Below are 115,343 nucleotides of genomic sequence, written 5' to 3'. Positions count from 1 at the left end.
CTTCAGTGCAGGGTCGAAAGAGCAAGCTGCGAGGGCGGGAACACGGAAAGCCTGCATGAAATAAATCTCCTTGATGTTGTCGCGGCACCTCGACCTCGCCGGCTGGGCGAGGCCGGGTCTTGCAAAGCCTTTGAACTACCTACTGCACGGCTTTTGGACAGGGCCCGATAGGGGCCAATGCGGATCACGTGTAGCAGCATCTTTCGGTGATGCCGCGAGGAAAGCATAGAACCGTGGCGGCGAACCAGGCACTACGGATACTCGTAAACCGGCTCTGGTTTCGACCGCTCGATGCAGTTCCGACAGCACGGCAGTGAGACGCGCAACATCAAGGCTGGAGCCAGAAGCAGGGGCTATTGCGGGCCGGTCGGAGCAGTTTGAAAAAGCCCCGCTCGACGCTGCATGTCAAAAGGTTAAAGGTGCTGGAAAAGTCAACCCGGGTGGGGTGACAAAACGCGCGGCCGACCGGCTTTCGCAGCTTCGCGACTTTCTTCGCATCGACATCCCCGGTCCGGCCGATGTTCACCCCAGCAAGGCCCGGTCATGCTCCGCCAGATGCCGCTCCCCCTCTTCGAGAATGAAGTAGCGAAACGCCTCCGCGGCCGGCGACAGCAGCTTGGACGAGGGGCGCACCAGGTTCCAGGTGCGCATCACCGGCGTGCCGTCGATGGGCAGCACGCTCAGCAGGCCGCAGCGCAGCTCCAGCCCCAGGGTGTGCAGCGACAGGAAGCTCACCCCCATGCCGGCCATCACCGCCTGCTTGATGGTCTCGTTGCTCGACATCTCCATGCGGCTCTGCGGATGAAAACGCTGTTCGCGGAACAGGTCTTCCATGGCAGTGCGGGTGCCTGAGCCGGCCTCGCGCACGATCAGCGCCTCGCGCTCCAGCGACGCCAGCGGCGAGCTGCCCTGCTGCAGCAGGCGGTGCCCCGGCGGACCGATGAACACGAGGGGATGGGCGGCGAAGGGCTCGGCACGGGTCGAGAGGTCCTTGGGCGGGCGGCCCATGATCGCGAGGTCCACCTCGTTGCTGCCCATCAGACCCACCAGCTGCTCACGGTTGGGCAGCACGCTCAGGCGCAGCTCGATGCCCGGGTGCTGCTCGCGGAAACGCGCCAGCAGCCGCGGCACGAAGTACTTCGCGGTGCTCACCAGCCCGATCGTCAAGAGGCCGGCCTCGACACGCTTGAAGCGCGCCATCGCGTCCTCGGCTTCCTTGAGCGTCGCGATCAGGCGTCTGGCATAGACCAGGAAGTACTCACCGGTGGTGGTCAGCGAGACGCTGCGCCCCTCGCGGTGGAAGAGCTGCAGGCCGACCCCCGCCTCCAGCTCCTTGACCTGCATCGTGATCGCGGGCGGGGTGCAGTGCAGGGCCTCGGCGGCGCGCACGAAGCTGAGCTGCCGCGCGACCTCGACGAACACCCGCAGCTGCCGGAAGGTGACGCTTTTCATTCAGTGCGGCTTAACCGATGGCTAACGATTCTTGAATTTACCTGAGCCTTCGGCCTCCCTAGAGTCGCTTCAACACCTCGTATCAACGACCAGTGACAGGAGCGCACCGTGAACCGACCGGTTGAGGAAGGCCAGATCACCGACGCCCGCAAACGCTACAGCGCCGGCGTCCTGAAGTACCGACAAATGGGCTACTGGATGCCCGACTACGCACCGCGCGACACCGACGTGCTGTGCCTCTTCCGCATCACACCGCAGGAGGGCGTGGACCCGGTCGAGGCCGCCGCTGCAGTGGCCGGCGAATCCAGCACCGCGACCTGGACGGTGGTCTGGACCGACCGCCTGACCGCCTGCGACAACTACCGGGCCAAGGCCTACCAGGTCGAACCGGTGCCGGGCACGCCGGGGCAGTTTTTTGCGTGGGTGGCCTATGACCTCATCCTCTTCGAGGAAGGCTCGATCGCCAACATGACCGCCAGCCTGATCGGCAACGTCTTCAGCTTCAAGCCGCTGAAGGCGGTGCGGCTGGAGGACATCCGCATCCCGGTGGCCTATGTCAAGACCTTCAAGGGACCGCCCACCGGCCTGATCGTCGAGCGCGAGCGGCTCGACAAGTTCGGTCGCCCGTTGCTGGGCGCGACCACCAAACCCAAGCTGGGTCTGTCGGGGCGCAACTACGGCCGGGTGGTCTACGAGGGCCTGAAGGGCGGGCTGGACTTCATGAAGGACGACGAGAACATCAACTCGCAACCCTTCATGCACTGGCGCGACCGTTATCTCTATGTGATGGACGCCGTCAACAAGGCCAGCGCCGCGACCGGCGAGGTCAAGGGCAGCTACCTCAACGTGACGGCGGCGACGATGGAGGAGATGTACGAACGCGCCGAGTTCGCCAAGGAGCTGGGCTCGGTGATCGTGATGGTCGACCTGGTGATCGGCTGGACCGCGATCCAGTCGATGGCGAACTGGGCCCGGCGCAACGACATGATCCTGCACATGCACCGCGCCGGCCACGGCACCTACACGCGGCAGAAGAACCACGGCGTCAGCTTCCGCGTGATGGCCAAGTGGCTGCGCCTGGCCGGCTGCGATCACCTGCACGCCGGCACCGCGGTCGGCAAGCTCGAAGGCGACCCGATGACGGTGCAGGGCTACTACAACGTCTGCCGCGACAGCGTCACGCGCCGCGACCTGCCGCGCGGCCTGCACTTCGACCAGGACTGGGCCGACCTGAAGAAAGTGATGCCAGTGGCCTCGGGCGGCATCCACGCCGGCCAGATGCACCAGCTGCTGGAGCTGTTCGGCGACGACGTGGTGCTGCAGTTCGGCGGCGGCACGATCGGCCACCCGCAGGGCATCCAGGCCGGCGCGCTGGCCAACCGGGTCGCGCTGGAGGTGATGGTCAAGGCGCGCAACGAAGGGCGCCACCTGCTCGAGGAGGGCCCGACCATCCTGCGCGAGGCCGCCGCCGGCTGCCTGCCGCTGAAGCAGGCGCTCGACACCTGGGGCGAGGTGCGCTTCGACTACACGCCCACCGACACCTCCGACTACGCCGTCACCCCCAGCCTGATCTGAACAAGGAGCCCGCGATGTTGACAAACCCCACCGGCCGGCTCACCCAGGGCCAGTTCAGCTTCCTGCCCGACCTGAGCGACGCGGAGATCGCGCTGCAGGTCGAGTACGGACTCGCCAAGGGTTATGCCTGGAGCGTCGAGTACACCGACGACCCGCACCCGCGCAACACCTACTGGGAGATGTTCGGCCACCCGATGTTCGACCTGAAGGACGCCGCCGGCGTGCTGATGGAGCTGCGGTCCTGCCGCCAGTCCTTTCCGCGCCACTACATCCGGCTGCAGGCCTTCGACGCGACGCGCGGCGTGGAGAGCGTGGCGATGAGTTTCATCGTCAACCGTCCCGCCGAGGAGCCCGGCTTCCTGCTGGAGCGCCAGGAGGCCGAGGGCCGCACCGTGCGCTACAGCAGCCGGGCCTATGCCGCGAACGCGCCGGAAGGCCGGCGCTACGGGGAGTGAGCGCCATGCCGGCCGCTCCCCACTCCACCCCGGCTGCCGGATCGCAGCCGCTCTACCTGATCCCCGGCGCCACCGGCGGTCCGGCTTCGGCCGCGGCGGCCGAGGCGCCGCCGGCCGCCGGGCCGCGCACCGTGGCGGAGGTGCTGGAGCAGGCCCGCATCGAGCCGGTCCTGCAAGAGCTGGACCGCGACCTGGTCGGCCTGGCGCCGGTCAAGCAGCGCATCCGCGACATGGCGGCGCTGCTCGTGATCGACCGCTTGCGCCGCGCGCAGGACCTGAGCGCGGCCGCGCCCTCGCTGCACATGAGCTTCACCGGCAACCCCGGCACCGGCAAGACCACGGTCGCGATGCGCATGGCCGAGATCCTGCACCGGCTCGGCTACGTTCGCAAAGGCCACCTGGTGGCCGTGACCCGCGACGACCTGGTGGGCCAGTACATCGGCCACACCGCGCCCAAGACGCGCGAGGTGCTCAAGAAGGCCATGGGCGGCGTGCTTTTCATCGACGAGGCCTACTACCTCTACCGGCCCGAGAACGAACGCGACTACGGCCAGGAGGCCATCGAGATCCTGCTGCAGGTGATGGAGAACCAGCGCGACGACCTGGTCGTGATCCTGGCCGGCTACAAGGACCGCATGGAGCGGTTTTTCCGCAGCAACCCGGGCATGTCCTCGCGCATCGCGCACCACCTGGACTTTCCCGACTACAGCCCGTCCGAACTGCTGTCCATCGCCGGCAAGCTGCTGGCCGAGCAGGACTACCGCTTCGGGCCGGCGGCCGAAGCAGCGTTCGCGCGCTACCTGGAACGCCGCATCGTCCAGCCGCACTTCGCCAATGCGCGCAGCGTGCGCAACGCGCTGGAGCGCGCCAGGCTGCGCCAGGCCAGCCGGCTGTTCGCCGATGCGGAGCGCGCCTACACCCGCGAGGAGTTGAGCACGGTGGCGGCCGAGGACATCCTGGCGAGCCGCGTGTTCGGCACCGAGCCCCCGAGCGATCTCGCCCCCACCGAGGAGACGCCATGAGCCGACCCGATCTCGACGTCTGGCTGGTGCCCCATCCACCCGCGCTGGCGGCGGCGGTACGTGCCGTCGCGCGGGGCTGCGCCGACATCGCGGCCGCAGCGCGCCGCGGCGCGCTCGACAGCCTGCACCAGGCCACCGGCAGCGGCAACGCGAGTGGCGAGTCGCAGACCGGCCTCGACCTCTATGCGGACGGGCAACTGGCCTCGGCGCTGGCGGCCTGCCCGGCGGTGGCCGGCTGGGTCAGCGAGGAGCAGGCCGAGCCGGTCGCCTCGCCCTGGCACGCGCGCCAGGGCGAGTACCTGGTGGTCTACGACCCGCTCGACGGTTCGTCCAACATCGAGGCCAATGTCGGCGTCGGCAGCATCTTTTCGGTGCTGTCCCATCCGCTGCGCTCGGCGCCGCCGAGCACCGCGGCCTTCCTGCAGCCCGGGCTGCGCCAGCGGGCCGCGGGTTATGTGCTGTACGGACCCTCGACGGTGCTGGTGCTGAGCCTGGGGCAGGGCGTGAGCCTGTTCACGCTGGACCCGGAAAGCGGCCGCTGGCTGCTCACCCGCGAGGGCGTCACGGTGAAGCCGGTGAGCTCGGAGTTCGCGATCAACGCCTCCAACCAGCGCTTCTGGGACAAGCCCGTGCAGCGTTACGTGGCCGAGTGCGTCGCGGGCGAGAGCGGCCCGCGCGGCCGCGACTTCAACATGCGCTGGATCGCGAGCCTGGTCGCCGAGGTGCACCGCATCTTCACCCGCGGCGGCGTGTTCCTGTACCCGCGCGACTGCCGCCAGCCGCAACGCCCGGGCCGGCTGCGCCTGCTCTACGAGGCCGCACCGATGGCCTTCCTGATGCAGCAGGCCGGGGCGCTGGCGGTCAACGGCAGCAGCCCGCTGCTGGAGGTGGTGCCCGACACCCTGCACCAGCGGGTGCCGGTGATCCTGGGCTCGCGCGAGGAAGTGGAGCGCATCGTGCGCTACCACGCCGATCCCAATGAAAACGTCTGGTGGCCGCTGTTCAACCACCGCTCGCTGTTCGTCCAGCCCCATGCCTGAAGCCGCAGGCCCACACCATGTCCAGAAAACACCCCGTCATCGCCGTTACCGGCTCCAGCGGCGCCGGCACCAGCACGGTCAAGCGCACCTTCGACAACATCTTCCGGCGCGAAGGCATACGCGCCGCGGTGATCGAGGGCGATGCCTTCCACCGCCACACCCGGGTGGAGATGAAGGCCGAGGTCGAGCGGGCCGACCGGGAGGGCCGGCCGATGAGCCACTTCGGCCCGGATGCCAACGAGTGGGCCAGCCTGGAGGCGCAGTTCCGCACCTACGGCGAGGCCGGCCGCTGCCGCACGCGCCACTACCTGCACAACGCCGAGGAGGCGGCGTCCTGGGGCCAGGAGCCCGGCACCTTCACGCCCTGGCAGGACACGCCGGTGGACACGGACCTGCTGTTCTACGAGGGACTGCACGGCTGCGTGCGCACGACCGCGGTCGACATCGCCCGCCACGTCGACCTGAAGATCGGCGTGGTGCCCATCATCAACCTGGAATGGATCCAGAAGATCCACCGCGACACGCGCGACCGCGGCTACTCGACCGAGGCGGTGGCCGACACCATCCTGCGCCGCATGCACGACTACGTGCACTACATCTGCCCGCAGTTCGCCGAGACCGACATCAACTTCCAGCGCGTGCCGGTGGTGGACACCTCCAACCCCTTCATCGCGCGCGATATCCCCACGGCCGGAGAGAGCATGACGGTGATCCGCTTCCGCAACCCGCGGGGTATCGACTTTCCCTACCTGCTGTCGATGATCGGCGACTCCTTCATGTCGCGCGCCAACACCATCGTCGTGCCGGGCGGCCGCATGGACCTCGCGATGCAGCTGATCCTCACGCCGATGATCCTGCGCCTGGTGGAGATCGGCCGCGTCCAGCACGCCTGACCTTGAGGAGGATTGATCGATGAGCCACAGCAACTCCAGAAGCCCCGACGGGCGGGACGCTCGGGCCGGTACGACCAGCGCCCTGATGGCCGCCGCCCTGCGGGCGCTGGCGATGGACGCGGTGCAGCAGGCCAACTCGGGCCACCCCGGCGCGCCGATGGGCATGGCCGAGATGGCGGTGGCCCTGTGGGGCCGGCACCTGCGCCACGACCCGGCCGGGCCGGACTGGCCCGAGCGCGACCGCTTCGTGCTCTCCAACGGCCACGCCTCGATGCTGCTGTATGCGCTGCTGCACCTGAGCGGATACGCGCTGCCGATGGGCGAAATCCAGCGCTTCCGCCAGCTGCACAGCCGCACGCCGGGACACCCCGAGGCCGGCCTCACGCCGGGCGTCGAAACCACCACCGGCCCGCTGGGGCAGGGCCTGGCCAACGCGGTCGGCATGGCGCTGGCCGAGAAGCTGCTCGCCGACGAGTTCAACCGCGACGGCCACCGGGTGGTCGACCACCGCACCTATGTCTTCGCCGGTGACGGCTGCCTGATGGAGGGCATCAGCCACGAGGCCTGTTCGCTCGCGGCGGCCTGGAAGCTGCACAAGCTGGTGGTGCTGTACGACGACAACGGCATCTCGATCGACGGCCCGGTGGCGCCCTGGTTCCCCGACGACACGCCGGCCCGCTTCCGCGCCTACGGCTGGCAGGTGCTCGGCCCGCTGGACGGCCACGACGTCGAGGCGGTGGACGCCGCGCTGCGCGCGGCCGCGGCGCAGCGATCGGCACCGACCCTGATCGTCTGCCGCACCCGCATCGGCCATGGCTCGCCCAACCGCGCCGGCAGTGCCCGCGCCCATGGCGAGCCGCTGGGCGCCGAGGAGGTCGGGCTGACGCGCCAGGCCATGGGCTGGCCGCATGCGCCCTTCGAGATCCCGCCCGAGGTCTACGCCGCCTGGGACACGCGCGAGCGCGGCGCGATGCTCAGGCGCGACTGGCAGCGGCGCTGGGATGCCTACCAGGCGGCGCACCCGACCCTGGCCGCCGAGCTGGAGCGCCGCTGGCGCGGCGAGCTGCCGGCCGGGGCCGAGGCGCTGCTGGACGAGGTGCTGGCGCAGGCCGCCGCCGAGGACCAGGCCGTCGCGACGCGCAAGGCCTCGCAGCAGGTGCTGGCCCGGCTGGGGCCGGCGCTGCCGGAGCTGCTGGGCGGCTCGGCCGACCTGACCGGCTCCAATCTGACCGACTTCCCGGGCTGCGGTGCAGTGCGGGGCGGCTCGCCGGGCGGCCGGCACGTCAACTACGGGGTGCGTGAGTTCGGCATGGCGGCCATCATGAACGGCATCGCGCTGCATGGCGGTTTCATTCCCTACGGCGGCACCTTCCTGACCTTCAGCGATTACTCGCGCAATGCGATCCGCATGGCGGCGCTGATGCAGCAGCGCGTGATCCATGTCTTCACGCACGACTCCATCGGCCTGGGCGAGGACGGCCCGACCCACCAGCCGATCGAACACGCGGCCAGCCTGCGCCTGATTCCGGACCTCGACGTCTGGCGCCCCTGCGATGCGGCCGAAACCGCGGTAGCCTGGGGCCAGGCGCTGCGGCACCGCACCCGGCCCAGCGCCTTGCTGCTGTCGCGCCAGGCGCTGCCGGCACAGCTGCGCGAGGCCGCGGTGCTGCCCGACATCGCTCGCGGCGGCTATGTGCTGAGCGACCGCCACGAGCCGCGCGCCGTGCTGATCGCCAGCGGCTCCGAAGTGGGGCTGGCGATGCGGGCGCAGGCGCTGCTGGACGACCAGGGCGTGTCGGTGCGGGTGGTGTCGCTGCCGTCGTCCACCGTGTTCGACCGCCAGGACGCGGCCTACCGCGCCCGCGTGCTGCCGGCCGGGCTGCCGCGTTTCGGGGTCGAGGCCGGCGTGACGCGCTGGTGGGGGCAGTATGGTTGCGTGGACGCGATCGGCCTGGACCGCTTCGGGGAATCGGCGCCGGCCGAGGCCTTGTGGCAGCACTTCGGGCTGACGCCCCGGCGGCTGGTCCAGATGGTCCTGCGCCAGCTGGGTCAGGCCGCCGCCGGCAGCGTGGCGGCATTGCCGTGAGCCGCGCGGCAAGCCCCGGCCTGCGCGCGCTGGTGTGGGACGTGGACGGCACCCTGGCCGAGACCGAGCGCGACGGGCACCGGGTCGCCTTCAACCTGGCCTTCAAGGAGTTCGGGCTGCCGTGGCGCTGGGACAGCGTGACCTATGGCCGGCTGTTGCAGGTGACGGGCGGGCGCGAACGGCTGCTGCACGACTTCGCGTCGCGGCCGGGCCTGCCCGCCGACGCAGGCGAGCGCGAGCGGCTGGCCGCCGAGCTGCACCGCCGCAAGAATGCCATCTATGCCACGCTGCTGGAGAGCCGCGGCATCGCGCTGCGCCCCGGCGTGCGCGAGCTGATCGAGGCCGGCTGCGCGGAAGGCGTGGCCCAGGCGATCGCCACCACCACCAGCCGCGCCAATGTCGAGGCCTTGCTGCGCCACGGCCTCGGCGCGGACTGGCGGCAGCGCTTCGCGGCGGTGGTCTGCGCGGAGGACGCGCCGGCCAAGAAACCGCATCCGCAGGCCTACCTGCTGGCCTTGCAGCAGCTGGGCTGTGCCGCCCACGAGGCGATTGCCATCGAGGACTCGCCCAATGGCCTGGCCGCCGCGCGCGGCGCCGGCATCGCGACCGTGGTGACGCGCAGCGCCTATTTCGCGCGACAGCCCTTCGACGGCGCGCTGGCGGTCTGCGAGGACCTGTGCACGCCGCAGCCGGTGTCGCTGGACCGGCTGCGTGGCTGGCTGCAGCGCGGGCCGGCGATCACGGGCGGTGCGGCTCAAGCGCCCGCGCGACGCTGCTGAGCCCGTCTTGAACCGGCCACGAGCGCGGCCAGGCCCAGCCCCATCAAGGCCCAGCTCGACGGCTCGGGCGCGGGGGAGAGGCGCAGGTCGACATAGGTGTCGCCATAGACCAGCGCCACGGCGTAGAGCGAGCGGTCGAGCTCGCTGGCGATGTCCTCGAAACGCCCCTCGATGCCACCGGCCGCGGTGAGGAAGCGGTAGACGCCGAGCTCGGGCACGGCGCCGAGCACGTCGAGGTCCAGGGTGCCGCCGAGGACCGCCTTGCCGGAGGCGGCCACGAGGTCGAAGGACGTGAGGCTCGCGATGTCGAGATCGAAGCGCGCGCCGATGAAGTGCACCGTGTCGCTCAGCACCTGGGCGTTGCCGATCGCATCGCCCAGGCCGGCGCCGAAGCTGCCGATCCGGAAGCTCACTTCACGGGCGCGCAGCGTGCCGCCCAGCCAGGTCGCGATCGTCCACGCGCCCGGCTCGTCCAGCTGGCCCTGCGTGTAGAAGCGGGTGCTCAGCAGGCTGCCTGCGCCGACCTCGATCCAGCCGTCGTTGTCCAGCTGCTGGTCGTGCACGAGGGTCGCGCCGCCCTGCAGGACCAGCCGCCCGGTGTTGAAGCGCAGGCCGCTCAAGGCATCGATGTCGTCGCCGGCCCAGGTGGTGGCGAGGCGGGCTCGCGGGCCGTCGAGCAGCACGTCCGCGGCATTGGAGTGGATCAGCACCGGCCCCAGGCCGCCCGACTCGCTGCCGAGGTTCAGCACCACCCGGCCGTCGCGCATCACCCAGCGCCCGTCGCTCAGCAAGCCCGGCGTGGCATGCTGCGCCAGCGGTCCGAAGACAACCACCCGGGCCCCGTCCGCCTCGACGCTGCCGCGGTTGTCGAACGCGCCTGTGAAGGTCAGCGTACCGGCACCGACGTTGCGCACGCTGCCGCTGTTGTCGAAGCGGCTCGCCACCACGGTGTGGCCGGCCCCGGTCTTGAGGTAGGTGCCGGCGTTGTGGAAACTCTCGACCGCGACCCGGGTCGGGCGCGGCTCGCCGGACCCGCTCGCGGTGCCGGCTCTGTTGCGGTCCTGGAACACCGTGCCGGCGTCGACCCGGATGCTGCCCGCCCCGTAGAGGTCGGACTGGCCGTCCCAGTCGACCCCGCCGCGGAAGTGGAAGGCCTGGTCCATCTTCTTGCCGGGCGGGTCGGGCGGCGAACGCAGCGAGTACTCGAGGTTCTCGCTCAGCACCACGGCGCCTGCGACCGTCACCGGCCCGCCAGCCACGAGCCGGCCATCGGCCCATTCGAGCCGGTCCAGGTCGAGGCGGCCGGCCACCCGGACTTCGCTCTGGGCGTAGCCGATCAGGCTGCCGAGCTCCATCACGGCGAAGGGGTCGGCGATACGCAGGGTGCCGATATCCAGGGCGCCGTCCACGCTCAGTTGGCTGCCGCCCAGCACCTCATAACGTCCCCGCCCGCTCAGCCGCGCGGCCGCGGAGACCGAGACGATGTCCTCCGACCAGCGCACCAGGCCGTCGTTGTGCAGTCGGCCGGCGCTGATCTCCATCGGCTCGTTCAGCCAGTCGCCCACGCTGCCCACCTGGATCATCCGGCCGGCAGCGCCGACGATCCAGTCGCCGGTGCTGTTGAAGAGGGTACGGAAACGGTTGAAGCGCATCTCGCCGTCGAGGATCTCGATGCGTCCGCTGTTCGAGTGCGAGCCGCGATAGGTGGTGACGTCCACCGAGCCACCCGCCACGATGAAGCTGCCGCTGTTGGACCAGATGGAGCCGGCGTTGCCTTGCACCGCGACGCGGCCCTCGCGCACCGCGAAGCGGCCGCTGTTCTCCAGGCTGCCCCAGTCCGGGGCGATGGTGGTGGTGTAGGAGCCGGTCTTTTCGTAGTCGCCCTCGTTGCTCACCCCGATGGTCACCCCGATGTTGTGGTCGCCGCTGGCCGCCCGGTCCAGGAAGCGGCCTCCGCGCGGGATGCGGAAGACCGTGTTGCCGCCGATGTACGAACCGGTCCACAGCGTCTCGCCCAGCAGTTTCAGGTCGCCGTCGTTGCCGAGGTCGATGGTGCCGCTGAGGTGCGCCGCACCGAGCACCGTGAGCCGCGGCGACGCGGAGCCGTCGATCGAGTACAGCGAGCCGCCGCTCCACTGCAGTGTCCGGGTGGCGAGGGCGCCGGGCCCGTAGAGGCGGCCGGCGCTGAAGTTCAGCGCGCCCACCGAGGAGCCGTCGGCCTGCAGGCGCAGCGAGCCGCCGCTGATCGACAGGGTGCCGTCGCCCAGCACGCTGTGGGCGCGGAAGGCGCCGCTGCGCAGCGTGGTGTCGAAACGGCCGAGCAGCGCGCGGGTGCTGTCGGCGGCCGGCGGGCCGGCCGACCAGTTGGCGCCGAGGTCCCAGAAGGGCGTGGGCGCGGCGCCGGTCCAGGTGGTGTCCGCGGCGACGGCGGGACCGAGACCCAGGGCCAGTTGCGCAGCCGCCAGGGCGACCTTGCGCCAGGCAAACGGGACACGGGGAGTGAGAGAGGGGATGGGCCGCATACTGCCTCCTGTGCAGATGGGCGGCGCTCGCGCCGCAGCGACCGGGGTGACCGGAGCGATCCGGGCTCGCCTGACCGGCGCCCTCAGCAGGGGCCGGGCAGGTGCGAATCCAATATAGGGCTGCCGGGTGCCGGGAGCCTGCGCGCTACCCCTGTGGCCCCCCGTGATCAGGTGGAGGCCGTTGCGGCCTCAACGCATCCAGATGAAGCCGACGATGGCGAACAGCGGCAGCAGGATGGCGCCCGACCACGCCATGTAGCCGAAGAAGCTGGGCATGACGATGCCGCGCTCCTCGACGATGGCCTTGACCATCAGGTTGGGGGCGTTGCCGATGTAGGTGTTGGCGCCCATGAACACCGCGCCGGCCGAGATGGCGGCCAGCACCGGCGCCAGGGTCGTCATCAGGACTTGCGGGTCGCCGCCGGCCAGGTTGAAGAACACCAGGTAGGTCGGGGCGTTGTCGAGGAAGGACGAGAGGGCGCCGGTGATCCAGAAGTACATGCCGGGGATGGGCTGGCCCTCGGGGCTGGTGACCAGGCGCACGACCGGCGCGAAGGCGCCGTCCATCCCGGCTTTGAGCATCGCCAGCACCGGGATGATGGTCAGGAAGATGCCGGCGAAAAGTTTCGCGACCTCGGCCATCGGACCCCAGCTGAACTGGTTCTGCTCGCGCGCGGCACGCGGCGTCAGCAGCAGCGACAGCAGCGTGATGCCGACCAGGGCGCCGTCGCGCACGATCTGCGGCAGACCGACCGGCGTGCCAAGGATCTCGAAGGCCGATCCGCCCTTCCACACCCCGCTCATCAGCACCAGGCCGACCACCGCGAGCAGCAGCAGGAAGTTGACGCCGCCTTCGATGCCGATGCCCGGCGTGTCGGGCGTCGGGTCGGGCCGCGGCGCGCCTTCCTTGCGGAAGTAGTGGCTGTCGACGACATAAAAGAGGGCCAGCAGCGCGGCGACCAGGAACAGGGTCTCGGGCAGCACGGCACGCGCGGTCCAGAAGAAGTCCACGCCCTTGAGGAAACCGAGGAACAGCGGCGGATCGCCCAACGGTGTCAGGGAGCCGCCGATGTTGGAGACGATGAAGATGAAAAACACCATCACATGGGCCACGTGGCGGCGCTGGTCGTTGGCGCGGATCAGCGGGCGGATCAGCAGCATCGACGCACCGGTCGTGCCCATCACGCTGGCGAGCATGGCGCCGATCAGCATCAGGCCGGCGTTGAGCGCCGGGCTGCCGTGCAGGTTGCCGCGCACGTAGATGCCGCCGGCCACCGTGAACAGCGCCGTGAGCAGGATGATGAAGGGCAGGTACTCGGCCAGCAGCGCGTGCACCAGCCCGGCGGCGGCCGTGGCCGGCCCGAACACCAGCGCGAAGGGCAGCAGGAAGGCGAGCGCCCAGGCGGCCGAGACCTTGCCGAAATGGTGGTGCCAGAAGCCCGGCGCGAGCAGCGGCATCAGCGCGATCGAGAGCAGGATGCCGGCGAAGGGCAGACCCCACCAGGCTGCCAGGCGGCTGCCGTCGAGCTCGGCGGCGAGGGCCAGTCCGGGCCACAGCAGTCCGGCCGCCGCCAGCGCCGGCAGGCCCAGCACGCGATGTCTCATGGCTACAACTCCAGGGTCACGCAGAAGCACGCGCGACAACCGGGTGCGCGTGGATGGCGGGCGATTATAGGAAGCCACCCTGGCTGCGCCCTGAACGGCGGATGCGGTGTCAGGCGGGCTGGGGCTCCGGCACGCCGTGGCGCCGCCAGGTGTTGCGTCCTGCGGCCTTGGCCTGGTAGAGCGCCGCGTCGGCCTCCTCGGGCGCGTTCAGGCTTTTCCCCTCATTTCCGGCTTGACATCGAAGCACGCGCTGGAGCTTGACGTCGAATCGTGTCAGAGCGATGCGGCTGTATGGCGCGGTGTTACTTCAAGCGCTGGAGATAAGCCGCCATCTGCTGCGCATGTGCCTCGCTCACGCCCAGCTCGGGCATCGCGGTCTGCGGGTCGATCCGGCGCGGAAAGCGGATCCACTGCGCCAGGTTCTCGGTGGTGTTCGGCAGACGGCCGGCCAGCAGCGAGCGCTGCGCCAGGCCGTCGAGCGGCGGGCCCACCTGGGTGTCCGGGCCGACCACCCCCGGGATGGCATGGCAGCCGATACAGGCGTACTGCCTGAACAGGACGGCAGCGTCAGCCCGGGTGTCGGCGTGCGCCGGCGCCGCGGCCTGCGGCGCGGGGCACTGTTGCGCGGCGGCCGAGGTCATGGTCCCGGCATAGTCCGCCGGCGACAGGCCGGGCAGGGCGTTCAGGAAGGCCACCACCGACCACAGCTCGCGTTCGTCCATGCGGTACTGCCAGGCCGGCATGCCGCTCATCTTGATGCCGTGACGGGTGATCCAGTAGAGCTCGCGCGGCCGCCAGCGCCGCGCGGCATCGACCAGCGGGCCGGGCAGCGGCTGCAGGCTGAGGCCGATCGGTCCCGGCGCTACGCCCGGACCGCCGTGGCATTGCAGGCAGTGCTCGCGGTAGCAGGCGGCACCGCGCGCCAGCAGGGTGGCGTCGTCGAGCGGCGGCACGGGGATGTCGCGGGCGCGCGCCTGCACCGAGTAGCGCATGGCCGTCTCCAGCAGCCGGTAGACCGGGCGGGTGTGGCTGCTGGTGGCGGCGACGTCGTACCAGCCGCCGAGCAGGGCCGCGCCGGTCGTGATGGCGACGGCGCCCAGCGCGAGCAGCAGGACGAGGGCGATCTTGCGGGTGGGGCGAGCGGTGGCAGGGCGCATGGCTGCAGCGAAGCAAACCGTGAGCCGCGTCGCCGGGGGCAGGAACGTTTCTTGATCCGCGGGGACCATGCGCCTCTGCGTCTCGAACCTGCCGCCACCGACCGTGCCCCGCGCGCTGGCTGTCGCCGTGCTGCTGGTGCTGGCGGGCTGCGCTGAGCCGGAACGCGTCGATGCCCGCTATACCACCGTGCCGCAAGGCGACGCGCAGCGCGGCCTGCGCCTGCTGGCGCAGTACCAGTGCGGCAGCTGCCACCGGATCCCGGAAGCCGCGGCGGCGGTCGGCACCCTCGGGCCGCCGTTGCAGGCCTTCGGGCGGCGCAGCTATATCGCCGGCCACCTGCCCAACGGCCCGTCGACTTTGCAGCACTGGCTGCAGGATCCCCAGGCCCTCGTGCCCGGCACCGCGATGCCCGACCTGGGGGTGTCGGCCGACGACGCGCGCGACATGGCCGCCTACCTGCTGGCCTTGCGATGACGGCGGGCAGCGGCGGCGTGCGCGGCTCGGTGCTGGATCCGGCGAGTCTGCAGGCCGAGGTGCTGGCGGAGCTGAGCTGGGTCCTGATCGTCGGCGCGACGTTGGTCTTCCTGGTGACGATGGGGCTGGCCGCCTGGGCGCTGCGGCAGCGCGGCAAGCCGGCCGTCGCCTCGGCCTGGTGGATCGGGGGGGCCGGCATCGCCTTTCCGGTCGCGGTGCTGAGCGCCTTGCTGATCTACAGCACCTGGCGCACGCGGGGGCTGGAGCTGCCGCCCGACGGCGATCCGCTGGTGGTCGGCGTCACGGGCCACTTGTGGTGGTGGGAGGTGCGCTACCGGGACCCGGCCAGCGGGCGCGAGATCGCACTGGCCAACGAGTTGCACCTGCCCGCCGGGCGCCCGGTGCAGCTGGGTCTGGCCGCCGCGGACGTGATCCACAGCGTCTGGATGCCGTCGCTCGGTGGCAAGATGGACCTGGTGCCGGGCCGCCTCAACCGGCTGGTGATCACCGCGCGCGAGCCGGGCCGCTACCGCGGGCAGTGCGCCGAGTACTGCGGCGAGCAGCATGCACGCATGGCCTTGTGGGTGGTGGTGCACACCCCTGCGGACTATGAACGCTGGCTCCAGGGGCAGCTGCGGCCGGCCGGCCTGAGCTCGGACCCGCTGCTGCAGCGCGGCCGACAGGCTTTCCGGGAGCAGGGCTGCGTGGCCTGCCACACCGTGCGCGGCCACGGCGAGGGGGGCCGGCGGGGGCCGGACCTGACCCACGTCGGCAGCCGGCTCACGCTCGGCGCCGGTGTGCTGGAGATGGGCCCGGGCGCGATGGCGGCCTGGATCACGGGCGTGCAGGCGCTCAAGCCCGGCGCCCACATGGCGTCCTTCCGCCACCTCGACGCGCCCACCTTGCAGGCGCTGTCGGCCTATCTCGCGGAACTGCGATGACACAACAAGAAGACACGCCGTCCGGATCCGACCGGCCCGTCGGGCGGCTGCCCAGCCGGCTGCCGCGCCCGGCCGGCGAACTGGAGCAGCTGGAGGCGGTGTGGCGCCTGCCGCGCGGCTGGCGTTCGGTGACCGCCGTCAACAATACCTACATCGGCAAGCTCTACATCGGCACGGCGCTCCTTTTCCTGGTGCTGGCCGGCGTGCTCGGGCTGCTGATGCGGGCGCAGCTCGCGGTGCCGGAGGCGAGGCTGCTGTCAGCCACCACCTACAACCAGGTCTTCACGATGCACGGCACCGTGATGATGTTTCTGTTCGCGGTACCGGTGGTCGAGGCCATCGCGGTCTACCTGCTGCCCAACATGCTGGGGGCGCGCGACCTGCCGTTTCCGCGCCTGTCGGCGTACGCCTACTGGGCCTATGCCTTCGGTGGCCTCGCCTTCTTCTGCACGCTGTTCGTCGGGCTGGCGCCGGACGGCGGGTGGTTCATGTACCCGCCGCTCACCAGCCGGGTTTATTCACCCGGACTGAACGCCGACTTCTGGCTGCTGGGCATCGGCTTCATCGAGATCTCGGCGATCGCCGGGGCGGTCGAGCTGATCGTCGGCATCCTGATGACGCGGGCCCCCGGCATGAGCCTGGGTCGCATGCCGGTGTATGCCTGGGCGATGCTGATCGTCGGGCTGATGATCGTGTTCGCCTTCCCGGCGGTGATCGCCGGCACCGCGCTGCTGGAGATGGAGCGGGCCTTCGACTGGCCTTTTTTCGTCGCCGAGCGGGGCGGCGATCCGCTGCTGTGGCAGCACCTGTTCTGGTTTTTCGGCCATCCGGAGGTCTACATCATCTTCCTGCCGGCCGCCGGCATGGTCTCGGCCATGGTGCCGACCCTGGCCCGCACGCCCCTGGTCGGGCAACGCGCCATCGTCGCCGCGCTGCTGGCGACCGGATTTTTCAGCTTTGCGCTGTGGGCCCATCACATGTTCACCGCGGGGCTGGGCAGCCTGTCGATGAGTTTCGTCTCGGCGGCCAGCCTCGCGGTGGCGGTGCCCACCGCCATGCAGGTGTTCGCCTGGATCGCCACTTGGTGGCGCGGCCGGCCGCGCCTGAACACACCGACGCTGTTCCTGCTGGGCTTCTTGTTCACCTTCGTGCTGGGCGGCCTCACTGGTGTGATGGTCGCGGTGCTGCCCTTCGACTGGCAGGTGCACGACAGCTATTTCATCGTCGCCCACCTGCACTACGTGCTGATCGGCGGCGTGCTGTTCCCGGTGTTCGCGGCGCTGTACTACTGGCTGCCGCTGCTCAAGGGGCAGGGCTTGAGCGAGCGGCTGGGGCGCTGGGTGTTCGGGCTGGTGTTCGGGGGCTTCCACCTGGCATTTTTCCCGATGCACATTGCCGGGCTGCTGGGCATGCCGAGGCGGGTCTACACCTATGCGCCGGGCCTGGGTTGGGAGTGGCCCAACCTGCTGTCCTCGCTGGGTGCCGCGACGCTCGCGCTGGGCGTCGCGCTGCTGCTGGCGGATCTGCTGCGTGGCCTGCGCCGGCCGGCCCGGGAGCACGGCAACCCCTGGCAGGCGGCGACCCTGGAGTGGCTGCCGTCCGACACCTACGGCACCCGCAGCATCCCGCAGGTCGATTCGCGCGATCCGCTGTGGCGGCACCCCGGGCTGCCCGAGGAGGTGGTGCAGGGCGGCCATTGGCTACCGGGCACGGCGACCGGGCGGCGCGAGACCCTGGTGACCCACCCGGTCGACGCAGCACCGACACACCTCATCGTGTTGCCGGGCTACAGCTGGCTGCCGGTGCTCGCGGCCTTCGGCACGGCGGCGTTTTTCCTGCTGCTGACCGTCAAGTGGGTCGCGACCGCGCTGGCTTTCGGCGTGCTGGCCGTCGGCGGCGTGCTGGCCTGGCTGTGGCAGGGCGACCGCCTGCCGGCCGCTGCGCGTGCCGAGGTCGCCGACGGGGTCTGGCTGCCGGTCGGTGCCTGGGGGCTCCGCTCGCATTCCTGGTGGGCGACGCTGATCCTGCTGGTGGTCGACGCGACCGTGCTGGCCTCGATCGCCTTTGCGCATGTGCATGTGGCGATGCGGGGCGACGTCTGCCCGCCGCCGGGGGCGCGGCTGCCGGCGCCGCTTCCGCTGGCGCTGGCCTCGGCGGGTTTCGTGCTGAGCGGGGCGCTGCTGAGCTGGGCCGGACGGGGCCGGCGGCGGGCGACCTTGACACGCCGGCGTTGCCTGCCGGTGCTGGCGGCCGCGGCGCTCACGGCCGCAGCATTCGTGCTGTTGCTCGACGCGCATGCCGAGGCGGGCCTGGCGCCTAGCGTGCAGGCGTGGGGCGCGACGGTGGCGGCCCTGCTCAGCTACCAGGGGTTTCATGTCGCGCTGCAGGTCGTGATGGCCTGTTATCTGTGCGCCCGGATCGCGGCACGCCTGTCGACACCAAGGCAACGCGCGAGCTTCGACAACATCGAGCTGCTCTGGTGGGGCAGCGGTCTGCAGGGTGTGGTGGCGGCCGTGCTGCCGCACGTGGTCGCGGGGTGGATGGCATGAGGGGGCGGCTGCCGCGGTCCCGGCTGTTGGCCGGAGTCTGGGCCGGCGCCTTGCCGCTGGGCGTCTGGGCCGCGCACTTTTTCATCAGCTATGCCGCGGTGGCGGTGGCGTGCGACGCGCGCTGGGGCGGGGCCACCGGCTGGCTCGGACACACGCTGCTGCAGTGGAGCTTGCTGGCGGGCTGGGGGCTTGCGCTGGCAGTCCTTGCGGTCCTGCTGCGGCGCGCCTGGGGCGGCGTGAGGACCGAGGACACGAGGCTGTTGCCCGGGGTCCGGCTCGGAGCAGCGGTGCTCGCAGGCGTCGGCACGCTCTGGACCGGAATGCCCCTGCTGTGGCTGATGCCCTGCCGGTGGGCCTGAGCAAGCACCGCGCAAATGGGAAAAAAACAGGGCCGCTTGTGTGACATGGTTCTCAATATCCAAACCTTGCGCCGCTGAATCTGCACTTGCTCCCGGTTTCGGGACTTAAGGGCAAAGGCCTAAAACGTCTGCGCCGTCAGGAGTGACAGCTTTTACGGCCCGGTAGCGCGCCTATTATTGGCGCTCATAACGAGCGCGGTGAATGTCCCTTTGATAAACCGGCAGGCAGGATTCATCCGTATTTGCCGCCTCGCGTGGCTGCGGCCAGGGCTTGATCCGATTCGAATATCGGCGGCTTTGGCCGCTTTCTCATTCTGCTTGAGTGGAAGGACTGGATAATGAATCGCCCCGAAGGCTTGGAAGTTTCGGCGGCGGCGGGCGGGCAGGGAATATCTGCATTGTGTCCCGAGGCCTCGCTGCTGTTTCTCTCTTTCTCCGACGTGCCGGATGCCGTGTGCACCGGGAGTTTTGATGAAATCACCCTGAAGGAAGCATTCGGCCATTTCGACCTGCTGTCATCCTGCAATTACAAGCATTTCGCGCGCAGCGCCGCTTTCCTCGCGCACCGGCCCGAGCGGCAGGTGCGCTCGCGCCCGCTGCGCAGCGTGTTGCGTGCCCTGCGGGCATGGAGCAGCTTCGACTATGACCTGGCCACCGACATGTTCCTGGCCCACATGGAGGAATATCCGTCCGATGTGCTGGCGTTTTACATGCTGCACATGCTCGATTTCTCGACCGGCCGCACGACCCGCATGATGGAGACTTTGCACCGGGTCGAACCCCATGTCGTCGGCCTCGACCATCCGCTGGAAAGTTTTTATATGGCGATCAAGGCCTTCGTGCTGTGCGAAGTCGGTCAGCACGAGGCAAGCTATCTGGCCGCTCGGCGCGCCTGCGAATTGAACCCGGAGAATATTTACGCCATCCACGCCGCGGTCCATGTGCTGCACGAGCGTCGACAGTGGGACGAGCTGATCGACTTCCTGATCACCCAGGAAACCCTGTGGATGCCGAATGCCGGGATGAAAATGCACGTTTGCTGGCACCTCGCCGTCGCGTATTTGATGAAAGGCGACGTCGCGGAGTCGAAAGCGAAGTTTTTCCAGTTGCGCACGATGAAGAGCAGCCGCCTCGCGAAGGAAGACCTGGACGCGGTCGCTTATCTCTGGCGTTATCGGCTGCGTTATCCGCGCGATTCCGAATTCGATGCCACCTGGCGCCTGCTGTCGCGGCTGTGGACCAGTTGCATCGGCTCGTCGACGTCCTACTTCCACAGCCTGCACGCGGCGCTGTCCTTCGCCGCGGTGGGCGAGCCGCTGCTGATCGAGAAGTTGGTGGCCGAGCATGACGATGCCGGCGGCAACGAGGCGGTGCATCGCGCCGGCCGCAAGGTCCTGTCGGCCATCCACCGCTACGCCATCGGCGATGTGCGCGCCTGTGCCGATCTGCTGCACGAGTCGTCCGGCCATTGGCGGCAGATGGGTGGCTCGAATGCGCAGCGCGAACTGCTGGAGCTGACGCTGCAGGACGCGCTCGCCCGCTGCAGCCATTGAAGCCCAGGGGCCTGGGCGCCTTTCAAACGGTGTCCAGGCTCACCTTGGCGGCGGTGGCGACCCGTCGCCACTTCTGGAACTCCGACTGGATGGCGCGGCCGAACTCGGCCGGCTGGTTGCCGACCGCGATACCGCCGAGATCGGTGATGCGGGACTGGATCTCGGGTGTGGCCAAGGCGGTCGAGGCCGCCTCACGCACCGCGGCGACGAACTCGGCCGGCGCCCCGGCGGGCGCCACCAGCCCGAACCACGACGGGTCGTTGAGCGTCGGCACGCCGATCTCCTTGAAGGTCGGCACCTCGTCCAGGCCCTCGATGCGCTGCGGCCAGGAGACCGCCAGGGCCCGCAGGCGGCCGGCCTTGATATGGGGCAGCGGGCCGGGCAGGTTGTCGTAGATCACCTGCACCTGCCCGGCGATGGCTCCCTGAAGCGCCGGGCCGCCGCCGCTGTAGGGGATGTGCACCATGAAGGTCGAGGTGGCCTGCTTGAACAGCTCGCCCATCATGTGGCCCAGCGATCCGACCCCCGGCGAGCCGTAGTTCAGCATCCGGCGCGGATCCCTCGAGAGCTTGATCAATGCCTTCACGTCCTTCGCCGGGACCGACGGATGCACCGCCAGGACATTGGGCACTTGCACCAGGCAGGTGATGGGCGCGAAGCCGGTGATCGGGTCGTAGTTGCTGCGCTTGGCGACCGCCGGGCCGATCGCGTGGGTGCTGACGGTGGCGACGCCGATGGTGTTGCCGTCGGGTGCGCTGCGCGCCACCAGCTCCGCACCGAGCCGGCCGCCGGCGCCGGCCCGGTTCTCGACCACGACGGGCCGTTGCAGCAGCTCGGAGAGCCGGGGCGCGAGGAGGCGGGGAAAGATGTCGGCCGAGCCGCCGGGCGCAAAGGGAACGACGATGCGCAGCGGCCGGGCGTTGTTGGAGTGAGCGGGGGCGCCGGCGAGGGCGCTGAGGCCGGCGGCAAGCAGGATGCGACGTCTTTGCATGGCGAGGTGGAGTAGGGCGCCTGGGGGTACGGCCTCGGTCCACCCGCCCGTCTGGGGCGCAATCTTTGTTCGAGAGGGCGGCGCAGGGCAGCGCGCAAGCTCGTATGCCCGCCTGTGCAAGCCGATCTCGGCCCTCCCTGCCGGCGCAGTGTGCCCCGGTGCATCGGCTGTCGTCATTGTCAGCCTTGCCAGTTGTGCAGTCTCGTTGGGTGTGCTCTTTGGCGCCGCTTGACCGACACCTCCGGGCCAGTCCCCTCCGAATTCGCCCAGCTGTGCATAGGAACAGTGAAATTCGAACGTGTTTGTCTCTACGGTTCGGCCTTGCTGACAAGCCGGCCCGAGCCTCGAGCGGCAGCACCACCTGATCCCTGGCTGCAGCCGGGCCCGGGGCCATTCGGGCGCAAGCCCTTTTTCTTTTCATCCGGGGAGTTCGACATGGGCAAAAGGCTGGGACAGGTGCTGCTGTGCATGAGCGTGCTGGCTGCGGGTCTTCCTGGCGGCAGCATGCCGGCAGGCGCGAGTGTCACCCGGGAGGTGGTGCTCGGACAGTCGGCGTCGTTCAGTGGCAGCTGGGCGGCACAGGCGACGTCCTACCGCGACGGGGCGCTGGCCTATTTGAATTGGGTCAACAGCAACGGCGGCGTCTACGGCATGAAGATCCGGCTGATCTCGCTGGACGACGGGTACAAGGTGGACCGGGCGGTGGAGAACACGCGCAAGCTGATCGAGGAGGAAAAGGTCGACGCGCTGTTCAACTACACCTGGACCAACACGGTGCGCGCCACCATCCCGATCGCGATCCAGGCGAAGGTGCCGTACTTCGGGCCCTATACCGGCTATGACGAGCTCTACACCAGCCACTCGCCCTACGTGTTCACGACCCGCGCCAGCTTCTCCGAAGAGCTGGCCAAGATCATCGTGCACCTCAAGACCATCGGCCTGACCCGCATCGGCCTGCTGTACTACGACAGCCCCTCGGGCCGCGAGCTGCGCGCCGAGACCACCCGCATGCTGGCCGATGTCGGCCTGCGCCTGCACGCGGAGGGGAAGATGAAGCCGACCACCAAGGACGCCTCGCCCGCGGTTGCCGCGCTGCGCGAGGCCGACATGCAGGCCCTGATCCTCGGGGCGTCGGGCAGCGACGCGGTGGCCTTCATCCGTCAGTTCGAGGAAGTCCGCAAAGGCCGCACCCAGTACTACGCCCGCAGCCTCATCGGCATCAAGCAGCTGGTGGAGGAGCTGGGGCCGCTGGCCGGCGGCGTCTCGGTCAGCCAGACCGCGCCCAACCCCTTCCGCAGCCGCGCCCAGGTGGCGGTGGACTACCGCCGCCTGCTGGCGCGGCTGGACCCGCGTCTCAAGCCGGACTACATCGGCCTGGAAGGTTTCATCTCGGCCAAGGTGATGGTCGAGGCGCTCAGGAAGGCCGGTCCCCAGCCCTCGCGGCAGACCCTGGCGCGGGCGCTGACCGGCATGGGGCGGGTCGACGTGGGCGGTTATGCGGTGCGCTTCGCGCCGGGGCGGCACCATGGCTCGCACTTCGTCGAGCTCACCTTGATCGGCCGCGACGGCCGGGTGGTGGACTGACAGGGCGGCCCGCGGCGATTGGCGCGGCCTTCCCCGGGCCGGCGTCACACGGCAGCGGTAGACTCGGGCGGCATTCACCCCCACCGAGAGACCGACGCAAAGGGCGATGTCATGAAGATCGGCGAGCTGGCTCGGGCGACCGCCACATCGGCGGAGACCATCCGCTTCTACGAACGTGAAGGACTGCTGCCTGCACCGGCGCGCAGCGAAGGCAACTATCGCATCTACACCGCGGCGCATGGCGAGCGGCTGGCGTTCATCCGCCATTGCCGTTCGCTCGACATGACCTTGGACGAGATCCGTGTGCTGCTGCGTTTCAAGGACGCGCCCGGGGAAAGCTGCGGCCAGGTCAACGAACTGCTGGACCAGCACATCGGCCACGTGGCGCGGCGCATCGCCGAGCTGCGCGCCCTGCAGGGCCAGCTCAAGGCCTTGCGCACCCTGTGCCGGGAGGTGCATGCGGCCGAGGATTGCGGCATCCTGCACCGGCTCACCGAGGCGTCGCGCGAGAACCGGCGCGAGCTGCCACGCGATCACCACGTGCACGGCTCGCACCGCTGATGGCGGCGACGCCTCAGCCGCCGGCCCCGGTGTCCCTGGGCCAGGCCTGGTGGTTCTGGCTGAAGCTGGGTTTCATCAGCTTTGGCGGGCCCGCCGGCCAGATCGCCATCATGCACACCGAACTGGTCGAGCGGCGCCGCTGGGTCAGCGAGCGGCGTTTCCTGCACGCGCTCAATTACTGCATGGTGCTGCCCGGGCCGGAGGCACAGCAGCTCGCCACCTACATCGGCTGGCTGATGCACCGCAGCCTGGGCGGGTTCGTCGCCGGCGCCTTGTTCGTGCTGCCCTCGCTGCTGATCCTCATCGCGCTGTCCTGGGTGTACCTGGCCTTCGGGCAGGTGCCGGCGGTGGCCGGCGTCTTCTACGGCATCAAGCCGGCGGTGACCGCCCTGGTGCTGCATGCGGCCCACCGCATCGGCACCCGGGCGCTGCGCCACCGCTGGCTGTGGGGCATCGCGGCGGCGGCTTTTGTCGCGATCGCCGTGTTCGAACTGCCGTTCCCCGCCATCGTGCTGGCGGCCGGCGTTCTCGGGCACGTCGGGAGCCGCTGGGCACCGGACGCCTTCGCCCTGGGCGGCGGGCACGACGGCGCAGCCCAGGGCTACGGCCCCGCGCTGATCGACGACCACACGCCCACCCCGGCGCACGCCCGCTTTTCACGCCGCCGCCTGGTGGCGGTGCTGGCCACGGGGCTGGGGCTGTGGCTCGCGGCCATGGCGGCCCTGGTCGCCGCGCAGGGCCTGCAGGGCACGCTGGTGCAGATGGGCTGGTTCTTCTCGAAGGCCGCGCTGCTGACCTTCGGCGGCGCCTATGCGGTGCTGCCTTACGTCTACCAGGGGGCGGTGGAGCAGCACCAGTGGCTCTCCGGCGCGCAGATGATCGACGGGCTGGCGCTGGGCGAAACCACGCCCGGTCCGCTCATCATGGTGGTGGCTTTCGTCGGTTTTGTCGGTGGCTGGGCGCGCCAGGTGTTCGGGCCGGAGGCACTGTTCCTCGCCGGCGCGACGGCGGCGGGTGTGGTGACCTTCTTCACCTTCCTGCCGTCCTTCGTCTTCATCTTCGCCGGTGGCCCGCTCGTCGAAACCACCCACGGCAGGCTGCGCTTCACCGCTCCGCTGACGGCGATCACCGCGGCCGTCGTCGGCGTGATCCTCAACCTGGCGCTGTTTTTCGCGGCCCACGTGCTCTGGCCCGAGGGCCGGGGCGGGCGCTTCGATGCGATCTCGGCAGCGATCGCGCTGGCCGCGGCCGTGGCGCTGTTCCGCTTCAAGCTCGGTGTGGTGCCGCTGCTGGCCGCCTGTGGTGCGCTGGGCCTGGGGCTGACGCTGGCGGGTGTCGTCGGCCCCTGAGAGGAACGGCCGGCGGTATGCCATGATTTCGGCTCCATCGACCGGCAGGAGACAGCAATGAAAGTCGACAACATCCTCCAGACCATCGGCGACACCCCCCATATCCGCGTGCAGCGCCTGTTCGGCAGCGGCCACGAGGTCTGGATCAAGTCCGAGCGCGCCAACCCCGGCGGCTCGATCAAGGACCGCATTGCGCTGTCCATGATCGAGGACGCCGAGCGCTCCGGCGCGCTGCGGCCGGGCGGCACCATTATCGAGCCGACCTCGGGCAACACCGGCATCGGCCTGGCGATGGTCGCGGCCGTCAAGGGCTACAAGCTGGTGCTGGTGATGCCCGACAGCATGTCGATCGAACGCCGCCGCCTGATGCTGGCCTACGGCGCGAGCTTCGAGCTGACCCCGCGTGAGAAGGGCATGAAGGGCGCCATCGCCCGCGCCGAGGAACTGCGCGAGGTCACCCCCGGCGCCTGGATTCCGCAACAGTTCGAGAATCCCGCCAACGTGGAAGTGCACATGCGCACCACCGCGCAGGAGATCCTGCGCGATTTCCCCGAGGGCCTCGACGTGCTGGTCACCGGCGTCGGCACCGGCGGCCACATCACCGGCTGCGCGCGCGTGCTCAAGCAGGCCTGGCCGCAGCTCAAGGTCTATGCCGTCGAGCCCAGCGCTTCCCCGGTGATCTCGGGCGGCAGCCCGGCGCCGCACCCCATCCAGGGCATAGGCGCGGGTTTCATCCCCAAGAACCTGGACACCCGCCTGCTCGACGGTGTGCTGCAGGTCGAGGCCGAGCCGGCGCGCGAGATGGCGCGCCGCGCCGCACGCGAGGAAGGCCTGCTGGTGGGGATCTCCTCCGGCGCCGCGCTGGCTGCCATCGGCCAGCTGCTGCCCCAGCTGCCAGCCGGCGCGCGGGTGCTCGGCTTCAACTACGACACCGGCGAGCGCTACCTCACCGTCGAAGGTTTCCTGCCCGCCTGAGCGACGCGGGCGCCGGGCACCGGCCTTGCCTCGCCCCAGGTGCGCTCCGACGCCGACGGCCCGCTGCCCGACACCGGCAGGGCCCGCGATTCGGGTGCCGGTGCCTCCGCGGGCCACGACCGCGGCGGCAAGACCGCCTCGCGCAACGCCCAGCAGGCGCAGGGCGGCGGCCGCCGTGGCCGAGCGGCGTTGGCAGCCCGCCCCTGCGGCCGGCTCAAGGCGCCAGGGCGGGCGCCGCCTTCGCCGCCGCTTCCCGCGGCACGTCGAAGATGCGGAACGGCGGCTGGTCCGGGTAGCTGCGGCGCAGCAAGGGCATCGCGACGTTGTAGACCGGCGTGCCGTTGACCGTGCGGCCCTCGGGTGAGCCCCGGTGCGCGTGGCCGTGGAAGACGGCGTTCACCGGATAGCGGATCAGCGGGTCTTCCAAGCGGCTGGTGCCGAGGAAAGGAAAAATCTCGACCGGCTCGCCTTCGACGGTCGCGACGATGGGCGCATAGTGCAGCAGCGCCAGGCGGTGCGGCGTGCGCAGCTTGGCGAGGGCGGACTCCAGCTTCATCGCCTCCTGCATCGCCTCGTTGACGAACTGCTTGATGATGCCCTCGCCCCAGGGCCCCAGCGCGCCGCGTCCATACCCCCCCGCGAAACCTTTGGCGCCCGCGATGCCAACGCCGTGCACCTCGCAGGCTTCGCCGTCGAGCACGCGCACGCCGGCGTCGCTCAGGATGCGCTTGACCTCGTCCGGCCGGCCCGACTCGAAGTCGTGGTTGCCGAGCACGGCGACGATGGGCACCGCTGCCGCTGCCGCCAGTTCGTTGACCAGCACGTGGGCTTCCTCGGCCAGGCCGTAATCGGTGAGATCGCCGCAGAGCAGCAGCGCGTCCGCCGTTTCCGAAGCCTGGCTGAAAAACTCCCGCAGGGTGCCCGCGGACTCCTTGTGGCAGTGGATGTCGCCGACGACGGCGAAGCGGATCGTTTCTTGTTGCTTCATATCACTGGCTTCCTCGCTGTCTGGCCGGGCAGGGCACGACGCTTGCTCGTCGATGCCATCCCAAAACGTTGGCAGGCATCCATGGCTGAAGAACTCTCGATCACAGCGCCTTGCGATCTGGACCCGGAGAGCGCCTCGTTCTACCGGCAAGTCCTGGAGACCCTGAACGCCGCCGGCGTGCCCTTCCTGGTGGGAGGGGCATATGCCTTCACCTGCTACACCGGGATCGAGAGGCAAACGAAGGACCTGGACCTGTTCATCCGGCGCCGCGACTACGAAGCGGCCGAAGCGGCCCTGCAGGCCGCGGGCTGGCAGACCGAGTTGAGCTTTCCGCACTGGCTGGGCAAGGTCTACGCCGGAAGCGCCTTCGTGGACCTCATCTTCAACTCGGGCAACGGCCTGACCGAGACCGACGACGACTGGTTCCGCCATGCGTGCGACGCCGAGGTGCTGGGCGTGCCGGTCGGGCTGTGTCCGGCCGAGGAGACGATCTGGTCCAAGGCCTTCATCATGGAGCGCGAACGGCACGACGGTGCCGACGTGGCCCACCTGCTGCGGGCCCGCGCCGGCCAGCTCGACTGGCAGCGCCTGGTGGACCGTTTCGGGCGGCACTGGCGGGTGCTGCTGAGCCACATGGTGCTGTTCGGCTACATCTATCCTGCCGAGCGCCGCCTGGTGCCGGCCTGGGTGATGGACAGCCTGCTGGGGCGGCTGCGCGAGGAAATCCACGCGCCGCCGCCGGACCACAAGCTGTGCGCCGGCACCCTGCTGTCGCGCGAGCAGTACCTGCAGGACGTCGAGCAGCAGGGCTACCAGGACGGGCGCGTGTTTCCTTTCGGCAAGATGAGCGAGAACGACGTGGCCGAGTGGACCCGGGCCATTCCGGACCGCCAGAAAGCCGACTAGCGGATCAGGCGCCTACGCGGCTCAGTCCGGGAGACGGCTGAAGGACGTCACCGGTCGGTCTCCCAGCTGTGCCCTCATCTGTCGGTTCGGCCGGTCCACAGCGCGGCGCCGGAAGAGTACAACCGAGCGGTAGACGGCAACCCGCACGGGGAGGACCACGGCATGCAACTCGGCGAACTGCTCACCTCCACATCGGGTCTCGGCCCCGCCGCCGCCGCCGTGGCGGCTGCACTGTACAAGGCCGTCAAGGCCCTGCTCGAGTTCAATGACGAATACCTCCGCAAGCGGCGCTTCAAGCAGTACGCCTACCTGCTGGGTGAGGCCGAAGGCCAGGCCGAGGCGCAGGAGCTGATCCTGATGGCCAAACGCGAGGCCCTGTTCCGGGCGGTGCTCGGCAAGCCGGTGTCGCAGCGGCTGGGTGCCGCGGTGATGGCGCTTTACCGCTCCGGCCAGTTCTCCCTGGAGGAACTGCGCGCCAGCCTGCTGTACGCGACCTTGCATGAGGACGGGACGCTTGATGTCCGGCCCGGCGCGGGCGGCATGCTGGTCGTCGCGATCAGCGCTTTTTTCGTGGTGGGCATGGGGGCTTATGCGGGTGCGATGGTCTGGCTGTTGCTGGGGCAGGGCGCCTGGGACGCCAGAATGGCCGCGGTCGGGGTGTTGCTCGCTTATGGTCTGCTGGCCTGGTGGTTCGGCCGGGACGCTCGCGCGGTGATGCTTGCACGCCGCGTGCGGCGCAGGCAAGTGGCTTTGCGCCGTGCCGGTGCGCCTGGCTGAGGCCAAAGAAAAGGGCCACTGCCGTGGCCCTCGGGTGTGACCGCTCGGGGCGCTCGCCCCGGCACGTCGGTCAGAGTTCGGAGTGCAGCCGCACCGAGGTCGCCGTCGGCGACGTGCTGCCCTTCGCATAGAAGGTGTAGGTGAAGCGGTCCGCACCAGCCACGATCTCGAGCCGGTCGCCGTCCTTGTCCACCACCGTCAGCTTGCCGCTTTCCGGCATGCCGGAGACCGCATGGAAAGGCTGGTTCTGCTCCAGCGCGTAGTAGTCGCCGTCGATCTGGATGTGCCCGTTGAGGCTCAGCTGGTCGCCGTCGCCCGCGCGCACCACCCTGACCCCGTGGTGCCACTGCAGCGTGCCGGACGGCGTGGTCACGGCGAGTCCCTTGAAGACGTACTCCGAGCGCACGACCTCGCCGGCGTTGCGGTCATAGGTGAGGCTGAACGAGGCGGAGCCCGAGACGTGCTGGTCCTCGCTGCCGAAGTGCGAGAACACCATCCGCAGGCCCAGGCTGTAGACCGGACCGTCCTCGGCATAGCGGGTGACGGTAGCGGTGATGGAGCCGTTGACCGGCTCGTCGTCTTCGTTGTCCTGGCAATTCTCGGCCTGGAGGGTGATCGTCTGGCCGGAGCGCGGCGGGTTGCTGAACTGCCCGCTCATGAGGATGCGGCCGCCCCAGTCGCAGGGCACCGACACCGGTTCGCCGGCCATCGGCTGCTCGCGGTAGTTGTCGGCCAGCACACGCCGGGCGATCAACTGCGAGACGCTGCCGATCGACACCTTGCCGTCGAGGGGGCGGGCGCCGACGGCCTGCGGCACGGCGATGTTGCCGTTCTCGAAGTCCGTGGTCGCCAAGGTGGTGTCGACCGAGGCGTCGGCGCGCGACTCGTAGTTGGCCGCCGTCAGGTCACCGGTGGTCGCCGGGCCGTCGTCGCCACCACCGCCGCCGCCGCAGGCGGCCAGGGTCAGCAGGAACAAGCCGCCCACGGCGGCCGACATCGTTTTGCGGAACATGAAATCCCTCTCTATGGAAATAGTCTCGCACGGTCGTACGCCCGAGCCGCGCCGGGCGCGATGTTCCCACGAAACCAGCCGGGCGTGATATCGACCCCGCGGGAATTCACCACTTCCTGCGCTACTTGTCAGGGTGTAAGGCCTGGGCCGGCCCGTTTGCTGCCGCGCTTCGCCCTTTTCAGGCCGCCTTGCGAAAGGTGAAGTTCACGCGCTGCCGGCCGAGCAACGGATGCTGCTGCTCCTTGAGCGGCAGGACGCCGTGATACCGCAGCCTGTCCACGCCGCCCCACACCACCACATCGCCATGCAGCAGCGGGATGCGTGTGGCCTTGTCGCTACGCCGCAGGCCGCCGAACAGAAACACCGCCGGCACGCCCAGCGAGACCGACACGATGGGCGCGCTGAAGTCGAGTTCGTCCCTGTCCTGGTGCAAGCTCAGCCGCGACCCGGGGAGATAGCGGTTCACGAGGCAGGCGTCCGGCTCGAAAGCGTCGAACCCGGTTTCCTGCGCCGCGGCGCGCGCCAGCTGCAGGAAGGCCTCGGGCATCGCCGGCCAGGGCTGGCCGGTCTGCGGGTCGATGCGGGTGTAGCGGTAACCGTGGCGATCGCTGGTCCAGCCCAGGAGGCCGCAATTGGTCAGCGCGACCGACATCGGCAAGCCGCCGGGCGTGAGCATGTGCCGAAAGGGAGAGATCTGCTCGATGCGCCCGATGTCGGCCAGCAGCTCCGCAGCCCGGGGCAGGGCAAAGCCGCGCAGGACGACGGCCTGCGCCCCAAGGGACTCACGTCCGCCCGTACCGGGCAAGGCGTCGCAAAAAAAATCTTCCGTCATGGCAGGTCGGGAGCAGGGGGCCACAGGGCGCCGGGCTGAAAACCCCAGTGTAGAAAGACCTGGCCGTCGTCGCGCTCCGCGGTTCGACATCGAGTCCGGAGCGGGCTGCATTTGCCAACAGCGGAAGCGAAATGTAGAGCTGCGAAATGAGGGTCGCTGCTTCCGCTTTCTTGCCACGCCGCCTGCCCGACAGCTTGCAGATGCGCGCGCCGACTTGGCCGCTGCCCGCCCCACCTTACCTTTCCTCGCACAATCCACGCCCTGTAAAAAAACGCCGTGTCGTGGACCGCATGGTCCGGCGTCGATATCGCTGCGCTCGTGCAGTCAACGACACCTCGACATGGCCCCCCTTCATTCGAACGCACAGGCTCCATCTGGCTCTACCGAGCGCCCGCCGTCCTCCCACCGCAAGGCGCGGCGCGACGAAAACCATCTGCTGGTTTCCTACCTGACGCTGCGCAAGGCGGTCGGGACCCTCGGCATGCTGCTGCCCGCGCTGCTGGTGTTGGGCGAGGTGCTCGCGTTCCGCACAGCGCGTATCCAGGAATCGATCAGCTCCTATTACTACACCGGCATGCGCGACGTGTTTGTCGGCACGATGTGCGCGCTGGGCGTGTTCCTGTTCACCTACCGCGGCTACGACGAACGCGACAACCGGGCCGGCAAGGCGGCTTGCGCCGGGGCCATCGGGCTGGCGCTGTGCCCGACCACGCCGGCGCTGTCCTGCCCGACGGCGACGACCTGGTCGGGGTACGTGCACCTCGGCTGTGCCAGCCTGTTTTTCCTGTCGCTGGCCTACTTCTCGCTTTTCCTGTTCACGGAGACCGACGACCCGCAGCGGCGCACGCCCCAGAAGATCCGGCGCAATCGGGTCTACCGCACTTGCGGCGTCGTGATGCTGGGCGCGCTGGCGGCCCTGCTGGTCTACCAGGGGCTGCTGCCGGAGAGCCTGAAGTGCCGGCTGAGCCGCTACTCGCCGGTGTTCTGGCTGGAGTCGGTGGCGATCGTCGCCTTCGGCGTCTCTTGGTTCGCCAAGGGGGAGGGGCTTGGTTTGATGCGGGACCCCCGGGAGCCCGGCTGATCATCCCGCCGCGCGGCGGGGGCAGTGTCCTTTCCGCCACCTCCTGTTGCGGCGCCGCTGCTCGGCAGCGTGCAAAGTCCCAGGGAGCTGGAGACGCGGAATCGCCCGTCTCCCTACCCCTGGAGGACCTCATGCAACGTCGTGGTTTTCTTCTTGGCAGCGCCGCCGCAGCAGCGCTTGTGCGATCGAAAGGCGCTCTGGGCCAGGTCTTGCCTCCCCACGCAAGGGCGGCCCCTGGCGAATCAGCGTCTGCCGGCGCCGAGCGGCCGCCCTTCAACCGGGTGGCGACGCTCTTCGAGCAGCCGCCGAGGTCGTCCTTCGCACAGGCGCGTGCTGGAGACAAGGTGTACGTGCTCGGCGGGCATGTCGGGAGGTACCACACCTACCCGGCCGCGAACTTCAGCGACGAGCTGCTCGAATACGAGCTGTCGACCCGGAGCTGGCGAAGGCTGAGCCGCTATCCGTTTGCGGTGCAGGGCCTGCGCATGCTCGCCACCCGGGACTACCTGTACGCCTTCGGCGGGTTCCGCTACGAGCGGGGCCTGGACTACCCCGATTGGCGGCCCGAGGAGGTCGGCTGGCCGGCCGTCTCCGACGACAGCGTGTTCCGCTACGACATCCGGCGCGACCGCTGGTCCTTCGTCTGCCAGATGCCACGCCGCCGATCCTCCAACGTCCTGCTGCACAGCGGAAACCGGGCCTTCCTGGTCGCGGGGTGGGATGGCACGCCGAGGCGCCGCGGCGACCGGTCGGGCAGCTGGCACGAGGCCATCGACGTGTTCGATCTCAAGGAGCAGGCCTTCGTCCCCTGGGATCAGCCGATGGTGCCACCCCTGCGCCGGGCCCTGGCCTCGGCGGAGTACGGGGGCCGGCTGCTCCTGGTCGGCGGACTCGGCGAGGCGGCCGGCGGTGCTCCGCCGCACTTCGACAGCGTCACCGAGTTCAATCCGTCGACGGGGCGGTTCAATGACACGTCCTTCCCCAGGCTGCCCGCGCGGCTGTTCGCGCCCGGCGCCTGCTGGACCGGGAAATGGCTGGTGGTGGCAGGCGGCATGGACGATCGTTATCAGCTCCGAGACACGGTCTACCTGCTTTCCCCCGGCATTTCCGGATGGATCGAGGCGCCCGTCCGGCTGCCGCGCCCGGCGATGTTCCCGGAGCTGATTGTGTTGGGGCCGACCCGTGTGCTCGTGCTCGGGGGGCATGGCGACGGCGAGCAGCCACAGGACCAGCTGCCGCTGGGCCTGGTCGTGGAACTCCCGCTGCCTTGAGGCGCCGCCGCTTGCGCGCCGAAGGCCGGGGCAGAACGCCGTTCGAAACCCCCGGACGGCCGCTGGTCGGACGAACGACGGGCCCCCGCCACGTTTCACGCTGTCCCGGGTGATCAGAATGGCAAACTATCCCATATGACCCGGTGATCCGGGCAGGGCCTGACACAACTGGAGGTGAACGAGATGAGTGTGCTTGGCAAGCGCGGAGCGCTGATGGGCGTGATCACGGCAACGGCCTTGGCTGCGTGCGGCGGCGGGGGTGGGGGCGGCAGCGACTCTCGCTCCGAAGGCACGATGCGGTTGGCACTGACCGATGCGCCGGCGTGCGGCTATGACGCCGTGAACGTGACGGTCGAACGCATCGAGGTGAACCTGAACGGTAGCGCCGAGGAGGGCGACGCCGGCTGGGAGCAGATCGTGCCGCCCAGCCCGACGCGGGTCAACCTGCTCGAGCTCACCAACGGTGTGCTGGAGGAACTGGGCAGCACCCCGCTTCCGGCGGGCACCTACAGGCAGCTGCGCCTGGTGCTGGCTCCCAACACCAGTGCCGATCCGCTGGCGAATTCCATCGTCCCGACCGGCGGCGAGGAAACCGCCCTGGACACGCCCAGCGCCCAGCAGTCCGGCCTCAAGCTGCAGACCCGCATGACCGTCGAGGCCGGGCAGACCGCCGACTTCGTGCTCGACTTCGACGCCTGCAAGTCGGTGGTGCCGCGTGGCAACTCCGGCCGCTACAACCTCAAGCCGGTCCTCTCCGTCCTGCCTCGAACCACGGTGCCCGGCCTGGCGGTGGAGGGCTACGTCGCGAGCTCACTCGCCCAAGGCGCGGCCGTGTCGCTGCAGCAGGGCGGGATGGTTGCCCGCGCAACGGTGCCGGACCTCAACGGCAAGTTCGTGCTGTCGCCGGTGCCTGCCGGAAGTTACGACCTCGTCATCACCGCCGAAGGCCGCGTGACCGCCGTGATGACCGGGGTCCCGGTGACGGCAACCGGCATCACGAGCTTGAACGGGAGTGCGGCGCCGCTCGACCTGCCGACGAGTCCGGCGCGCTCGGCGTCCGGCGCGGTGGCGACCACGGGCTCGACGGCCATCCCCGATGCCATGGTGCGCGCGACGCAGATGGTCGGTGGCCGCAAGATCGAGGTCGCCGGCGTTCCGGTGGACGCCGACACGGGCGACTACGCATTTGCGTTGCCCAGCGCGGCGCCGGTGCTGGCGAGCTATGCCGCGGGCGCGACCACCTACAGCTTCACGGCACAGGCGGCGGCCGCGGGGCAGTACACGCTGGAAGCGGCGGTGCCGGGCCAGACGACGCAGACGAGCGTGATCGACCTCTCGGCGGCGGACGCCGTCGCCGACTTCACCTTCGCGCCCTGAGCGGAGCTGCTGGCGTCAGCCGGCAGCCCGGCCAGCGCCGGCTCGGTGATCGCCGGCATTGCGGTTGCGCAGCGTCGCGGTTACCTTGCCGGATTCCATCAAGTCCGGAAGGAGAGGGAATGCAGCTGCTTGCGCACCAGACGACCACCATTGCACGGCCTCTCGAGGCCGTGTTTCGCTATGCCTGCGACCTGGAGCGATTCGGCGAGTGGTTCCCCGGCGTGCTGGCCATCGAGTCGGCCAACACGCTCGCGCCGGCACAGCCGGGCAAAGAGTACCTGGAAACCGTCGAGATTCCTTTTCGGGGCAAGAGAAAGGTCAAGATCACGGTCAAGGAAGCCGAGGCCGGCAGGCGCCTGGTCACCGAGGGTCGGCTGCCGCCGTTGATGCCGCGGATGGAAATCGTGTTCGAGGAAGTCGGGCCCGCGGCCTGCCAGGTGACGTGGCGCATGTTGAGCCGGAACAACGGCCTGCTGGCCCGCTGGACCGTGGTGCCGCTGGCCCGGCGCGTGATGCGCAAGCGCGCCGCGATCGGGGTGCGGCGCCTGAAGGACCAGCTCGAGAGGGCCGGCAGGCAGGAGCGTTAGCTAAGCTCCGACCTCACCCAGCCGGGCCGCCACCAGCGCGCCGACCTCCGCATGCACCGCGTTCAGCGCTTCCAGTGGTTGCGTCGAGCCGCTCATGTACACGGCCACGACGATGGGTGGACGCCCGGGCGGCCAGGTGATCGCGACGTCGTTGACCGCGCCCCTTTCGCAGGTCCCGGTCTTGTCGCCGGTGCGCCAGTCGCGGGGCAGGCCGGCGCGCACGCGGGCCAGACCGGTGGTCGCGGCTTGGAGCCAGTCGGACAACTGCCGCCGCGAAGCCTCGCTGAGCGGGTCCCCGGTGAGCAGTCGGCGTGTCGTCTCGGCCATCGCCCGCGGTGTGGTGGTGTCGCGCAGATCGCCCTCCAGATTGCTGTTGAGTGCGAGCTCCGTGCGGTCGAGGCGAGTCATCGGGTCTTCGCCATGCCGCCGCAGGAAGGCGGTCAGTCCCTGGGGCCCGCCGACCAGCGGCAACAGCAGGTTGGCCGCCGCGTTGTCGCTGACCGTCACGGTGGCATGGCAGGCCTCGCGCACCGTGATGAAGCCGCTCTTCACGTGCTGAGACGTGACCGGCGAGTGGTGCAGGATGTCGCTGCGCCGCACGCGCAAGCGCCTGTCGAGCACGCCGGCATCGCGGTCGTGTCGGTGCAATACCGCGGCCGCCAGCAAAAACTTGAAGGTCGAGCACAGCGCGAACGGCGTGTTGTCGTTGAAACCCAGGCTGCGGCCGGAGGCGGTGTCGAGCGCATGCACGCCCAGGCGACCGCCGCTTTTCTGTTCGAGTTTCGCCAGCGCGGCCCGGGCGTCGGGGTCCACGGCGAACGAAGAGGCGGAGCCGGCGCGTGCAAAACCGGCTGTGAGCGCGCCCGCCAGCAGGGTACGGCGCGAGAGGGGCAGGGACAAGAACATCGGTCCGGAACTCATGGGCGGTGGTGGGGAGTCAGTCAGAAACCCGCAGCATCGGCCTGGAGCGGACTGCGCGCAACGGCGGCTTCATAACATTGATAACGCCCAGACACGGCAGAGGCGACCCCGGTCGAGGCGGCAGCGGGAGGTCGGCTTCAGGTGGGCCGGAGCTGTCCGGATGTTGAGCCGAGCGAGAAACAAAAGCACACATATACCCCTGGTAATTTTGACGTGGGGCGTCCTTTTTGTTTCGTGTCGAAACACTTACGTCGTTTGACGCTGAGGGTTAGTACTGGTTTTGTGATTTTTTGAAAGTGAATGTTTGGTGTCTGAAAAGGGCTGCCGCCTCGAGGTGAAGCGGCAGAACAGGCCCCCTGCAGCGTCGCTGTAGAGACGGCCGGACCGGTCCGGCCGGCTCCGGGGAATGCAACCAGGACGGCATGCCTGCGAGGACGGGGGCCGTCCGTGGCACAGGCTTTGCTCTCACCCCCGCATTCTTGGGGGAGCGGTCATGTCACTGGGCCAGTTGAATGCCAGCCATCGCACCGGCGCAGTAGCCCGAAGCCGCGGTCGCTTGCGTGCGGCCGGCACGTGGTACAGCCGCGAGGAAGCCATCATGGGCACCTCCGTGCGCGTCGAGCTGTGGTGCGAGGAACGCGAGGCCGCCGCAGCCGCCATGGCCGCCGTGATGGCCGAGATGCACCGCATCGATCGAGCGATGACGTCCCCACAACGCCCCAGTCCGAGCTGTCGCGCATCAACCGCGACGCCGCGACGGGGGCGGTGCCGGTCAGCGACGAGATGTACACGCTGGTCGCCCGGGCCATCGACTTTTCCGAGCTGTCGAACGGTGCCTTCGACATCACCTATGCCGCCGTCGGCCACCTGTACGACTACCGACACCAGCTGCGGCCGAGCGAGGCCGCAGTCGAACAGGCGCGCGCGGCGGTGGGCTATCGCCACCTCATCCTGGACCCGCGCGCCCGCACCGTTCGGTTCGCGCGCGAAGGTGTGCGCATCGATCTCGGCGGCTTCGCCAAGGGCCATGCGGTGGATCGGAGCATCGCCCTCCTCAAGGCCCGCGGCATCCGGCACGCCATGGTGTGCGCGGGGGGCGACAGCCACGTCCTGGGAGACCGCCGCGGCCGGCCGTGGACCATCGCGGTCCGCGATCCGCGCCTGGCCGGCGAGGTCGTCGCGGTGCTGCCGCTGGAGGACACCTCGATCTCGACCTCGGGCGACTACGAGCGCTACTTCGAGCAGGACGGCGTTCGTTTCCACCATCTCATCGACCCGGGCACCGGCCGCTCGCCCAGCAGTGTGCGCAGCGTGACCATCCTGGCGCCCGACGGGCTCACCAGCGAAGCCCTGTCCAAGAGCGTTTTTGTGCTGGGGGTCGAGAAGGGCCTGGAGCTCGTCGAGACCCAGCCGGGCATCGATGCGGTGGTGGTCGACAGCGACGGCCGGCTGCACAGCTCGTCGGGCTTGCTGCCCGCAAGCGCGCCGACCCCCCCGTGATGAAGATGGATCGCGTTCGATAAAAAAACTCGTCAGGAGAGGCAGATGGAAACGCAACTGAGAAAAAGAAGAAGCGGGCTCGCCGTCATGGCGGCGGGCTTGAGCCTGTGGTTGTCCGCCTGCGGTAGCGGCGGGTCCGACTCGGGCACGGTGGAGGGTGACGTGCCGATCGCCTACGTCATGCGCAGCAGCACCACCAGCATGAACCCGACCAACGGGGCGCCCAGCGAAGAGGGCGGCGACCTGATGATCCGCGAGAAGTCCTCGCCGAGCGCGCGGGAGCACAACATCACGCGGCGCTTCACGCAGGGCGTCGGCGATGCGTCGGACCCGGAGGTCTCCTACGACGGCAAGAGGATCGTCTTCGCGATGCGCTGCCCGACCTCGAACTCCGCGACGATCGAGGGCCGTCCCGCCTGCACCGGCCGCTGGAACATCTGGGAATACGACATGAGCAGCGGCGGCTTCGAGAACGGCAGCTTCCGTCGCCTGACCAGCTCGACCGAGGATGACGATGTCGACCCGGCCTACCTGCCCGCCGGACGCGGTTTCGTGTTTTCGTCGAACCGGCAGACCAAGTCCAAGGTGAACCAGGCCCTGGGCCGCAGCTATCACGCCCTCGACGAGTACGAGCGCGAGCGCGTATTCAACCTGCACACCATGGACAGCCGCGGCGGCAACATCCAGCAGATCTCCTTCAACCAGAGCCACGACCGCAATCCGGTGGTGCGACCCAACGGCGACATCATGTTCTCGCGCTGGGAGCACCTTGGCGATCGCAACCGCTTCGCGATCTTCCGCACCAAGCCCGATGGCACCGACATGTTTGTGCTGTTCGGCGCACACAGCGCCGGCAACAGCTACCTGCACCCGCGCGACATGGATCCCAGCGGCCCCTATGCCGGTTTTCTGTCCTCGTCGCTGATGCCCTTGTCGGGTACCGACGAAGGCGGCTCGCTGAGGTTCATCGACGTCACGAACTACTCGGAAGACAACACCCCGGCCAACCGCACCGTTCCGGCCCGCGGCGGGCAAAGCGAGAGCACGCAAAAGAGCCTCAACTCGGGCGAGGGCTTGTCGCTGAACGGGCGCATCACCTCACCCTATCCGCTGTGGGACGGCACCAACCGGATCCTGGTGGCCTACCGGCCCTGCGAGGTCATGCGCGAAGACAAGATCGTCCCGTGCGCCAGCCTGACGGAGGCTGAGGTCCAGCGCCTGGCCAACCGCGATCGCTCGGAGGCCGAAGTGGAGGGCGACACGGTGCAGGACAACGTGCCGCCGAACTACACGATCTACATGTTCAACCCGGTCCGGCAGACCTGGCTGCCCGTGGCCTCGCCGCCGCGCGGCTTCATGTACACCGACCCGGTGGCGCTGCTGGCCCGGCCGGAGCCGAACGCCACCGAGCCGACCAATGTCGATCCGACGCTGGCCGCCCAGGGCCTGGCGCTGATCGAGGTGCGCAGCGTCTACGACACCGACGGTCTCGGGCGCATGGGCGAGCAGATGCTGAGCCCCGCCGACCGGCCGGCCGGCTGCGCCCAGGGCATCGCCATGACCGACCCGACCGAGGCGAACGACACCCGGGCCCGGGTGCCCGACCTGCTGCGCATCAAGGACCCGGCGCAAGCGGCCTATCACTGCGCGCCGGCGCGTTTCGTGCGGGCCACCCGGGCGATTCCGCCGCCTGCCACGACCATGGGCCTGCGCTCGGCGATCGGCGAGACCGAGTTCGAGCAGCAGCAGATCCTCGGCTACGCGCCGGTGGAGCCGGACGGTTCCTTCAAGCTGCATGTCCCCGCCGACATCCCGCTGGCGCTGGCCATCGTCGATGCCAAGGGGCGCGCCTTCCAGACCCACGCGAACTGGATCCAGGTGCGTCCCGGCGAGCGGCGCACCTGCGACGGCTGCCACAGCCCGCGGCGTGGCGCAGCGCTGAACTCGGGCGCGATCGTCGACACCATGCCGGCCGCACTGCGTCCCGCGATGGCGAGTGCGCACCAGGCGGGCGAGACCATGGCGTCGACACGCACGCGGCTGGATCCGGCGGCGCTGAAGCTGCTGGCCGACCTGTCGTACACCGACGTGTGGGCCGACACGACCCAGTCGGGCGTGAGCGCACGGCCCTCGATCACGATCCGCTACACCGGCAACGCGAATGCCGCGGACGACCTGGCCACCCCGGCGCCGAGCAACGGCGTGATCAACTACCCGGAGCACATCCAGCCCCTGTGGACGCGCGACCGCGGCGCCAACACCTGCGTGGCCTGCCACGCCGACCCGGCGCGCCTGGACCTGCGTGCCACCGTCGGCGGTACCGGGCGGCTCACGTCCTACGAAGAGCTGCTGATCGGCGACCCGCTGCTGGACGGGAACGGCGCTCCGGTGACCGATGTCCGCCGGGGGGTGACGATGATCCGGCGCGGCGCGCCCCTCGTCGAGGCCAGCTCCGGCGCGATGAACAGCGGAGGCATTGCGCGCAAGAGCCGGCTCGGCGAGATCCTGTTCGGCGAAACCCTGCTGGCCGGCGAGGAGGCCCGCCGTGCCCACCCGAACCCCCCGAGCAGCGCGCCCGACCACGCGACCCTGCTCAACGCCGCCGAAAAACGCCTGCTGGCGGAGTGGATGGACCTCGGCGGCCAGTACTACAACGACCCCTTCAACGCCGCCAGCGGCGTGCGCACGGTCACGACCCTGAGCCAGGAGAGCTTCGAAGCCCAGGTCCTGCCCGTCCTGCGCAGCACCTGCATGGGCTGCCACACCCCGGGCAGCGGTGCCAATTTCCGCGGCAACCGTTATGTGCTCACCGGCGATGCGGACGGCGACTACAACGTCACGCTGTCGATGATCTCCAACACCTGCAGCGCCGCGTCCAACCTGCTGCTGGCACGGCCTTCGACGGTGCCGCATCCGGCCGGCGTGGTGGGCCAGGCGACCGCGGTCCTGCCGGCCGGCAGCGCGGGCTATACCGCGATCGCGAACTGGATCACCCGCGGGTGCCCGAACCCATGACCATGCTGCAAGTACCACGGCGCCTGTTCCGCGCAGTCCTCGGCGCCGGTTGGTGTGCCGCCTCCCTCGGGCTCACGGCCTGCGGGGGAGGGGGATCCAATCCGCTCGACAACCCGCCCAATGTCAGCAACCCGCCCGGGGCGGTGGGCCGGAAGCTGTCCTACGTCTACTTCCAGAAGTGCATCAACCCGATCTTTCTGAAGCCACTGACCATCCACCAGAACGGCACGACGTCGACCAACACCTGTGCCGGCTCCGGCTGCCATGACAACACCAGCGGGACCGGCGGTGCCTTCCGTGTCGTGTCGAGCGCGCAGCCCGTGGACCTGGGCAACCCGGCGAACACGCCCGAGGTGGTGCGCGACAGCGACATGTACAAGAACTTCTACTCGGCCCAGGGCGAGGTGGTGTTCGGCGCGCCGATGCAGAGCCGGCTGCTGACCAAACCCATGGTGCTGAACGTCCTGCACGGCGGCGGCCTGGTGTTCGAGAGCGCCGAGGACCCGAACGTGAAGCTGATCGAGTACTGGATCAAGCATCCGATGCCCACCGGCCAGGACGAGTTCAGCAGCGCTGGCAACAGCATGTTCACGCCGGCCGACCCCGAGACCGGCACCTGCAATATCGAGTGAGTTGTCTGATGGCCTCTGTTGTTCTACGGCGCGGGCAAGCCGCACGCGGCGTGCTGCGCGCCTGTCTGCTCGCGTGCCTGCTCGGCTGCGCATCGGCACAGGCGGCGGACCCGGTGCTGGAGCGGGTGCAGGTGAGCGATCCCTACATCGAGCTGCACACCGGACCGGGGCGCGGTTACCCGGTTTTTCATGTGGCCGAGCGCCACGAATGGATAGAGATCGAGCTGCGCCACACCGACTGGTTCAAGGTGCGCACCGCCGGTGGCAAGCAGGGCTGGGTGCGCCGCCAGCAGCTGGAAAGCACCTTGACCGAGGCTGGCGGCCAGAAGACCTTCCGCGATGTCCTGCTGGACGACTACCTGCAGCGCCGCATCCAGCTCGGCGGCGCCTGGGGCCGCTTCGACTCCGAGCCCATGCTGAAGCTCTGGACCGGCTACCGCTTTTCACCTTCGCTGAGCGTGGAAGCCAGCGTCGGGCAGGTGCAGGGCGTGTTCTCCGGCACCAGCTTCTGGCATGTCAACGCGGTGGCCGAACCCTGGTCGGACCGGCGCCTGTCGCCGTTTTTCGGCATCGGCGTCGGCCGCTTCAAGAACGTGCCCAACGCCAGCTTGGTGGGCGCGGTGAAAACCAACGCCAATTTGGCCGACGCCGTGGTCGGCCTGCGCTGGCACCTGAGCGACCGTTTCGTCCTGAGCGCGGACTACGCCTTCTACACCGCCTTCGTCTCGGAGCAGCGGTCGATCGAATACCGGGCGATCAGCGCCGGCCTCTCCTTCTTTTTCTAACGCGACCCACGAACCCTATGCGCCTCCAGGACCTTGCCCTCCCGCTGCTGACCACCGCCGTGCTGGCGATGGCGCCGACCATGGCCGCCGCGGCGGATCCGCAACCCGCCAACGAGCAGGTCGTCGTGCCCGAGGTCGACCGCCGCGACGTGCAGCGGCCGCGCATCCCGTCGAACGATCTGGTGGCCGGTCTCTTCACGGGCATCTATTCCACCCAGAACTTCGGCTCCAGCGTGGTCACGGGCGTGCGGCTGGGCTACCACCTCACCGAGGACTTTTTCGTCGAGGGCGCCTATGCGCGCACCCAGGTCAGCGACGAGTCCTTCCGGCAGATATTGCCCGGCGGCGTGTTCGGCGGCGAGAAGGAAACCCTGACCTACTACAACCTCTCGGTCGGCTACAACCTGCTGCCCGGCGAGGTGTTTTTCGGCAGCCGGCGCGCCAAGGCCTCGGCGATGTACCTGATCGCCGGTGTCGGCAGCACCCGCTTCAACGACCAGCGCAACCAGACCATCAACGTCGGGCTCGGCTCGCGGGTGTTCCTGGCGGACTGGGCCGCCCTGCAGGTGGACCTGCGCGACCACATGTTTTCGCTCGACCTGCTCGGCAAGCGCCAGAGCACCCACAACCTCGAACTGACCGCGGGTCTCACCTTTTTCTTCTGACGGCGGCTTGTGCAGGAGTACCGCATGCAACACCCTGGCTTTCGAACCCTAGGCCGCGTCCTGACGCTGACGCTGGCCCTGTGCACCGCCTTGCCGGCGACCGCTGCCGGGCCACAGTCGGCGGCGCCGGACTTCACGCTGCGCAGCTTGCAGGGCCAGAACCTGCGGCTGCAGGAGCAGCGCGGACGGGTCGTGATGATCAACTTCTGGGCCACCTGGTGCGGCCCCTGCCGCGAGGAGATGCCGCACCTGAACCGGCTCTACGAGAAGTACCGGGGCTCGGGCTTCACGGTGCTGGCCGTCAACGTCGACGAGGACGGCCGCAACGCGGCCAGCATGGCGACCAAGCTGGGGCTGAAGTTCCCGGTGCTGTTCGACAGCGACAAGACGGTGAGCCGGCTGTACGACCTCAAGGCCATGCCCTCGACCTTGATCCTCGACCGGGACGGCCGCGTGCGCTTTCTGCACCGCGGCTACCTGAGCGGCTACGAAAACACCTACGACCAGCAGATCCGCGACTTGCTGAAGGAATGAAGATGCCGAGAAGGATGCTCCTCCGAGGTCCGGTGCTGGCCGTGCTGGGTCTGACATCGATGCTGAGCGGCTGCGCCGTCGAACCCTGGGTCAAGCCCTATGAGCGTGAGCGCCTGGCCGATCCCATCATGCAGGTGTCGCGCGATGCGCTGTCGGCCAAACATTTCGAACACATCCACGACGTGCGCGAGGGCGCCCGCGGCGCCACCGGCGTGCAAGGAGGCGGCTGTGGCTGCAACTAGCCGGCGGCTCGAAGGGGCGGCCCACTGGCAGCCTGCGCTGAGGGCGCTGCGCGCCTGGATGGGACAGTGCCGGGCCCGGCCGCGCCGGCCCGGCCACACGACCGCTCGCATTGCGGGCCTGCTGGGCGGTGCGCTGGCGGGCGCTTCGGCACAGGCCGTCAACCTGCCCGAAGACCGCGCCGAGGCGCTGTACCACGTCTACGACGGCGGCGGCATCAAGGCGTCCGGCCCGGCGCTGCTGGTGCGCAAGAGCATGGCCGACCGCGTGTCGCTCTCGGCGTCCTACTATGTCGACGCGGTCAGCAACGCCTCGATCGACGTCGTGACGACGGCCAGCCCCTTCGACGAGCGCCGCACCGAATACGGCCTGGGCGTGGACTACGTCTACCGCGATTCGATGATCACGCTGTCGACCTCGCACAGCAAGGAGCCGGACTACATCGCCGACGGCGTCAGCCTCGACCTGGCCCAGGACGTCTTCGGCGGCATGACGACGGTGAATCTGGGTTTCTCACGTGGGTCGGACAAGGTGGGCCGCTCCGACACCGGCTTTTTCGACACTGCGCGGCACTGGCGCTACCGGCTGGGTGTCACCCAGATCCTGACGCCACGCTGGCTGGCGAGCCTCAACCTGGAGATGGTCTCGGACAGCGGCTACCTGGGCAATCCCTACCGGGCCGCGCAGGTGTTCGGCACGCTGGTGCCGGAGCGCAGCCCCCGCACCCGCTCCAGCCGGGCCGTGAAGGTCCGCGCCGTGGGCGCGATCGGATCGGGCAGCGCCGTGCATGCCGAGTACCGTTACTTCTGGGACACCTGGGACGTCCAGGCCCACACGGCCGAAGTCGGCTACAGCCGCTACTTCGGCGAGGCCTGGCTGGCCGACACCTACCTGCGTTACCACACGCAGTCGAGCGCGCTGTTCTATAGCGACAACGCGCGCAACGAGACGACCTACGTCTCGCGCAACCGCCAGCTCAGCACCTTCAACTCGATCGGCCTGGGCGGCAAGGTGGCGCGCCGCCTGACCCGCGTGCCGGGCGAGTACGAGATCAAGGCCCATGCCACGTATGAGTACAAGCGCTTCAAGTACAGCGATTTCACCGACCTCCGGACCGGCGCCCCGTATGCCTTCAATGCCAATGTGTTCCAGGTCTACCTGTCGGCCACTTATTGAGAGAGCGAGCCGTATGTCCCGTATCGACTGCAGGGCGCTGGCCCTCGGGTTCCTGATGGCTGTCGCGGCGCTGCCCGCGGCCTGGAGCGTGGATGCGCCGCCGCCCGCCGCGGCGGCCGCGAGCGCGCCTGCCGAGGCCGCGCCCGGGCCGGCTGGCCTGGACGAGCGCATCCAGACCCTCAAGAGCGACATCATCCAGCTCAACCGCGACCTCCTGGTGCTGGAGGAGGAGTTGCTGTTCCCGGCCAGTACCCAGGTCGCGGTGTTCGTCTCGATGGACGTCGGCAAGCTGTTCGCGCTCGATTCGCTGCAGCTGAAGCTGGACGACAAGGTGGTGGCGAACTACCTCTACACCCCGGCGGAAGTGCAGGCCCTGCACCGCGGCGGCGTGCAGCGCGTCTACCTCGGCAACCTCAAGACCGGTGAACACGAGCTGGTCGCGTTTTTCACCGGCGTGGGCCCGCACGAGCGCGACTACCGGCGCGGCGCGACCGTGAAGTTCGAGAAGGGCAGCGACGCCAAGTACATCGAGCTGCGCATCAAGGACTCCACCGGCAAGCTGCAGCCGGAGTTCGACGTCAAGGTCTGGCAATAAGGGCGGCCGGCACATGCATTCGCGGTTTTCCCTCCGCCCCGCGTTGACGCGGCTGGCCGCGGTCGCCGCCATGGCGCTCGCGGCCGCCGCGCCGGCAGGCGCCGCCGACCTGCCGCGTGTCGTCCAGGACCCGCATTACGGCGACGGCCTGTTCTACTTTTTCCAGGACCGCTACTTCACCTCGCTGACCACGCTGATGGTGTCGCAGCACTTCGAGCGCCTGCCGCAGCACGCCGACGAAGCCGAGATCCTGCGCGGCGGCCTGTTGCTGTCCTACGGGCTGCACCGCGAGGCCGGCCGGATCTTCGAACAGCTGATCGAGAAGGGCGCCGCGCCGGCGGTGCGCGACCGGGCCTGGTTCTATCTGGCCAAGATCCGCTACCAGCGCGGTTTTGTGGTGGAAGCGCAGGCGGCCCTCGACCGCGTCGAGACCCACCTGCCGCCCGAGCTCGACGAGGAGCGGGGGCTGCTCAAGGCCTATCTGGCGATGGCGCGCGCCGACTACGCAGGCGCCGCCGCCGCGCTCCAGGGCCTGCCGCTGAAGGATGGGGCCGGGCCCTATGTGCGCTACAACCTGGGGGTCGCGCTGATCAAGAGCGGCGACACGGCCGGCGGCAGCGTCTGGCTCGACGAGCTTGGCCGGGCGCCCGCCACCACCGAGGAGCTGCGCAGCCTGCGCGACAAGGCCAACGTGGCGCTCGGTTTCGCGGCCCTGCAGGAGCAGCGCGCCGAGCCGGCGCGGACCTATCTGGAGCGGGTGCGCCTGTCCAGTCCGCAGGCCAACAAGGCCTTGCTGGGTTTCGGCTGGGCCGCTGCGGCGCTCGACAGCCCCAGGCTGGCCCTGGTGCCCTGGACCGAGCTGAGTCAGCGCGATGCCAGCGATGCCGCGGTGCTCGAAGCGAAGATCGCCGTCGCCTACGCCTATGCCGAGCTGGGCGCCTGGGGGCAGTCGCTGCAGCGCTACCAGGAGGCCATCGAGACCTTCGAGCGGGAAAACACCGCGCTCGACGAATCCATCGCCGCGATCCGCGCCGGCCGGCTGGTCGACGGCCTGATGGCCCACAACCCCGGTGAGGAAATGGGCTGGTTCTGGAGCCTGCGCGAGCTGCCCGAGATGCCGCATGCCGGCCACCTCGCGCAGGTGCTGGCGGGGCACGAGTTCCAGGAAGCCTTCAAGAACTACCGCGACCTGCGTTTCCTGGAAAACAATCTGCAGGACTGGCAAGGCAAGCTGGGCGCCTTCGACGACATGCTCGCGCACCGACGCCAGGCCTATGCCGAGCGCCTGCCGAAGATCCTCGAAAGCGCCCGGCACAGCGAAAACGGGCAGGCCGCACTGGAGCGGCGCCGCGACGAGCTCGCGGCGGAGCTGGCGCGGGTCGAGGCCGACGCGGACGCCGGCGCCTTCGGCGACGCGAAACAACGCGAGCTGCTGGCCCGGCTTGCGCGCGTCAGGGACGCCCTGGAGCGGGCCGGCTCGGACCCGGAGCTGGACCCGGCACGCGAGCGCTATCGGCTCGCGGCCGGGGTGCTGAACTGGCAGCTGGCGCAGGACTTCCCGGTGCGGCTGTGGGAGGCCAAAAAGGCTTTTGGCAGCCTCGGCGGCGAGCTGGCCGAGGCGCGCCGGCGCGGCGCGGCGCTCGAGCAGGCCCAGCGCGACGAACCGGCGCGTTTCGACCGTTTCGGCGCACGCATTCCCGAGCTCGGCCAGCGCATCGCCGCGCTGATGCCTCGCGTCGTGGCGCTGCGCGGCGAACAGCAACAGGTGGTCGAAGCCCTCGCCGCGGCCGAGCTGCTGCGCCAGAAGGAGCGCCTGGCCGTCTACACCACGCAAGCGCGCTTCGCGGTCGCACAGCTTTATGACCACGCCAAGCTCAAGCAGGAAGAGAGCCATGATGCGGCCACGAAATAGCCTGCTGCTGCTGATTGCCGGCGGGCTGTGCGCCTGTTCGGTGCTGCGCAAGCCGGCATCGCCCGACAACGAACCCACACTCAGGACGCTGGCCGGCCGCGAGGTGGTGGTGGAGCCGGACCCCGGCATCGCGGTCAGCGAGGCGCAGACCATCGCCGCCTATCGCGAGTTTCTGGCGGCGGCGCCGAACGCGCCGCAGCGCTCGGAAGCAATGCGCCGCCTCGGCGACCTGGAGATGGATGTCGCCGACCAGAGCGGCGCCGAGGCGCCGGGCGCCACCGGCCCGGACTACCGGGCCGCGATCGCGCGCTACCAGGAGTTCCTGAAGACCTACCCGCAGGACCCCGGCAACGACCGCGTGCTCTACCAGCTGGGGCGCGCCCACGAGCAGGGCGGGGCGCTGGAGCTCGCGCTGCAGACCCTGGACCGGCTGGTGCGCGACTATCCGCAGACCGCCTACCGCGACGAGGCGCATTTCCGCCGCGGCGAGCTGCTCTTCACCGCGCGCGACTACGCCAAGGCCGAGCAGGCCTACGCCGCGGTGCTGGACGGCGACCCGTCCAACCCCTATCGCGAGCGCGCGTTGTACATGCACGGCTGGTCGCTCTTCAAGCAAGGGCGGCTCGAAGAGGCGCTGGCTTCGTTTTTCGGCGTGCTCGACATGAATCTGGCCGGGCAGGAGGGCGACACCGAGCTCGACAGCCTCAAGGGCCTGAGCCGCGCCGACCGTGAGCTGGTCGAAGACACCTTCCGCGTTACCAGCCTCTCGCTGCAGAACCTGCAAGGTGCCGAGTCCATCCCGGCCTACATGAACGGCGAGGCCCGCCGCAGCTACGAGTTCCGCGTCTACCAGCAGCTCGGCGAGCTTTACATCAAGCAGGAGCGCACCAAGGACGCGGCCGACACCCTGGGTGCCTTCACCCGGCGCCACCCGCTGCACGCCCAGGCGCCGGTGCTGCAGGCGCGTGTCATCGACATCTACCAGCAGGCCGGCTTCGCCACGCTGGCGCTCGACGCCAAGAAGGACTACGTCGCCCACTACGGCGTCGACAGCGAGTTCCGCCGCGCCAACCCGTCCGGCTGGGAACACGCCCAGCCGCTGGTGAAAACCCATCTGAGCGAGCTGGCGCGCCACTACCACGCGAGCGCGCAGAAGAGCAAAAAGTCCGAGGACTACCAGGAAGCGGTGCGCTGGTACCGCGCTTACATCGCCTCCTTCCCGTCGGATCCGGAAGCGGCGCAGAACCACTTCCTGCTCGCCGAGCTGCTGTTCGAGGACGGGCGTTTCGAAGCGGCCGGCACCGAGTACGAGAAGGTGGCCTACCAGTACCCGCCGCATGCCAAGAGCGCCGACGCCGGCTACGCCGCGCTGCTCAGCCATGCCGCGCAGGAAAAGAGCGTCGCCGCGGCCCAAGCGCCGGCCCTGCGGCGCACGGCTGTCGAGAGCGCGCTGCGTTTCGCCCAGGCCTTCCCGGCCGATCCGCGCACCGGCGCCGTGCTGACGAACGCCGCCGAGACGCTGTTCAGCCTCAACGACACCGAACGCGCCGCGAGCGTCGCGCAGCAGGTGCTGGCGCTCGATCCACCGGCCGCTCCGGCGCAACGCCGCGTGGCCTGGACGGTGATCGGGCACACCGCCTTCGAGCGCGGCGGCTTCGCCCAGGCGGAGCGGGCCTACGCCGAAGTGCTGATGCTGACGCCCGAGAAGGACCCGGCGCGCGGCGAGCTGGTCGAGCGTCAGGCTGCTGCGATCTACAAGCAGGGCGAACAGGCGCGTGCGGCCGGCCAATCGCGCGACGCGGTGGCGCATTTCGAGCGTGTCGCCGTCGTCGCACCCCAGTCCGCGGTGCGCGCGACCGCGCAGTACGACGCGGCCGCTTCGCTGATCGGCCTGAAGGACTGGGACGCTGCGGCCCGCAGCCTGGAGGACTTCCGGCAGCGCCACCCCAAACACCCGCTGCAAGGCGAAGTCGCCGGCAAGCTCGCGGTGGTCTACCTGGAGCAGGGCCGCTGGGCCCAGGCGGCAGGTGAGTTCGAGCGCCTGGCCGCCGAGACGAAGGACCCGCAGCAGGCGCGCGCGGCGCTGTGGCAGGTCGCCGAGCTGCACGAGAAGGCGGCCGGGAAGTCGGGCGGCAGCCGCGCCGCTGCGGCGAAGGCCTACGAACGTTACCTGCAGCAGCACCCGCAGCCACTGGAGCCGGCGGTGGAAGCCCGCTTCCGGCTCGCCCGGCTGGCCAGGGCGGACGGCAACACCCCACGCGAACTCGCCTGGATGAAGGAGCTGTTCCAGGCCGACCAGCGCGGCGGCGGCGCGCGCACCGACCGCACCCGCTTCCTGGGCGCCACGGCGGCGCTGGCGCTGGCCGAGCCGAGCTTCGAGGCCTACCGCAAGGTGGCGCTGGTCGAGCCGCTGACCCGGCAGCTCAAGCTCAAGAAAGCCAGGATGGAGGAGACCCTGAAAGCCTACGGCGTGGCCGCCGACTACGGCGTGGCCGAGGTCACCACCGCCGCCACCTTCCACATTGCCGCGCTCTACCAGGACTTCGGCCGCGCGATGCTGGGTTCTCAGCGTCCCAAGGGCCTGTCCAAGGCCGAACGCGAGCAGTACGACGTGCTGCTGGAGGAGCAGGCCTATCCCTTCGAGGAGAAAGCCACCGAGCTGCACGAGGTGAACGCACGCCGGGCCGCGGCCGGCCTCTATGACGAATGGGTGCGGCGCAGCTTCGCGGCGCTGGCCCAGCTGCGGCCGGTGCGTTACGGCAAGAGCGAACGAAGCGAGGGCGTGATCGATGCGATACGTTGAGCTGCTGTGGCGGTCGGGCGGTCCGGCCGCGCTCTGCGCCGCACTGGCGGCCTGCTCGTCGCTGGACGGGCTGCTGCCCGGGCAAGGGGCCGCTGCCGCTCCGCCCGGGGCGGGTGAGCCGGCGCCCGTGGCCTCGAAGGCCCAGCCCTCGGCACCGGTGGACCCGGGCGTGCAGCGCGCCTTCGACGAGGCGCGCCGCGCGCTCGCCGCCGGCCGCACCGAGGAGGCCGAACGCGGCTTTCTGGCGCTGACGCGCTCCCACCCGGAGCTCGGCGGCCCGCACGCCAACCTGGGCTTGATCCACCGCCGCGCGGGCAAGCTGGCGCAGGCGGTGGCCGCGCTCGAACAGGCGGTGCGCGCCAGCCCGGCCCAGCCGCTGTACTTCAACCAGCTCGGCATCGCATACCGCCAGCAGGGCGAGTTCGCCAAGGCGCGCGCTGCGTACGAACAAGCGATTGCGCTGGACCCGGCTTACGCCGCGCCGCAGCTCAACCTGGGCATCCTGCACGACCTCTACCTGGGCGACGGGCCGCGCGCGCTGGAACGGTATGACCGCTACCTCGCCTTGTCTCCGGGCGGCGATGCCGCGGTGGTGAAGTGGGTCGCGGACCTGAAGAACCGCAAGCCGTCGGCCGCCACCGCGAGCCGCAAGGAGAAGGAATGAACACCCGCCGCCGACTCGCACTTGCACTCGCGCTGGCCCTGGCCTGCGCCGCACCGGCCTTGGCCCAGGACCACGCGGACATCGACCGGACCCAGATCATCGGCAACCGCGAGCTGCCCAAGGTCCTCTACATCGTGCCCTGGAAAAAGCCGGCGCCGGGCGAGCTGTCGGGCCGGCCGGTGCAGAGCGTGCTCGACGAGGCGCTGGCGCCGGTCGACCGCGACGTGTTCCGCCGCCAGGTGCACTACGACACGCAGATCCGGGCGCGCGCTGCGGCGCCCGCGAACTAGTCCCCCTTCCATACAAGACACCGACAGACGTTTTAGGAGAGAAGTCGATGAATGCCTTTCAAACCGCCGTGAAGTTCTTCCAGGACAGCGGTCTGTTCATCTATCCGAGCATCTTCATCATGGCCCTGGGCCTGGCGATCGCGATCGAGCGTTTCGTCTTCCTGCAGCGCGCACGCAGCCAGAACCGCAAGCTGTGGGCCCAGGTGCTGCCGATGCTGCAGGGCGGCCGCTTCAAGGAGGTGTACAGCCTGGCCTCGAGCTCGGACGCGGCGGTCGGCAAGATCGTCGCCAACGGCCTGGCCCGCCTCGGCGGCGCCAGCCGCCGCGAGGACATCGACGCGGCGATGGAGGAGGGCATGATGGAGATCGTGCCGCGGCTGGAGAAGCGCACCCACTACCTCGCGACCTTTGCCAACGTCATCACCCTGGTGGGCCTGCTGGGCACCATCATCGGCCTGATCAAGGGCTTCACCGCGGTGGCCCAGGTCAACCCGGCCGAGAAAGCCGAGCTGCTGTCGGCCAGTATCTCGATCGCGATGAACAACACCGCCTTCGCGCTGATGGTGGCCATCCCCTTCCTGCTGATCCACGCCTTCCTGCAGGCCCGCACCAGCGAGATCGTCGACGGCCTGGAGGCGGCCAAGATCAGCTTCCTCAACCTCGTGCAGCGCATCAAGGCCGAAGCCTCGTCGCCGAGGTAAGAGCATGGCTGTCCGACGCCTACGCAAACACGCGGCTGCGCTGGAAGTCACCGCGTTCATCAACTTGATCGTGGTGCTGGTGCCTTTCCTGCTGTCCACGGCCGTGTTCACGCGCCTCTCGGTGCTGGAGCTGAGCTTGCCGGCGCAAAGCTCGGGGGTCGAGCAGCTCAAGGTCGACGACCTCAAGCTCGAGATCGTGCTGCGGCCGGACGCCCTGGAGGTCGCCGACCGCATCGGCGGCCTGATCCAGCGCATCCCGAATGCGGGCGGCGGCTACGACGTCAAGACGCTCGCTGCCGTGATGCACCAGATCAAGCAACGGTTCCCGGGCGAGACCGACGCCACCGTGCTGGCCGAGCCTGACACGCCCTACGACGTGCTGGTGCAGGTGATGGACGCGGTGCGGGCCACCTACACGGCCCAGGGGACGCAGCTGGTGCGCGCCGACCTGTTCCCTGACATCTCGATCGGCGACGCGCCGGTGCTCAAGCGATAGGGCTGCCTTCCATGAAACTTTCGCCACTGCAAAAGCGCGCCGCGCGCCAGGCCCGCAACAAGTCGGAAGTCGACGTGAACCTGGTGTCGCTGATCGACATCTTCACGATCCTGATCTTCTTCCTGCTGTCCAGCGCCGCCGGGGTCGAGATCCTGCCCAGCCCGAAGGCGGTGCAACTGCCCCAGTCCACCGCCGAGGCCAGCCCGCGCGAAACCGTCGTCGTGGTCGTCAGCCCGCAGGACATCCTGGTCGGCGGGCGCCGTGTCGCCTCGGTGGCCGAGGCGATGGCCAGCGAGGACGACCTGATCACGCCGCTCAAGGCGGAGCTGGACCTGCTCGGCAAGCGCGAACTCATCCGCGCCGACAACACGCCGCAGAGCAAGGCGGTCACCATCATGGGCGACAAGAACATCCCCTACCGCCTGCTGCGCAAGGTGATGTACACGGCCGCCCGCGCCAACTTCAGCGACGTGTCGTTCGCGGTGATCCAGAAGTACCAAGCATCATGAGACATCCAGTGTCAACCCGTCGGCGGGCCGAGCGCCGGGCCGCTCCCAAGCCGGCCCGCGTCCCCTCGGGGGACCGGCCGACGTACCCGGCGGACGAGGGGCTGTCATCCCCGCGGGCCGAGCGCCGGGCCGCTCCCAAGCCGGCCCGCGTCCCCTCGGGGGACCGGCCGACGTACCCGGCGGACGAGGGGCTGTCATCCCCGCGGGCCGAGCGCCGGGCCGCTCCCAAGTCGGCCCGCGTCCCCTCGGGGGACCGGCCGACGTACCCGGCGGACGAGGGGCTGTCATGAGCGCAGCGACTGCCGTGACTTTCCGCCGGCCCATCCTGCCGTGGGCGGTGTCGCCCGAGGACGAGGCGCGCTTTCGCCGCATCCAGCGCTGGGTGCTGGGCCTCAGCACGCTGATCTGCCTGCTGTTGCTGCTGTGGCCGCGGCCGCCGGAGGACCGCAGCCAGCCGGCCGAGCTGCCGCCGCGCGTGGCCAAGCTGGTGCTGGAACGCGAGCCGCTGCCGACGCCGCCCGCGGCGGTGCCCAAGCGCGAGGCGGCGCCGACGGCCAAGCTGGCGCCGTTGCCTGCCGCCTCCACCAGCAAGCCGCCGCTCGCGAAACCGCAGCCCGACAAGCCGGCGACCGTGAAGCGGCCGGTGCCCGAGGCGCGCAACCCGCAACCGGGCAAGCCGCCCGGCGAGGTCGGCGAGGCCCGGCGCAAGGCCGCCGGCGTGGGCCTGCTGGCGATGAAGGACGACCTCGCCGAACTGCGCGGCGCGCCGGTGGCGGTGCAGCTGAATCAGGACATCAAGCCGGGCCGCGGCGTCGGCACCGGGGTCGGTGTGGGTGTCGGAGCCGGGACCGAGCCGGGCGTCCCGACCCGTGCGCTGATCACCTCCAACGCCAGCGGCGGCAGCGGCGGCATCAACACCGCTGCCTACAGCCGCAACACCGGCGGCGGCGGGCTCGCCGGCCGCGCCACCACGCTGGTCGAAGGTGTTGCGGGCGGCGGGGGCGGCGGCGGCCCGGGTGTCGGCGGCGTGCGGGGCGACGGCAGCGGCAGCGGCACCGGAACGGGTGTGGGCGGCGGGGGCGCGCGAGGCGGCACGCTGCAGCGCGGCAACAGCGGCAAGGCCTCGCGCTCCATCGAGGAAATCAAGCTGGTCTTCGAGCGGCACAAGGGCGCCATCTACGCGATCTACAACCGCGCGCTGCGCGAGGACCCCTCGCTGCAGGGCAAGGTGGTGCTCAAGCTGACCATCGCGCCCTCGGGCAGCGTGGTGGACTGTCGCATCGTCTCCAGCGAGCTGAACGCGGCCGAGCTCGAAGGCAAGCTGCTGGCGCGGGTGCGGCAGTTCGACTTCGGTGCCAAGGACGTCGACCAGATGGTCGTGACCTGGCCGGTCGATTTCCTGCCCTCCTGATGCCAGTGCCTGCCATGCCGAGCGCCGAAGCTCCCCGCCTGGCCCTGGTGAAGCTGGCCTGCCGGCGCGGCGGCAGCCGGCTGTTCCAGGACCTGGACCTGGAGGTCCGTCCCGGCGAGCTGGTGTGGGTGCGGGGCCGCAACGGCTGCGGCAAGACCAGCCTGCTGCGACTGGCGGCCGGGCTCGCCAGCCCCGAGTCCGGGCAGGTGCTGTGGGGCGGGCTGCCGGTGCGGCAGGCGGCCGGCCGTGTCCGGCCGCCGGTGTGGCTCGGTCATGCCGACGCCCTCAACGACGATCTCAGCGTGAGCGAGGCCTTGCAGTTCCTGCTGCGGCTGCAGGCCCGGGCCAGCGACGCCGCCAGCGTGCACCAGGCGCTGGAGCGCATGGGGCTGCAGGGACGCCGCCACGCCCGGGTCGGCAGCCTGTCGCAAGGACAGCGGCGGCGTGTCGCGCTGGCCCGGCTGGCGGCCGACCCGGGCGCCGGGCTGTGGCTGCTCGACGAACCCTTCGATGCGCTCGACGCGGAGGCCATCGAGCGGCTGGTCGGGCTGCTCGGCGAGCAGCTGCAGCGCGGCGGCAGTGTGGTGCTGAGCAGTCACCAGGGCGTGGACCTGGCCGCGCTGCGGCCGCGCGGCCTCGATCTCGACCGGCGCCACCCGGCCCACTGAATGCGCGACCTGTTCCTCGCCCTCTATCTGCGCGACTTGCGGCTGGCCTTGCGCCGGCCCGTCGATGCCTTGCTGCCGCTGGTCTTCTGCGCGGCGGCGGTGAGCCTGTTCCCGCTCGCGGTCGGGCCCGAGCCGCAGACCCTGCGCCTCATGGCGCCGGGTGTCGTGTGGGCCTGCGCGCTGCTCGCCGCCTTGCTGTCCCTCACCCAGCTGTATGCCGGTGACCGGGCCGACGGTACGCTCGAACAGATGCTGCTGGCCGGGCCGGGCGGCGCTGTCGTCGCCGCGGCCAAGGCCGCCGCGCACTGGAGCGTGACCGGCCTGCCGCTGGTGCTGCTGGCCCCGCTGCTGGGGCTGCTGCTCGGGCTGCGTGGTGCCACGCTCGGTGTGCTGGCGGTCTCGCTGCTGCTGGGGACGCCGGTGCTGAGCCTGCTGGGCAATGTGGCGGCGGCGCTGACCGTGGGCCTGCGCAGTGCCGGCCTGCTGATCGTTCTGCTGGTGCTGCCGCTGTCCGTCCCGGCGCTGGTGTTCGGCACCGGCGCCGTCGCGGCGGCCGAGGGCGGGCAATCGCCCGGCGCGCACTGCTCGCTGCTCGGTGCGCTGCTGATTGTCAGCGTGCTGACGGCGCTGCCCGCCGCGGGCGCGGCCTTGCGCATCTCGATGGAGTGAGACATGGGGCAGGCTCAAGGTCTACGCTGGTTCACCTTCGCCGCGCCTTCGCGCTTCTACGGCCTCGCGGGCGTGCTGCTGCCGTGGCTGTGGGGGGCGGCCGTCCTGCTGGCGGCGACCGGGCTTTATATCGGTTTTTTCGTGGCACCCACCGATGCGCAGCAGGGCGAGGCCTACCGCATCATCTTCATCCATGTGCCGGCGGCCTGGATGTCGATGCTGGTCTATGCCGCGATGGCCGGCTGGGCGGCGCTCGGCTGGATCTTCAATGCCCGCATGGCGGCGATGCTGGCGCGCGCGCTGGCGCCGACGGGGGCGGTCTTCACGGTCATCGCGCTCGTGACCGGTGCCTTTTGGGGGCAGCCGACCTGGGGTACCTGGTGGGTGTGGGACGCACGGCTCACCTCGGAGCTGATCCTGTTGTTCCTCTACCTCGGCTACCTGGCGCTGGTCGTCTCCATCGAGGACCCGCGGCGCGCCGACCAGGCCGGCGCGCTGCTGGCGGTCGTGGGGGTGGTGAACCTGCCGGTGATCTATTTCTCGGTGCGCTGGTGGAACACCCTGCACCAGGGTGCCAGCGTCAGCCTGACGGCCGCACCGAAGATGGCGAGCACGATGCTCGCGGCGATGGGGCTGATGAGCCTCGCGTTCTGGGCCTATGCGATCGCGGTGAGCCTCACGCGCGCACGGGCCATCGTGCTGGAGCGCGAAGCCGAAGCCGACTGGGTGCGTGAGCTCCTCACGGCGCAACCGGAGGCGCGGGCATGAACTGGGACAGTGTGGGCGCGTTTTTCGAGATGGGCGGATACGGGCTGTATGTCTGGGGGGCCTATGGCGTGACGGCCGTGCTGATGACGGTCGAGCCCTGCCTGGCACGGCGGCGCCGCCGCCGTGCCGCCGCGTCGGCCCTGCAGGCGATCGCCGGGGAGCCGCCGGCGTGACCCGCACAGCGCGACAGCGACGCCTCGCGATCTTCCTCGGCATCGTGCTGGCGGTCGGTGCGGCCGCCGTGCTGGTGCTGAACGCCTTGCGGAGCAACCTGGTGTTTTTCTACTCGCCGTCCGAGGTGCAAGCGAAACAGGTGCCGCTCGGCCGCAGCTTCCGGGTCGGCGGCCTGGTGGCGCCGGGCAGCGTGCAACGCAACGGCCTGGTGGTGCGTTTTGTCGTGACCGACACGGTGCAGACCCTGCCGGTGCGCTACCGGGGCGTGCTGCCGGACCTGTTCCGGGAAGGCAAGGGTGTGGTGGCGCAGGGCCGGGTGAGCGAGGACGGCGTGTTCCTGGCGCAGGAGGTGCTGGCCAAACACGACGAGAACTACATGCCGCCGGAGGCGGCCGGCACGCTGCCGCAGCCGCAAGCGACAGGCGCGAAGCCGGCGCTGGTCGTCAGCGGGAAGGGCGCGCCATGATTCCGGAGCTGGGCCAGGTCGCCCTGCTGCTGGCGCTTGCGGTGGCGCTCGTCCAGGGCAGCGTGCCGCTGCTGGGGGCCGCGCGCGGGCGGGCCGACTGGATGTCGCTGGCACGCCCCGCGGCCCAGGCGCACGGCCTGCTGATTGCCGTCGCCTTCGCCTGCCTGACCGCGTCTTTCGTGCGCAACGATGTCTCGGTGCTGTACGTCGCGGAGCACTCCAACAGCGCCTTGCCCCTGGCCTATCGCATCGCCGCCGTGTGGGGCGGGCACGAGGGGTCCTTGTTGCTGTGGGTGGCGATGCTCGCCGTCTGGATGCTCGCGGTGGCCCGCTTAAGCCGCCATCTTCCTGAAGTCCTGGCGGCGCGCATCCTGGCGGTGATGGGGCAAATCAGCGCTGGTTTCCTGTTGTTTCTGGTGCTCACGTCCAACCCCTTCGAACGCCTGTCGCCGATGCCGGCGGACGGCCGCGACCTCAACCCCCTGCTGCAGGACCCCGGCATGGTGGTGCACCCGCCGCTGCTCTACATGGGCTATGTCGGTTTTTCGGTGGCCTTCTCGTTCGCGGTGGCGGCGCTGCTCGGCGGGCAGCTCGACGCCGCCTGGGCGCGCTGGACACGCCCCTGGACCACCGCCGCCTGGAGCTTCCTGACGCTGGGCATCCTGTTCGGCAGCCTGTGGGCCTATGACGTGCTCGGCTGGGGCGGCTGGTGGTTCTGGGACCCGGTGGAAAACGCCTCCTTCATGCCGTGGCTGGCCGGCACCGCGCTGATCCATGCGCTGGCCGTCACGGAAAAACGCGGGGCCTTCAAGTCCTGGACCGTGCTGCTGGCGATCGCGGCGTTTTCGCTGTCGCTGCTCGGCACCTTTCTGGTCCGCTCGGGCGTGCTGTCCTCGGTGCACGCCTTCGCGACCGATCCCCGCCGGGGCCTGTTCATCCTGGCCTTTCTCGCGCTGGCGGTCGGCGGGGCGCTGGCCCTGTATGCCTGGCGCGCGCCGAGCTTCGGGCTGGGCGCCCGTTTCCGGCTGATGTCGCGGGAGTCGCTGCTGCTGGCCGGCAACGTGCTGCTGGTGGTGACGACGCTGTCGGTGCTGCTCGGCACGCTCTACCCGCTGTGGATCGACGCGATGGGCCTGGGCAAGCTCTCGGTCGGGCCGCCGTATTTCGACGCCGTGTTCGTGCCCCTGATGGTGCCGGTGCTCCTGCTGATGGGGGCCGGGCCGCTGGCACGCTGGAAGCAGGATGAAGCGGGCTCGCTGGCGCGGCGGCTGCGCTGGCCCGCCGCGGCGGCGCTGGTGGCAGCGCTCGCCACCGCCGGTCTCGCCAGCCGCTTCAGCGCGGGCGCGACGCTTGGCTTCCTGATGAGCTTCTGGATCGTCGCGGCGATCGCCACGGACTTGTGGGCGCGCCTGCGGCCTGCGGCCGGTGGCGTGCCGCGGGCGACCCTCTTCGCCCGGGCGAGGCTGCTGCCGCGTGCGCTGCTCGGCATGATGCTGGCGCACCTCGGCGTGGCGGTCTTCGCTTTCGGCGTCAGCATGGTGTCGAGCTACCAGGTCGAGCGCGACGTGACGCTGGGCCCGGACGGCAGCAGCGAGCTGGCCGGCTACGTGTTCACCTTGCGCGGCTTCCGCGACCTGCAGGGGCCCAACTACCGGGCTGCGCAGGCCTGGATCGAGGTGACGCGGGACGGACGGCCCGAGGCGCGGCTGTTCCCCGAGAAGCGGGTCTACCAGGTGCAGCGCAGCCCGATCACCGAGCCGGCCATCGACCGCGGCTGGTCGCGCGACCTGTATGTCTCGCTGGGCGAGCCGGTCGACGGCGGCGCTGCCTGGATCGTGCGCCTGTACGTCAAGCCCTTCGTCAACTGGATCTGGGCCGGCTGCGGGCTGATGGCGCTGGGCGGGGCGCTGGCCGCCGGCGACCGCCGCTATCGTGCCGGGCGCGCCCGGCAGCCGGCCCGCGAAACGCCGGCGAGCGCGGGAGCCGCCGCATGACAAAACGCCTGCGTTTCGTGTTGCCGCTCGGCCTGTTCGCGCTGCTGGTGGGGCTGCTCTGGCGCGGCCTGGCGCTCGATCCGCGGGCGCTGCCGTCGCCGCTGATCGACAAGCCGGCCCCGGCCTTTGCGCTCGCGCGGCTCGACGATCCCGACCGGATGCTGCGCCGCGACGACCTGCGCGGCCGGGTCTGGCTGCTCAACGTGTGGGCCTCGTGGTGCGCGGCCTGCCTGGAGGAGCATGCGACGCTGATCGCGCTCTCCCACAGCCAGGCGGTGCCCCTCATCGGCCTGAACTACAAGGACCAGCGGCCTCAGGCGCTCGCCTGGCTGGGCCGCCACGGCAACCCGTATGCCAGCTCGGTGTTCGACCCGGACGGTCGCGTCGGGCGGGATTTCGGTGTTTACGGTGTGCCCGAGACCTTCGTGATCGACAAGGAGGGACGCGTACGCCTCAGGCATGCCGGCCCGTTGACGCCGGAGTTTGTCGAATCGCGCCTACGCCCCCTGCTGGAGCAACTCGATGGCCGCTAGTGTTTGGTTTCGGTGGGCCAGGGTGGGGGCCTGGTTGTTGGCGGTCCTGGTGCTGCCAGGGGGCGCCGCCGCCCAGCCCTCGGCGCCGGTTGCCGACCCGGCGCTCGAACGGCGGGTGCGGGACATCACCACCGAGCTGCGCTGCCTGGTGTGCCAGAACGAAACCGTCGCCGAGTCGAGTGCCGGGCTGGCGCAGGACCTGCGGGAGGAAGTCCGCCGCCTGCTGAAAGCGGGTCGCAGCGAGGAGCAGATCCTCCAGCACATGACGGACCGCTACGGCGACTTCGTGCGCTACCGCCCCCCGGTGCAGGCCTCCACACTGCTGCTGTGGTACGGACCGGCGGTGCTGATGGCGGGCGGGCTGGTCACGCTGTTCGTGCTGCTGCGGCGGCGCGAGCGGCTGGACGACGACTGGTTCGAGTCCGAGGGGCAGGCCGAGGCGGAGCCGGAAGAGGGCGCCCGGCCGTGATCGGTTTTGTTGCCATGGCGGCCCTGCTGGTGGCGCTGACGATGGCCTTGCTGAGCCGCGGGTCCTGGTGGCTGCGAAGCGCGAGCCCCGGCGGCGAGCTGGCGGCAGCGCGGCCCTCGAACCGCCTGTTGGCGACGCTGCTGGTGTTCGTGCTCGGTGTCGGCGGCGGGGGCTACGTCTGGCTGGGCGCGCCCCGGCATCTCGGGCTGGGCCCGGCGGCGGCGGCCCCCGACAGATTGAGCTCCGCGCAGGTCTCGGCCCTGGCCGACCGCCTGGAGCAGCAGCTGGCACGCCAGCCCGATGACGCCGCCAGCTGGGCGGTGCTCGCCCGCGCCCACACCGCGCTCGGCCGGCAGGCGCAGGCCGCGGCGGCCTTCGAGAACGCCGCCCGCAGGCGGCCGCAGGACGCTGGCCTGCTCGCCGACCATGCCGACTTTCTGGCGCGGTTGAACGGCCCCAGCCTGCTGGGTGAGCCGACCCGGCTCGTCGGGCGCGCGTTGGAGATCGATCCCCGGCACGCCAAGGCCCTGGCCCTGGCCGGCGCCGCCGCCTTCGACCGGCAGGACTACCCGGCCGCGGTGCAGTACTGGGAGCGGCTGGCCGAGGTCGAGCAGGCCGACCCGGCGCTGGTGCTGCAGATCCGCAGCCGCATCGACCGGGCGCGCCAGCTCGACGCCAGCCCGGCCCGCGTCGGTGTCACGGTGACGCTCGCGGCGCGCTTGCAGGGCCGGGTGGCGCCGCAAGACACGGTGTTCATCTTCGCGCGCGCGGCGGACGGCGGCCCGGACACACCGCCGCTGGCCGTGCTGCGCAGGCGCGCCGCGGACCTGCCGGTCCGCGTCACGCTGGACGACAGCCTGGCGATGTCACCTGGCGCCAAGCTGTCGGACGCAACGCGGGTCGTGGTCACCGCGCGCATCTCCAGGAGCGGCAGCGCCCTGCCGGGCCGCGGCGATCTGCAAGGCCGTGCCGCGCCGGTCCCGGTCGGAGCGGACGGGCTGCGGCTCGAAATCGACGAGCTGCTGGCCCCCTAGGCGCGCCGGCGCCGCTGCCCGGCGCCGCGCGGACCCTGCCGCCGATCCCCAACCTTGCCACGCCAGGAAGGTCCGTCAGGCCTGGGGTATAAGCTAACTTCCAGCAAAATATTCCGCGACACCCTCTTGACCTTGCCAGTGTGGGAACCTTGACGATACCTGCATCTTGAACAAATCCCGCATTCCGAGGAGTCCCCGATGAGCTCAAATGCCGATCTGCTCGCACCCCATGGCGTCCGGCTTCAGGTGGCCGGCATGACCTGCGCGTCCTGTGTGGCCCGCGTCGAGAAGGCCCTGCTCAAGGTGCCCGGCGTGTCCTCAGCGTCCGTGAACCTCGCCACGGAGCAGGCCGTGGTCCAGGCCCCCGCCAGCGTGCCCGTCGCGGCGCTCACCGCTGCCGTGGAGAAGGCCGGCTATACGGCGCAAGAGGTACAGCAGGCCCGGCCGGAGCCCGAGCGGCGCCTGCCCGAGTGGTGGCCCGTGGCGCTCAGCGCCGTGCTGACGCTGCCGCTGGTCGCGCCCATGCTGCTGCAACTGTTCGGTGTGCCGTGGCGGCTGGACGGCTGGCTGCAGCTGACGCTCGCCACGCCGGTCCAGTTCGGGCTGGGCTGGCGCTTCTACCGGGCCGGCTGGAAGGCGTTGCGCGCCAGGGCCGGCAACATGGACCTGCTGGTCGCACTCGGCACCTCGGCGGCCTACGGGATGTCGGCCTACCTGCTGTGGCGACATGCCGGCCACGAGATGGAGCCGCATTTCTATTTCGAGGCGTCCGCGGCCGTCATCACCCTGGTGCTGCTCGGCAAGTGGCTCGAGGGCAGGGCGAAACGCCAGACGGCGGATGCGATACGCGCACTCAACGCGCTGCGCCCGTCGACCGCCCGGGTGCGACGCGACGGCATCGAGGTGGAACTGCCGGTCGAGCAGGTGAGGGTGGGCGACCTGGTGGTCGTCCGCCCCGGCGACCGGGTGCCGGTGGACGGCGAGATCACTGAAGGCCGCACGCACATCGACGAGTCCCTCATCACCGGCGAAAGCCTGCCAGTGGCCAAGGCGGTGGGCGACACGGTGACCGGCGGCTCCATCAACGCGGAGGGCGCGTTGACCGTCAGGACCGGGGCCGTCGGCGCCGAAACGACGCTGGCACGCATCATCCGCATGGTGGAGTCGGCCCAGGCCGCCAAGGCGCCCATCCAGCGTATCGTCGACCGGGTCAGCGCGGTGTTCGTGCCGGTGGTCCTGGGCATCGCGCTGCTGACGGGGCTGGGCTGGCTCGGCGCCAGCGGCGACTGGGAGCAGGCGCTCATCAATGCCGTGGCCGTGCTGGTCATCGCCTGTCCGTGTGCACTGGGGCTGGCGACGCCGACGGCCATCATGGCGGGCACCGGCGTGGCGGCCCGCCACGGCATCCTCATCAAGGACGCGGAGGCGCTCGAGGTCGCCCACTCGGTGAGCGCGGTCGCCTTCGACAAGACCGGCACCCTGACCGAGGGCAGGCCCTCGCTGGTCGCGGCCGAGCCGGCTGCCGGCCTCACGCGGGAAGAGCTGCTGTGCCTGGCCGCGGCGCTGCAGAAGACCAGCACCCACCCGCTGGCGCTGGCGGTGCTGGACCGGGTGCGCGCGGAGCGCCTGGCGGTCCCGCCGGTGCATGAGGCGAAGGCGCTGCCCGGGCGCGGGCTGGAGGGGGTCGTGCGCGGCCAGACGCTGGTGCTGGGCAGCAGCCGTCTGCTGCACGAGCTGGGCGCCGAAGCCGGCCCCCTCGCGGCCGAAGCGGAGCGCCTCGAAGGGCAGGGGCGAACCATCTCCTGGCTGGTCCGCCGGGACGCCGGGCAGGCGAGGATGCTGGGTCTGTTGGCCTTCGGCGACACCATCAAGGTCACGGCGCGCGGCGCGGTGGACCGGCTGCGCGAGCTGGGCATCCGTACCGTCATGATGACGGGCGACAACCGCGGCAGTGCCGAGGCAGTGGCCCGGGCGCTCGGCATCGACGAGGTGCGCGCGGAGATGCTGCCCGGCGACAAGTCGACCGCGGTCCAGGCGCTGCGGCAGGCCGGCCATGTGGTCGCGATGGTGGGCGACGGTCTGAACGACGCCCCCGCCCTGGCCGCCGCACAGATCGGCGTGGCCCTGTCGACCGGCACCGACGTGGCCATGGAGACCGCCGGCATCACGCTGATGCGCGGCGACCCGCGTCTCGTCGCGGACGCCCTGGACGTCTCGCGCCGGACCTACTCGAAAATCAAGCAAGGGCTGTTCTGGGCCTTTGTCTACAACGTGCTCGGCATTCCGCTGGCGGCTTTCGGCCTGCTGAGCCCGGTTTTCGCCGGCGCCGCGATGGCCTTCAGCAGCGTGAGTGTCGTCGCCAATGCCTTGCTGCTGCGCCGCTGGCAGGGCGCGGCCGACACCCGGCCCGAGTCGCCGACGCCAGACCGACTCCAGACCGACAACGCCTGAGGAGGTGAAAGAGATGGACAGACTTATGAACATCGGCCAGGCCGCCAAGGCCTCCGGCGTCTCCGCCAAGATGATCCGCCACTACGAGAGCCTCGGCCTGTTTCCGGAGGCGGCGCGGACCGACTCGGGCTACCGGCAGTACAGCGACAAGGAGCTCGCAACCCTGCGTTTCATCCGCCAGTCGCGCGACCTCGGTTTCTCGCTCGAGCAGATCCGCGAGCTGCTGGGCTTGTGGCAGAACCGCAAGCGGCCGAGCCGGCACGTGAAGGCCTTGGCGCAGGCCCACATCCTGGAGCTGGAGCAGAAGCTGCAGGAACTCCAGGCGATGAAAGCGACGCTGGAGCACCTGGTGCACTGCTGCCACGGCGACGACCGGCCGGACTGCCCCATCATCGAGACCCTCGCCCAGGGGAACGGGACGGGGGCTGTCGAGCCGGGACACGGTCACGCAAGAACCGCCGGGCTGCGTCCCGGAGGCCGCAGCACTTGACCTTGCCCCCGCCTCGTCGCTGCCGCCGCAGCGATGGCGGCAGCCGGCGCCATGGCGCACGGCAGCGGAGACCCTGCCGACACCCCCAGGCGCTTCGACGCCCGCAAGGTCGAGGACCGCGCCTTTGGCCCGCAAGGTGACGGTCCGACGAAAAAGACGATCACCCCACGCCTCTCATATTGAGACAGACACTTTGTCCAAAGTGTCTCAGAAAGCTAGCCAACGTCGCGTCACAAATGCTCCGTTGACAAGCGCTAACGCAACACTGACGATCGGTTGAGATTGGTCCTGACGAAAGTTGCTGCGCAGCATGGCGACCCCTATCGAAACCGAAAAGGTCCTCATCTTCTCGCCGCATGCGGATGACGAGGTCCTCGGATGTTTCTCGTTTCTTTCGCCATCCTGTCATGTCGTTTACTTCGGCGTCGAGGATCGCCCGGAGGTCTCGAGGGCGCAGCGCCTCGAAGAGGTGAAGGCAAGCGCCAGGAAGTCCGGCTTTCAATGGGAGGCCTTGGACCATACCGTCAACGCGTACCAAGCCCACGAGCTGGTCACGCCGATGGAGAAAGTCATCCAGCGCCACCGGCCGGACACCGTGCTGTTGCCGCAGCCCTCTTACAACCAGGACCACCGCGCCGTCTACGACGCGGCCGTCACGGCCTTGAGGCCGCATGACAAAAACTGGTTCGTCCGGAATGTCCTGGTGTTCGAGCAGCCCGACTCGATCTTGTGGCCGCACGGCGGCGAGCGCGCGCCGAACTACTTTCGGCCGATCTCCATCGAGGACAAGCTGCACAGTTATTCGCTCTATGCGTCGCAGGTCCGGGGCCATCGCTCGCCCGACCTGGTCAAGGCGCTGGCACGGCTGCGAGGTGCCCAGGCCGGGCACGAATTCGCAGAGGGATACACGGTCAAGCGCATCGTCGCGGTTCAGTGAGCAGCGCACCCATGAAGATCCTCATCACCGGTGGACTGGGCTTTCTGGGGCAACACCTGGCCCGGCACCTGCTTCGCGACGTTCCAGGCTGCCGCCTGACGCTGATCGACAACCTGAGTTCCTCAGTGATCGATCACGCCTGGCTTCGCGACAAGGCAGAGATCATCATCGACGACTTCGCGGCCATGCCCGTGGGCCGGCGTTTCGACCGGATCTACCATCTGGCCAGTCCCGTCGGATCCCTGGGCATCCTGTCGATGAGCGGCTACGTGGCCAAGCAGATCACCGATCTCGCGGTGCGTGCGGGCGAGATGGCCGCTGCGTGCGGGGCGCCGCTTCTGTACGTCTCCTCGTCCGAGGTCTACGGCAAGGGCGGCCCTCAGAGCGAAGGCGACGAGCTGGCGGTCCCGGTCCAGACCGGCACGCGGATGGAATACTCCCTCGGAAAGCTCAGCGCCGAGCACCTGCTGCGCAACATGGCGGCGCGGTACGGCTTTCGATTGACGGTGGTCCGGCCGTTCAATGCGCTCGGCGAACATCAGAGCTCGCGGATCGGCTTTGTCGTTCCCACCTTCTTCGAGCACGCGATGGCAGGCAAACCGCTGCCGCTGTTCCATGGCGGCAACCAGGTCCGCTGCTTCTGCCACGCCGAGGACGTGGTGCGCGGGATGGCCGCGGTCCAGGAACGGGGCGTCGACGGCGAAACCTACAACGTCGGCCACCCCGGCAACGCCATCAGCATCCGCGATCTCGCGGCGAAGATCCGGGCGCTGTGCGACTCCGACTCGATCCTGGAATCGGTCGATCCCGTCGAGCGCTTCGGCCCGAGTTATCTGGAAGCATCCGCCAAGTCGCCCTCCATCGAGAAGGTGCATGCCGACACCGGATGGCGACCCCGTATCGATCTGGACTCTGCCTTGGCGAGGGTTCATGGCTACTACTCAAACCTGGGAGCGCCTGCCCTTGAACACCGTCCAGATCGGGTCGCTGCGACTTGAGATCAGCGAACCCGAAGAGTCGATCGCTCTGGTCCGCGACTGGCCCGGCCGATCGCCGGCGAGGCCGGCCTTCTTCGGGTACCTCAATCCCCATGTCTACAACCAGAGCGTGGTTGACCGCGACGTCGCGACCTTCATGGAGCGATGCGAGGCGGTCTGCCTGGACGGCATCGCCGTCGCGCTCGCCGGCAGCTTGTTGAATCGGGTACGCCTGCCCCGGGTGGTCATGCACCACGTGTTCGATCGCTGCGTGCAGGCCGGGCTGCTGCGCGGCCGCGTCATTCTGCTCGGCCTCACCCCCGAGGACATCGGGCCGGCGTCCGAGAGCCTGAGGCGGGCCGCGCCCGAGGCGGACTTCGTGGCCTGCCACCACGGCTATCTGTCCGACAGCGACTACGCGGCCATCTTTCGTGAACACCGCGACGCGGATTTCATCCTGACAGGCATGGGCACGCCTCGATCGGAACGTGTGCTGCTGCTGGCTGCCGAGATCTGCAGCCATGCGCTGTGCTGGCACGTCGGCGGCGGCAACCTGCGCCACTGGGCCGGGACCAAGCGCCGCGCGCCCCTGCTGCTCTCCCGCCTCGGGCTGGAGTGGATGCACCGCATCGCCTACGAGCCCGAAACCCGCACGCGCTACACCAGGGGCATTCCCTTTTTCGTGCGACAGGTGCTGGCCGATACATGGCAGGGACGGCGCGGCGACAACCCGGGGTGAGCGCCGGCGCTCATCCATGCCCTTCAGGGAAGGTCCATCATGAGAATCCTGCTTGTCAATCCTGCTTTCACCCGCGATCTCGGGGACGGCCTCGAGCGGTACATGCTGGGGGCGGGCATGCGTTTCCCCTGGTCCCTGCTCAAGCGCCAGGACGAGCGCCCCCGCTACGCCATGTTCCCGCTCTTCATGGCCTATGCCGCGGCCCTGCTCGAACGGGAGCGCTTCGACGTCAGGGTGATCGACGCGGTGCCGCTCAACGTGCGCGAGGCGGAATTGATCTGGCGGGTGCGGGAAAGCCAGCCGGATGTCGTGCTGCTCGAACCCAACGCGGCGATCATCGACGACACGCTGCGACTGCTCGTCAAGCTGCGCGAGGTCACGCCCGCCAAGTTCGTGCTGGCGGGCACGCATGCCACGGCCACGGTGCGCGACCTGCTGGCGAACCATGAGATCGTGGACCTCGTGGTCCAGGGTGAATACGAGCCCGTCGTCCTGCAGCTGATGAAGTGCCTGCGCGACCAGCGCCCGGTGGCGGACCTCCCCGGTGTCGCCTGCCGCGACCACCAGGGCGGCCTCATCATCAACCCCCGGGCCGCGGCCATTGATCCGCTGGACGAGCTGCCGTTCCCGGCGCGGCACCTCTTCCCCGCCTATTTCGATACCGACATGAGCGTGTACCGGGACGGCTTCTGCCAGCACAGCCCTTCGTACCACATGCACACCAGCCGGGGTTGCCCGTTCCAGTGCAATTTCTGCGACCGCATCCAGGTCCTGTTCGCCAGCAACAAGCAGCGTTATTTCTCGCCCCGCCGGGTGGTGGACGAGATGGAGGCGGTGAAAAAGGCCGGGGCCAAGGAAATCTACTTCGACGACGACAACTTCACCACCAGCAAGGCGCATGTTCTGGCGCTGTGCGACGAGATGGTCCGTCGCAAGGTCGGCATCCCCTGGTCCGCGATGTGCGACGCCATCGCCTTGACGCCCGAAGTGCTCACACGGATGTCGCAGGCTGGCTGCATCGGCATCAAGTTCGGCCTCGACAGCGCCGACGCGCAGGTGCTTCATGCCATCAAGAAACCCTTGAAGCTGGTGAACCTCGAAAAGGTCGTCGCCAAGGCCAGGGCGCTGGGCATCAAGACCCACATGAGCGTGGTGCTGGGATTGACGGGCGAGTCCAAGGAAACGCTGCAGCGTACCTTCGACTACAGCTGCAAGATCGACATCGACTCGGTCCAGTTCAGCCTGGCGACGCCGCTGCCCGGCACTTCGCTGTTCAGCATGCTGCAGGAGCAGGGCGGGCTGACGGCGAAAAACTGGAGCGAGTTCGACGGCGCCAACACCACGGTGATCCGCTACGAGAACATCTCCCGCGAGTACCTCGAAGCTTTCATGGCGGCCTCCCATACCGAGTGGCTGAGGGTCAAGGTCAAGGACCCGAAGTGGCTGCTGCGGCAATTCCGCTTCCTGGCCCGGACAGCCACCAGCCAGGGCCTGCCCGGCATCTGGCAGCGTTTCCTGCGCGCCACGCAGTTGCTGCGCGGCGACGCGAAGGAAGTGCGCGTGGCGGGCGAGCTCAAGACGATGCGGTTCTGATGCAGATGCTGCACTGCCACCCGAACCAGAAAGCGTGCCCCGTGGACATGAAGGGCCGGCCCATGCCCGGCCCGCCGCTGGGGCTCTTGCGGGTCGCCGGTCACCTGCGGAGCAGTGCGCTCGACCGCTACCCGCGATACGGCGTCATGCCTTTCCTGCAGACCCTGATCCCGCACGACCTTCTCTACAACGCGCGCCCGGTCTTCAAGGACCTGCGCACCGTGGTGCACGCGGCTCGCAAGGCGATCGCCTCGAGTTGGTGAAGACGATGGCGGTGCTCGTCACCGGCGCGAGTGGTTTTGTCGGACGCCATCTGGTGCGGGCGCTGGTACAACGCGGCCACGAGGTCAGAGCACTGACGCGCGCCCCGAGCGCAGAAAGCATGGTCCCCGGCGTCAAGCAGGTGCCCGGCGATGTCAGGGACCGAACTGCGCTTGCCGCAGCGATGGCCGGGGTCACGACGGTCTATCACGTCGCCGGGGTGGTTCCCGGGCGCGGCAGCGACGCCGAGATGTGGGCAGGCAACGTGGACGGAACGCGCGAGGTGGCGCAGTCCTGCGCTCGCGCCGGGGTCAGGCGGCTGGTGCTGGTGAGTTCGGTGGCTGTCTATCGCGCACCACTGGAGGCGGTGGTGGCCGAAGCGGCGCCGACGGGAGGCACGGACCTGTACGGCCGCAGCAAGAGCCAGGCCGAGTCGGTCGCTCGCCTGGCCTGCCGAGGCCAGCTGGAGCTGGTCATCGCGCGCCCTTGCCAGATCTATGGACCGATGGACAGGAGCGGCTATACCCAACGATTGTTGAGGCTGTCCGGCTCGCCCCTGCTGCCCTTGGCCGGCTGGACCGGCCGACCCTTCAGCCTGATCCATGTCTCGGACGTCGCCGATGCGCTGTGCGCGGCCGGTGAAGTCGACGGCATCGACGGCGCGGTGTTCAATATCGCTCCGGCCTCGAGAGTCACGCTGCTGCAGCTGGCGAAGATTCATGCCTCGCTGCGCGGGCGCAGAGGCACAGGCCTCCGGGTCCCGATGCCCGAGGCCGCGCTGCGTGCCGCACTGGGCTTGCGCTGGACGGTCAGGAACGTGGCACAAGGCAGCGGCATCGCCTTCAAATCCTATGCGGTCGGACATACGCACGGGTCGCTGATGCTGGGCGGGCCGCTCTACCGGACCGAGCTTGCGAGAGCCGTGCTGGCGTTTCAAGCCGGAACGACGCCCGAGCAAGGTGTGTCCGAGTTGTTGACCGGCCCTGCGGGGCCGGGCGCCCTCTCTCCCCGAGCCCGAACCGGGCGGCTTTTTTCAGACCGAGGTTCGCCATAGACCTGCCATTGAAGGTGTCCCCACGATGAAGCGAGTGCTCATCGTCCAGAACCACTACATCGAATTCGGAGGAGACGACGTGGTCGTCGCGAACGAGTCGGCGATGCTCAGGTCGCAAGGCCACGAGGTCTCGCTGTGGACCCTGCGCAACGACGAGCTGATGGCTTTGGGGCCGCGCATCGAGACCGCATGGCGGCTGGGCTACAACGGCAAGGTCCGGGATCGGCTGGCCGACCACATCGCCGAGTTTCGGCCGGACGTGATGCATTGCCACAACCTGTTTCCGCGCATCACACTGTCGGCCTACGACGCGGCGGCGCAAGCCGGCGTTCCGGTGGTCCAGACCCTCCATGACTTTCGTTCCGTCTGCTGTGCCAACGCCTTTCTCTATCGCGACGGAAAGACCTGCGACCGCTGCGTGAAAGGCTCGACTTATTGGGGCGCCTGGCACCGCTGCTACCGGGACTCCTGGATCGGCTCCCTGCTGGTGGCACGTTCTCTCGACGTTCACCGGCGAGCCCGAACCTTAGAGCGCCGGGTGCAGCGTTTCATCGCCTTGTCCAAATCGTCGAGGAGCCGGTTTGTCGAAGGCGGCTTGCCGGACGATCGCATCGCCGTCAAGCCGAACTTCATCGCCGACCCCGGTTGTCCTCCAGTCGCCCCGCGCGACGGCGCCCTGTTCGTCGGACGCCTGAGCCCGGAGAAGGGGTTGATGACGCTGGCCGAGGCCTGGAAGTCCATCGACCATCCGCTGCATGTCTTCGGAGCCGGGCCCTTGGAGGAAGCGCTGCAAGGCGCGTCGACGCCCCGGCTCACCTTGCAGGGACATCGATCCAGCGCGGAGGTTTTCCGCGCCATGCAGCAGGCCCGCTTCCTGGTCATGCCCTCGGAATGCCTCGAAGGTTTCCCGCTGGTGATCGTGGAAGCCTTCGCGAACGGCTTGCCCGTCATCGCGAGTCGCCTGGGCGCGATGGCCGAGATCATCGACGATGGGGTCACCGGCCTTCATTTCTCTCCCGGAGATTCCCGTGACCTGGCGGACAAGGTGGCCTGGGCGCTGGCACATCCGCAGCGCATGGCCGAGATGGGCGCTGCCGCGCGGGGTGTTTATCAGGCGCGGTACAGTGAGGCGACGAACTACCGGCAGCTGATGCAGATCTACGAGCAAGCCGCGGCGCTTGACATTGAATACGTCTAGCAAGTCGGCGGTCGGCAGACGGCGCCGAACACTCTTCAAGGAACTTCCACCTCAGCACACCCGCGTGACGCGAGCGAGCGCTGAATGCCCTCGAAGAACCGACCGGCCATGTTGTCGATGGAGTAATGCCCTGCATCGTCGAGCGCTGCGCGAGCCAGCGTCCTCCGTTGCGTTTCAGACTGGAGCAAGCCGAGCACAGCCGCTGCATAGGCACGCGCGTCGTCCTCGGTCATCAAGCCGTTGACTCCGTCGTGCAGGTAGTCGATCTCAGGGCTGTGGATCCAACTCTCGGTCGTGACCAGGGGCAGCCCGGCGGCAAACGCGTCCAGAATGGCCAGCCCCACCAGGCCCGGGCAGAGGAAAAGCTGAGCGAGACGGAAACACAGTGCCTTGTCTCGACCGAATGACGCGCCCAGGTAGTGGATCCTGCGGTCGTGCGCAGCGGCGCGCGCCACGATGTCCCGACACGTGCCGTCGCCGATCACGAGCAGCTGAAAGTCGGGCTGTTGTTCGTGAATCCAGCGCAGCGCTTCAAACAGGAAGTCGAGTCGCTTGCTGCGATGCAGTCCACCGCAGAACAGGCCCGCAGGGGCGCCGGCGGGAATGCCGTGCCGGCTCGAAAACGCCTGCAAGTCGGCCGCATCGACCGCGGCCAGCGAGGCGCGAAAGGCGGCGACATCGACGCTGTTGTTCAGCACCGTGATGCGATCCTCGGCCGCGCCGTTGGCCAACAGGTAGTCCCGCGTGCTGTCGGTGTAGGCGAACCACCAATCGCCGCGCCGCATCATGCGTCGGCTGACCGCTTCCTTGAGCGACCGGTCTGCGGCCCGTTGCCGGGTGTGATAGACCCAGAAGCCGAGCTGCGGACATTTGCGCTTTTTCCTCAGCCAGAAAAAGTAGTTGGGGAGGTAAGCGGCGGCGTTCGGGAAGATGGCCAAATCCGCCCGCAGGAGGTTTCCGATGACCGGCTGGTAGAGCATTCGGTCCGACAGCCACAGATTGCGGACTTTCAGACCGAACGACGGCGGCAAATCGACCAGGTCTTGTTTGGCGGCCTGTTCCTCGTTGGGCTTTCCGTAAACAACCTTCAGCTCGACGCCGGCATGCGCGAGACGATCGTGAAGCAATTCGAACAGCTTCAGGCGATAGTGCGGGATGACCTCCTGCACCACGATCACGCGAGCACGGGAGCGGGCAAGCACGTGTAGGGGAATCCGAAAGTGTGGACCCATTGTAGGGCGCTCGTGCCAGCAAATCTTTCGCCCGTGGTGGATGCGCATCCCGAGCTCTAGGGATGGCTGTCCCCATCACTAGGGGTTGAGACCGGTTCGTGATGACGAGAGCATCGGGTTGTCGCAGGGCATCTCCATCGTCTCCAATCATGATCGAGTGGTGAAGCATCGATGCCCGCCTGATCCCGCGGTCGGCTGTCAAGGGCCGTTCAGGACCTGCTTTTCTTCAACCCTTGGAGCTTCGAATGCCCGACTTTATCGTTCACCAGCACCTGACCCCCGAGATCTATGAGCACATCTTCGATGCCATCTCCAACGGCCAGCCCGATGAACTGACCTATTGGCCGATGGAGGACCGCGACAATCCGCGTGTCGACGCGTCCAAGGTCAACCCCAATCGGGCCCAAGCCATGGCCCACAATGTTGCTCACTTCAAGGACATGGGCGGCAATATCCGTACTCAGCCGGCGGGGGCCGGCCTGTCTTGGGACGAGTATCCCTTCGCTTCTACGCTGGAGGGTGGAACCGATTCAAGCGTTCGGGCCGTGCCGGAGAGGGAGCAGCGTGTTCAGGGGGGGTCTCTGAGCGGCTTTTACACACAACACAACATGACTCGCGGTTCCAAGTTCCGCGTTGTGCTATCACCCAACCGGCTTGAGTGACCCTGCAAGGCCTGGTTCGTCAAGGAGCCGATCGGCTCATGGCCGCTCCGGCACCGCCACACGCGTCCAGCTGGCATCCGGATCGAAGCGGCTCATCGTGCGAGCCGCAGTGCTGGTGCCGGGCCCCAGGTCTTTTTCGAAGAGCACGCCGTCGTGACTGACCATGAAGCTCATGACTCCGCTATCCCCGTATCGGACTGGCCAGGCCAACAGCGCGAAGCCCGCTCTCATGCGTCCACCGATGAGGTAGTCGTAGGCACCGCCCGGTGCATGGCTGCCCTGTGAGCTCAGGATCTTGTAGAAGTAGCCGTGATAGCCGGCGCTTTGCTTCGGCTGGGCGCGGGCGAACCACGGGCCGAGCGGGCTCCTGTCTTGTCCCGGCGCATCGGGCCAGTACAGGCCATCGTGCCGACCGGCCGCGCTCCTGAGCTTCTGCGCATACTCGTGCACGCCGTTGCCGTCGCGGTCCTTGATCGCGTATTCCCGCTGGGCGTCGAGGTAGGCGAGGGCCGCCTGCATCGCGGCCAGCTCGTTGCGTCCGATACGCCGGGTTCGCAATTCGTCTGCGCCACGCCGCGGATCGAAACGCCAGCCGGATGCGGTGGCGACGAGGGGAATCGGCAAGGTCCAGCCCTGCGGGCCCACCGAGAGCCGCGCCGAACCATCGGCTTGGGGCTCGATCTTGTGCCCGTGCTGCCACGCGGTGAGGAAGGCCTCGATGTCGCTGCGGGCTATCGTGTCCGCTTGCACCACCCGCTTCCAATCGGCACCCAGCACCCGGTGCAGGGCCTCGTTGTCGCTCCCGCGGACTGCATCCACAAAGGCTTGCGACGCCGCTTCGGCGCTGGGATACGACATTTGTGCGCCGGCGGGCGCGGTGCCCAGCAGGGCTGCCGCCAGCACGGCGACCGCGGTCGCCGTGAAGCGGCAGGGCTGGGCGCTGGGCCGAGCGGGGAGAGGGTGCATCTTGCTTTCCCGATTCCTCGGTTTCATGGGACTAGCGCCGGAGGCCGCCGCGCGCGGCCCCGCGGGACGCCGCACCGGGCGCTGCTGCGGAGCGTTGCCGCGTCATGGACTGGCGGCTCGATTCGCCGCGGTCGATGTGCTGCCGTGTGCCTGCCGGATCGCTGGCACCGCGCAATGCGTGGTCGCCGCGTCCCTCGGGTGAGCCCCGGGTGGGTTCCCGATTGCCTGCCGTCCGGCTTTCTCGCTCGGCGCCCCCCTTGGGCCGCTCACGCTCTCGCTCTTGGGCCCGATCGTCCCGGGCCGCGCCGCCACGCGGCTCCCCGCGTGCCTGATCGGACGACAGGCCTCGTTCCTGCAGGGCAGCTTGTGCTTGCTGGCGCTGGACCTCCACCTCCGGCGTGCGGCCGCGATAGGCGGACCGCTGGGCCGGATTGCCGGCATCCTGGCTGCCGAACCGCTGCCGGCTGCCTTCGTCCCGGTAGGGCACGCCCCGGCGCTGCGCGGCATTGTGCTGGAAGCTCGTCTGGCTCGCGTCGAGCTGGCGGTTGGTGTTGATGTTGTTGTACCTGTTGACGTCGATGTCGACATCGCCGCGTCCCCAGTTGACGTTCCCCCACAGTGCCGCCGTCGCCGCGACCCCGACGCCGAACATCATCCCGGAGGCGAGCGCTGCGCCGGGGTAGTAATACGCCGACGGGGGATAGTAGATCGGCGGGTAGGCCGGGTACGGCCAGTCTCCGTAGACGACGCCCGGATCGTAGGCGGGCACGTAGACCACCTGGGGGTCGGCCGGCTCGATGCGGACGATGGTCTGCGCGGTGTCGGGCTCGGCCTCGAGCACCACCTTCTGCTGCTTGGAGCTTTTCAGGTGGCCCGCCTTCTCGGCCTGGATTCTGAGCCGCTGTACCGCGTCGAGGACGTCCCTGGACGACGCCAGGAAGGCGTCACCGAGGTTCTGCACCCAATCCGGGTGCGCGCCCAAGGTCTCCAGGAGATCCGGAAAGGCGACGAGCGACTTGACACTCGGATCCCAGGACTGGCCACTGACGGCCGCGACCGCCGCCTCGCCCTTTTGCTGCGGGTGCGCCTTCGACCACTTCGCCGCTTCGGCAACGTCGGCGGGGTAGGTGCTGGCCATCAGGAGCTGTGACAGCAGTGTGTCCGGGTAGAGCGCGACCGGCGCCAGCATCTGCTCCAGCTGCTCGGGCGCGAAACGGGCCGGGTCCTGTGCAGCGGCAGGCAGCGAGAACAGGCACACGAACAAGGCCCATGCGAGGTGGGTGACCCTTGGACGCAGAAGACGCATGTCGGCTCCCCGGTTGAGACCTGCAGCGGCCGGAAGTCGACCCGGCAGGCTGCCTTTCACAGCAAGGCTAGGCGCTGGCTGGGGGCGGCAACAGAGGGGACCGGGGCAGTGGCGCCGTGCCGCGTCCCGGCCACGGCGGTGCTCCGAAGTGCGGGGGAGAGGAGCGGCCGACAGCTTGTGGAAAGGGGCATCGAGCGCACGCCCCACCCCGGGTTCTCTTTCCCGGCATCGAGTCGTAATGTCCCGCAGCGATCCAAGCCACGAAGGAGTCGACATGAGGAACCCGCATCTCATCGCCACACTGCTGGCATCCTGTCTTGCGCTGACGCTCTCTCCCGTCAGCGCACGGACCGCCGGCGAAGATACGGCGGCCGGTCCAAGCCGCGTGCAGGTCAAGATGGAGCGCGACGAGTTCCTGAGGACCCATCGCTGGGACGACGCGTCCGCGACCTGGGTCCTCAAGAGCGGCGTCGAGCCGCCGCAAGGCGTCAAGAGCCGCGCGGAGATGAAGGCGGAACGCGATGAGTTCCTGAAAGGGCATCGCTGGGACGACCGGTCCTCGAGCTGGAAGCCGATCGGCGGGTCTCCGCCGCCAACGAGCACGCTGAGCCGCGAACAGCGACGCGCGGACACTCAGAGGTTCATGAACACACACCGTTGGGACGAGCAGAACCAGGTCTGGATCGAAAGGCGGTCCAAGACCAGCCAGTGAGCCTGCCGGCCACCGAGGTGGCGCAGCCGGTCCACAGGCCTTGCGGGGCGACCGCACCGGGCGGCTTCGCGACCTGCGCGTCGGGTGTCGCTCATGCTTCTTCTTCACCGGGGACCCGCGGGAGAGCGACGTGGAACGCCGCGCCGCCCTCCGGCACGTTGGTGGCCCAGATGCGTCCTCCATGCGACTCGACGATGGAGCGCGCGATCCACAAGCCGATCCCCATGCCCGACCCCTTGGTGGTGTAGAACGGCTCGAACACCTGTCCTTCCATGCCGGGCTCGAGACCGGGACCGTTGTCGCGCACGACGATGTGCACCGTGCGGGGAGCGCTCAACGCGCTGCGGATCTCGACCTTGGGCGGATCACCGCGCGACATCGATGCCGCCTCGATGGCATTGAGGACGAGGTTCAGCAAGACCTGCTGCAGCTGGATCGGATCGGCCTCGACCCTCAGTGGGAGGGGCGTGAGATCGAGTTCGACCGGGACCCGCCGGACCGCCGACTCACCGGCAAGCAGCTTTCTCACATTGCGGACCGCCCCATTCACATCCACGTGCACACGCTCCGCCGGGCGCCTGCTGACCATGTCCCGGATCTGGGCGACCAGGTCGGCGGCCCGCTTGACGTCGTTCACGATGTCTTGAAGGATGTCCGCCAGCTCGGCCACCGGGACCTGGTCTCTCGAGAGCATGCGCGCAGCGGTGCGCGCATTGCCGTGGACCGCGGTGAGCGGCTGATTCAGCTCGTGTGCCAGGGACACGACCAGCTCCCCCATCGACGACACTCGGGCGAGATGCACCAGGTGAGCGCGGACATGCCGCGCTTCGCGTTGCGCGCGACGGCGCCCGGTCCGCTCCAGGAAGAAGCCCGTGATCAGGGCGACCTGGACCGCGACGAGCATTCCCGCGGCAACGTAAGCTCGGTAGTCCGCGTGGGGCAGGAAGGGATGCGCAAGAAAGACGCTTCCCATAGAGAAGCGCGCTTCGAAACTGGCCCAGAGGTGTCGCTGCTGCACCTGCCAGGTGCGGGGCCGTGAGGAACGGCGATATGCCATATCCCTCACTTCGCGGCGGTCTCCGATCCATGCGACCGGTTCGACCCCGAAACCGGCGACGGCCGCGTCGTGCCACCTCCCGCTTCCCGCGCAGCCTGCCGTGCCCAGGACCCGAATCGGACCCTCGCACCGCGGACATCCGACAAGCGGATGCAGTTCGAACCACCGTGTGTCGGCCGGGAAGCCCGACGCCCCGGACCGCTGATGAACATGGATCGGCAGCTTTTGCGTGAGCGACGACGGGACATCCCCGGCAGGTCTTGCTACGGTCATGAGACTCAGGCAAGCCAGGCAGTTGACGAGGTACGCTAGGGGTATCTTTCTCAAGACATCGGTCGCTCAGCCACCGAATCTCGGCGCCCCCGATGATCAACTCGCGGCTCAGCGACGCGCGCGGGGTCTCACTTGGATGTCCGGCATTCCAGTCGCCAACCCAATTCAGGGAATAGAAATTTCCGGACGACGGGGCAAGGTGGATCAGACACGGCCAACAGAGACCGCCATGGCGGATCAGCGCCGGCGGCGGCTCAAATTCCGAGGCAAATGTCGTCCATGCTGTCCGGCTAGGCAAGTGATTCGCGCTCAAGGCAGCCGGGAGCTGTAAGAGTTGCTAGTGCAGCGGGGCAAGGGGAGCCTTCGAAAACAAGATCCGACGGGCTCGCCAGCTCCATCACTCAAGTCTTGCGACCCAGGACCTTCTTTGTGGCATTCAAGGCCATGCGCCGTCGTCCAGGCTGCGAGGACGGGCTCGATCCACGATGCGGACCAACTCGGCCACCGAGCGCACGCACATTTTCTTGATGCCACGCGCACGATGCACCTTGATGGTTTTTTCGCAGGTGCCGAGATCGGCGGCGATTTGCTTGTTGAGGCGCCCCGCAATGACATGCTGGAGAACCTCGCGCTCGCGCGGGGTGAGGGTGGCAAGCCGGGACTCCGTCGAGAGGCGGTGCGCGCGGATCCTCCTGAGCGTCTCGTTTTTCTCGAGCGCGCTGGCGACAGCGGCGAGCAGGACCGCATCGTCATAGGGCTTGGTCAGGAAATCGAAGGCGCCGCCCTTCATTGCCCGAACGCTCATCGGAACGTCGGCACGCCCGGTCAGAAAGATGATGGGCATGTCGTTCCCGCGCTCGGAGAGAACCTGCTGCAAGGAGAGGCCGTCCAGTCCCGTCATTCCGATATCGAGAAGGATGCAGCCATCATCGTCGGGGTCGGGACGCTCGAGAAACGACTCGGCCGATTGAAACACGCAGACCGAGTAACCTTCAAGCTCGAGCAGACGGGCAACCGCTTTGCAGACCGAGGTGTCGTCATCAACGATGTGAATTCGGGTTCGCGGTGGAGTCGGCGTGACGGCGCTCGGCTCCTCAAGTCTCCCATACAGCAGCCCCACGTTCGCCTCCGGCACGTTGTGAAGTAGGTTGCACAAGAACGACCGATGATACGCATCGGCAAGGTGAGGGCAACATCCGCAGCAGGGTCAGGGCCAATGCGAGCCTGCCTGTCGCCCGCGGTGTTTTCGAGGTCCCGCTTGAGCACGCCGTGTGCCAACGCCGTGGTGAGGCAGGACTGGGCGTCTGCGATTTTGAAGGTGTTCCAAGCCCCGCCCATCGCCCATCGGTGAACGAGCAGGACTTGCCCCGGTCCTCCGGCGGCAGGCGGTGCGCGTGCCATGTAGTCAGCGGCTCCCCCGCCAGGCAGAAGAGCAGCGCAGGAAGCGGCGGCAGGAACAGCACGACGCCGTTCCAGACGCTGCGGTCCGCCGGCATCCCCACCTTGCGTCCGGCGAGGGCCTCCGGTCGGCCGGCCGCAAGGGCCGGCGCACCGCGGTGCACTCCTGGCGCTCCACCCGTTTTGCTCTTCCACGACAAGACGCTCCATCTGACACTCCGCGCATATCGCATATGGCTGGGTGAGTTGAATCATGGTTGCGCCGGTGCCTGTGAGAAATAGGACGTTGGTCCAACATCCGGATGCAGGGAGAAGCTGAATCTCCTGCAGCCCCTCCATTCACGGTCCTGCTCCGCTTCCTCGGCGCGACAGCGGCCGATGGACCTTGGTCCAATAGGCGCCCCTGAAACACGTGCTGATACTCCGTCGCGGAGAGCACCGGTGAGGCCCACCTCTTCCGCCGAGGCTCCCAAAGCACCCCTTGCAGCTTGAGTGATGCTTATGCGAACTTGCTTGACATCCTTATCCAGCCATCGGTCCCCTGATGGAGCGCAAGCACCTCCGCACGCGCCTCTTATCGAAGAACGAGTTGCGTCGATTCTCAAAAGTTCGGCCGTCGATAAGGCCGGTGTCGGCCGGTGTATGTCGGCAGCATCCCGGTGGATCCGGGCCAGGCGAAGGCGCCGCTGCCCTTGGTTCGTCCGCCTGGCAGCAGCGGCGATGCCAATGGCCTTGATCGCGACCCGCCTGTTTCAGCGGCGCAGCCTTCGAATGACACCTGCAACCGCAGGCAAGAGCGAAAGCGAACTCGCGCGGGCCGCCCGTCTCGCCACCCTGGGTGAATTGAGCGCCTCCATCGCCCACGAAGTCAACCAGCCGCTGGGTGCCATTCTGAGCAATACGGACGCAGCGCAACTTCTGCTCGCGCAGCGGCCCCTTCCCGTCGAGGAACTGCGGCGGATCGTGGCGCGCATCCGGGCGGACAACCTCCGGGCGCATGAAGTGATCCGTCGTCTCCGCACCCTGATGGAACGACACGAAGTGGAATTCAACCCGGTGGATGTGCACGACGTGCTGGACGACGCGATTCAATTGCTTGCCGGAGAGGCCAAACAGCGTCGGGTCGAGTTCGAGTGTCGGTCGGCTCCGGGGTGCGCCATCGTGCTGGGCGACAAGGTGCAGCTGCAGCAGGTGATGCTGAATCTGATGGTCAATGCGATGGACGCGATGCGCTGCACGCCCGTGCCTCTGCGCAAGGTCGAAGTGGTGGCGAGGGCAGGGGATAGCGATATCGAAGTACAGATCAGCGACCGGGGCCACGGCCTGGGTGAGCTCGACCCTGAAACCCTCTTCAAGTCGTTTTTCACGACCAAGGAGGGTGGCATGGGCCTTGGCCTGTCGATCGCACGCTCCATTCTTCTGGCGCACCAGGGCAGCATCGCTGCCGCCCCTCGCCCCGGGGGCGGAGCGGTTTTCTCGGTGCGGCTGCCCGCCAGCGGCTCGGCCGACTCGGACAACTCTGGAATGTGCTCATGATGCCGGTCATTCACATCATCGACGACGATGCCTCGCAGCGCGAGGCGCTGGACCGCCTGCTGTCTGCTTCGGGCTACGAGGTACGCAGCTATGGGGTCGCCAGCGACTACCTCGTGTCCCCGCCCGACGCGCGGCCGGGCTGTCTGCTGCTCGACTTGCAGCTGCCCGGCGTGAACGGGCTGGAGTTGCAGGCCGCACTGCACCACCATCCCGCCTACGATCGCCCGATCGTTTTCATGTCCGGCGCGGCCGATGTTCGCTCCAGTGTGCAAGCCATGCGTGCCGGAGCCAAACAGTTCCTCACCAAGCCGATCGACCGCGACCTGCTGCTTGCTGCGCTCAAGGATGCGCTCGACAGCGATGCGGCCCTGCATGAGAGTGAGATGCGCGCACGTCACTTGCACGCCGCCATCGAATCGCTCAGCTCACGCGAGCGCAAAGTGCTGGACGGGGTCGTCGCCGGCAGGCTGCACAAGCAGATCGCGGACGAGCTCGGTGTGAGCGAGCGCACCATCAAGGCCGACCGAGCCCGGGTCATGCGGTCGCTGCGAGTGAACACGCTGCCGGGCCTGATCAAGCTGCTCCTTGCGTCCGACCTGCCATCCGCGGGTTGGCGCTGCAAGTCCGCAAGGCCGGGCGACAAGGGCGCGCCTCGCTGAGGCGGATGCCCGACCAGCGTCGCGGACTCCGGCTGAACCAGCGCAACAGGCCGGACCGGGGACGAAGGAAAGCGCGTCTTCCTCCATCCCCAGTGCCGCTGACATCGCATCGCCGATATGGTTGACGACATCCCTACGGAGACCGTCATGCTGATTGCCGTGCTCTCGGCCCTGCTGGCATCCGCCGGCTGGGCCCACAACGTACAGACCGCCGCACTGACCCACCCCGGGCCGCCGCCCCTGGCCACCGCGGAGGAGACGCCCATCGATCCCAGGGCCGCCACGGCCTTGCAGCGCATGGGCCGCTACCTTCAATCGCAGCATTTCCTCGGCTTGAGGGCCAAGGCATCGAGCGAGCAGGTCCTGCCGAACGGCCAGAAGATCCAGATCGATTTCGCTTTGCGGATGTGGGTGAGGCAGCCCGACGGTCTGCGGCTCGACGTGACCAGCGATCGGGGACTTCCCAGGTTCTCCCAGTTCTACTTCAACGGCAAGACCTTCGCGGCCTTCGGCCAGTCCACCGGTTCGTACGCGCGGGTGTCGATGGCAGCCTCCCTCAAGGAGTTCACGGCACGGCTTTCCGGCGACTACGGCCTGAGGTTGCCGCTCGTGGACCTTTTCACGTGGGCCGGAGGCCCCGAGCACCTGTCGCGGCTGATCAGCGCGGCGGCGCTCGGGACGACGTCCATCGCCGGATTGCCCTGCGACCACTACGCCTTCCGCCAGGAAGGACTGGATTGGCAGTTGTGGATCCAGCACGGCGAGCATCCCCTGCCGCGTCGCATCGTGATCACGGTGACCGACGATCCCGCCCAACCCCGGCAAAGCGTCGAGATGGACTGGTCGCTCAACGTTCCCGTGGCGGCAGCGGTCTTCGCCTTCGAGCCGCCCGCCGGGTCTCAGGAGGTGCCCATGCCCCGGGACGAGGAATCGGTGGCCGACTTGCCATGACGGCGACATTGTCCAGCCAAACGGAAACACCAAGGAGCCTGATGTGAATCGCAGAGACCTGCTACTGGCGAGCGCTACCAGCCTCGTCGCCGGCTGTTCCACCTCCACCGGCGGCACGGCGGACCCGAACGCCAAGCGCCGTGAGATTGACGCGTCGGTCGACCATGCCCAGTCGCAACTGTTCAGCCAGTCCGCCGACGCCATCGAACTTGCCGCCAAAGCCAAGGGCATCCTTGTTTTTCCGAAAGTCGTTTCGGCCGGCTTTCTCCTCGGCGCCTCCTATGGTCAAGGGGCTTTGCGCAAAGGCGGCGTCACCAGCGCCTACTACAGCATCGGGTCAGCCTCTGCGGGCCTCCTGGCGGGGGCACAGTCGAAGGCGGTCTACCTGCTGTTCATGACGCAGGAGTCGCTGCAGAAGTTCGAATCGAGCCAGGGCTGGACCGCGGGGGCGGACGCCTCGGTGGCGGTCGCCAGCCTCGGCGCCGATGCCCATGTGAGCACCCAGACGGCGAAGCAGGCCGTCATCGGCTTCGTGCTCAGCGGCTCGGGCTTCATGGCCAATCTCAGCTTCGACGGCACCAAGATCAACCGCCTGGACCTTTGACGGTTCAGGCCGGCTTGCCTTGCCGGAGCGGCTGGAGTGCCCGCGCAGTGGGCCTTGACGCGAGCCATGGCGCTTGCGGCAACGCTCCCGGTGCTGTTGGCACAGCAGCTCCCCTGTCTGGCGGAGCCGGCAGTTCCGGGTGAGCAGGCGCGTCCAAAGGTGTGCCTGGTCCTGTCCGGCGGCGGGGCGAGAGGCGCCGCGCACGTCGGTGTTCTGAAGGTGCTCGAGGAACTTCGTGTTCCGATCGACTGTATCGCCGGCACCAGCATGGGTGCCATCGTCGGCGCGGCTTATGCTTCCGGCACATCGGTCGACGAGATGGAAACGATCCTGGCGTCGATGTCGAGCCGCCATCTTTTCAAGGAACTGCCGCCACGCGCCGAGCGAGCGGTTCGCCTGAAGCGGGACGACCCCACGAATCTGGCCGCGCTGGAGGTCGGCCTGGAGGGGGGCAGGGTCCTGCTGCCCAAGGGTCTGGTCTCGGGCGTCCAGCTCGAAACCGTGTTGCGCCGTCTGAGCAAGGTGCAGGGCATCCAGCGTTTCGACGAGCTTCCGATTCCCTTTCGCTGTGTCGCCACCGATCTGGAGACGGGCGAGGCGGTGGTCTTGCGCGGGGGAGATCTGGTCAGGGCGATGAGGGCCAGCATGTCGGTACCGGCCTTTTTCGAGCCGGTCAAGATGGAGGGCCGGCTGCTGGTCGACGGGGGACTGACGGACAACCTGCCGGTTGAAGTGGCGCGCTCGATGGGCGCCGACGTCGTGATCGCCGTGAACCTCGGGACCCCGCTGCTCAAGCCGGAGGCGCTCACGTCCGTCCTCGGCGTGACCGCCCAGATGGTCAACATCCTGACCGAGCAGAACGTGCGCGCCTCCCTGGCGCGGCTCCAGGTCGGCGACGTGCTGATTCTTCCACAGCTCGGCGACTTCTCCGCCAGCGACTTCGACCACCTGCCGGCGGCGGTGCCGGTCGGGGAGGCCGCGGCACGGGCTGTGGCGGACCGGCTCGTGCGACTCGCGGTGCCCGCCTCCGACTACGCGGCCTGGCGCACCCATCGCATGTCCAACACGACGACGGCACTCACGTCGGTTGACGAGATTCGCTTCGCGAAGCTGCAGCGAGTCAATCCGGACATTGCGCGCTCCGTCATGCGATCGACCCCCCATGCGCCCATCGAGCCGCACGAGCTCGACCGGGACATGCGTCGACTGTTCGGCACCGGGGACTTCGAACATGTGAGCTACCAGTTGATGGAAGAGCCGGGACGGCAGATTCTCTCGGTCGATGCCGTCGAGAAATCCTGGGGTCCCAACTACCTGCGGCTCGGCCTCGGGCTCTCGTCGGATTTCCGCGGCGATGCCTTCTTCAATCTCCATGCGAGCTACCGGATGACGTGGCTGAACCGGCTCGGCGGCGAATGGCGTTCCGATCTGCAGTTCGGACGCACCAATCGCATCGCCACCGAGTTTTATCAACCCCTGGAGGCAAGCCAAACCTTTTTTGTGGCGCCACGTGCCGAGTACGAGCGGCATGCCATGGACGTCTTTCGGGCCGACCAGCGTATCGCCCGCTACGACCTCCGCAGCGCCCGCGTCGGTCTGGAACTGGGGGTGCAGTTCACCCGGTACGGTGAAGTGAGGCTGGGCCTGGTGCACGCCGATGTGCGGGCCTCCCTCGACACGGGGCCATCGGTCCTGGTCCCCGGGCAGGACAGCGCCTCGTACACCGGCGTGACAGTGCGCGCCCTGGTGGATCAGCTCGACGGCGTCAACTTCCCGCGATCCGGCTGTGCCGGCATGCTGGAGGTGGTCTCGATGCATGAAGCCCTCGGCAGCGACGCGAACTTCACCCGCCTGCTGACGAGCGGCACGTGCGCCGCCTCCCTCGGCGAGCACACGCTCAATGTCGGATTCAGGTGGGGGCGCCGTTTTGGTTCAGATCCCTTGCCGGCTTCCAGCCTCTTCGCGTGGGGCGGGCTGCTGCAGCAGTCGGGCTACCCCACCGGGGCCCTGCTCGGCGAGGAGCTTCGATTTGGCCGCATCGTCTACTACCGGCGGCTTGCACGGGCGCGTTTCCTGGACGGCATCTACGGAGGCGTGTCGATCGAGGTCGGTCGCATGGGCGCGCCGCTCGTGCCGGGGAACGAGCAGGGCACGCTGCGCTCTGCCGCCCTGTTTTTTGGCGTGGACACGCCGGTCGGGCCGCTGTATCTCGGATACGGCCGGGCGCATCGCGGTTTCGACGGCTTCTATCTCTACCTCGGACGGCCTTGAAGCGATGTTGCCGGTCCGGCAGCCCGGCGGCGTTTTCAGTGCGAGACCGCCGCTCCTCTTTCAAAGCTCCCGCCCAGCGCAAGATGCAGGTTCACCCGCTGGGTCAGCTGGTCACAGCGCACCCGCAGCAACTGCACCTGCGCCTGGTACAGGATGAGCCGCTCCTGCTCGACCGAGCGCAGGTCCCGCTTGCCCACCTCGTAGGCTGCCTGCGCCAGGCGCAAGGCGGTCGACTGGGCGGCGACCAACTCCCTCAGATGCCCTTCACGCTCCGTCAGAGTCTGCGCGGCCGCCAGCGCCGTCTCCACGTCTGCGACGGCGCGCAAGGCCATCTGCACGTACTGCGCGACGGCTTCCTGCTGCTGAGCCGTCACGATCGCAACCTGCGCCGCCAGCGTGCCATTGATGTCGATCGGCATCAGCAACTTGGCACCCGCGCCGCCCGTCGGGTTCTCGAAGTCCTTTTTCAGCGCCACGACGTCACTGTCGAGATAGCCCAGGTTGGCTGTCAGGCGGATGCCGGGCAATGCGGCCGCCTTGGCCTGACCGACGCGGTTGAAGGCGGCCGCGACCCGGCGCTCGGCAGCGATCAGATCCGGCCGCCGCTCCAGCATCTGCAGCGGCAAGCCGGCGGGCACCGGGCCCGGCACAGGCGGCAGATCCGTGCGCGCTGTCAGTTCAGCCGCCGGGTAGCGGCCCAACAGCGTTTCCAGCGCCCGCAGCGCCGACTGATGGGCCAGCCGGGCCTGTGCCAGCCGGTCGCGCTGGTCACTCAAGCCGGCACTCGCCTGGGCCACCTCCTGATCATTCGCGATGCCCACGCTGCGGCGCGTGACGACCATGCGCAGCAGATGCTCGCTCACCCCCACCATCCGGTCGGCTGTCTGCGCTTCGAGCCGGGTCTGGGCCGCCGTGAACCAGGCCTTGGCCGTGGTCGCCGCCAGCGACTGGCGGCTGAACTCGAGCTCGGACTGCGCGGCGACCAGGCTGGCAGAGGCCGCTGCGCTGCCGTAGCGCAGCGCGCCCCACAGGTCGAGTTCCCAGGACATCAGAGCCATCAGACCCGAGAGGGCCGAGCTCATGTCGCTCATCTTGATACCGCCCGTGCCCAGCAGGCTCAGCGAGGGGCGCTGTGCCCCTCTTGCCAGCGCGAGCTGGCCGGCGGCCTGATCGACCCGTGCAGCCGCCGCTCGCAAGTCCGGGTTGTGGGCCAGGGCTTCCGCGACCAGCGCGTCGAGTTGCACATCGCCGAAGGTCGACAGCCAGTTGTCCTGCACCGCTTCGGTGGGCAGCTCGCCGGATCTCCAGGGGGACGCCAGGCCGAGATGCCCGACGGATTGCTGGCGAAAGGCCTGCGGGGAGGGCGGCGTCCGCATCGCACAGCCAGCCACGAGGGACGCTGCGGCCGCGAGGCCCAGCAGGCACGCGCTCCAGGCGTTTGCAGGATGGCGCGACATGTCAGTGCAGCTTGAGGATCAGCCAGTCGAGCTTGCTCTGCACACGCAGGAACACCTTGCGGACGAGATGCAGGAAGGCCACGTAGTCGGTGTAGATGGCGCCCTGTCCGCGCGCGCCCGCCGCGAGGAAAACCGCGGGGTCCAGCGGTTGCAGCCGCACGGCGAGCTGCCCCGGCGGCATGGGGGCCAGATTGGGCAGGTTGCCGCCGATGGGCAGCTGGCCGCCGGCGGTGGCCCAGACCACGGAATCGACCTTGCATTTGATGATGCGTCCCGGATACATCCGCATCGTGATCTCCGCCTCCTGACCCGGCCCCACTTCGCGGACTTCGTTCTGGGTGTACAACGCGATCACCCACTGGGCGTCCTCCACAAAGGTCATCACCGGCATCTGGACCAGTTGGCTCGCGACTTGACCGGGACGCAGCTGCAGGTTGACGACCGTGCCGTCCGCCGGCGCATGGACGATCGTCTGCGCCAGCTCCCATTCGGCCTCGGCCAGCTGGGCCTCGGCCTGGGCGATCTCCGCCTTCGTGCGCGCGACTTCGTCCTGTTCGCCGTCCCGGGTTCTGGCCTGCGTCTTGACGCGTGCCTGTGCCGTGGCCGCATCGAGGGCGGCCAGCTCTCCGTCGAAGCTGCGGACTTCGGCCTGAGCCTGTTCGAGATCGAACTGCGACCCGGCGCCGGTGGACGCCAGCGCTTCGAACTGGCGCATCCGCACCTCGGCGAGCTTCTGTTTGGCGGCAAGCGCAGCGCGCTTGCTGCGCGCTTCCTTGAGCTGCTGTTCGTAGCTGCTCTGGTTGGCTTGCGAACCGATCAGCTTGGCACGGGCCTGCCTCACGCTGGCACGGGCCGCCTGGATCCTGAACTCGAAGGGCTCCGGGTCGATTCGAAACAGCACCGCGCCCTTCTTGACGGGTCGGTTCGGCTCGACGGCCACCTCGATCACCCGCCCCGTCACGCGGGGGACGATCTGGACCACGTAGTTGATCACCCGCACATCACCGGTGGAAGGCGCGGAGATGTTCAGGAAGAGGATCAGCACGATCATCAGTATCAGCGGAATCGTTGCCGTGATCACCTGGGTCGTGATGTTCCACGGCAGCCACTTGAACTTGAAGAACACCAGCCAGGCTGCCAGCGAGTACAGGATCAGGAACAGCAGTTCCATGCTCAAGCCTTTCTATCGATCTTGTCAGGCGCGCTGCTGCGGGTTGGGGGTATGTCCTTGTCCAGGTCTTTACGATCCGTGCCGTAGGCGAGCTTGTGCAGCACCGGCTTCGCGGTGGCCCAAAGCAAGGCCAGCGGCCACAGCAGTCCCCCGAAGACCAGGGACAGGAGGCACAGCGCCTGAATCGCCTGGGTCTGGGGGTGCCCTTTTTTCTCCGCGATCTTCTCGGGAATGATGTGGACGAGCCAGAACAGGCCGATGCCGACGATGGGCGCGATCACCAGGACCAGCCAGGCGGCGACGTCGGCCACGAGATCGAGCGTCTCCCCGTGCAGCAAGGAGGCATGGGCTCGAGACGGTGCGAGCGCGAACCACACAGCTGGCAACACGCCGTGCCAGGCATGCAGCGGCCGAAACCTCCGCAGGGACGAACGCAGACGCGCGCTCGCAGCCGCCCGCCTCGGCGCCTTCAGCCTATCCACCGTGCGGCCTCTTCCAGCAGGCTGGTCGGCTTGGGAAGATCGGCACGCGCGATGCGCACGAGGGCGAATGCGCGTTCCTGTGGCGGGTCACCCGGGACGTGCGCCAACTGGAACTCGACCACCTCGCCCATGTCGGTGCTGCCGAGCGGGAGCACGACGTTCATCCGGCTCAGCCGCAAGGACCGGCTCCCGATATGCACCAGCGGACGGGGGTTGCGAAACACCTCGACCACACGCTCGACCTGGCGGTCCAGCGCCCCGCTGAGGGGCCCCAGCGCATCCAGGTCTCGCTCGTTGGCCTGGATCTGCTCGCGCAGTCGGGCCGGCTTTCCGCCGCCGGCCTCGCCCGCGCTGCCCAGCAGGGACTGCATTCCGGTGCCGCGCCGCTGCAGCAGCCGCAGCCGCGTGGCGAGCAGCGCACGCTGCAGGACCAGTTCCTCGCGCCGGTCATCCTCGGCTGCCATCCGAGCCAGGGCTTCGAGGGCCAACTGGTCCACCAGGCGCTTCACGATCTCCTGCCTGAGGCCCGCGAGGGTGCGGGCGCAGATCCGGACCTGATGATCCGAGAAGGAGACCACCGTCTGAGCCACATCGACCCGTGCCGCATCGCCTTCCTTCATCACGCCGAAGCGCCTGCGTTCGTCGATCCTCATGCTCAGGACGGCATAGGCCTCGTCGGCGTCCGGCGCCTCCTCGAACAAGGCGCGCAAGTCCGACGAGCGGCCCAAGGCCAGCGAGATCTCCGCGGGTGATGCGAAAAAGGACCGTATGCGGGGATCGAGCTCCCAACTGGACCAACCGATCTCGAGGGGGCCGGGCAGGACGGCCACCAGCCCTTCGAGGTACTTCAGGCTCATGCCAAGCACAGGCGCCAGGCGTTCCTTGCAGGACGCCGGGATGCGCAGGCGTGGTATGACGTCGAGGACGCGCTCCAGCATCTCGTCGATGTGCCGGTCCTGAGGTGCAGGCGGCGCCGGATCGCGGCGGACCAGCCAATGGAGAAATCGCATGCTGCGGCTCCTTGCGACGGATCAATCGTAGAAGTGGCTGGTGAGCACTTGGGCGGTGATCTTGCGGCTTTTCCAATGCACGGCGTGGATCCGCGATCGCAGCCTTTGCAGGAGTTCGTGGTTCACCCCCTTGAAGGTCAGCACGGCGGCCGATCTGGCGTTGTCGCCGGCCAGGTGCTCGATGCTCTGGGCCGGCGGGAAGCCATACTTGGCGAGGAACCGCGTGATTTCTTCATCGGTCGTACCGGCTTCGATATTGCCCAGCAGTAGGCGAGTCATGGTCGAGTCTCCTTTCCGGGTTAACCCATGATGTGAGCGCCGCCGTCGACGTACACGGTTTCGCCCGACAGTTGTCTGGCATAGGGGGTGGCGAGAAGTGCGCAGGTGAATCCGACATCGCGGATGTCGGCCAGCTGCCCGGTGGGCGTGCGCCGTGCCGCGGCATCGACCAGCAGATCGAAGTCCTTGAGTCCGGAGGCGGCACGCGTCTTGAGGGGGCCGGGCGATATCGTGTGCACGCGGATGCCGCTCGGACCGAGTTCGTAGGCGAGGTAGCGCCCACAGGCCTCCAGGGCCGCCTTCACCGGACCCATCACGTTGTAGTTCTGGATCACCCGGTTGGATCCCTCGTAGCTCATCGTGAACATCGTTCCGCCGTCCTTCATGAGAGGCGCCGCGAGGCGGGCCAGCCGGACGAACGAGTGGCAGGAGATGTCCATCGCCTTGGAGAACCCTTCGGCGGAGCAATTGAGCAAGCCCCCCTTCAGGTCGTTTTTCGGGGCCCATGCGATCGAATGCAGCAAGACATCGAGGCGCCCCCAGCATTTGTCGATCTGTTCGAACACCGCCTCGGCCTGGTCCTGTCGCGAGACGTCGAGGGGCAGGAAAAGCGATGCTTCCAGTTCGAGGGCCAAGGGCGCGACATGCGGCCGGGACTTCTCGGTGGCATAGGTGAGCGCCAGATCGGCGCCGAGCTCGCGGAACGCCCTGGCGCAGCCGTAGGCGATCGACTGGTCATTGGCGACGCCGCAGACCAGCACTTTGGCATCCTGGAGCAACGGGTAGGGGGTGGGGGTCGTCATTTCGTGCTTCCTTCAACGGTTTGCAGCAACTCGCGGGTGTGACGTGCGATCACGAGTTCTTCGTCGGTCGGAATCACCCAGACTGCGACCTTGCTTGCCGAGGTATGGATGCGCGGGCCATGGGTCTGGTTGAGCGATGGGTTGATGTCGACGCCGAGCCAGGCGGCGTTCTGGCAGACCCGCTCCCGTATCAAGGCGGCGCGCTCGCCGATTCCCGCGGTGAACACCAGCGTGTCGATGCCATGGGCCGCAGCGGCAAGCGAGCCGAGCTCGCGGCCGATCCGATAGACGTAGAGGTCCACCGCAAAGCGCGCGCGCGCATCGTCGCTCGCGAGCAGTACCCGCATGTCGCTCGAAAGGCCGGAAACACCGAGCAGTCCCGAGCGCCTGTAGAGCAGGTCCTCGATGGCTCTCGGGTCCATCTTCAGCTCGTTCAACAGGTAGAGGATGACACCCGGGTCCACGCAGCCGCTGCGCGTGCCCATCGGCAGGCCATCCAGCGCGGAGAAGCCCATCGTGGTGGCCACGCTGTAGCCCCCCACCATCGCGCACATGCTGCTGCCGCTGCCGAGGTGGGCGACGACGCTGCGCCCGGAGGCCGCCTTGGGGTCGAAGTCCGGCAACACGCTGGCGATGTACTCGTAGGACAGCCCGTGGAAGCCATAACGCCGCACGCCCGCGTCGGTGATGGAGGCGGGCAGCGCGAAGGCCTGCGCCGCCTCGGGCTGGACCCGATGGAAGCCGGTATCGAAACAGGCGACCTGGAGCAGGTCGGGCCTCAACTTGGCGAGAATGTCGATTGACTTGAGGTTGTGCGGCTGGTGCAGTGGCGCGAGAGGAACCAGCTTCTCGAGCAAGGCACTGACTTTCGGCGTGACGATGGCAGACCGGTGGTAGTTCATGCCGCCATGCGCCACACGATGGCCTGCCGCCCTCAAGTCATACCCCGCAAGGTGACTCCGGAGAAACTGGGCCAGGTAGGCCAGCGACCCGTCATGCCCGAGCACCGTGCCGCGAGGCCAGGCCTTCATCGCGACCATGGCGCCCTTCCTGTCGGTCACGGTGAACTGAGGCGCCGCGTAAAGGCCTTCGATCTGTCCGCGCAGTACCACTTCGAGCTGACCCTCGGCCAGGCCGAAAGCGCTGAACTTGATGCTCGACGAGCCGGCATTGAGGACCAGAATCAGGTCTGGCATGGCATCACCCCAGCGCCGCAGCGCTCTCGCGCCGGGCCTTGGCGACCAGCGCCGCCACCGCACAGGAGGCCAGGCGGGTGGTGACCGAATCTGCCCTGCTGGTCAGGATGATCGGAACCCTTGCGCCGAGAACAATGCCGGCGGCGTCGGCCCCGGCAAGGAAGGAAAGGCTTTTTGCGAGCATGTTGCCGGCCTCCAGATCCGGCACCAGCAGCACGTTGGCGCGCCCGGCGACCGGCGAATCGATCCGTTTGACCCTTGCAGCTTCGAGATTGATGGCGTTGTCGAGGGCCAGCGGGCCATCCACGATCGCTCCCGTGATCTGTTGCCGGTCCACCATCTTGCACAGGGCTGCCGCGTCGACCGTGGAGGGCACCTTCGCGTTGATCGTTTCCATCGCCGAGAGGATCGCGACCCTGACTTCCTCGATCCGCAGGACATGGGCAAGGTCGATCGCGTTCTGGAGAATGCCGGCCTTTTCCTCGAGTGTCGGCGCGATGTTCACCGCGGCGTCCGTGATGATCAGGGCGTTCTCGTAGCTCGGTACATCCATCACGAAGCAGTGGCTGACGCGTCGCGCGGTGCGCAGTCCGATCTCGCGCTTGACCACCGCCTCCATCAGCTCGTCCGTGTGCAGGCTGCCTTTCATCAAGGCCTCGGCCTTGCCTTCGCGAACCAGTTGAACCGCTCTTGCGGCTGCCACGGCGCTGTAAGGCGCCTCGACCGTGGCATAGCGGCCGATCTCGGCACCGAAGGATTGGGCGACGGCTTCCAGTCTTTCGCGCGGTCCCACCAGGATCGGGTCGATCAGACCCAGTTGCGCGGCTTCAAGAGCCCCTTCCAGGGAGCTGCGGTCGCACGGGTAGGCGACTGCCGTGGGTGTGGGGGGAAGCGAGCTGCAGCGGGAGATCAAGCGTTGGTACTTCTCGTGCTTTTCGGTCATGGCTTGTCCTTCATGCGTTGCTCTGAGGCGAGGCAGCAGCCCGCCGACTCGCCGGGCTGGCGGCTGGGACACGACGCGCCGGCTGCTCGGCGGCGAGCACGGCGCGAACGCGACCCAGCATCTCCAGCTGCCTGGCGGTCGGGTCGGCGCCCAGCACACGCGGGTCGGCGGCGAGCTTGTCGAGCAGGCTCAGAAGCTTGGCGCGGCCTTCGGGTTCGAGCAGCGCCGGCAGGGTCTGCAAGGCCTGTTCGGGCTCGAACTTCGCGATGATTTCCTGCTCGCCGCGTATGCTGCGCCAGCGATGCATCGGCAAGGGCGGCAGGTACTCCGAGTACGCGTCAGCCAGCTCCTTGCGCAGCTCCAGGCGGGACAGGGGCAAGGGGTCATCCCTGGCCGTCAACAGGACCGCCACCCGTCCCAGGGCTTCGACATAGCCGCCTTCGGCGATCGCGGCGAGGGCTTGCTTGACCTGGGGCCGCTCCCTCGGATCGAGGCCCACCTCCGTCGCGGCGGCAGGGCTGCTGTCCTTCTCGCCGAGGTGGTTCCAGAACGGGCTGGCGTAGAAGGTGTAGAAGGCCGCCTCCGTGACGGCGTCGCGCATCGCACGGTAATAGTCGAGCGACGCACTGACACATTCAGCGGCGAGCCGCTCTTGATGCCGGGCGGGATGGTTGTCCTCCAGTGCTCGGCGATCGGCTCGCACGGCCTCCGCCGCCGGACCGATCCACGACATCCAGGGGTTGAGTCTCGAGATGCTCCAGTTCTGCATCCGCAGCGGGTGGAACGTCATCAACAGCTGGGCCTGCAACTCGTTCGACATCGACTGGACGAGAGGTTGAGCGAAAATCTCATAGGCTCGCTGGTTGAAGGACGACAACACAGCCACCGTCTCGAACGGCTTTTCGTCCACCCTCTGGAAGCGGTTCAGCTTGGCCGCGATGTCCTCCAGCCGCCGCTCCTCGAACTCGACCTGGTACTCGACGTCGCCGGTCGGGGCCCGGTGCTCGGAGATCGACATGCCGTAGAGGCCCGGCGGCAGTTGCTCGATGCTCTTGAGCACCGAAACGATCTGCGTGTGCTCCTTCGTGGCCACCTTGCCGGACACGAAGATGCCGAGGTGGCCGATCGTTTCGTGCTTCAGGCCGACAATGACCTGGCCTCTCGACTTGATGTCCTCGGTACTCCGGTAGGTGTCCAACACCCAGTTGAAGGCCTGCTGCGGGGGCGTGATGTTGTCGCCCATCGAGGCGAACAGGATGATCGGTGATCGGATCTTGCGCAGGTCGAAGTCACTTCCGCTCGCTGACTTGACTTCACCCGACCAAAGCTTGTTGCCGACGAAGAGGTTGCGAGTGATCCATTCGATTTCTTCCCGGTTCATCAGGTAGTACGCGCCCCACCACCGCTCGAAGTCGAGATAGCGCGGCGGCTCGGTGTCGGCACGGTCGAAGAGGGCGTAGTACTTGTCCCACCAGCTGTTGGCCGGATTCAGGTTCTCGAAGTTCTGCACCAGGTGGGCGCCGTCGAACTTGCCGTTGCCCAGGTCGGCTGCGAGCGAGGCCGTCCATGTGCCTCCCAGCATGCCCGCGGCGTAGCGCATCGGGTTGTCGCCCTTGCCCTCGCTCCACGCCCCGCTCCAGTAAGACATGGGGGCACCGTTGATGACGATAGGCCCGGTGTCCTCCGGGTCCGACGCGGCCAGCATCATGGCTGCCCAGCCTCCTTGGCAGTTTCCGATCAGTGCCGGCTTGGGGCTGTCGGGGTGCAGGCTGCGCACCTTCTTCACGAAGGTCTGCTCGGCGTCGCACACGTCGAACAAGGTTTGCCCGGGCTCCGGATCCCGGAAGAAGATCACGAAGTACACGGGATGGCCCGCTCTGAGTGCCACGCCGACCTGCGAATCGTCCTTGAATCCCCCGATCCCCGGACCGTGTCCTGCGCGCGGGTCGATGATCAGATAGGGCCGTCTCTGCGGATCCACATGGACATTCGCCGGCGGCGTGATCTTGAGCAATGCGTAGTTCACCGGACGATCGAATTGCCGGCCGTCGAGAACGGTCTCGTAGTCGAAGTGCAGGACCGGACGGAATCCTTCGGAGGCACGGTCGATGAAGTTGTTGCCTCGCTTCCACAGGGTCTCCCAGAAAAGGATCGAACGTTGCGCTGCATCGACCGTGTAGCGGTACCACAGCTGGGGATCCAGGTGGACGGCCGGCAGACCTGGCGGCTCGTTGACTTGACGATGGAGGGCCCGTCCCAGACGCTCCGAGAGCTGGTCCTGAGCCGCTTCGGCATGCCTCTGGAAGATGGTCGCGACCTTGGTGCCGACGGTAAGGCTGCGCGCAAGCAGCACTCCTGTGTCCATGGATGGGCCTCCGAGTTCTGACGATGGAGATTCGCGTCCACTGCGGCGTCGGCGTCCGGCTCGACTCGCCTCCGACGCTTGGGAGCCATCGAGGCCGATGCAGGGATTGCGTATCGGCCTCTCTCTGCTTCCTTGCCGGAACAGTAAGCGTCGGGGACCATCGCGTCCAGATAGGGCAAGGGGAAGCGCGCGGCGCGCCTCGCCTGCTTTTGCTGGATGCGGAGGGGGGGCAGCGGGGGTGCCCGAGTACCTGATGTCCGCGCACTCATGGGCGCCTTAGTGTCTCGAGGCGACGTGCACGCGTCTATCTGCCGTCCTCTGTGAACTGGAGATCGCGATGATGGAACTGTGGAAGGCGCATGGCCCACCGATGGACGCATTCGCCTCCCGTGGCGCCTCGCGCTTCGCCCTCGGTGGGAGGACAACGTTCAGGATGGCGTCGCGCCGATGGCGCCGGGATTTTTCATGCCGCCCCCGGGTCAGGGCAGCGATGCTGGCGGTGGTCCTTGGCCTCCCTGGTTCTCCCGCCATGGCCCGGCCGGACGAGGTCGCCCGTGACGACACCGTGTCGCGGGAGCCGCGGCCCATCGACATGCAGGGCTTGCGACGGGACACGAGCTACTTTCTCGGCTACCAGTTCGTGGCCGTCGCGCTCATCGGTCTTTGGCCGCGCAAGGACACGAACTACGACGCGAAGGACGTCGGTTGGGACAGCTGGCGGCACAACGTCACCCATCCTCAATGGGACGAGGACCGCAGCTTCGTCAACTACGTGTTGCATCCGTACTGGGGAGCGGGCTACTACGTTCGGGCGCGAGAACGTGGTTTGGACCGCACGGGCGCCTTCTGGTACTCGGCCCTGCTGTCGACGCTCTTCGAGTTCGGTGCCGAGGCGATCGTGGAGAACGTGTCCTATCAGGACCTGGTGGTCACTCCGATTCTCGGGTCGCTCCTCGGACACTATTTCTTTTGGCCGATGCGCGAGCGCATTCTCAACAAGACCGATTCGCTCGATGCCGTGGACCGGATCACGCTCGTTCTGACGGACCCGCTGGGAACGCTGAACTCGGGGATCGATCGTCTGTTCGGGGTGGAAGCCCGGGTGGAACTGCTGACCCCCATCAGTCCGATGGACGTGTCAAACCGACTGTGCCACGCCGCCCCCGCGCACTGCTTGCCTTCGGTCCGGAATGCCGGCGGAGGCGGGCGCTGGGGCGTGCAGTTGCGCCTGCGGTGGTGACAGCCCTGCAAGGCACAGCTCACTCAAGCTGCGGGTGGGCTGTCGCGGTCATCTCCGATCTCGCGTGACAGCTCGGCCAGGAAACTCCGCATGAAAGCGGTGCGTTTCCTCGCCTCGGTACGTCCGGCCTGGGTGTTGAATCCTTGCTCGAGGAGGAGCAGCTTGGTGAAGAAGTGATCGAGTGTGTAGTGCTTGTCGTCCAGCGGGCGGCCGGTTGCGAACGGATCTTCCGGGTTGTAATACGTCGCCCCCATCAAAGTCCCGCATGTCGCGGCGCGGAAGATCCCTATCGCGCCGAGAGCATCCAGCCGGTCGGCATCTTGCAGCAGCGCCGACGCTTCGGTGCTGGGAGCCATCTTCAAGGAATAGCTGTGCTCTTCGATGGCGGTGCGAATCAGCTTCGTCTCGTTGTCGGTGTATCCGCATTCCGCGAGAAGCTCCACGGCCATCGCAGCGGATCGTCGGCTCGCCTCGCGTCTGTCCTCGTGGTGTTTCGGGAGGTTGACCAGGTCGTGCAGCAAGGCCGCGGCCACCACGATGTCGAGTTGTGCCGGTGATCCATCGCACAGGCGAATGGCATTCCGGACCACACGCTGTACATGCGACCAATCATGGCTGGGGTCTTTGTCGGAGATGCGTTCCCGGACCAGCGCCTCCAGTTGTCGGGTGCGCGCATCCAGGCGACTCCTTGCAGAAGTGAGGGAAGGATCGGACATCGATGGCGTATTTCCGTAGCGACAATCTGCCAGCGATTTTTCCAGAGATCCGATCTCTTTGTCAGTAGAGAACCCAGGTCCGGGTGGCGTGCACCTGGTCGGTCCTCTCACAGATCGAAAGTAAACATGAGATTTCTCATGGATGCACAGTCAATGTGCGACCCGCTGAGCTCGTGCTTCCTGGCCGCTTCCACCACGTCCGATGCCCCGTGTCGAACGAGATATTGAACATCTGCTCTTCGTGCTGTGGACAGGGTTGCACGCAACTGCCCGAAGGGCTGGGTCGCTGCGCAGGGACTTGTCGCTGACAATTCTTTCACAGCGGCTGCGCCCGCCCTGGTAATGCCTCGCGTCCTTCGACGCGTGCGGCACCAGAGCTTCATCCGGCCTTTGCCAAAGGCGCCGTGATGCGTGGGGAGTGGTTCGTCAATCCGCGCCGCTGCAGGTACTTGCGATCTGCAGCGGATCTCAAACGCATTCTTGACGAGACAGGAGCGCCGGCTCGCCGGTCTTCGATCCTTCGCCCATCTGACGCATCATCGACATGGACTTCAAATTTTTTCTTGCCCTTTGTCTTTGCGTTGCATTGCCAGCGTTGCTGGGGGGTTGGGTGCAGAAGTACAAGTTGTTCCCGGCGGTCTTTGTCCAGTTGTTGACCGGCATGATGCTCAGCCACAGCGGGGCGGTGGAAAGCTTGAAGTCGCATGGCATGGACCTGACGCAAGGCCCGCTCGCCAACGCTTTGAACGGCTTGGGCGTGCTGGGGGTATCGCTGCTGATCGCGGTGCTGGCATCGGAAGCGTCGCCTTCCAGGGGCCGGGACGGCTGGCGTTTTGTGCCGATCAGCCTGGCGGGGTTTGCCGTGACCTTCTGCTGCGGTGCGGCGCTTGGCGTGAATCTGGCGGAGCGCTGGCCCGAGTTGATGGGCAGCCGTCAAAGCGTGTCGGGTTTCGCCATCGGCGTCGGGGTGGCGACGGCGGTCACTGCCTTGCCGGTGCTGATGTCGATCCTGCGTGACCTGGGCATGGTGCATACGCCCGTGGGCCGCCTGGCCGCGAACTGCGCCTGCCTGGATGATCTGTGGCTCTGGCTGGGGCTGTCCGCGGCGCTGACGCTGTCCACATCGATGGCTTCGCTGCCGCGTACGGGTGCCCTGCTGGCAGTCTATCTGCTGGTGATGACGCAGCTTGCACCGCGCGTGCTCAAACGCTTGCTGCAGCCGCGAAAAGACGGCTCGACCATCGACCCTTTGATTGTCTGCCTGGGCTTCATCTTCCTGTCCGCGGCGGCGACCGACGCCATCGGCCTGCATGCCATCTTCGGTGCTTATGTCGGCGGTGCCGTGCTGCCCAGGCAGGCCATGACCGGCTGGAAAGAGCCGGTCGAGAAAGTCAGCCGTCAGGTGCTGCTGCCGCTGTTTTTCGTAATGACCGGCATGGCGCTGCGCCTCGACTTCAGTGACCCGTTGTTCTGGCAACTCACTTTGGCCGTCGTCGCTGTCGGGGTGGGCGTGAAGCTGACCGTGGTCGCCGGGACGGGGCGACTGGTGGGGCTGTCGTGGCATGAGTCGGTGACCTTGGGCGCGCTGACTCAGTGCAAAGGGATGATGGAACTGGTGGCGATCAATATCTTGCTGAGTGTGGGACTGATCGGGCGGCCGATGTTCTCGGCACTGGCAATGATGGCGGTGGTCAGTACCTTTGCCACGGCGCCGATGCTGAAGCTGCTGGCGATGCGACGGCGGAACGCGGCTGCGGAGGTGGTGCCCCAGTGAGCGAGTCGGCTGCCGAGCGCAGATCTTCAGCAGCATCGAGTGACGCCTTTGACCTTGGATATCGTGGGGGATCGGCCTATTCCGGGGCGCGGAACAAAGCTATAAGAAGTGCCCCTTGTCTGTATGTCCTGTCGGATTTTCCGTGGCCTCTGTGTTTCGTTGGTCGTACACGTTGCACACGGGCTCTCGTCCGAGTTTTCGGTTTTTCGATTGAATAGGCGCCACCATGAATCGCAGAAAAGAACTTAAGCAGCAGTACAAAGAGACCCCGAGAGCCATGGGGGTGTGTCGGGTGTTCAACCGGGGCAGCGGCTTGTCGCTGGTTGAAAGTGGCCGTGACGTGCATGCCATTCTCAATCGGCACTTGGCTGAATTGAAGTTGGGCACGCATCGTGTCAAACAACTGCAAAATGACTGGAATACTCTGGGTGCCGACATGTTCTCGTTTGAAATCGTCGAGCTGTTGAAGCCTCTGGACAAGCCGGACTACGATCCCGGCGACGATCTGGATGAGTTGCTGGCGCTGACGCTGCAGAGGGAGGAATATGCGCCGGAGAAGCTCTACAAAAAACCATAGTCTCTGAAATTTCAGTGGGAAGGCGATGACTGCCGGAGGGCAGTCAGGCGGTAGCTTTGCCCAAAAAATTGCATCGCTGTGGCGCGTTTTGTTCGTAAATCAATCGTAGCGGAGGAATGGTTGGATACTGATGTCTTGATTGTCGGTGGTGGTCTGGCCGGGTTGTCCTTGGCGCGTCAGCTGCACATGGAAATGCCCAATGCCTCAATCACAATCATCGAACGTGGAAAACGCCCGGCACCTGAGGCGGCCTACAAGGTGGGTGAATCCAGCGTGGAAGTCGGGGCCCATTATTTCGGCGAACGACTGAAACTGAAGGATCACATCGAGTCCTGTCAGCTTCCGAAACTCGGCCTGCGGTTTTTCTTTCCCCAGGGGGACAACTCCGACGTGACCCGGCGGCTCGAGATCGGGCCGAGCAGCTATCCGACGGTACCCAGCTATCAATTGGATCGAGGGCGCTTCGAGAATCATCTGCATGAGTTGAACGTCGCCGACGGCATCGTCATTCATGACCGCTCGCGTGTGCAGGTGGTGGAGCTGCGGCCGGGCGGGCGCCACGAAGTGAAGTTCGTGCAGGGGGACGAGGTCAAGACCATCAGCTGCCGCTGGTTGGTGGACGCGGCCGGCCGCAGCAAGATCCTGAAGCGCAAACTGAAGCTGGAAAAAGACTGCAATCTGAAAAACGCGGCGGTGTGGTTTCGCCTCGGAGCGGAGGTCGATATTTCAGACCTGAGCGACGATCCTCAATGGTTGCAACGCACCGGACCGTCGCGACGCTTCAGCACCAACCACTTCATGGGACCCGGCTATTGGCTCTGGTTCATTCCGCTGGCATCCGGATCGACCAGCGTCGGTCTGGTCTTCGACAACAAGATGCACGACGTGAAGGAAGTGAATTCCTTTGACAAGACGATGGATTGGCTGCATCGGCACGAGCCGCAATGCGCCCAGCTGATCGAGCAGTATCGCGACCGCGTGCAGGACTTTCTTTGCTACCAGGATTACGCCTACAGTTGCGAGCAGGTCTATTCCGAAGACCGGTGGTGCATCACGGGCGAAGCCGGGGTGTTCATCGACCCGTTCTATTCGCCGGGCAGTGATTTCATCGCTTACAGCAACGATTTCGTCACCGATCTGATCGTCAAGGATCTGCGTGGCGAAGACGTGACCGAACTGGCGCGCGCCTATAACCGGGTCTACCTGAAGCTCTCCGAAGTGGTCTTCATGATCTATGAAGGCCTGTATCCGAAATTCGGAAACGGCTTCGTCATGACGCAGAAGATACTGTGGGACAGCGTGGTCTATCTGGGGGTGACTTGCCTGCTGTATTTTCATCGCAAGTTGCACGATCTGGATTTCCTGGCGCGCATCGATCCCGAGCTGGCGCGCTACAACGACCTGCTTCGCTCGGTGGCCGACCATTTCAAGCGGCAGCCCATCAACCATGACGCGCCACTGGACGGCGAATACGTGGATTTGTCGAAGACTTTTCTGTTCGGCAGAAACCTGAACAAGGAGCTGCTGCAGGAATATGCCGACGACGAAGCGCTGATCGCCAAGCTGCGCGACAACATCGGGCTGCTGGAGAAACTCTCCAAGAGCATCTTCAACAACGTCGATATTGCGAGGACGTTTCAGCCCGCGCTCACTGCCGAGCCGGCCTGAGAGGTTCGCAGTGCCGCGGGGGAGTCACTGACGTGCAGAAAAGGGTGGGACATGTCGCCGTTCGAACGTAATCTGGAAATTCGCAAGGCGGTCCTTGGCGTGATGCGTCACGGGGGCTACTACGAGCGCATCATGGACAGCGGGCCGGAACTGGACCGGGTCAAGGAGTTCCTGCGGCGCATGGAGCAGCCGACCCATGGGCCGCGCCAGTCCAAGCAGCATCCGACTTTCCTGCCGATCTTCCCGGGGCTGGACAACCGGCCGATGCGCAGCCCGCAAGGTGATCCGGTGGCGGAGTACCTGCGTGCGGCCACGCCAAGGATTCACGCGGAAGCCCTGCGCCTGAGAAGCCGCACCTTGTCGTTCACGGGGGGCGTCGTCACCAATGGCGCCTGGCTGATCTACCCGCTGTGGTACATGGGCGTGAACCTGCCCTTCATGACCGTGCACTGTCCCGAACTGCGGCGCATCGCGGCGGAGATCCCGGGCTGTGGCATGGCGCATCCGTTTTCGGAAGCGCTGCTGTCCTGGCAGGAGCCCCATACCCACCTCGGCGCACATTGCAGCGTCGACTCGCTGCGGCTGCGCTATAGCGTGGGCGTCATCATCGATTCGGAGTGCTGGCTGCGCGTCGGCGACATCAAGAAGCAATGGCAGGTGGGCGAGTCCATCGTGTTCGAGGATTGTTTCGAGCACGAGGCTTGGAACGGCGACGCAAGCCGGCTGGTGTTCATCATCGATACCTGGCATCCGGACCTCACACCGCTGGAGCGCGAGGCCTTGCAGTGCGGCTTTCGCAAGCGCGAGGTGCGGGAGATTCTGTACGAGTTCCGCATGTCCGAGCCGATGCGGCCGTTTCTGCGGCAGCGTTTCATGGAAGAGGACCGCGAGCCTGCCTTGCAACGCTACTGGAATCCGCAGGCTGCCATCCCGGTCCCCCGGGTCGAGGACTGGGGGACCTGGAACACGGTGCCTGTTTTCTCTTGACGGCGGCGCGCCGCTTGTCCCCGATGCCGTCCCCTTGATGGGGGGCCGGCAGGGCTTTCGCCTTGTCCTGTTGTCTGGCTGTCGTCAATGAGCACTATCCACTTCAATCAATGGTTCCATGCGCTGCTCGACCGGCCGGCCTCCGCGGCGCCGACGGCCCAGTTGTTCTGCTTTCCCTATGCAGGCGCCGGGCCATCGTCCTACCACGCGTTCTGCAAGGCCTTGCCGGCGCACATCCTGCCGTTCGTGGCACGGCTGCCGGGACGTGAAACGACCCGGCATCTGCCCGCGCTGACCGATCTCCACGACATCGTCACCCAGCTGGCGCGGGCGATACGCCCGGCACTGGACCGGCAGCCGGTGTTTTTCTGGGGGCACAGCATGGGTGCCCTGGTGGCTTTCGAGGTGGCCCGGCTGCTGGGGCCGCAACTCGGTCCGCGCCGGCTGATCGTCTCGGGCCACAAGGCGCCGCAGATGCCCTTGCGGCCGCGGCCGGTGCCGGTGACGGAGATGAACGATGCGCAGTTCATCGACCTGCTGCAAAGCTATGGCGGCATGCCGCAGGCGGTGCTGGACAACCCGGAGGTGCTGCAACTGCTGTTGCCGCAGCTGAAGGCCGACTTCATGGCGCTGGATCGGTACCGCTATGTGCCGGGCGAGCGGCTCGAGTGCGGCATCTTGTGTGTCAACGGCGAGTCGGATCGTCTGGTTGCGGAGCCCCAGGCGCTGGCCTGGCGCGAGCAGACCCGCGGCGGCTTTGGCTGCAAGTGGCTGCCGGGGGCGCACTTTTTCATCAACGAAAGCCGCCCGGCCCTGGTGCGCATCATCGACGAAACGATTGCCGAAGAACTGGTCCGGCTGGAAGCCGACCTGCCGGAGGGCCATTGAGCATGCTGGAAGTCGTCAACACCTATCTGCATGGCTTCGTGGCGGTGCCGGTGCTTGCGGTGTGCCGCGAGCTGGGCTTTTTCAAGGCCCTGGAGCGCGGGCCCGTCAGCGTGTCTCGGATGATCGACGCACTCCCGGCGCATCCCGGCTATTGCCGTCTGGTGTTCCGTGCCCTGCATGCGCTGGGCTGCGTCGAATCCTCGGACCGCGAGACCTATGTCCTGAGCGACCGCTTCCGGCACGGCTGGCGGTGGCCCGACGGCATCGAGGAACTCTACCGGATCGACTTTGCGGCCTACCTTTTCGAGGCGGCACAGGCCGAGCGGGTCGAACCCTGGTTGTCGGCCTCGGCGCGGGGCTGGGACAGCGCGGATGTCGAGTTCGCGATGCTGCTGGATGGGGCCCTCATGGTGCCCTTGTGGCTGGAGTTGGCCCGCAGAGGCATGGGCCAGGGGCCGCAGCCGGATCGCCAGGACCTGTCGTGCGAGCTGCATCCGGATGTGCAGCCGCCGTTGCGCCGCTACCTGGCGGCCAAGGACCTGATCGAGCCGGGCGGGCCGCTGCGGCTGAATCAGCGCGGTCGCTATCTGTGCGAACGGGCGCTTACCATGGCCGTGACCGCATCGTACAAACCTTTGCTTTTGAGTCTGCGCGAGTTGCTGTGCGGTGACCCGGCCCGTGTGCTGGGTCGCGACGCCGACGGCCACGAGACCTATGTGGACCGCACGCTCAATGTGATCGGCAGCGGGTTCCAGCATGGCAAGTACTTTCAGGACCTGGTCGAGCTGGTGGTGGAGATGTTCGATCGCCAGCCGGTGGAGGAGCAGCCGAAGTACATCATCGACATGGGGTGCGGCGACGGCGCCTTGTTGAAGACAGCCTATACCGCGATTGTCGAGCGCAGCCAACGCGGTCGTCGACTCGAGCAACACCCGCTGCTGCTGGTCGGGGTGGACTTCAACGAGAAGTCGCTGCAGGCGGCAGCGCGCACCCTGGCGGGCACGCCGCACCTGCTGCTGCACGGCGACATCGCTCAGCCGCAGGCCCTGCTGGATGATCTGAAGGCGCATGGCGTGAGCGATGTCGACGCGATGCTGCACATCCGCTCCTTCCTGGACCATGACCGGCCGATCGACCTGAAGCCGGGTGCCGAGGACACCCCGCCGCGCGACGACCATGTGTATGTGAATGGCGCGGGGGCCTGGATCGACTCGTCGGCCATGACGCGCGATCTGCGCGATCACCTGGCGCGCTGGTCGGGGATTCTGGGCCGGCATGGGCTGATCCTGCTGGAGGTGTTTGCCCTGCCGGTCGGCCTGACCCGCGAGTACTTCAGCCAGACCGAGAGTTTCAGCTTCGATTTCTATCACGCGCTGTCGAAGCAGGCCCTGGTCGACGCCGGCACCTTCCATCAGGCCCTGGCGAGCGCCGGCCTGTACCCGGACCGCGAGTCGCTGCTGCGTTATCCCAGGACCACGCCGTTCTCGCGCATCGTGCTGCAGCATGTGCGGCCCAGGCCGTTTGTGGTGCGGCGCCTGCGGCTGGACGACCTCCCGGATCTGCTGGCCATCGACCGCGCCTGCTGGCCGCAGCCGCTGCGCTTGTCGGCCGCTGAAATCGAGCGCCGCCATCGCACCTTCGCTGACGGCCAGTTCGTGCTGGAGTATCAGCAGCGGGTCGTCGGCGTGCTGTACACGCAGCGCATCGACGACCTCGACCGGGTGTTGGCGATGCGGCATGCCGACTACCCCGACGCGCATGTTGATTCGGGTCGGTACTGGCAGCTGCTGGGCATCAGCACCCATCCCGAGGTCCAGTCACTGGCCCTGGGCGACCAGCTGCTGGAGCATGTGCTGGACCTCGCCGCGCTCACCGCCGGGGTGGAAGCGGTGCTCGGCATCACGCGCTGCCTGGCGTTTCGGCAACAGTCCGAGCCGATGGCCGACTACATCCACCGCCGCGATGCCTCGGGGCTGCCGCTTGATCCGCTGCTGCGTTTTCATCACAGCCACGGCGCGGCGATCGACCGGGTGGTGCCCGGCGCACGGCCGGAGGATGTGGACAACGACGGCGCCGGGGTGCTGATCCGCTATGACCTCACCACACGCCTGCGTGGCCCGCGGGCCGGGCAGGGCAGGGCCCAGGAGGCCGGCGGCCTCGTCGGTGTGCTGGACACCGTGGCGCAGTCGATCCGCCGCCTGATGAAAAAGCCGGAGGCTTTTGCGGCCGACCGGCCGCTCAAGGAACTCGGCCTGGACTCGATGGGCTTGATGGAGCTGCGCCTGCTGTTGCAGCAGGCCTTCGGCATCGAGTTCGAACCCGCGTTTTTCTTCACCTACACCCACGCCAAGGCGATCGCCGGTTTCATTGCCGGACAGGGGCAGGCGTCCAGCGTGACCGCCGATGTGCCGCTGCCGGGGCCGGTCGAGGCGCATCGGCCGGCGCGAGAGGCCGGCCAGGCGGCGAGCGATGTCGCGATCATCGGCATGGCGCTGCGCTTTCCGGGCGGCATCGAGACGCCAGAGGCGTTCTGGCAACTGCTGCTGGACCAGGGATGTGTGATCACGCCGCGCCCCGCGGAGCGCTGGCGTGAATACCGGTCCGAGCTGGAGGCGCTGCCGGCCCAGTGGCAGCACATCCACCAAGGCGGCTTTCTCAAGGACATCGAGCAGTTCGACGCGGCCTTTTTCCATATCACGCCGACCGAGGCCGAGGCGCTGGATCCGCAGCAGCGCCTGTTGCTGGAACTGGTCTGGGAAGCCCTGGAGCACGCGGGCATCGATGCGCATCGGCTGGCCGGACGCCCGGTGGGCACCTTTCTCGGCGCCTATACCCACGACCATGAGGCCTTGACGCTGCGCCAGCGCGCGCTGCTCGATGTGGACGCCTATTTCGGCACCGGCAATGCCTTGTCGGCGGCGGCCGGCCGGCTGGCCTATTTCTTCGACTTCCGCGGCCCGGCGGTGAGCATTGACACCGCCTGCTCGTCATCGAGCAGCGCCGTGGTGGCGGCATGCCAGAGCCTGGCCGACGGCGGCAGCGAGCTGGCCGTCGCCGCGTCGGTCAACATGATGATCGGGCCGACGCTGAGCCTGGCCTTCGCCAAGGCCGGCATGCTCTCGCCCGACGGGCTGTGCAAGACCTTCGACAGCAGCGCCAATGGGTATGTGCGCAGCGAGGGCGGCGCGGTGCTTCTGCTCAAGCGGCTGGAGGACGCCTTGCGCGACGGTGATCCCGTGCATGCCGTGATCAAGTCGGCCGCGCTGATGCAGGACGGGCGCACCAACGGATTGACGGCGCCCAACGGGCAGGCGCAGGTCGATGTCATCCGGCGCGCACTGCGGCTGTCGCAGCGCAGCCCGGCCGAGGTGAGTTATGTCGAGGCGCATGGCACCGGCACCTACCTGGGCGATCCGGTGGAAATGCAGGCGCTGCGCAGCGCGTATTGCGATGGCGTGGCGCGGTCGCAGCCCTTGTGTGTGGGGTCGGTGAAAACCAACCTCGGCCACACCGAAGCGGTCTCGGGCATGGCCGGCCTCATCAAGGTGGTGCTGGCGATGCGCCATGGATGGATTCCGGCGCATCTGCATGTCAGGCAGGCCAATGAGATGCTGAAGCTGGAGCAGGGCGGCGTCGAGATCGCGCTGCAGGGGCGCCCCTGGCAGGTGCCGCCGGATCGCCCGCGGCTGGCGGGTGTCAGCTCGTTCGGCTTCAGCGGCAGCAACACGCACATCGTGCTCGAGGAGTTCACGGCGCCGCCTGCGGCTGCGGTGGCCGGCCCCGGCCTGTGGCCGGCGGTGGTGTCCGCCAAATCACGGACAGCGCTACGCAAGAACATCGCGGCCTTGTCCCGGTATGTCGAGGCGCAGGGCGAGCGGCTCGATCTGGCGGCCCTGTCCCACACCTTGACGCACGGCCGTGCCCAGCATGCACACCGGGTGGCGTTTGCGTTCGGATCGCACGATGAGTTGCGCCTGCAGCTGAACCAGGCCGATACCGAGCGGCCGGCCGGGCAGGGGCTGCGTTTCGCCTTCATGTTCACCGGCCAGGGCGCGCAGTACCCCGGCATGGCGCGCCGCCTGGCGCAGACGAGCCGCCGCTTCCGCGCCCACCTCGAGCACTGCGCCGAGCTGGTGCGGCGCCACGCCGGTTTCGAGCTCTTCGATGTGATGTGGGGCGCTGCCGATCCGGGCCGCATCCACCAGACGCGCTACACCCAGGTGGCCTTGTTCTGCGTCGAGTACGCCTTGGCGGAGCTGCTGCGCGAGGCCGGCATCCGCGCCGAGGCGGTGTTGGGCCACAGCGTGGGGGAGTTCGCGGCGGCTTGTTTTGCCGGGGTCATGAGCCTGGAGTCCACCATCCGGCTCCTGTGCCGTCGCGGTGAGCTGATGCACGAGCGGACCCGGGCGGGCAGCATGGTGGCGCTGCTGGCGCCGCTGGACCAGGTCGAGCCGCTGCTGCGCGGCTTCGACCAGGTCGCCGTTGCGGCCATGAACGGGCCGCTCAACCAGGTCATTGCCGGCGATCCGCAACAGGTGGGCGAGATCGTGCGCCGCGCCGAGCAACTGGGCATGCCGGCATTCCCGCTGCCGGTGGAGCGAGCTTTTCATTCGCCGCTGATGGCGCCCATCCTGGCGCCGTTCCAGCAGTTGGCGGAGGAGCAGGAGTACGCCGCGCCGGGCGTGACGCTGTTGTCCAATGTCACCGGCGCGGTCTGGACCGGTCCCCTGACCGGCCAGTACTGGAGCGAGCACGTCCGGCTGCCGGTGCGTTTCGACGCGTCGGTGCGCAGCCTGCTCGCCAGCGGGGTCGATGTCGTGGTCGAGATCGGTCCCAAGCCGGTCCTGACGCGCATGGCGATGGCGGTGGCGCCGAACACACCCGTGCGCTGGTTGCCCAGCCTGCTGGACGCCGAGCAGCACGGTCTGGCCGTGCTCTTCACGCAAGCCAGCCAGGCGGGGCTGGACGTCGATTGGAGCTGCTATCCGCACGAGTCGGCCGCGGTGCTGACCGACCTGCCGCGCTACCAGTTCGAGCGCCAACCCTACTGGATCACCTCGGCGAGCTCCCCGCCGGAGCGGTCGGTGGCACCGCCGGCCGAGGCCTCGGCCCCCTCATCCCGGGCGCTGGCGACTTTCCAGCAGCGGGTCGAGCCAGGGCGAGACGGCGCCTTGTGGGCCCATGTCATCGGCTCGGACAGCGTCTTTCCGGCCAGCGGCCAGGTGGCGCTGCTGGTCGAGGCCGGCCTGCGCTGGCTGAAGCGGCCGGCAGGGCTGGTGCTGACCGGGCTCAGGCTGGAGCGGATGCTGCGGTTGGAGCCCCGGCAGGCCTATCAGCTGGAACTGGAGGTCGAGGAACCCAGGCCGTCGGTGTTGAGCCTGCGCTTGCGCGGCCGGCCGGAGGCGGGCGGCGCCTGGGCCGACTGTGCACACGCTGCGGCCGAGGCGCTCGGCGACAGCCCGGGAGCGGCGGACCGGCCTGCGGACGGTGAGGTCGTCCTGCAAGGCGAGGACTTCTATGCGCGGCTGGCGGCGCTCGGCTATGTCTACCAGGCGCCGTTCAAGGGCATGCGCCGGATACGCCGCACGGGCGACACCTTCGTGGCGGAGGTGAGTGATGCCCAGGGGGCCCCGCAGGCCGGTTATGCGGCCACGCCCTGGAGCCTGGACAGCTGTTTCCAGACGGCGCTGGCCGCCTCGCTGGATGCGCTGTCCACCGATGCCGAGCGTTTGCTCTTGCCGGTGGCCGTGGCCCGGCTGGCATGGCATGCGCCGCTCGGCGCCGAGGTGCGGGTGTCGTGCCGCTGCCGGCCGACACCGTCCGGCATCGAGGCCGACCTGCGTATCGTGGATGAGCACGGCAGGCTCTGTGTCGAGGTCGAAAGCCTGGCATTTGCCTGGGTGAAACGCCGCGGGCTGGAGCTGGCTTCGGCCGCAGCCGCGGTGCCGGCGGTGCAAGCGCTGGCGTGGCGGCCGCATGTCGGGCCGGTCGCGCTGGCGGAGGCCGACGAGCCCGCGTGGCTGATCCTGTGCGATGAACGTGGACAGGGCGCGGCGTTGGCCGAGGTGATCGCCGGCACCGGCGCCCGGGTGCAGCGTATCGCGCTGGCCGACCTGCCGGCCGGCGCTGCCGCCGAGGCGGCCCTGATGGACCGGCTGGCCGCGCAGGCGACCAGCCGCCCGGGGCGCTGGGGCCTGGTCCATGCGTGGCCGCTCGATCTGCAGGCGCAGGCCGCCGAGACAGCACGTCGGCAGGCCCTGGACCTGGCCGTGATGCGTTTCGCCGCGACGCGGCCGGAGGGGCTGAGCCGCGTGATCGTGTTGACTGCCGCCGCGCAGCCGGTGCAGGCTTCGGATGTCCTGGCGGAGGCCGACGCGGCCGCTCTGTGGGGCCTTGCCGCGAGCCTGCGGGCCGAGACACCGGCACTGGCCGTGACGCTGGTCGATGTGGCGACGGTGCCCGCGGGCGCGGCCGCGCGGAGGCAGGCGGAGCAGATCCTGCGGACACCGGCGGCCGCTTTTTACGCCGGCCACACCGGATGGCCGGACGACTTCGCCTTGCGCGACGGACACTGGCATGTGCGGGCGCTGACGCCGGCCGCGCGCTCGGCCCCGCTGTCCATCCGCGGCGCGGGCAGCTATGTGATCTCCGGTGGCCTGGGCGGCCTCGGCCGGCAGGTGGCCGAGTTTCTGCATGGCCAGGGCGCGGGCCGCGTGCTGCTGCTGGGCCGGCAGACGCCGGCGGTGGGGCCGGACTGGGTGCAGGCGCTGAATCGGCAACGCGACTGCGTCCGGGTGGCGGCTTGCGATGTGACGGATCGCGACCAGGTGGCCACGGTCGTGGCCGCGGCGCTGGCGGGCTGGCCGGTGCGCGGCATCGTGCACGCGGCCGGCGTCGTCGACGATGCCTTGTTGGACCGCCTCGACCTGCAGCGCCTGCAGGCGGTGTGCGCCCCCAAGCTGGACGGGGCGCGCCACCTGCTGGCCAGCGTGCCCGCGCAAGGGCTCGATTTCGTCTGGCTGTTCTCGTCGGTGCTCGGCCTGTTTGGCGGCGCGGGGCAGGCCAACTACGCGGCGGCGAACGCGGCACTCGACGCCTACGCGCATGGTTTACGCCGGCGCGGCGTGCGCGCCCTGTCGATCAACTGGGGGCCGTGGTCTGACACCGGCATGACCGCGCGGCTCTCGCAGCCCGAGCTCGCCTTTGCCAGGTTCCATGCCCAGGGGCTGGAGCCGCAGCACAGTGCGGCGCTGTTCGCCGCCTTGCTGGCCGTCGATGAAGCGCAGTGCTGCGTGGTCCGCTGGCGTCCCGACCTGATGCGCCAGGCGGTGCGCCTGCCGCAGCTGCTGCGGCCGCTGCTGGCCGTTCCGGCCGAGGCGCCCGTGCCCTCGGAGCGGAGTTTGTCCGCCTTGCTTGAAGGGGCGCTCGGCGAGGAGCGACGGCAGCGCATGCGCCGCTTCGTGGCCAGCGAGATCGCCCGCATCACCGGGCTTCCGCCCGAGGCGATCGATGTGTCGTCGCCCTTGAGCAGCCTGGGCATGGATTCATTGATGAGCGTCGAGCTGCGCGACAGCTTGTCGGCCGCGGTCGGCCAGCCGCTGTCGGCCACCCTGGTGTTCGATCACCCGACGCTGGATGCCTTGGCGATGCATGTGCTGGCGCTGACCGAGCCGGAGTCCGACGGCGGCGGGAGTGCGGCCGGAGAACCGCCGCCCGAAACCATCGATACCGAGCTGGCGGAAATCGAGAGCCTCGGGGACGAGGACCTGGAAGCGCTGCTGGGAGAGGAATTCATCCGTGAATGAGCTGTCCACAACCGCCGACTGGCAGAGCGACTACCTGAGCCGCCTGTCCAAGCTGTCGAAAAACCAGTTGATGGCGCTGGCCCTGAAGCTCAAGCAGCAGCAGCGCGAGGCCACCGGGACGACCCCTGTGCCGGCGGACGAGCCGATCGCCATCATCGGGGTGGGGTGCCGGTTTCCCGGGGGAGTGGCCAACACGGCCGATTACTGGGACTTGCTGCGCCACGCGCGCAGCGGCATCGCCGACATGCAGCACGAGCGCTGGAACATGAGCGCGTGGTTCGATCCCGACCCGGAAACCGGCGGCAAGATCCACACCCGCTCGCTGGGCCTGCTGGACCAGGTCGATCGTTTCGATGCCGACTTTTTCGCCATTTCGCCGCGCGAGGCGGAGTCGATGGATCCGCAGCAGCGGCTCTTGCTCGAGGTGGCCTGGGAGGCCATCGAGCGCAGCGGCCACGCTTGTGCCGAGTTGAATGGCCGTGCGGTGGGCGTGTTCGTCGGCATGATGAACAAGGACTACCTGCACCTGAACGCGCCCGACATCATCGGCCCGGACGCCAGGCACTCGCCTTATTACGCGTCAGGCGAGGCCTTCAGCATCGCCGCGGGGCGGCTGGCCTATGTCCTCGGGGTGCACGGCCCCTGCCTGACCTTGGACACGGCGTGTTCGTCCTCGCTGGTCAGCGTGCACCTGGCCTGCCAGAGCCTGCTGAAGGGCGAGTGCGAGCTGGCTCTCGCCGGCGGCAGCTCGCTGATCCTGTCGCCCGAGGCCTCGATCGTCAGCTCGAACGCGCGCATGTTGTCGCCGACGGGGCAGTGCTGGACCTTCGATGAACGGGCCGATGGCTATGTGCGCGGGGAGGGCTGTGCGCTGGTGGTGCTCAAGCGGCTGTCGCAGGCGCTGGCCGACGGGGACCCGATCCTGGCCGCCATTGCCGCGACCGCCGTCAACCATGACGGCCGCAGCCAGGGCCTGACCGCGCCCAGCACCGCGGCGCAGATCGCGCTGATGCGCGATGCGCTGGGGCGCGCCGGCATCGATGCGACGCAGGTGGCTTATATCGAAGCCCACGGCACCGGGACGCCGCTGGGCGACCCGATCGAGATGAATTCGATCCAGACGGTCTACGGGGAGGGCCGCAGCCCCGACGCCCCCTTGCGGGTCGGCTCGGTGAAGGCGCTGATCGGCCATACCGAAGCCAGCGCCGGGATCTCGGGGCTGATCAAGCTGGCCTTGTGCCTGTCCCACAACCGTGTCGTTCCGCAGCGCAACTTCTCGCGCCTCAACCCGCACATCACCCTGCGCGAGGGGGTGCAGATCGCGGTGGCCGAGCAGGCCTGGGGCGAGCCCGGCGAGACTCGCTATGGCGCGGTGAATTCCTTCGGCTTCAGCGGCACCAATGCGCATGCCATCTTGCGCAGCGTCGCACCGGCCACGCCGCCGGTGACGAGCTGGCGCGGTCCGCGGCTGGTGACCCTGTCGGCCACCAGCGAGGCGGCCTTGCACGACTTGCTGATGCGTTATCGCGAGCATCTGGCGCAGCAGGCGGTCGACCTCGAGGCGCTGGCCTACACCACCCAGGTCGGTCGCAACCACTTCAAGCGGCGTGTGGCGCTGCCGGCCGAGAGCTTGGGCGGTCTGCAGGCGGCGCTGGACGCCGCGCTGGCCCAACGCGCGACGGCGGCCGCCGACAAGCCGGCCGGCCCGGTGACGCTGGTGCTCGGATCGCTGGGCCGCGAGGCCGCGGCGCTGGGCGAGTGGCTGGCGCGTTCCAGTTCGGTGTTTGCCGGACACCTCGAGCGGCTGGCCGCCACGCCGGCCGACACGCATGAGGCGCAGTCCTTCCGCGTGGCGCATGCGATCTGCCAGACCTTGCTGAGCGCCGGTGTGAAGCCGGCCGCGCTGGCCGGGACGGACACCCTCGGCAAACTGGTCGCGGCCAGCGTGGCGGGCCTGCTCAGCCCGGAACAGGCCTTGGTCTATCTGGCGGCCGGCCCCGGGCGCGACGCCCTGGCCGCCGGCTGGACCCCCTTGCCGCCCCGGCTGGCGCTGGTCGATGCCGACAGCGGCGTCAGCCGCATCGACACCTTCCGCCATGCCGCAACGCGGGCGGCCTGGCTGCTGGAGCCGGCGCCGCTTCGGGTGCTGGAGGGGGGCGAGCTCCGCCACGGGCTGCGTGTGCAGATCGGCACAGCCGCAGCGATCGAGGGCGACGACGCCGGCCGCCTGCGCTGGTTCGCAGGCCCCCTGGTGCCGTCCTGGGATGCCGCGCTGGCCGCTCTCTATGAGGCCGGGATCGAGGTGGACTGGCCGGCGCTCTACGGCAGCGTGCGCCCGCAGCGGCTGGTGTTGCCGACCTACGCCTTCCAGCGCCGGCGCCATTGGCCGCAGAACGCGAAAGTCGCGCTGCTGCAGGCGACCGAGGACGACACCCGGGTCCACTATGAGCTGCACTGGCAGGCGCAGGCCGTGGACCCCTCGCAAGCGCTGCCGGCCGGGCGGCGCCGGGTGATCCTGACGGAAGCCGGGGCCCTGCCGGAGGGCCTCACGACGCCGGGCGTGCAGTGGCGGCGCCTGCCCGAGGGCTGGCGGCAGGCGGGTGTCATCGAGGATCTGTTGGCCACCCTGTTCCTGGAGGCCCCGGCACAGGCGCTGGACCTGCTGGTCTGGCTGGCGCCGCCGCCCTGGCTGGGACAGGACTGGCTGGCCGATGCCCGACTGCAGGACGCCATGGCAGCCCGCGCCGACACCACGGCGCACACCCTGCTGCGTGTCAGCCAGGCCTTGCTGCAGGCCGGCCACACCGGCGAGCTGCGGCTGGGTTTCATCACCGAGGGCGTCGAAAGCGTCGCTGATGACACCCCGCTGGTGAATGTCGCGGACAGCCTGGTCAGCGGTTTCGTGCAGACGCTGGGCATGGAGCAGCCGCAGTGGCGGCCTTGGAGCATCGATCTGGACCCGGACAGCAGCGCCTCGGACAAGATGCAGCAGATCGTGCTGGCGCTGCGAGCCGGCGATCACGAGAACCACGTGGCGTTCCGGCAGGGGCGTCGCCATGTCCGGCGGCTGACCGAGGCCCCGCCGTCCGGCGAGGCCGCGGCCGTCCTGAGGGGCGATCGCAGCTACCTCGTGAGTGGCGGCCTGGGCGGCATCGGCCTGGCGGTCGCCCGCTGGCTGACGCATCGCGGGGCCGGCCAGGTGCTGCTGCTGTCGCGCCGGGGGCCGCAGGACGCGGCCGTCGCCGCAACGCTCGCCCGCTTGCGCGGCGAAGGTGTACAGGCCACGCTGGTGCAGGCGGATGTGGCGGACGATGCGGCCCTGCGTGCCGGCGTGGCCGCCGCGGCCCGCCTGCCGCTGGCGGGGATTTTTCATGCGGCCGGTGTGCTCGACGATGCACCGCTGCAGAACCTCAGCGCGGCGCACTTTCAGCGTGTGATGCACGCCAAGGTGTCGGGCTCGCTGAACCTGCATCGCCTGGCGCAGGCGGCCGGGGTCGAGCAGTTCGTGCTGTTCTCTTCGATCGCCCATCTGGTCGGATCGGCGGGTCAGGCCAACTACGCCGCTGCGAATGGCTTTGCCGCCGCGCTGGGGCGTGCCCGCAACGCCCGGGGCCTGTCGGCGACCGTGCTTCACTGGGGACCCTGGGCCGACGTGGGCATGGCCAGCACACAGCGTGTCCAGCACAAGATCGCACGCTCGGGCCTGGTGCTGCTGGAGGCGCCGACCGCCATCGCGACGATGGAGCAGGCGCTGGCGCGTGGCCGCTGCGAGGCGGTGATCGCCCGCTTTGACTGGCGCCGCATCGCCGATTACCTGGCCGAGCGGGTGCCGCAGCCGCTGCTCGAGCAGCAGCTGCGCGGGGCTTCCTCTGCCGCAACCCGGGAGGGCGGCGCCCCCCAGGTCGGCCCCTCCGACCTGGTGCAAGAGCTGCAGCGTCAGACTGAGGCGGCCGCCCTCAGGCAGCTGAGTGTGTTTGTCGAAACGACGGTGCGCCAGGTGCTGGCGATCGATCCGGCCGACCCGCTCGACCCGAACCGGGCGCTGCAGGAACTGGGCATGGATTCATTGCTGTCGGTCGAGCTGCGCAATCGTTTTGCCGCGCAGCTGCAGCTGCGGCTGCCGGTGTCGCTGATGTTCGATGCCCCCAGCATCGCGGCGGTGTCGCGCCTGCTGCTGGCCGAGCTGCGCCGGCACGGCGCAGCGCCCGGGTCGCAAGCGCCGGCAGCGGAGGCGGCGCCACGGCCTGCGGCTGCGACGCCAGCGGCCGGCGACGACGCTATCGCCATCATCGGCATGAGCTGCCGCATGCCGGGCGGCGCCGATGGCATCGACGCCTTCTGGGAGCGGCTGGCCGGCGGCTTCGACCTGGTGCAGTCCTTCGACGGATCGCGCTGGGAGGTGCCGCGCTTTTATGCGCCGGGCAGCACCGAGGACGGCAAGATGTACGCCAACGAGGGCGGCCAGCTGAGCGATGTGCACGGCTTCGACAACCGCTTTTTCGGCATCGGCGACCGTGAAGCGGAGTACATGGATCCGCAGCAGCGCATCGCGCTCGAAGTGGCCTGGGAGACCATCGAGTCGGCCGCCTACACGCCGCAGGCCCTGGCGGCGAGCGCCGGCATTTTCATCGGACCGGGGCCCTCGGACTTCGCCGACCTGTCGCAGCGCCACGCCAAGGCGCTCACCGGCCTGATGGGGCCCGGGCACCACGTCAGCGCGATCCCGGGGCGCATCGCCTACCTGCTGAACTGGCAGGGCCCCTGCATGGCGGTCGACACCGCCTGTTCGTCGTCGCTGGTGGCGGTGCACGTGGCGGCGCAACACCTGCGCCAGGGCGAGTGCCGGGTGGCGCTGGCGGGCGGCGTGAACGTGATTCTTTCGCCGGCCAACAACATCGTCCTGTCCAAGGCCGGCATGTTGTCGCCCAGCGGGCGCTGCCGCAGCTTCGACGCCAGCGCGGACGGGTATGTGCGCTCCGACGGCTGCGCCATGGTGCTGCTCAAGCGCCTGGCCGACGCCGTGGCCGACGGTGATGTCATCTGGGGGGTCATCAAGGGCGGCGCGGTCAACCACAACGGCCAGGGGCAGGGCATCACCGCGCCGAGCAGCCGCCAGCAGGCGGCCCTGATCGAAACGGCGCTGGCGCGCTCCGGCATCCCTCCTTCCCAGGTGTCTTATGTGGAGGCGCACGGCACCGGCACACAGCTGGGCGATCCGATCGAGATGGCGGCCCTGAAGCAGACCTATGGCGCCCATCACGATGCCGCCAACCCTCTGTATGTCGGGGCCGTCAAAAGCAACATCGGGCACACCGAAAGTGCCGCCGGCGTGGCCGGCCTGGTCAAGGTGCTGCTGATGATGAAACATCGCACCATCCCGCCCACGCTGCACCTGACGGCGCTGAATCCGCATCTGGAGATCGATGCACAGGCGATCCGCATCCCCACCGCACCGCAGCCGCTGACCCCCGCCGGCGACGGCGCCCTGGTGTGTGCCGTCAGCTCGTTCGGCTTCAGCGGCACCAATGCCCACCTCATCGTGGCAGCGCACGACACCGCGCCGGCACGGCCGGCGACCCGGTTGGAAGGCGGCGGCATCTTCGCCCTGTCGGCACGCAGCCGAGCGGCGCTGGCGGCCTTGTGTGAACGCCATATCGAGCATCTGCAGCGCCTGCCGGCCGGGGCGGACGACGCGCTTCGGCTGAGCGAGATCTGCTATTCGACCCTGGTCGGGCGCTGCCGCTTCGAGCACACCCAGTGCCTGTATCCGAGCGACCGCGACGACCTGCTGGCGCAGCTGGCCGGCCTGCGCGAAACGCTGCGCAGCGGACGGGCGGTGTTGCCGGCGGCGATCGACCAGGTCGGCTTCTGTTTTGCCCCCGGCCCGACGCTGCCGTCGGTGTCAGGGGCGCCATGGCGTGGGCAGCACCGCTTCAGCACGGCGCTGCAGGAGGTGCAGACAGCAGCGCGCCGGCACGCTGACGCGGCGCAGGAGCGCGGGCGTGAGCTGGCCTGGTTCGGCATCCACTACGCCACGGCACGCTGCCTGGACGAGCTCGGGGTGCAGCCGGAGCGCATCTTCCACCAGGACGGCCTGTGGCTGGTGGCGGCCGTGCTGTGGGCGGGCCTGCCCTTGCAGGAGGCCCTCGACCAGTGGCTGCGCGGCGCTCCGGCGGCCCCGTCACAGCTGGGGCGGATTCCGCTCGAGCCGGCCACGGCTCCAGCCGGTCTGCTGTGCCTGCGCGATACGCAGGGGGGCTCGAGCACGTGGCTGGAT

General features: G+C 68.5%; 98 protein-coding genes (2 of these 98 cut by a window edge). 72 read left to right on the top strand and 26 right to left on the bottom strand.

Going from position 1 to position 115,343, the window contains the following annotated elements; all coding sequences use genetic code 11:
• Positions 1 to 57, bottom strand: partial view of a hypothetical protein gene (locus OOT46_RS12305; protein ID WP_265403898.1) — the start only. 603 nt of this gene lie to the left of the window's left edge; 57 of the gene's 660 nt are visible here — the first part of the coding sequence; the start codon lies at positions 55 to 57; the stop codon falls past the left edge of the window.
• 465 nt (positions 58 to 522) lie between these two features.
• The gene (locus OOT46_RS12300) at positions 523 to 1,452 is read right to left on the bottom strand and encodes a LysR family transcriptional regulator (RefSeq protein WP_265403897.1); all 930 of its coding nucleotides are present in this window, start codon (positions 1,450 to 1,452) and stop codon (positions 523 to 525) included.
• Positions 1,453 to 1,560: 108 nt separating this feature from the next.
• Between OOT46_RS12300 and OOT46_RS12295 the strand changes: the two genes are divergently transcribed.
• Genes OOT46_RS12295 through OOT46_RS12265 form a run of 7 tightly spaced genes read left to right on the top strand, consistent with a single transcriptional unit; the run spans position 1,561 to position 9,302 of the window.
• Positions 1,561 to 3,027 (top strand): form I ribulose bisphosphate carboxylase large subunit, encoded by a 1,467-nt coding sequence (locus OOT46_RS12295; protein ID WP_265403896.1) that lies wholly within the window; start codon positions 1,561 to 1,563, stop codon positions 3,025 to 3,027.
• A 14-nt stretch (positions 3,028 to 3,041) separates the two neighbouring features.
• A complete protein-coding gene (locus OOT46_RS12290) occupies positions 3,042 to 3,482 on the top strand; it encodes a ribulose bisphosphate carboxylase small subunit (RefSeq protein WP_265403895.1) in 441 nt (146 codons plus the stop codon).
• A gap of 5 nt (positions 3,483 to 3,487) precedes the next feature.
• Positions 3,488 to 4,504, top strand: coding sequence for a CbbX protein (cbbX, locus tag OOT46_RS12285; RefSeq protein ID WP_265403894.1), 1,017 nt, complete (start codon positions 3,488 to 3,490; stop codon positions 4,502 to 4,504).
• On the top strand, positions 4,501 to 5,544 hold the full coding sequence (locus tag OOT46_RS12280) for a class 1 fructose-bisphosphatase (RefSeq protein ID WP_265403893.1): 1,044 nt from the start codon (positions 4,501 to 4,503) through the stop codon (positions 5,542 to 5,544). The genes cbbX and OOT46_RS12280 overlap by 4 nt, the downstream gene beginning before the upstream one ends.
• 17 nt (positions 5,545 to 5,561) lie before the next feature.
• A complete protein-coding gene (locus OOT46_RS12275; protein WP_265403892.1) occupies positions 5,562 to 6,437 on the top strand; it encodes a phosphoribulokinase in 876 nt (291 codons plus the stop codon).
• A gap of 19 nt (positions 6,438 to 6,456) precedes the next feature.
• Positions 6,457 to 8,523 carry a transketolase gene (gene tkt / locus OOT46_RS12270; RefSeq protein ID WP_416136183.1) on the top strand — a complete coding sequence of 689 codons (2,067 nt, stop codon included), beginning with the start codon at positions 6,457 to 6,459 and terminating at the stop codon, positions 8,521 to 8,523.
• Positions 8,520 to 9,302, top strand: a complete 783-nt coding sequence (locus OOT46_RS12265) for an HAD-IA family hydrolase (RefSeq protein WP_265403891.1) — start codon at positions 8,520 to 8,522, stop codon at positions 9,300 to 9,302. Before tkt ends, OOT46_RS12265 begins: the two co-directional genes overlap by 4 nt.
• On the opposite strand, the gene OOT46_RS12260 is transcribed toward OOT46_RS12265, so the two are convergent.
• From OOT46_RS12260 to OOT46_RS12250, 3 genes are all read right to left on the bottom strand, one after another.
• Positions 9,278 to 11,824, bottom strand: coding sequence for a PEP-CTERM sorting domain-containing protein (locus OOT46_RS12260; protein ID WP_265403890.1), 2,547 nt, complete (start codon positions 11,822 to 11,824; stop codon positions 9,278 to 9,280). The genes OOT46_RS12265 and OOT46_RS12260 overlap by 25 nt on opposite strands.
• 189 nt (positions 11,825 to 12,013) lie before the next feature.
• Positions 12,014 to 13,429: a sodium:proton antiporter gene (locus OOT46_RS12255; RefSeq protein WP_265403889.1), complete on the bottom strand. Its 1,416-nt coding sequence runs from the start codon at positions 13,427 to 13,429 to the stop codon at positions 12,014 to 12,016.
• A 302-nt stretch (positions 13,430 to 13,731) separates the two neighbouring features.
• Positions 13,732 to 14,586 carry a c-type cytochrome gene (locus tag OOT46_RS12250; protein ID WP_265403888.1) on the bottom strand — a complete coding sequence of 285 codons (855 nt, stop codon included), beginning with the start codon at positions 14,584 to 14,586 and terminating at the stop codon, positions 13,732 to 13,734.
• A 67-nt stretch (positions 14,587 to 14,653) separates the two neighbouring features.
• On the opposite strand from OOT46_RS12250, the gene OOT46_RS12245 reads away from it, so the two are divergent.
• From OOT46_RS12245 to OOT46_RS12225, 5 genes are all read left to right on the top strand, one after another.
• The gene (locus tag OOT46_RS12245) at positions 14,654 to 15,061 is read left to right on the top strand and encodes a c-type cytochrome (protein ID WP_265403887.1); all 408 of its coding nucleotides are present in this window, start codon (positions 14,654 to 14,656) and stop codon (positions 15,059 to 15,061) included.
• Positions 15,058 to 16,002 carry a c-type cytochrome gene (locus OOT46_RS12240; RefSeq protein WP_265403886.1) on the top strand — a complete coding sequence of 315 codons (945 nt, stop codon included), beginning with the start codon at positions 15,058 to 15,060 and terminating at the stop codon, positions 16,000 to 16,002. Before OOT46_RS12245 ends, OOT46_RS12240 begins: the two co-directional genes overlap by 4 nt.
• A complete protein-coding gene (locus OOT46_RS12235) occupies positions 15,999 to 18,551 on the top strand; it encodes a cbb3-type cytochrome c oxidase subunit I (protein WP_265403885.1) in 2,553 nt (850 codons plus the stop codon). The genes OOT46_RS12240 and OOT46_RS12235 overlap by 4 nt, the downstream gene beginning before the upstream one ends.
• Positions 18,548 to 18,910 carry a hypothetical protein gene (locus OOT46_RS12230; RefSeq protein WP_265403884.1) on the top strand — a complete coding sequence of 121 codons (363 nt, stop codon included), beginning with the start codon at positions 18,548 to 18,550 and terminating at the stop codon, positions 18,908 to 18,910. Before OOT46_RS12235 ends, OOT46_RS12230 begins: the two co-directional genes overlap by 4 nt.
• 338 nt (positions 18,911 to 19,248) lie before the next feature.
• Positions 19,249 to 20,463, top strand: a complete 1,215-nt coding sequence (locus OOT46_RS12225; RefSeq protein WP_265403883.1) for a hypothetical protein — start codon at positions 19,249 to 19,251, stop codon at positions 20,461 to 20,463.
• A gap of 22 nt (positions 20,464 to 20,485) precedes the next feature.
• Here OOT46_RS12225 and OOT46_RS12220 read toward each other — a convergent pair whose 3' ends face one another.
• Entirely contained in the window at positions 20,486 to 21,454 is a 969-nt protein-coding gene (locus OOT46_RS12220; protein ID WP_265403882.1) for a tripartite tricarboxylate transporter substrate-binding protein, read from the bottom strand.
• Between the two features lie 435 nt (positions 21,455 to 21,889).
• Between OOT46_RS12220 and OOT46_RS12215 the strand changes: the two genes are divergently transcribed.
• The 4 genes from OOT46_RS12215 to cysK all read left to right on the top strand — a co-directional run bounded on the left by OOT46_RS12215 (position 21,890) and on the right by cysK (position 25,923).
• Positions 21,890 to 23,038: an ABC transporter substrate-binding protein gene (locus OOT46_RS12215; RefSeq protein ID WP_265403881.1), complete on the top strand. Its 1,149-nt coding sequence runs from the start codon at positions 21,890 to 21,892 to the stop codon at positions 23,036 to 23,038.
• A gap of 111 nt (positions 23,039 to 23,149) precedes the next feature.
• Positions 23,150 to 23,599, top strand: coding sequence for a Cd(II)/Pb(II)-responsive transcriptional regulator (gene cadR / locus OOT46_RS12210; protein ID WP_265403880.1), 450 nt, complete (start codon positions 23,150 to 23,152; stop codon positions 23,597 to 23,599).
• Positions 23,599 to 24,948, top strand: coding sequence for a chromate efflux transporter (gene chrA / locus OOT46_RS12205; RefSeq protein WP_265403879.1), 1,350 nt, complete (start codon positions 23,599 to 23,601; stop codon positions 24,946 to 24,948). The genes cadR and chrA overlap by 1 nt, the downstream gene beginning before the upstream one ends.
• 57 nt (positions 24,949 to 25,005) lie before the next feature.
• Positions 25,006 to 25,923 carry a cysteine synthase A gene (cysK, locus tag OOT46_RS12200; protein WP_265403878.1) on the top strand — a complete coding sequence of 306 codons (918 nt, stop codon included), beginning with the start codon at positions 25,006 to 25,008 and terminating at the stop codon, positions 25,921 to 25,923.
• 214 nt (positions 25,924 to 26,137) lie between these two features.
• On the opposite strand, the gene OOT46_RS12195 is transcribed toward cysK, so the two are convergent.
• A complete protein-coding gene (locus OOT46_RS12195) occupies positions 26,138 to 26,911 on the bottom strand; it encodes a metallophosphoesterase family protein (RefSeq protein ID WP_265403877.1) in 774 nt (257 codons plus the stop codon).
• 81 nt (positions 26,912 to 26,992) lie between these two features.
• Between OOT46_RS12195 and OOT46_RS12190 the strand changes: the two genes are divergently transcribed.
• The gene (locus tag OOT46_RS12190) at positions 26,993 to 27,817 is read left to right on the top strand and encodes a nucleotidyltransferase (protein ID WP_265403876.1); all 825 of its coding nucleotides are present in this window, start codon (positions 26,993 to 26,995) and stop codon (positions 27,815 to 27,817) included.
• A gap of 162 nt (positions 27,818 to 27,979) precedes the next feature.
• On the top strand, positions 27,980 to 28,594 hold the full coding sequence (locus OOT46_RS12185) for a hypothetical protein (RefSeq protein WP_265403875.1): 615 nt from the start codon (positions 27,980 to 27,982) through the stop codon (positions 28,592 to 28,594).
• Between the two features lie 70 nt (positions 28,595 to 28,664).
• Here the strand turns inward: OOT46_RS12185 and OOT46_RS12180 are convergent, their stop codons facing one another.
• Positions 28,665 to 29,606, bottom strand: a complete 942-nt coding sequence (locus OOT46_RS12180; RefSeq protein ID WP_265403874.1) for a hypothetical protein — start codon at positions 29,604 to 29,606, stop codon at positions 28,665 to 28,667.
• A gap of 178 nt (positions 29,607 to 29,784) precedes the next feature.
• Positions 29,785 to 30,438, bottom strand: coding sequence for a DNA oxidative demethylase AlkB (alkB, locus tag OOT46_RS12175; protein WP_265403873.1), 654 nt, complete (start codon positions 30,436 to 30,438; stop codon positions 29,785 to 29,787).
• A 340-nt stretch (positions 30,439 to 30,778) separates the two neighbouring features.
• On the opposite strand from alkB, the gene OOT46_RS12170 reads away from it, so the two are divergent.
• The 4 genes from OOT46_RS12170 (at position 30,779) to OOT46_RS12155 (ending at position 34,754) form a co-directional block, all read left to right on the top strand.
• Positions 30,779 to 31,519, top strand: coding sequence for a hypothetical protein (locus OOT46_RS12170; protein WP_265403872.1), 741 nt, complete (start codon positions 30,779 to 30,781; stop codon positions 31,517 to 31,519).
• A 281-nt stretch (positions 31,520 to 31,800) separates the two neighbouring features.
• A complete protein-coding gene (locus OOT46_RS12165) occupies positions 31,801 to 32,790 on the top strand; it encodes a hypothetical protein (RefSeq protein ID WP_265403871.1) in 990 nt (329 codons plus the stop codon).
• A gap of 183 nt (positions 32,791 to 32,973) precedes the next feature.
• On the top strand, positions 32,974 to 34,167 hold the full coding sequence (locus tag OOT46_RS12160; RefSeq protein WP_265403870.1) for a DUF4382 domain-containing protein: 1,194 nt from the start codon (positions 32,974 to 32,976) through the stop codon (positions 34,165 to 34,167).
• Between the two features lie 119 nt (positions 34,168 to 34,286).
• Positions 34,287 to 34,754, top strand: a complete 468-nt coding sequence (locus tag OOT46_RS12155; protein ID WP_265403869.1) for an SRPBCC family protein — start codon at positions 34,287 to 34,289, stop codon at positions 34,752 to 34,754.
• Here OOT46_RS12155 and bla read toward each other — a convergent pair whose 3' ends face one another.
• On the bottom strand, positions 34,755 to 35,660 hold the full coding sequence (bla, locus tag OOT46_RS12150; RefSeq protein WP_265403868.1) for a class A beta-lactamase: 906 nt from the start codon (positions 35,658 to 35,660) through the stop codon (positions 34,755 to 34,757). It abuts the gene before it with no gap.
• A gap of 642 nt (positions 35,661 to 36,302) precedes the next feature.
• On the opposite strand from bla, the gene OOT46_RS12145 reads away from it, so the two are divergent.
• Genes OOT46_RS12145 through OOT46_RS12120 form a run of 6 tightly spaced genes read left to right on the top strand, consistent with a single transcriptional unit; the run spans position 36,303 to position 42,806 of the window.
• Entirely contained in the window at positions 36,303 to 37,175 is an 873-nt protein-coding gene (locus OOT46_RS12145; protein ID WP_265403867.1) for an FAD:protein FMN transferase, read from the top strand.
• A gap of 45 nt (positions 37,176 to 37,220) precedes the next feature.
• The gene (locus OOT46_RS12140) at positions 37,221 to 40,190 is read left to right on the top strand and encodes a hypothetical protein (RefSeq protein ID WP_265403866.1); all 2,970 of its coding nucleotides are present in this window, start codon (positions 37,221 to 37,223) and stop codon (positions 40,188 to 40,190) included.
• Positions 40,191 to 40,192: 2 nt separating this feature from the next.
• A complete protein-coding gene (locus tag OOT46_RS12135) occupies positions 40,193 to 40,822 on the top strand; it encodes a hypothetical protein (protein WP_265403865.1) in 630 nt (209 codons plus the stop codon).
• An 8-nt stretch (positions 40,823 to 40,830) separates the two neighbouring features.
• On the top strand, positions 40,831 to 41,607 hold the full coding sequence (locus tag OOT46_RS12130) for an SH3 domain-containing protein (RefSeq protein WP_265403864.1): 777 nt from the start codon (positions 40,831 to 40,833) through the stop codon (positions 41,605 to 41,607).
• A gap of 17 nt (positions 41,608 to 41,624) precedes the next feature.
• Positions 41,625 to 42,272: an outer membrane beta-barrel domain-containing protein gene (locus tag OOT46_RS12125; protein ID WP_265403863.1), complete on the top strand. Its 648-nt coding sequence runs from the start codon at positions 41,625 to 41,627 to the stop codon at positions 42,270 to 42,272.
• Between the two features lie 24 nt (positions 42,273 to 42,296).
• A complete protein-coding gene (locus tag OOT46_RS12120) occupies positions 42,297 to 42,806 on the top strand; it encodes a TlpA disulfide reductase family protein (RefSeq protein ID WP_265403862.1) in 510 nt (169 codons plus the stop codon).
• Here the strand turns inward: OOT46_RS12120 and OOT46_RS30940 are convergent.
• Positions 42,770 to 42,940 (bottom strand): hypothetical protein, encoded by a 171-nt coding sequence (locus tag OOT46_RS30940; RefSeq protein WP_416136184.1) that lies wholly within the window; start codon positions 42,938 to 42,940, stop codon positions 42,770 to 42,772. The genes OOT46_RS12120 and OOT46_RS30940 overlap by 37 nt on opposite strands.
• Here OOT46_RS30940 and OOT46_RS12115 point away from each other — a divergent pair.
• The 29 genes from OOT46_RS12115 to OOT46_RS11975 all read left to right on the top strand — a co-directional run bounded on the left by OOT46_RS12115 (position 42,866) and on the right by OOT46_RS11975 (position 70,078).
• On the top strand, positions 42,866 to 43,048 hold the full coding sequence (locus tag OOT46_RS12115) for a DUF4266 domain-containing protein (protein ID WP_416136182.1): 183 nt from the start codon (positions 42,866 to 42,868) through the stop codon (positions 43,046 to 43,048). The two genes, OOT46_RS30940 and OOT46_RS12115, sit on opposite strands and share 75 nt — an antisense overlap.
• Positions 43,035 to 44,222: a DUF3570 domain-containing protein gene (locus OOT46_RS12110; RefSeq protein WP_265403860.1), complete on the top strand. Its 1,188-nt coding sequence runs from the start codon at positions 43,035 to 43,037 to the stop codon at positions 44,220 to 44,222. Before OOT46_RS12115 ends, OOT46_RS12110 begins: the two co-directional genes overlap by 14 nt.
• Positions 44,223 to 44,235: 13 nt before the next feature.
• Positions 44,236 to 44,817, top strand: a complete 582-nt coding sequence (locus OOT46_RS12105; RefSeq protein WP_265403859.1) for an AraC family transcriptional regulator — start codon at positions 44,236 to 44,238, stop codon at positions 44,815 to 44,817.
• Positions 44,818 to 44,830: 13 nt separating this feature from the next.
• On the top strand, positions 44,831 to 46,729 hold the full coding sequence (locus OOT46_RS12100) for a tetratricopeptide repeat protein (protein ID WP_265403858.1): 1,899 nt from the start codon (positions 44,831 to 44,833) through the stop codon (positions 46,727 to 46,729).
• On the top strand, positions 46,710 to 49,532 hold the full coding sequence (locus OOT46_RS12095) for a tetratricopeptide repeat protein (RefSeq protein WP_265403857.1): 2,823 nt from the start codon (positions 46,710 to 46,712) through the stop codon (positions 49,530 to 49,532). Before OOT46_RS12100 ends, OOT46_RS12095 begins: the two co-directional genes overlap by 20 nt.
• A complete protein-coding gene (locus OOT46_RS12090) occupies positions 49,519 to 50,196 on the top strand; it encodes a tetratricopeptide repeat protein (RefSeq protein WP_265403856.1) in 678 nt (225 codons plus the stop codon). The genes OOT46_RS12095 and OOT46_RS12090 overlap by 14 nt, the downstream gene beginning before the upstream one ends.
• A complete protein-coding gene (locus OOT46_RS12085; RefSeq protein ID WP_265403855.1) occupies positions 50,193 to 50,486 on the top strand; it encodes a hypothetical protein in 294 nt (97 codons plus the stop codon). Before OOT46_RS12090 ends, OOT46_RS12085 begins: the two co-directional genes overlap by 4 nt.
• Positions 50,487 to 50,533: 47 nt before the next feature.
• On the top strand, positions 50,534 to 51,187 hold the full coding sequence (locus tag OOT46_RS12080; protein ID WP_265403854.1) for a MotA/TolQ/ExbB proton channel family protein: 654 nt from the start codon (positions 50,534 to 50,536) through the stop codon (positions 51,185 to 51,187).
• Positions 51,188 to 51,191: 4 nt separating this feature from the next.
• Positions 51,192 to 51,683, top strand: a complete 492-nt coding sequence (locus OOT46_RS12075) for an ExbD/TolR family protein (RefSeq protein ID WP_265403853.1) — start codon at positions 51,192 to 51,194, stop codon at positions 51,681 to 51,683.
• An 11-nt stretch (positions 51,684 to 51,694) separates the two neighbouring features.
• On the top strand, positions 51,695 to 52,192 hold the full coding sequence (locus OOT46_RS12070; RefSeq protein WP_265403852.1) for an ExbD/TolR family protein: 498 nt from the start codon (positions 51,695 to 51,697) through the stop codon (positions 52,190 to 52,192).
• 286 nt (positions 52,193 to 52,478) lie between these two features.
• Positions 52,479 to 53,603, top strand: a complete 1,125-nt coding sequence (locus OOT46_RS12065) for a TonB family protein (RefSeq protein WP_265403851.1) — start codon at positions 52,479 to 52,481, stop codon at positions 53,601 to 53,603.
• Positions 53,604 to 53,617: 14 nt separating this feature from the next.
• On the top strand, positions 53,618 to 54,271 hold the full coding sequence (gene ccmA / locus OOT46_RS12060; protein ID WP_265403850.1) for a cytochrome c biogenesis heme-transporting ATPase CcmA: 654 nt from the start codon (positions 53,618 to 53,620) through the stop codon (positions 54,269 to 54,271).
• Positions 54,272 to 54,940 (top strand): heme exporter protein CcmB, encoded by a 669-nt coding sequence (ccmB, locus tag OOT46_RS12055; RefSeq protein ID WP_265403849.1) that lies wholly within the window; start codon positions 54,272 to 54,274, stop codon positions 54,938 to 54,940. It abuts the gene before it with no gap.
• Positions 54,941 to 54,943: 3 nt separating this feature from the next.
• On the top strand, positions 54,944 to 55,708 hold the full coding sequence (gene ccmC / locus OOT46_RS12050; protein WP_265403848.1) for a heme ABC transporter permease CcmC: 765 nt from the start codon (positions 54,944 to 54,946) through the stop codon (positions 55,706 to 55,708).
• Positions 55,705 to 55,881, top strand: a complete 177-nt coding sequence (ccmD, locus tag OOT46_RS12045; RefSeq protein ID WP_265403847.1) for a heme exporter protein CcmD — start codon at positions 55,705 to 55,707, stop codon at positions 55,879 to 55,881. Before ccmC ends, ccmD begins: the two co-directional genes overlap by 4 nt.
• Positions 55,878 to 56,348 carry a cytochrome c maturation protein CcmE gene (gene ccmE, locus OOT46_RS12040; RefSeq protein WP_265403846.1) on the top strand — a complete coding sequence of 157 codons (471 nt, stop codon included), beginning with the start codon at positions 55,878 to 55,880 and terminating at the stop codon, positions 56,346 to 56,348. The genes ccmD and ccmE overlap by 4 nt, the downstream gene beginning before the upstream one ends.
• A complete protein-coding gene (locus OOT46_RS12035) occupies positions 56,345 to 58,342 on the top strand; it encodes a heme lyase CcmF/NrfE family subunit (RefSeq protein ID WP_265403845.1) in 1,998 nt (665 codons plus the stop codon). Before ccmE ends, OOT46_RS12035 begins: the two co-directional genes overlap by 4 nt.
• Positions 58,339 to 58,875, top strand: coding sequence for a DsbE family thiol:disulfide interchange protein (locus tag OOT46_RS12030; RefSeq protein WP_265403844.1), 537 nt, complete (start codon positions 58,339 to 58,341; stop codon positions 58,873 to 58,875). Before OOT46_RS12035 ends, OOT46_RS12030 begins: the two co-directional genes overlap by 4 nt.
• Positions 58,865 to 59,344: a cytochrome c-type biogenesis protein CcmH gene (locus tag OOT46_RS12025; protein ID WP_265403843.1), complete on the top strand. Its 480-nt coding sequence runs from the start codon at positions 58,865 to 58,867 to the stop codon at positions 59,342 to 59,344. Before OOT46_RS12030 ends, OOT46_RS12025 begins: the two co-directional genes overlap by 11 nt.
• On the top strand, positions 59,341 to 60,378 hold the full coding sequence (locus OOT46_RS12020) for a tetratricopeptide repeat protein (RefSeq protein ID WP_265403842.1): 1,038 nt from the start codon (positions 59,341 to 59,343) through the stop codon (positions 60,376 to 60,378). The genes OOT46_RS12025 and OOT46_RS12020 overlap by 4 nt, the downstream gene beginning before the upstream one ends.
• Positions 60,379 to 60,576: 198 nt before the next feature.
• A complete protein-coding gene (locus OOT46_RS12015; RefSeq protein ID WP_322114252.1) occupies positions 60,577 to 62,829 on the top strand; it encodes a heavy metal translocating P-type ATPase in 2,253 nt (750 codons plus the stop codon).
• Positions 62,830 to 62,842: 13 nt separating this feature from the next.
• Positions 62,843 to 63,319, top strand: coding sequence for a Cu(I)-responsive transcriptional regulator (gene cueR / locus OOT46_RS12010; protein WP_416136181.1), 477 nt, complete (start codon positions 62,843 to 62,845; stop codon positions 63,317 to 63,319).
• Between the two features lie 298 nt (positions 63,320 to 63,617).
• On the top strand, positions 63,618 to 64,256 hold the full coding sequence (locus OOT46_RS12005; RefSeq protein WP_265403841.1) for a PIG-L deacetylase family protein: 639 nt from the start codon (positions 63,618 to 63,620) through the stop codon (positions 64,254 to 64,256).
• An 11-nt stretch (positions 64,257 to 64,267) separates the two neighbouring features.
• Entirely contained in the window at positions 64,268 to 65,254 is a 987-nt protein-coding gene (locus OOT46_RS12000; protein WP_265403840.1) for an NAD-dependent epimerase/dehydratase family protein, read from the top strand.
• On the top strand, positions 65,220 to 65,972 hold the full coding sequence (locus tag OOT46_RS11995; protein ID WP_265403839.1) for a WecB/TagA/CpsF family glycosyltransferase: 753 nt from the start codon (positions 65,220 to 65,222) through the stop codon (positions 65,970 to 65,972). Before OOT46_RS12000 ends, OOT46_RS11995 begins: the two co-directional genes overlap by 35 nt.
• A gap of 39 nt (positions 65,973 to 66,011) precedes the next feature.
• The gene (locus OOT46_RS11990) at positions 66,012 to 67,565 is read left to right on the top strand and encodes a B12-binding domain-containing radical SAM protein (protein ID WP_265403838.1); all 1,554 of its coding nucleotides are present in this window, start codon (positions 66,012 to 66,014) and stop codon (positions 67,563 to 67,565) included.
• Entirely contained in the window at positions 67,565 to 67,828 is a 264-nt protein-coding gene (locus OOT46_RS11985) for a hypothetical protein (protein ID WP_265403837.1), read from the top strand. Before OOT46_RS11990 ends, OOT46_RS11985 begins: the two co-directional genes overlap by 1 nt.
• 5 nt (positions 67,829 to 67,833) lie before the next feature.
• Complete coding sequence (locus tag OOT46_RS11980) at positions 67,834 to 68,880, top strand: NAD-dependent epimerase/dehydratase family protein (protein ID WP_265403930.1); 1,047 nt, start codon at positions 67,834 to 67,836, stop codon at positions 68,878 to 68,880.
• 25 nt (positions 68,881 to 68,905) lie between these two features.
• Positions 68,906 to 70,078, top strand: coding sequence for a glycosyltransferase family 4 protein (locus tag OOT46_RS11975; protein ID WP_265403836.1), 1,173 nt, complete (start codon positions 68,906 to 68,908; stop codon positions 70,076 to 70,078).
• A 35-nt stretch (positions 70,079 to 70,113) separates the two neighbouring features.
• Here the strand turns inward: OOT46_RS11975 and OOT46_RS11970 are convergent, their stop codons facing one another.
• Positions 70,114 to 71,280 (bottom strand): glycosyltransferase family 4 protein, encoded by a 1,167-nt coding sequence (locus OOT46_RS11970; RefSeq protein WP_265403835.1) that lies wholly within the window; start codon positions 71,278 to 71,280, stop codon positions 70,114 to 70,116.
• 275 nt (positions 71,281 to 71,555) lie between these two features.
• Between OOT46_RS11970 and OOT46_RS11965 the strand changes: the two genes are divergently transcribed.
• Positions 71,556 to 71,972: a NucA/NucB deoxyribonuclease domain-containing protein gene (locus OOT46_RS11965; RefSeq protein ID WP_265403834.1), complete on the top strand. Its 417-nt coding sequence runs from the start codon at positions 71,556 to 71,558 to the stop codon at positions 71,970 to 71,972.
• A 36-nt stretch (positions 71,973 to 72,008) separates the two neighbouring features.
• Here OOT46_RS11965 and OOT46_RS11960 read toward each other — a convergent pair whose 3' ends face one another.
• On the bottom strand, positions 72,009 to 72,938 hold the full coding sequence (locus OOT46_RS11960; protein WP_265403833.1) for a DUF2950 domain-containing protein: 930 nt from the start codon (positions 72,936 to 72,938) through the stop codon (positions 72,009 to 72,011).
• A 31-nt stretch (positions 72,939 to 72,969) separates the two neighbouring features.
• Complete coding sequence (locus tag OOT46_RS11955; protein ID WP_265403832.1) at positions 72,970 to 74,244, bottom strand: DUF3300 domain-containing protein; 1,275 nt, start codon at positions 74,242 to 74,244, stop codon at positions 72,970 to 72,972.
• Between the two features lie 238 nt (positions 74,245 to 74,482).
• Between OOT46_RS11955 and OOT46_RS11950 the strand changes: the two genes are divergently transcribed.
• Positions 74,483 to 74,956 carry a hypothetical protein gene (locus tag OOT46_RS11950; RefSeq protein WP_265403831.1) on the top strand — a complete coding sequence of 158 codons (474 nt, stop codon included), beginning with the start codon at positions 74,483 to 74,485 and terminating at the stop codon, positions 74,954 to 74,956.
• Positions 74,957 to 75,047: 91 nt separating this feature from the next.
• Here the strand turns inward: OOT46_RS11950 and OOT46_RS11945 are convergent, their stop codons facing one another.
• Together OOT46_RS11945 and OOT46_RS11940 are read right to left on the bottom strand one after the other, a co-directional pair.
• A complete protein-coding gene (locus OOT46_RS11945; protein ID WP_265403830.1) occupies positions 75,048 to 75,974 on the bottom strand; it encodes a sensor histidine kinase in 927 nt (308 codons plus the stop codon).
• Between the two features lie 748 nt (positions 75,975 to 76,722).
• Entirely contained in the window at positions 76,723 to 77,406 is a 684-nt protein-coding gene (locus OOT46_RS11940) for a response regulator transcription factor (protein WP_265403829.1), read from the bottom strand.
• Between the two features lie 1,004 nt (positions 77,407 to 78,410).
• Here OOT46_RS11940 and OOT46_RS11935 point away from each other — a divergent pair.
• The 5 genes from OOT46_RS11935 to OOT46_RS11915 all read left to right on the top strand — a co-directional run bounded on the left by OOT46_RS11935 (position 78,411) and on the right by OOT46_RS11915 (position 83,705).
• Positions 78,411 to 79,220 (top strand): sensor histidine kinase, encoded by an 810-nt coding sequence (locus tag OOT46_RS11935; protein ID WP_265403828.1) that lies wholly within the window; start codon positions 78,411 to 78,413, stop codon positions 79,218 to 79,220.
• Complete coding sequence (locus tag OOT46_RS11930; protein ID WP_265403827.1) at positions 79,217 to 79,879, top strand: response regulator transcription factor; 663 nt, start codon at positions 79,217 to 79,219, stop codon at positions 79,877 to 79,879. Before OOT46_RS11935 ends, OOT46_RS11930 begins: the two co-directional genes overlap by 4 nt.
• A 147-nt stretch (positions 79,880 to 80,026) precedes the next feature.
• Entirely contained in the window at positions 80,027 to 80,830 is an 804-nt protein-coding gene (locus tag OOT46_RS11925) for a DUF2092 domain-containing protein (RefSeq protein WP_265403826.1), read from the top strand.
• 43 nt (positions 80,831 to 80,873) lie between these two features.
• The gene (locus tag OOT46_RS11920) at positions 80,874 to 81,434 is read left to right on the top strand and encodes a YSC84-related protein (protein ID WP_265403825.1); all 561 of its coding nucleotides are present in this window, start codon (positions 80,874 to 80,876) and stop codon (positions 81,432 to 81,434) included.
• 66 nt (positions 81,435 to 81,500) lie between these two features.
• Positions 81,501 to 83,705 carry a patatin-like phospholipase family protein gene (locus OOT46_RS11915; protein ID WP_265403824.1) on the top strand — a complete coding sequence of 735 codons (2,205 nt, stop codon included), beginning with the start codon at positions 81,501 to 81,503 and terminating at the stop codon, positions 83,703 to 83,705.
• Between the two features lie 35 nt (positions 83,706 to 83,740).
• On the opposite strand, the gene OOT46_RS11910 is transcribed toward OOT46_RS11915, so the two are convergent.
• From OOT46_RS11910 to OOT46_RS11870, 9 genes are all read right to left on the bottom strand, one after another.
• Positions 83,741 to 85,162: a TolC family protein gene (locus tag OOT46_RS11910; protein ID WP_265403823.1), complete on the bottom strand. Its 1,422-nt coding sequence runs from the start codon at positions 85,160 to 85,162 to the stop codon at positions 83,741 to 83,743.
• A gap of 1 nt (position 85,163) precedes the next feature.
• A complete protein-coding gene (locus OOT46_RS11905) occupies positions 85,164 to 86,333 on the bottom strand; it encodes an HlyD family secretion protein (RefSeq protein WP_265403822.1) in 1,170 nt (389 codons plus the stop codon).
• 2 nt (positions 86,334 to 86,335) lie between these two features.
• Positions 86,336 to 86,644 (bottom strand): DUF3302 domain-containing protein, encoded by a 309-nt coding sequence (locus OOT46_RS11900; protein ID WP_265403821.1) that lies wholly within the window; start codon positions 86,642 to 86,644, stop codon positions 86,336 to 86,338.
• A 158-nt stretch (positions 86,645 to 86,802) separates the two neighbouring features.
• On the bottom strand, positions 86,803 to 87,825 hold the full coding sequence (locus OOT46_RS11895; protein WP_265403820.1) for a hypothetical protein: 1,023 nt from the start codon (positions 87,823 to 87,825) through the stop codon (positions 86,803 to 86,805).
• A 21-nt stretch (positions 87,826 to 87,846) separates the two neighbouring features.
• The gene (locus tag OOT46_RS11890) at positions 87,847 to 88,104 is read right to left on the bottom strand and encodes an RNA-binding protein (RefSeq protein ID WP_265403819.1); all 258 of its coding nucleotides are present in this window, start codon (positions 88,102 to 88,104) and stop codon (positions 87,847 to 87,849) included.
• 20 nt (positions 88,105 to 88,124) lie between these two features.
• Positions 88,125 to 88,907: an enoyl-ACP reductase FabI gene (gene fabI, locus OOT46_RS11885; RefSeq protein WP_265403818.1), complete on the bottom strand. Its 783-nt coding sequence runs from the start codon at positions 88,905 to 88,907 to the stop codon at positions 88,125 to 88,127.
• Entirely contained in the window at positions 88,904 to 90,103 is a 1,200-nt protein-coding gene (locus tag OOT46_RS11880) for an acetate/propionate family kinase (protein WP_265403817.1), read from the bottom strand. Before OOT46_RS11880 ends, fabI begins: the two co-directional genes overlap by 4 nt.
• Positions 90,104 to 90,107: 4 nt before the next feature.
• Positions 90,108 to 91,046, bottom strand: coding sequence for a phosphate acetyltransferase (locus OOT46_RS11875; protein WP_265403816.1), 939 nt, complete (start codon positions 91,044 to 91,046; stop codon positions 90,108 to 90,110).
• Positions 91,047 to 91,056: 10 nt separating this feature from the next.
• The gene (locus OOT46_RS11870) at positions 91,057 to 93,411 is read right to left on the bottom strand and encodes a DUF3141 domain-containing protein (RefSeq protein WP_265403815.1); all 2,355 of its coding nucleotides are present in this window, start codon (positions 93,409 to 93,411) and stop codon (positions 91,057 to 91,059) included.
• Between the two features lie 337 nt (positions 93,412 to 93,748).
• Between OOT46_RS11870 and OOT46_RS11865 the strand changes: the two genes are divergently transcribed.
• Positions 93,749 to 94,651 (top strand): DUF3943 domain-containing protein, encoded by a 903-nt coding sequence (locus OOT46_RS11865; RefSeq protein ID WP_265403814.1) that lies wholly within the window; start codon positions 93,749 to 93,751, stop codon positions 94,649 to 94,651.
• A 23-nt stretch (positions 94,652 to 94,674) separates the two neighbouring features.
• Here the strand turns inward: OOT46_RS11865 and OOT46_RS11860 are convergent, their stop codons facing one another.
• Positions 94,675 to 95,367, bottom strand: a complete 693-nt coding sequence (locus OOT46_RS11860) for an HD domain-containing protein (protein WP_265403813.1) — start codon at positions 95,365 to 95,367, stop codon at positions 94,675 to 94,677.
• Between the two features lie 544 nt (positions 95,368 to 95,911).
• On the opposite strand from OOT46_RS11860, the gene OOT46_RS11855 reads away from it, so the two are divergent.
• From OOT46_RS11855 to OOT46_RS11825, 7 genes are all read left to right on the top strand, one after another.
• Positions 95,912 to 97,141: a cation:proton antiporter gene (locus OOT46_RS11855; protein WP_265403812.1), complete on the top strand. Its 1,230-nt coding sequence runs from the start codon at positions 95,912 to 95,914 to the stop codon at positions 97,139 to 97,141.
• A gap of 226 nt (positions 97,142 to 97,367) precedes the next feature.
• Positions 97,368 to 97,718 carry a GIY-YIG nuclease family protein gene (locus OOT46_RS11850; RefSeq protein ID WP_265403811.1) on the top strand — a complete coding sequence of 117 codons (351 nt, stop codon included), beginning with the start codon at positions 97,368 to 97,370 and terminating at the stop codon, positions 97,716 to 97,718.
• A 120-nt stretch (positions 97,719 to 97,838) separates the two neighbouring features.
• Positions 97,839 to 99,386 (top strand): NAD(P)/FAD-dependent oxidoreductase, encoded by a 1,548-nt coding sequence (locus OOT46_RS11845; RefSeq protein ID WP_265403810.1) that lies wholly within the window; start codon positions 97,839 to 97,841, stop codon positions 99,384 to 99,386.
• 51 nt (positions 99,387 to 99,437) lie between these two features.
• A complete protein-coding gene (locus OOT46_RS11840; protein ID WP_265403809.1) occupies positions 99,438 to 100,373 on the top strand; it encodes an aspartyl/asparaginyl beta-hydroxylase domain-containing protein in 936 nt (311 codons plus the stop codon).
• Between the two features lie 87 nt (positions 100,374 to 100,460).
• Entirely contained in the window at positions 100,461 to 101,261 is an 801-nt protein-coding gene (locus OOT46_RS11835; RefSeq protein ID WP_265403808.1) for a thioesterase II family protein, read from the top strand.
• A 2-nt stretch (positions 101,262 to 101,263) separates the two neighbouring features.
• The gene (locus tag OOT46_RS11830) at positions 101,264 to 109,066 is read left to right on the top strand and encodes a type I polyketide synthase (protein WP_265403929.1); all 7,803 of its coding nucleotides are present in this window, start codon (positions 101,264 to 101,266) and stop codon (positions 109,064 to 109,066) included.
• Positions 109,059 to 115,343 carry the 5' portion of an SDR family NAD(P)-dependent oxidoreductase gene (locus tag OOT46_RS11825; protein ID WP_265403807.1) on the top strand. 219 nt of this gene lie beyond the right edge of the window, so the window shows 6,285 of its 6,504 coding nt (coding positions 1-6,285); the start codon lies at positions 109,059 to 109,061; the stop codon falls past the right edge of the window. Before OOT46_RS11830 ends, OOT46_RS11825 begins: the two co-directional genes overlap by 8 nt.

This window comes from Aquabacterium sp. A7-Y, from assembly GCF_026153205.1.
Taxonomy (GTDB): Bacteria; Pseudomonadota; Gammaproteobacteria; order Burkholderiales; family Burkholderiaceae_C; genus Caldimonas.
This window is presented reverse-complemented; position numbering and strand designations above follow the sequence as displayed.

Coding starts and splice junctions, on each gene's coding strand:
- OOT46_RS12300 (WP_265403897.1), bottom strand. CDS start 1,452: ATGAAAAGCGTCACCTTCCGGCAGCTGCGGGTGTTCGTCGAGGTCGCG.
- OOT46_RS12290 (WP_265403895.1), top strand. CDS start 3,042: ATGTTGACAAACCCCACCGGCCGGCTCACCCAGGGCCAGTTCAGCTTC.
- cbbX (WP_265403894.1), top strand. CDS start 3,488: ATGCCGGCCGCTCCCCACTCCACCCCGGCTGCCGGATCGCAGCCGCTC.
- OOT46_RS12280 (WP_265403893.1), top strand. CDS start 4,501: ATGAGCCGACCCGATCTCGACGTCTGGCTGGTGCCCCATCCACCCGCG.
- OOT46_RS12275 (WP_265403892.1), top strand. CDS start 5,562: ATGTCCAGAAAACACCCCGTCATCGCCGTTACCGGCTCCAGCGGCGCC.
- tkt (WP_416136183.1), top strand. CDS start 6,457: ATGAGCCACAGCAACTCCAGAAGCCCCGACGGGCGGGACGCTCGGGCC.
- OOT46_RS12260 (WP_265403890.1), bottom strand. CDS start 11,824: ATGCGGCCCATCCCCTCTCTCACTCCCCGTGTCCCGTTTGCCTGGCGC.
- OOT46_RS12255 (WP_265403889.1), bottom strand. CDS start 13,429: ATGAGACATCGCGTGCTGGGCCTGCCGGCGCTGGCGGCGGCCGGACTG.
- OOT46_RS12250 (WP_265403888.1), bottom strand. CDS start 14,586: ATGCGCCCTGCCACCGCTCGCCCCACCCGCAAGATCGCCCTCGTCCTG.
- OOT46_RS12245 (WP_265403887.1), top strand. CDS start 14,654: ATGCGCCTCTGCGTCTCGAACCTGCCGCCACCGACCGTGCCCCGCGCG.
- OOT46_RS12240 (WP_265403886.1), top strand. CDS start 15,058: ATGACGGCGGGCAGCGGCGGCGTGCGCGGCTCGGTGCTGGATCCGGCG.
- OOT46_RS12235 (WP_265403885.1), top strand. CDS start 15,999: ATGACACAACAAGAAGACACGCCGTCCGGATCCGACCGGCCCGTCGGG.
- OOT46_RS12230 (WP_265403884.1), top strand. CDS start 18,548: ATGAGGGGGCGGCTGCCGCGGTCCCGGCTGTTGGCCGGAGTCTGGGCC.
- OOT46_RS12225 (WP_265403883.1), top strand. CDS start 19,249: ATGAATCGCCCCGAAGGCTTGGAAGTTTCGGCGGCGGCGGGCGGGCAG.
- OOT46_RS12220 (WP_265403882.1), bottom strand. CDS start 21,454: ATGCAAAGACGTCGCATCCTGCTTGCCGCCGGCCTCAGCGCCCTCGCC.
- OOT46_RS12215 (WP_265403881.1), top strand. CDS start 21,890: ATGGGCAAAAGGCTGGGACAGGTGCTGCTGTGCATGAGCGTGCTGGCT.
- cadR (WP_265403880.1), top strand. CDS start 23,150: ATGAAGATCGGCGAGCTGGCTCGGGCGACCGCCACATCGGCGGAGACC.
- chrA (WP_265403879.1), top strand. CDS start 23,599: ATGGCGGCGACGCCTCAGCCGCCGGCCCCGGTGTCCCTGGGCCAGGCC.
- cysK (WP_265403878.1), top strand. CDS start 25,006: ATGAAAGTCGACAACATCCTCCAGACCATCGGCGACACCCCCCATATC.
- OOT46_RS12195 (WP_265403877.1), bottom strand. CDS start 26,911: ATGAAGCAACAAGAAACGATCCGCTTCGCCGTCGTCGGCGACATCCAC.
- OOT46_RS12190 (WP_265403876.1), top strand. CDS start 26,993: ATGGCTGAAGAACTCTCGATCACAGCGCCTTGCGATCTGGACCCGGAG.
- OOT46_RS12185 (WP_265403875.1), top strand. CDS start 27,980: ATGCAACTCGGCGAACTGCTCACCTCCACATCGGGTCTCGGCCCCGCC.
- OOT46_RS12180 (WP_265403874.1), bottom strand. CDS start 29,606: ATGTTCCGCAAAACGATGTCGGCCGCCGTGGGCGGCTTGTTCCTGCTG.
- alkB (WP_265403873.1), bottom strand. CDS start 30,438: ATGACGGAAGATTTTTTTTGCGACGCCTTGCCCGGTACGGGCGGACGT.
- OOT46_RS12170 (WP_265403872.1), top strand. CDS start 30,779: ATGGCCCCCCTTCATTCGAACGCACAGGCTCCATCTGGCTCTACCGAG.
- OOT46_RS12160 (WP_265403870.1), top strand. CDS start 32,974: ATGAGTGTGCTTGGCAAGCGCGGAGCGCTGATGGGCGTGATCACGGCA.
- OOT46_RS12155 (WP_265403869.1), top strand. CDS start 34,287: ATGCAGCTGCTTGCGCACCAGACGACCACCATTGCACGGCCTCTCGAG.
- bla (WP_265403868.1), bottom strand. CDS start 35,660: ATGTTCTTGTCCCTGCCCCTCTCGCGCCGTACCCTGCTGGCGGGCGCG.
- OOT46_RS12140 (WP_265403866.1), top strand. CDS start 37,221: ATGGAAACGCAACTGAGAAAAAGAAGAAGCGGGCTCGCCGTCATGGCG.
- OOT46_RS12135 (WP_265403865.1), top strand. CDS start 40,193: ATGCTGCAAGTACCACGGCGCCTGTTCCGCGCAGTCCTCGGCGCCGGT.
- OOT46_RS12130 (WP_265403864.1), top strand. CDS start 40,831: ATGGCCTCTGTTGTTCTACGGCGCGGGCAAGCCGCACGCGGCGTGCTG.
- OOT46_RS12125 (WP_265403863.1), top strand. CDS start 41,625: ATGCGCCTCCAGGACCTTGCCCTCCCGCTGCTGACCACCGCCGTGCTG.
- OOT46_RS12120 (WP_265403862.1), top strand. CDS start 42,297: ATGCAACACCCTGGCTTTCGAACCCTAGGCCGCGTCCTGACGCTGACG.
- OOT46_RS12115 (WP_416136182.1), top strand. CDS start 42,866: ATGCTGAGCGGCTGCGCCGTCGAACCCTGGGTCAAGCCCTATGAGCGT.
- OOT46_RS12105 (WP_265403859.1), top strand. CDS start 44,236: ATGTCCCGTATCGACTGCAGGGCGCTGGCCCTCGGGTTCCTGATGGCT.
- OOT46_RS12100 (WP_265403858.1), top strand. CDS start 44,831: ATGCATTCGCGGTTTTCCCTCCGCCCCGCGTTGACGCGGCTGGCCGCG.
- OOT46_RS12095 (WP_265403857.1), top strand. CDS start 46,710: ATGATGCGGCCACGAAATAGCCTGCTGCTGCTGATTGCCGGCGGGCTG.
- OOT46_RS12090 (WP_265403856.1), top strand. CDS start 49,519: ATGCGATACGTTGAGCTGCTGTGGCGGTCGGGCGGTCCGGCCGCGCTC.
- OOT46_RS12085 (WP_265403855.1), top strand. CDS start 50,193: ATGAACACCCGCCGCCGACTCGCACTTGCACTCGCGCTGGCCCTGGCC.
- OOT46_RS12080 (WP_265403854.1), top strand. CDS start 50,534: ATGAATGCCTTTCAAACCGCCGTGAAGTTCTTCCAGGACAGCGGTCTG.
- OOT46_RS12075 (WP_265403853.1), top strand. CDS start 51,192: ATGGCTGTCCGACGCCTACGCAAACACGCGGCTGCGCTGGAAGTCACC.
- OOT46_RS12070 (WP_265403852.1), top strand. CDS start 51,695: ATGAAACTTTCGCCACTGCAAAAGCGCGCCGCGCGCCAGGCCCGCAAC.
- OOT46_RS12065 (WP_265403851.1), top strand. CDS start 52,479: ATGAGCGCAGCGACTGCCGTGACTTTCCGCCGGCCCATCCTGCCGTGG.
- ccmA (WP_265403850.1), top strand. CDS start 53,618: ATGCCGAGCGCCGAAGCTCCCCGCCTGGCCCTGGTGAAGCTGGCCTGC.
- ccmB (WP_265403849.1), top strand. CDS start 54,272: ATGCGCGACCTGTTCCTCGCCCTCTATCTGCGCGACTTGCGGCTGGCC.
- ccmC (WP_265403848.1), top strand. CDS start 54,944: ATGGGGCAGGCTCAAGGTCTACGCTGGTTCACCTTCGCCGCGCCTTCG.
- ccmD (WP_265403847.1), top strand. CDS start 55,705: ATGAACTGGGACAGTGTGGGCGCGTTTTTCGAGATGGGCGGATACGGG.
- OOT46_RS12035 (WP_265403845.1), top strand. CDS start 56,345: ATGATTCCGGAGCTGGGCCAGGTCGCCCTGCTGCTGGCGCTTGCGGTG.
- OOT46_RS12030 (WP_265403844.1), top strand. CDS start 58,339: ATGACAAAACGCCTGCGTTTCGTGTTGCCGCTCGGCCTGTTCGCGCTG.
- OOT46_RS12025 (WP_265403843.1), top strand. CDS start 58,865: ATGGCCGCTAGTGTTTGGTTTCGGTGGGCCAGGGTGGGGGCCTGGTTG.
- OOT46_RS12015 (WP_322114252.1), top strand. CDS start 60,577: ATGAGCTCAAATGCCGATCTGCTCGCACCCCATGGCGTCCGGCTTCAG.
- cueR (WP_416136181.1), top strand. CDS start 62,843: ATGGACAGACTTATGAACATCGGCCAGGCCGCCAAGGCCTCCGGCGTC.
- OOT46_RS12000 (WP_265403840.1), top strand. CDS start 64,268: ATGAAGATCCTCATCACCGGTGGACTGGGCTTTCTGGGGCAACACCTG.
- OOT46_RS11990 (WP_265403838.1), top strand. CDS start 66,012: ATGAGAATCCTGCTTGTCAATCCTGCTTTCACCCGCGATCTCGGGGAC.
- OOT46_RS11985 (WP_265403837.1), top strand. CDS start 67,565: ATGCAGATGCTGCACTGCCACCCGAACCAGAAAGCGTGCCCCGTGGAC.
- OOT46_RS11980 (WP_265403930.1), top strand. CDS start 67,834: ATGGCGGTGCTCGTCACCGGCGCGAGTGGTTTTGTCGGACGCCATCTG.
- OOT46_RS11975 (WP_265403836.1), top strand. CDS start 68,906: ATGAAGCGAGTGCTCATCGTCCAGAACCACTACATCGAATTCGGAGGA.
- OOT46_RS11965 (WP_265403834.1), top strand. CDS start 71,556: ATGCCCGACTTTATCGTTCACCAGCACCTGACCCCCGAGATCTATGAG.
- OOT46_RS11960 (WP_265403833.1), bottom strand. CDS start 72,938: ATGCACCCTCTCCCCGCTCGGCCCAGCGCCCAGCCCTGCCGCTTCACG.
- OOT46_RS11955 (WP_265403832.1), bottom strand. CDS start 74,244: ATGCGTCTTCTGCGTCCAAGGGTCACCCACCTCGCATGGGCCTTGTTC.
- OOT46_RS11950 (WP_265403831.1), top strand. CDS start 74,483: ATGTCCCGCAGCGATCCAAGCCACGAAGGAGTCGACATGAGGAACCCG.
- OOT46_RS11935 (WP_265403828.1), top strand. CDS start 78,411: ATGGCCTTGATCGCGACCCGCCTGTTTCAGCGGCGCAGCCTTCGAATG.
- OOT46_RS11930 (WP_265403827.1), top strand. CDS start 79,217: ATGATGCCGGTCATTCACATCATCGACGACGATGCCTCGCAGCGCGAG.
- OOT46_RS11925 (WP_265403826.1), top strand. CDS start 80,027: ATGCTGATTGCCGTGCTCTCGGCCCTGCTGGCATCCGCCGGCTGGGCC.
- OOT46_RS11915 (WP_265403824.1), top strand. CDS start 81,501: ATGGCGCTTGCGGCAACGCTCCCGGTGCTGTTGGCACAGCAGCTCCCC.
- OOT46_RS11910 (WP_265403823.1), bottom strand. CDS start 85,162: ATGTCGCGCCATCCTGCAAACGCCTGGAGCGCGTGCCTGCTGGGCCTC.
- OOT46_RS11905 (WP_265403822.1), bottom strand. CDS start 86,333: ATGGAACTGCTGTTCCTGATCCTGTACTCGCTGGCAGCCTGGCTGGTG.
- OOT46_RS11895 (WP_265403820.1), bottom strand. CDS start 87,825: ATGCGATTTCTCCATTGGCTGGTCCGCCGCGATCCGGCGCCGCCTGCA.
- OOT46_RS11890 (WP_265403819.1), bottom strand. CDS start 88,104: ATGACTCGCCTACTGCTGGGCAATATCGAAGCCGGTACGACCGATGAA.
- fabI (WP_265403818.1), bottom strand. CDS start 88,907: ATGACGACCCCCACCCCCTACCCGTTGCTCCAGGATGCCAAAGTGCTG.
- OOT46_RS11880 (WP_265403817.1), bottom strand. CDS start 90,103: ATGCCAGACCTGATTCTGGTCCTCAATGCCGGCTCGTCGAGCATCAAG.
- OOT46_RS11875 (WP_265403816.1), bottom strand. CDS start 91,046: ATGACCGAAAAGCACGAGAAGTACCAACGCTTGATCTCCCGCTGCAGC.
- OOT46_RS11870 (WP_265403815.1), bottom strand. CDS start 93,411: ATGGACACAGGAGTGCTGCTTGCGCGCAGCCTTACCGTCGGCACCAAG.
- OOT46_RS11865 (WP_265403814.1), top strand. CDS start 93,749: ATGATGGAACTGTGGAAGGCGCATGGCCCACCGATGGACGCATTCGCC.
- OOT46_RS11860 (WP_265403813.1), bottom strand. CDS start 95,367: ATGTCCGATCCTTCCCTCACTTCTGCAAGGAGTCGCCTGGATGCGCGC.
- OOT46_RS11855 (WP_265403812.1), top strand. CDS start 95,912: ATGGACTTCAAATTTTTTCTTGCCCTTTGTCTTTGCGTTGCATTGCCA.
- OOT46_RS11850 (WP_265403811.1), top strand. CDS start 97,368: ATGAATCGCAGAAAAGAACTTAAGCAGCAGTACAAAGAGACCCCGAGA.
- OOT46_RS11840 (WP_265403809.1), top strand. CDS start 99,438: ATGTCGCCGTTCGAACGTAATCTGGAAATTCGCAAGGCGGTCCTTGGC.
- OOT46_RS11835 (WP_265403808.1), top strand. CDS start 100,461: ATGAGCACTATCCACTTCAATCAATGGTTCCATGCGCTGCTCGACCGG.
- OOT46_RS11830 (WP_265403929.1), top strand. CDS start 101,264: ATGCTGGAAGTCGTCAACACCTATCTGCATGGCTTCGTGGCGGTGCCG.